This is a genomic window from Nostoc sp. NMS9 (assembly GCF_017114995.1).
Taxonomy (GTDB): Bacteria; Cyanobacteriota; Cyanobacteriia; order Cyanobacteriales; family Nostocaceae; genus Nostoc.
The window spans coordinates 1-99,789 of sequence record NZ_JABXKL010000030.1; the positions used below are offsets into that span (position 1 = coordinate 1).

Annotated in this window: 93 protein-coding genes, 2 tRNA genes and 1 pseudogene; 55 read left to right on the top strand and 41 right to left on the bottom strand. The window is 39.9% G+C overall.

The features are described from left to right. Positions 1–276 precede the first annotated feature (276 nt). The 4 genes from HWQ40_RS10255 to HWQ40_RS10270 are packed head-to-tail and all read right to left on the bottom strand — an operon-like array spanning position 277 to position 5,725. Entirely contained in the window at positions 277–1,434 is a 1,158-nt protein-coding gene (locus HWQ40_RS10255; RefSeq protein WP_292777306.1) for a cysteine desulfurase family protein, read from the bottom strand. A 6-nt stretch (positions 1,435–1,440) separates the two neighbouring features. Beyond that, entirely contained in the window at positions 1,441–3,267 is a 1,827-nt protein-coding gene (locus HWQ40_RS10260) for an ATP-binding protein (protein ID WP_292777308.1), read from the bottom strand. Next, entirely contained in the window at positions 3,264–4,313 is a 1,050-nt protein-coding gene (locus HWQ40_RS10265) for a helicase-related protein (protein ID WP_292777310.1), read from the bottom strand. Before HWQ40_RS10265 ends, HWQ40_RS10260 begins: the two co-directional genes overlap by 4 nt. A 29-nt stretch (positions 4,314–4,342) precedes the next feature. Further along, positions 4,343–5,725, bottom strand: coding sequence for an HNH endonuclease domain-containing protein (locus tag HWQ40_RS10270; RefSeq protein ID WP_292777312.1), 1,383 nt, complete (start codon positions 5,723–5,725; stop codon positions 4,343–4,345). Between the two features lie 103 nt (positions 5,726–5,828). Between HWQ40_RS10270 and HWQ40_RS10275 the strand changes: the two genes are divergently transcribed. Both HWQ40_RS10275 and HWQ40_RS10280 read left to right on the top strand, forming a co-directional pair. Further along, a complete protein-coding gene (locus HWQ40_RS10275; RefSeq protein WP_292777314.1) occupies positions 5,829–6,101 on the top strand; it encodes a hypothetical protein in 273 nt (90 codons plus the stop codon). A gap of 74 nt (positions 6,102–6,175) precedes the next feature. Continuing rightward, positions 6,176–6,397, top strand: coding sequence for a hypothetical protein (locus tag HWQ40_RS10280; protein WP_292777316.1), 222 nt, complete (start codon positions 6,176–6,178; stop codon positions 6,395–6,397). Positions 6,398–6,649: 252 nt separating this feature from the next. On the opposite strand, the gene HWQ40_RS10285 is transcribed toward HWQ40_RS10280, so the two are convergent. Beyond that, complete coding sequence (locus HWQ40_RS10285) at positions 6,650–7,450, bottom strand: phosphoadenosine phosphosulfate reductase family protein (RefSeq protein ID WP_292777318.1); 801 nt, start codon at positions 7,448–7,450, stop codon at positions 6,650–6,652. Between the two features lie 217 nt (positions 7,451–7,667). Then, positions 7,668–7,859 carry a hypothetical protein gene (locus HWQ40_RS10290; protein WP_292777320.1) on the bottom strand — a complete coding sequence of 64 codons (192 nt, stop codon included), beginning with the start codon at positions 7,857–7,859 and terminating at the stop codon, positions 7,668–7,670. A 139-nt stretch (positions 7,860–7,998) separates the two neighbouring features. On the opposite strand from HWQ40_RS10290, the gene HWQ40_RS10295 reads away from it, so the two are divergent. Beyond that, positions 7,999–8,220, top strand: a complete 222-nt coding sequence (locus HWQ40_RS10295; protein ID WP_292777322.1) for a hypothetical protein — start codon at positions 7,999–8,001, stop codon at positions 8,218–8,220. 89 nt (positions 8,221–8,309) lie between these two features. Then, positions 8,310–9,209 carry a DUF4351 domain-containing protein gene (locus tag HWQ40_RS10300; protein WP_292777324.1) on the top strand — a complete coding sequence of 300 codons (900 nt, stop codon included), beginning with the start codon at positions 8,310–8,312 and terminating at the stop codon, positions 9,207–9,209. A 73-nt stretch (positions 9,210–9,282) separates the two neighbouring features. Here the strand turns inward: HWQ40_RS10300 and HWQ40_RS10305 are convergent, their stop codons facing one another. From HWQ40_RS10305 to HWQ40_RS10325, 5 genes and pseudogenes are all read right to left on the bottom strand, one after another. Next, positions 9,283–9,720: a type II toxin-antitoxin system VapC family toxin gene (locus HWQ40_RS10305; RefSeq protein ID WP_292777326.1), complete on the bottom strand. Its 438-nt coding sequence runs from the start codon at positions 9,718–9,720 to the stop codon at positions 9,283–9,285. After that, entirely contained in the window at positions 9,717–10,091 is a 375-nt protein-coding gene (locus HWQ40_RS10310; RefSeq protein ID WP_292777328.1) for a hypothetical protein, read from the bottom strand. The genes HWQ40_RS10305 and HWQ40_RS10310 overlap by 4 nt, the downstream gene beginning before the upstream one ends. 10 nt (positions 10,092–10,101) lie before the next feature. After that, a pseudogene (locus HWQ40_RS10315) lies at positions 10,102–12,795 on the bottom strand (hypothetical protein); the annotation flags it as partial. Beyond that, positions 12,767–13,321 (bottom strand): DUF4007 family protein, encoded by a 555-nt coding sequence (locus tag HWQ40_RS10320; protein ID WP_292777528.1) that lies wholly within the window; start codon positions 13,319–13,321, stop codon positions 12,767–12,769. The gene HWQ40_RS10320 and the pseudogene HWQ40_RS10315, both read right to left, overlap by 29 nt. A gap of 539 nt (positions 13,322–13,860) precedes the next feature. After that, positions 13,861–13,932: transfer RNA gene (locus tag HWQ40_RS10325), tRNA-Thr, on the bottom strand. Between the two features lie 366 nt (positions 13,933–14,298). On the opposite strand from HWQ40_RS10325, the gene argF reads away from it, so the two are divergent. From argF to HWQ40_RS10370, 9 genes are all read left to right on the top strand, one after another. Further along, positions 14,299–15,219, top strand: coding sequence for an ornithine carbamoyltransferase (argF, locus tag HWQ40_RS10330; protein WP_292777331.1), 921 nt, complete (start codon positions 14,299–14,301; stop codon positions 15,217–15,219). 209 nt (positions 15,220–15,428) lie between these two features. Beyond that, complete coding sequence (lexA, locus tag HWQ40_RS10335) at positions 15,429–16,034, top strand: transcriptional repressor LexA (protein WP_104909820.1); 606 nt, start codon at positions 15,429–15,431, stop codon at positions 16,032–16,034. Between the two features lie 78 nt (positions 16,035–16,112). Beyond that, on the top strand, positions 16,113–17,594 hold the full coding sequence (locus HWQ40_RS10340; protein WP_292777337.1) for a DNA phosphorothioation system restriction enzyme: 1,482 nt from the start codon (positions 16,113–16,115) through the stop codon (positions 17,592–17,594). A gap of 326 nt (positions 17,595–17,920) precedes the next feature. Continuing rightward, positions 17,921–18,094 (top strand): hypothetical protein, encoded by a 174-nt coding sequence (locus HWQ40_RS10345; RefSeq protein ID WP_292777339.1) that lies wholly within the window; start codon positions 17,921–17,923, stop codon positions 18,092–18,094. Beyond that, positions 18,091–20,163, top strand: a complete 2,073-nt coding sequence (locus tag HWQ40_RS10350) for an AAA family ATPase (protein WP_292777340.1) — start codon at positions 18,091–18,093, stop codon at positions 20,161–20,163. Before HWQ40_RS10345 ends, HWQ40_RS10350 begins: the two co-directional genes overlap by 4 nt. 345 nt (positions 20,164–20,508) lie before the next feature. Further along, positions 20,509–21,078 (top strand): Uma2 family endonuclease, encoded by a 570-nt coding sequence (locus HWQ40_RS10355; protein WP_292777342.1) that lies wholly within the window; start codon positions 20,509–20,511, stop codon positions 21,076–21,078. A gap of 35 nt (positions 21,079–21,113) precedes the next feature. Next, positions 21,114–21,665 (top strand): Uma2 family endonuclease, encoded by a 552-nt coding sequence (locus tag HWQ40_RS10360; RefSeq protein WP_292777344.1) that lies wholly within the window; start codon positions 21,114–21,116, stop codon positions 21,663–21,665. Between the two features lie 115 nt (positions 21,666–21,780). Next, entirely contained in the window at positions 21,781–22,242 is a 462-nt protein-coding gene (locus HWQ40_RS10365) for a DNA phosphorothioation-associated protein 4 (RefSeq protein ID WP_292777346.1), read from the top strand. Positions 22,243–22,654: 412 nt separating this feature from the next. Then, on the top strand, positions 22,655–23,365 hold the full coding sequence (locus HWQ40_RS10370) for a DNA sulfur modification protein DndB (protein ID WP_292777530.1): 711 nt from the start codon (positions 22,655–22,657) through the stop codon (positions 23,363–23,365). 131 nt (positions 23,366–23,496) lie between these two features. Here HWQ40_RS10370 and HWQ40_RS10375 read toward each other — a convergent pair whose 3' ends face one another. After that, positions 23,497–25,095, bottom strand: a complete 1,599-nt coding sequence (locus HWQ40_RS10375; RefSeq protein ID WP_292777348.1) for a DGQHR domain-containing protein — start codon at positions 25,093–25,095, stop codon at positions 23,497–23,499. A 172-nt stretch (positions 25,096–25,267) separates the two neighbouring features. Between HWQ40_RS10375 and dndC the strand changes: the two genes are divergently transcribed. Continuing rightward, positions 25,268–26,935, top strand: a complete 1,668-nt coding sequence (gene dndC, locus HWQ40_RS10380) for a DNA phosphorothioation system sulfurtransferase DndC (protein ID WP_292777350.1) — start codon at positions 25,268–25,270, stop codon at positions 26,933–26,935. A 12-nt stretch (positions 26,936–26,947) separates the two neighbouring features. On the opposite strand, the gene HWQ40_RS10385 is transcribed toward dndC, so the two are convergent. Next, positions 26,948–27,193, bottom strand: coding sequence for a helix-turn-helix transcriptional regulator (locus HWQ40_RS10385; protein WP_292777352.1), 246 nt, complete (start codon positions 27,191–27,193; stop codon positions 26,948–26,950). Between the two features lie 121 nt (positions 27,194–27,314). On the opposite strand from HWQ40_RS10385, the gene HWQ40_RS10390 reads away from it, so the two are divergent. The 3 genes from HWQ40_RS10390 to HWQ40_RS10400 all read left to right on the top strand — a co-directional run bounded on the left by HWQ40_RS10390 (position 27,315) and on the right by HWQ40_RS10400 (position 30,006). Further along, entirely contained in the window at positions 27,315–27,554 is a 240-nt protein-coding gene (locus HWQ40_RS10390) for a hypothetical protein (protein ID WP_292777354.1), read from the top strand. A 131-nt stretch (positions 27,555–27,685) separates the two neighbouring features. Beyond that, positions 27,686–29,671 (top strand): DNA sulfur modification protein DndD, encoded by a 1,986-nt coding sequence (dndD, locus tag HWQ40_RS10395; protein WP_292777357.1) that lies wholly within the window; start codon positions 27,686–27,688, stop codon positions 29,669–29,671. A gap of 89 nt (positions 29,672–29,760) precedes the next feature. Then, the gene (locus HWQ40_RS10400) at positions 29,761–30,006 is read left to right on the top strand and encodes a hypothetical protein (RefSeq protein WP_292777359.1); all 246 of its coding nucleotides are present in this window, start codon (positions 29,761–29,763) and stop codon (positions 30,004–30,006) included. Here HWQ40_RS10400 and HWQ40_RS10405 read toward each other — a convergent pair. Beyond that, on the bottom strand, positions 29,992–30,666 hold the full coding sequence (locus HWQ40_RS10405) for a DUF726 domain-containing protein (protein ID WP_292777361.1): 675 nt from the start codon (positions 30,664–30,666) through the stop codon (positions 29,992–29,994). The two genes, HWQ40_RS10400 and HWQ40_RS10405, sit on opposite strands and share 15 nt — an antisense overlap. Before the next feature lie 85 nt (positions 30,667–30,751). Here HWQ40_RS10405 and dndE point away from each other — a divergent pair, with 85 nt between their 5' ends. From dndE to HWQ40_RS10440, 7 genes are all read left to right on the top strand, one after another. Next, complete coding sequence (dndE, locus tag HWQ40_RS10410) at positions 30,752–31,138, top strand: DNA sulfur modification protein DndE (RefSeq protein ID WP_292777363.1); 387 nt, start codon at positions 30,752–30,754, stop codon at positions 31,136–31,138. A gap of 51 nt (positions 31,139–31,189) precedes the next feature. Then, positions 31,190–32,647, top strand: coding sequence for a DNA phosphorothioation-associated putative methyltransferase (locus HWQ40_RS10415; RefSeq protein ID WP_292777365.1), 1,458 nt, complete (start codon positions 31,190–31,192; stop codon positions 32,645–32,647). A 143-nt stretch (positions 32,648–32,790) separates the two neighbouring features. After that, positions 32,791–34,092, top strand: coding sequence for an AmpG family muropeptide MFS transporter (locus HWQ40_RS10420; protein ID WP_292777367.1), 1,302 nt, complete (start codon positions 32,791–32,793; stop codon positions 34,090–34,092). Further along, the gene (locus tag HWQ40_RS10425) at positions 34,077–34,499 is read left to right on the top strand and encodes an ABC transporter permease (protein WP_292777370.1); all 423 of its coding nucleotides are present in this window, start codon (positions 34,077–34,079) and stop codon (positions 34,497–34,499) included. The genes HWQ40_RS10420 and HWQ40_RS10425 overlap by 16 nt, the downstream gene beginning before the upstream one ends. A gap of 132 nt (positions 34,500–34,631) precedes the next feature. After that, entirely contained in the window at positions 34,632–34,820 is a 189-nt protein-coding gene (locus HWQ40_RS10430; protein ID WP_292777372.1) for a hypothetical protein, read from the top strand. Between the two features lie 21 nt (positions 34,821–34,841). Next, positions 34,842–35,399, top strand: coding sequence for an N-acetyltransferase (locus HWQ40_RS10435; RefSeq protein ID WP_292777374.1), 558 nt, complete (start codon positions 34,842–34,844; stop codon positions 35,397–35,399). Between the two features lie 174 nt (positions 35,400–35,573). Next, a complete protein-coding gene (locus HWQ40_RS10440) occupies positions 35,574–36,332 on the top strand; it encodes a HEAT repeat domain-containing protein (protein WP_292777378.1) in 759 nt (252 codons plus the stop codon). Between the two features lie 76 nt (positions 36,333–36,408). Here HWQ40_RS10440 and HWQ40_RS10445 read toward each other — a convergent pair whose 3' ends face one another. From HWQ40_RS10445 to HWQ40_RS10475, 7 genes are all read right to left on the bottom strand, one after another. Then, positions 36,409–36,816, bottom strand: a complete 408-nt coding sequence (locus HWQ40_RS10445) for a phosphomannose isomerase type II C-terminal cupin domain (RefSeq protein ID WP_292777380.1) — start codon at positions 36,814–36,816, stop codon at positions 36,409–36,411. 175 nt (positions 36,817–36,991) lie between these two features. Further along, a complete protein-coding gene (locus HWQ40_RS10450; RefSeq protein ID WP_292777531.1) occupies positions 36,992–38,335 on the bottom strand; it encodes a sorbosone dehydrogenase family protein in 1,344 nt (447 codons plus the stop codon). Positions 38,336–38,671: 336 nt separating this feature from the next. Further along, positions 38,672–39,865 carry an EAL domain-containing response regulator gene (locus HWQ40_RS10455; RefSeq protein WP_292777382.1) on the bottom strand — a complete coding sequence of 398 codons (1,194 nt, stop codon included), beginning with the start codon at positions 39,863–39,865 and terminating at the stop codon, positions 38,672–38,674. A 28-nt stretch (positions 39,866–39,893) separates the two neighbouring features. Then, positions 39,894–40,844: a hypothetical protein gene (locus HWQ40_RS10460; RefSeq protein WP_292777384.1), complete on the bottom strand. Its 951-nt coding sequence runs from the start codon at positions 40,842–40,844 to the stop codon at positions 39,894–39,896. 547 nt (positions 40,845–41,391) lie between these two features. Then, entirely contained in the window at positions 41,392–44,199 is a 2,808-nt protein-coding gene (locus tag HWQ40_RS10465; protein ID WP_292777533.1) for a family 10 glycosylhydrolase, read from the bottom strand. Between the two features lie 1,107 nt (positions 44,200–45,306). Next, positions 45,307–46,632, bottom strand: coding sequence for a TIGR03279 family radical SAM protein (locus tag HWQ40_RS10470; RefSeq protein WP_292777535.1), 1,326 nt, complete (start codon positions 46,630–46,632; stop codon positions 45,307–45,309). Positions 46,633–46,883: 251 nt separating this feature from the next. After that, positions 46,884–47,708 carry an undecaprenyl-diphosphate phosphatase gene (locus HWQ40_RS10475; RefSeq protein ID WP_292777386.1) on the bottom strand — a complete coding sequence of 275 codons (825 nt, stop codon included), beginning with the start codon at positions 47,706–47,708 and terminating at the stop codon, positions 46,884–46,886. Positions 47,709–48,156: 448 nt separating this feature from the next. Here HWQ40_RS10475 and HWQ40_RS10480 point away from each other — a divergent pair, with 448 nt between their 5' ends. From HWQ40_RS10480 to nadB, 3 genes are all read left to right on the top strand, one after another. Then, the gene (locus HWQ40_RS10480) at positions 48,157–48,936 is read left to right on the top strand and encodes a DUF3120 domain-containing protein (RefSeq protein ID WP_292777388.1); all 780 of its coding nucleotides are present in this window, start codon (positions 48,157–48,159) and stop codon (positions 48,934–48,936) included. Positions 48,937–49,515: 579 nt separating this feature from the next. Further along, the gene (gene psbU, locus HWQ40_RS10485; protein ID WP_292777390.1) at positions 49,516–49,944 is read left to right on the top strand and encodes a photosystem II complex extrinsic protein PsbU; all 429 of its coding nucleotides are present in this window, start codon (positions 49,516–49,518) and stop codon (positions 49,942–49,944) included. Positions 49,945–50,093: 149 nt separating this feature from the next. Further along, positions 50,094–51,770, top strand: coding sequence for an L-aspartate oxidase (gene nadB, locus HWQ40_RS10490; RefSeq protein WP_292777393.1), 1,677 nt, complete (start codon positions 50,094–50,096; stop codon positions 51,768–51,770). A gap of 240 nt (positions 51,771–52,010) precedes the next feature. Here the strand turns inward: nadB and HWQ40_RS10495 are convergent, their stop codons facing one another. From HWQ40_RS10495 to btpA, 4 genes are all read right to left on the bottom strand, one after another. After that, positions 52,011–52,217, bottom strand: coding sequence for a hypothetical protein (locus HWQ40_RS10495; protein WP_292777396.1), 207 nt, complete (start codon positions 52,215–52,217; stop codon positions 52,011–52,013). Between the two features lie 773 nt (positions 52,218–52,990). Continuing rightward, positions 52,991–55,195 carry a CHASE2 domain-containing protein gene (locus tag HWQ40_RS10500; RefSeq protein WP_292777400.1) on the bottom strand — a complete coding sequence of 735 codons (2,205 nt, stop codon included), beginning with the start codon at positions 55,193–55,195 and terminating at the stop codon, positions 52,991–52,993. 773 nt (positions 55,196–55,968) lie between these two features. Continuing rightward, on the bottom strand, positions 55,969–56,952 hold the full coding sequence (locus HWQ40_RS10505; protein ID WP_292777402.1) for a vitamin K epoxide reductase family protein: 984 nt from the start codon (positions 56,950–56,952) through the stop codon (positions 55,969–55,971). Positions 56,953–57,094: 142 nt separating this feature from the next. Beyond that, on the bottom strand, positions 57,095–57,943 hold the full coding sequence (gene btpA / locus HWQ40_RS10510; protein WP_292777404.1) for a photosystem I biogenesis protein BtpA: 849 nt from the start codon (positions 57,941–57,943) through the stop codon (positions 57,095–57,097). Between the two features lie 755 nt (positions 57,944–58,698). Here btpA and rimO point away from each other — a divergent pair. The 3 genes from rimO to HWQ40_RS10525 all read left to right on the top strand — a co-directional run bounded on the left by rimO (position 58,699) and on the right by HWQ40_RS10525 (position 62,603). Continuing rightward, entirely contained in the window at positions 58,699–60,018 is a 1,320-nt protein-coding gene (gene rimO, locus HWQ40_RS10515; RefSeq protein WP_292777406.1) for a 30S ribosomal protein S12 methylthiotransferase RimO, read from the top strand. Between the two features lie 281 nt (positions 60,019–60,299). Further along, positions 60,300–61,829, top strand: coding sequence for a DEAD/DEAH box helicase (locus HWQ40_RS10520; RefSeq protein ID WP_292777409.1), 1,530 nt, complete (start codon positions 60,300–60,302; stop codon positions 61,827–61,829). Between the two features lie 195 nt (positions 61,830–62,024). Continuing rightward, positions 62,025–62,603 (top strand): Uma2 family endonuclease, encoded by a 579-nt coding sequence (locus HWQ40_RS10525; RefSeq protein ID WP_292777412.1) that lies wholly within the window; start codon positions 62,025–62,027, stop codon positions 62,601–62,603. Positions 62,604–62,613: 10 nt separating this feature from the next. On the opposite strand, the gene HWQ40_RS10530 is transcribed toward HWQ40_RS10525, so the two are convergent. The 5 genes from HWQ40_RS10530 to HWQ40_RS10550 form a co-directional block, all read right to left on the bottom strand. Beyond that, positions 62,614–63,561 (bottom strand): aldo/keto reductase, encoded by a 948-nt coding sequence (locus HWQ40_RS10530; RefSeq protein ID WP_292777415.1) that lies wholly within the window; start codon positions 63,559–63,561, stop codon positions 62,614–62,616. A gap of 227 nt (positions 63,562–63,788) precedes the next feature. Beyond that, positions 63,789–64,013: a hypothetical protein gene (locus HWQ40_RS10535; RefSeq protein ID WP_292715583.1), complete on the bottom strand. Its 225-nt coding sequence runs from the start codon at positions 64,011–64,013 to the stop codon at positions 63,789–63,791. A gap of 281 nt (positions 64,014–64,294) precedes the next feature. Beyond that, positions 64,295–64,555, bottom strand: coding sequence for a hypothetical protein (locus tag HWQ40_RS10540; protein ID WP_292777418.1), 261 nt, complete (start codon positions 64,553–64,555; stop codon positions 64,295–64,297). Positions 64,556–64,903: 348 nt separating this feature from the next. Further along, entirely contained in the window at positions 64,904–65,098 is a 195-nt protein-coding gene (locus HWQ40_RS10545; protein ID WP_292777421.1) for a hypothetical protein, read from the bottom strand. An 18-nt stretch (positions 65,099–65,116) separates the two neighbouring features. Beyond that, positions 65,117–65,926, bottom strand: a complete 810-nt coding sequence (locus HWQ40_RS10550; protein WP_292777424.1) for an Rpn family recombination-promoting nuclease/putative transposase — start codon at positions 65,924–65,926, stop codon at positions 65,117–65,119. Positions 65,927–66,276: 350 nt separating this feature from the next. On the opposite strand from HWQ40_RS10550, the gene HWQ40_RS10555 reads away from it, so the two are divergent. The 4 genes from HWQ40_RS10555 to HWQ40_RS10570 all read left to right on the top strand — a co-directional run bounded on the left by HWQ40_RS10555 (position 66,277) and on the right by HWQ40_RS10570 (position 70,430). Further along, on the top strand, positions 66,277–67,710 hold the full coding sequence (locus HWQ40_RS10555; RefSeq protein WP_292777427.1) for a BCD family MFS transporter: 1,434 nt from the start codon (positions 66,277–66,279) through the stop codon (positions 67,708–67,710). A 77-nt stretch (positions 67,711–67,787) separates the two neighbouring features. Then, positions 67,788–68,594, top strand: coding sequence for an inositol monophosphatase family protein (locus tag HWQ40_RS10560; protein ID WP_292777429.1), 807 nt, complete (start codon positions 67,788–67,790; stop codon positions 68,592–68,594). Between the two features lie 214 nt (positions 68,595–68,808). Then, complete coding sequence (locus HWQ40_RS10565) at positions 68,809–69,381, top strand: hypothetical protein (protein WP_292777431.1); 573 nt, start codon at positions 68,809–68,811, stop codon at positions 69,379–69,381. Between the two features lie 95 nt (positions 69,382–69,476). After that, a complete protein-coding gene (locus tag HWQ40_RS10570) occupies positions 69,477–70,430 on the top strand; it encodes an alcohol dehydrogenase catalytic domain-containing protein (RefSeq protein WP_292777434.1) in 954 nt (317 codons plus the stop codon). A gap of 102 nt (positions 70,431–70,532) precedes the next feature. On the opposite strand, the gene HWQ40_RS10575 is transcribed toward HWQ40_RS10570, so the two are convergent. The 5 genes from HWQ40_RS10575 to HWQ40_RS10595 all read right to left on the bottom strand — a co-directional run bounded on the left by HWQ40_RS10575 (position 70,533) and on the right by HWQ40_RS10595 (position 73,562). Beyond that, positions 70,533–70,820 carry a hypothetical protein gene (locus HWQ40_RS10575; RefSeq protein WP_292777437.1) on the bottom strand — a complete coding sequence of 96 codons (288 nt, stop codon included), beginning with the start codon at positions 70,818–70,820 and terminating at the stop codon, positions 70,533–70,535. 80 nt (positions 70,821–70,900) lie between these two features. Further along, the gene (chlG, locus tag HWQ40_RS10580; protein WP_292777439.1) at positions 70,901–71,947 is read right to left on the bottom strand and encodes a chlorophyll synthase ChlG; all 1,047 of its coding nucleotides are present in this window, start codon (positions 71,945–71,947) and stop codon (positions 70,901–70,903) included. 8 nt (positions 71,948–71,955) lie between these two features. Beyond that, entirely contained in the window at positions 71,956–72,126 is a 171-nt protein-coding gene (locus tag HWQ40_RS10585; RefSeq protein ID WP_292777441.1) for a hypothetical protein, read from the bottom strand. A 23-nt stretch (positions 72,127–72,149) separates the two neighbouring features. Continuing rightward, positions 72,150–73,250, bottom strand: a complete 1,101-nt coding sequence (locus tag HWQ40_RS10590) for an ArsA family ATPase (protein ID WP_292777443.1) — start codon at positions 73,248–73,250, stop codon at positions 72,150–72,152. A 120-nt stretch (positions 73,251–73,370) separates the two neighbouring features. Continuing rightward, positions 73,371–73,562, bottom strand: coding sequence for a DUF2862 domain-containing protein (locus HWQ40_RS10595; protein WP_292777446.1), 192 nt, complete (start codon positions 73,560–73,562; stop codon positions 73,371–73,373). A 931-nt stretch (positions 73,563–74,493) separates the two neighbouring features. Here HWQ40_RS10595 and HWQ40_RS10600 point away from each other — a divergent pair. From HWQ40_RS10600 to rfbD, 19 genes are all read left to right on the top strand, one after another. Beyond that, on the top strand, positions 74,494–75,339 hold the full coding sequence (locus HWQ40_RS10600) for an ABC transporter permease (protein WP_292777537.1): 846 nt from the start codon (positions 74,494–74,496) through the stop codon (positions 75,337–75,339). A gap of 21 nt (positions 75,340–75,360) precedes the next feature. Beyond that, positions 75,361–76,698: an ABC transporter ATP-binding protein gene (locus tag HWQ40_RS10605; RefSeq protein WP_292777448.1), complete on the top strand. Its 1,338-nt coding sequence runs from the start codon at positions 75,361–75,363 to the stop codon at positions 76,696–76,698. Between the two features lie 125 nt (positions 76,699–76,823). Continuing rightward, positions 76,824–78,263, top strand: coding sequence for a methyltransferase domain-containing protein (locus HWQ40_RS10610; RefSeq protein WP_292777451.1), 1,440 nt, complete (start codon positions 76,824–76,826; stop codon positions 78,261–78,263). Positions 78,264–78,365: 102 nt separating this feature from the next. Further along, entirely contained in the window at positions 78,366–79,172 is an 807-nt protein-coding gene (locus HWQ40_RS10615; RefSeq protein ID WP_292777453.1) for a class I SAM-dependent methyltransferase, read from the top strand. Between the two features lie 11 nt (positions 79,173–79,183). Further along, positions 79,184–80,350 (top strand): glycosyltransferase family 2 protein, encoded by a 1,167-nt coding sequence (locus HWQ40_RS10620; RefSeq protein ID WP_292777455.1) that lies wholly within the window; start codon positions 79,184–79,186, stop codon positions 80,348–80,350. 17 nt (positions 80,351–80,367) lie between these two features. Then, positions 80,368–81,339 (top strand): glycosyltransferase, encoded by a 972-nt coding sequence (locus tag HWQ40_RS10625; RefSeq protein WP_292777458.1) that lies wholly within the window; start codon positions 80,368–80,370, stop codon positions 81,337–81,339. Positions 81,340–81,342: 3 nt separating this feature from the next. Further along, the gene (locus HWQ40_RS10630; protein WP_292777460.1) at positions 81,343–82,533 is read left to right on the top strand and encodes a glycosyltransferase family 1 protein; all 1,191 of its coding nucleotides are present in this window, start codon (positions 81,343–81,345) and stop codon (positions 82,531–82,533) included. A 67-nt stretch (positions 82,534–82,600) separates the two neighbouring features. Next, positions 82,601–83,290, top strand: coding sequence for a glycosyltransferase family 2 protein (locus HWQ40_RS10635; RefSeq protein WP_292777462.1), 690 nt, complete (start codon positions 82,601–82,603; stop codon positions 83,288–83,290). A 42-nt stretch (positions 83,291–83,332) separates the two neighbouring features. Then, positions 83,333–85,261, top strand: a complete 1,929-nt coding sequence (locus HWQ40_RS10640) for a hypothetical protein (RefSeq protein WP_292777464.1) — start codon at positions 83,333–83,335, stop codon at positions 85,259–85,261. Positions 85,262–85,266: 5 nt separating this feature from the next. Beyond that, positions 85,267–86,190 (top strand): glycosyltransferase family 2 protein, encoded by a 924-nt coding sequence (locus HWQ40_RS10645; protein ID WP_292777466.1) that lies wholly within the window; start codon positions 85,267–85,269, stop codon positions 86,188–86,190. Between the two features lie 126 nt (positions 86,191–86,316). Continuing rightward, positions 86,317–86,880, top strand: coding sequence for a bifunctional 2-polyprenyl-6-hydroxyphenol methylase/3-demethylubiquinol 3-O-methyltransferase UbiG (locus HWQ40_RS10650; protein WP_292777468.1), 564 nt, complete (start codon positions 86,317–86,319; stop codon positions 86,878–86,880). A gap of 60 nt (positions 86,881–86,940) precedes the next feature. After that, on the top strand, positions 86,941–87,123 hold the full coding sequence (locus tag HWQ40_RS10655) for a hypothetical protein (protein WP_292777470.1): 183 nt from the start codon (positions 86,941–86,943) through the stop codon (positions 87,121–87,123). A gap of 108 nt (positions 87,124–87,231) precedes the next feature. Continuing rightward, positions 87,232–87,600, top strand: a complete 369-nt coding sequence (locus tag HWQ40_RS10660) for an EamA family transporter (RefSeq protein WP_292777472.1) — start codon at positions 87,232–87,234, stop codon at positions 87,598–87,600. Positions 87,601–87,763: 163 nt separating this feature from the next. Further along, positions 87,764–88,735: a GDP-mannose 4,6-dehydratase gene (locus tag HWQ40_RS10665; RefSeq protein WP_292777474.1), complete on the top strand. Its 972-nt coding sequence runs from the start codon at positions 87,764–87,766 to the stop codon at positions 88,733–88,735. 8 nt (positions 88,736–88,743) lie between these two features. Further along, positions 88,744–89,925 (top strand): glycosyltransferase family 1 protein, encoded by a 1,182-nt coding sequence (locus HWQ40_RS10670; RefSeq protein WP_292777475.1) that lies wholly within the window; start codon positions 88,744–88,746, stop codon positions 89,923–89,925. Next, on the top strand, positions 89,925–91,019 hold the full coding sequence (locus tag HWQ40_RS10675; protein ID WP_292777477.1) for a glycosyltransferase family 1 protein: 1,095 nt from the start codon (positions 89,925–89,927) through the stop codon (positions 91,017–91,019). The genes HWQ40_RS10670 and HWQ40_RS10675 overlap by 1 nt, the downstream gene beginning before the upstream one ends. A 91-nt stretch (positions 91,020–91,110) precedes the next feature. After that, positions 91,111–92,187, top strand: a complete 1,077-nt coding sequence (locus HWQ40_RS10680) for a glucose-1-phosphate thymidylyltransferase (protein WP_292777479.1) — start codon at positions 91,111–91,113, stop codon at positions 92,185–92,187. Positions 92,188–92,498: 311 nt separating this feature from the next. Further along, positions 92,499–93,044 carry a dTDP-4-dehydrorhamnose 3,5-epimerase gene (gene rfbC / locus HWQ40_RS10685; protein WP_292777481.1) on the top strand — a complete coding sequence of 182 codons (546 nt, stop codon included), beginning with the start codon at positions 92,499–92,501 and terminating at the stop codon, positions 93,042–93,044. A 164-nt stretch (positions 93,045–93,208) separates the two neighbouring features. Then, positions 93,209–94,114, top strand: coding sequence for a dTDP-4-dehydrorhamnose reductase (gene rfbD / locus HWQ40_RS10690; RefSeq protein ID WP_292777483.1), 906 nt, complete (start codon positions 93,209–93,211; stop codon positions 94,112–94,114). Positions 94,115–94,212: 98 nt separating this feature from the next. Here the strand turns inward: rfbD and HWQ40_RS10695 are convergent, their stop codons facing one another. Beyond that, entirely contained in the window at positions 94,213–94,953 is a 741-nt protein-coding gene (locus HWQ40_RS10695) for a 2-phosphosulfolactate phosphatase family protein (RefSeq protein WP_292777485.1), read from the bottom strand. 460 nt (positions 94,954–95,413) lie between these two features. Between HWQ40_RS10695 and HWQ40_RS10700 the strand changes: the two genes are divergently transcribed. Beyond that, positions 95,414–95,833 carry a BlaI/MecI/CopY family transcriptional regulator gene (locus tag HWQ40_RS10700; RefSeq protein WP_292777487.1) on the top strand — a complete coding sequence of 140 codons (420 nt, stop codon included), beginning with the start codon at positions 95,414–95,416 and terminating at the stop codon, positions 95,831–95,833. Beyond that, complete coding sequence (locus tag HWQ40_RS10705; RefSeq protein WP_292777539.1) at positions 95,833–96,672, top strand: M56 family metallopeptidase; 840 nt, start codon at positions 95,833–95,835, stop codon at positions 96,670–96,672. Before HWQ40_RS10700 ends, HWQ40_RS10705 begins: the two co-directional genes overlap by 1 nt. Positions 96,673–96,981: 309 nt before the next feature. On the opposite strand, the gene HWQ40_RS10710 is transcribed toward HWQ40_RS10705, so the two are convergent. The 5 genes from HWQ40_RS10710 to HWQ40_RS10730 form a co-directional block, all read right to left on the bottom strand. Next, a complete protein-coding gene (locus HWQ40_RS10710) occupies positions 96,982–97,200 on the bottom strand; it encodes a hypothetical protein (protein WP_292777489.1) in 219 nt (72 codons plus the stop codon). Positions 97,201–97,292: 92 nt separating this feature from the next. Further along, positions 97,293–97,364: transfer RNA gene (locus HWQ40_RS10715), tRNA-Asn, on the bottom strand. Between the two features lie 144 nt (positions 97,365–97,508). Beyond that, a complete protein-coding gene (locus tag HWQ40_RS10720; protein WP_289798693.1) occupies positions 97,509–98,060 on the bottom strand; it encodes an NYN domain-containing protein in 552 nt (183 codons plus the stop codon). Positions 98,061–98,341: 281 nt separating this feature from the next. Continuing rightward, entirely contained in the window at positions 98,342–99,019 is a 678-nt protein-coding gene (locus HWQ40_RS10725; RefSeq protein WP_104906077.1) for an ABC transporter ATP-binding protein, read from the bottom strand. Between the two features lie 13 nt (positions 99,020–99,032). Continuing rightward, positions 99,033–99,305, bottom strand: coding sequence for a hypothetical protein (locus HWQ40_RS10730; RefSeq protein WP_012410874.1), 273 nt, complete (start codon positions 99,303–99,305; stop codon positions 99,033–99,035). Positions 99,306–99,789: the final 484 nt, after the last annotated feature.

Consider the following 99,789-nt stretch of genomic DNA (forward strand, 5'->3'; position numbering starts at 1 on the left):
TAGCCTACATCTAGACTGGGTTTTACCTTCTTACCTTTAACCCGAACTCAGGTTATTTTAGGCTCAAAATAGCTTAGTACAAACTCATTGCCCAAATAGCTGTTCTCTGCATAAATATTTTTTTGTCTCACACAAAGACGCAAAGAAGAATGCAAAAATAATGACTTTTACAAGAAGTCTATTGTGATTTGATGATGGTGTAAACATTCAGAAGGGGATGAGAAAATTTTTCAGATATGGAGAGCAACTGACGATAATTCGTTTTTTTGTATATTTTTAGAGAAGTTGATGAATTTCATTTACTGCACTAGCGATCAGAGAAGATGCTTTTTCGATTTCTTCTTTGGTTGTAAATTTCCCAAGACCAATTCTTAACGCTCCCTCAATTATATTTTCCGCAAGATTCATAGCTTGCAGAACGTGAGATGGCGCGACAATACCTGATGAACAAGCCGCACCTGTAGAAATAGCTAATTGATGGCGAACTCTAGCAATAATGGCATTATTAGGGATGTTAGGGATAGAAATATGTAAGTTACCTGATAAACGGTTGTTTAAGTCTCCATTCACCAGTAAATCAGGAATTTGAGCTTGCAGCAAGTTTTGCAGTTGATCTCGCAAAAGTGCGATCGCATTTTCATCTGCTGACATTTCTAATCGTCTCAATTGACAAGCTTCTCCTAAGCCAGCAATTTCGGGGACATTGAGTGTACCGGATCTGAGTCCCTGTTGATGTCCGCCACCGTAAATAAGTGGTTCAAGATAATGACCTTTTTTTACTACCAATGCACCAACGCCTTTGGGTGCATAAAGTTTATGACCAGAAATAGCCAGATAGGTAATACCCCAGTCTTGGAAGTTGATGGGAATTTTACCGACTGCTTGGGAAGCATCACATAAATAAGGGATATGGTATATTTGCGCGATCGCTCCAATTTTTTGTACTGGGTAAATTGTCCCTACTTCATTATTAGCAGCCATCACGCAGAGTAAGGAAGCACCACCAGAGCAGACTTTTTCTAGATGTTCTAAATCAATTTGGGCTTGTTGATTGACATTTAACCAAATAATTTTTGCAAGTCTTTTTTTGGCTAATGCTTGACAGGTATCTAAAACTGCTTTGTGTTCAACTGGGGAAACAATTATTGTGGCGGGACTATTTTGTTGAGAAATATGTCCTTGAATTGCTAAGTTAATGCTTTCTGTTGCACCAGATGTAAAGATAATTTCCTTGGAAGAAGTATTGATTAATTCAGCTATGTGTTGACGGGCTTGTTTAACTGCTTGTGCTGCTTGATTGCCATAACCATGATCTACACTATTTGCATTACCAAAAGCAGTAGTCATATAGTACATGACTTTTTCTGCTACTCTGGGATCAACGGGAGTAGTTGAATGGTAATCAAGGTAAATTATATTCTCTTGTGTAGTCATTTTATTTCATAACTCATTCTCTAAAAATCTTCTGGCAACTCTCCCCCAATCAATACGATTATCTTGAGCATTTTCTTTACGTTTACCATCTGGTTGTTCATCCTCATACCTTGCCCATGCCATTAGTAGTAGCTTCAATCCATCTAAGGAGTTAATCAACCGAGAACGTAAAGTATCTATATCAGCTTTATCCACGTCTTCCTCTAAGATTTCTACTAAATTTTGATAAGCGGGATGATTGGTATTCAAAGTAACAATAATTGCTCCTCCTCTGGGTTTAACTGAGAAGAAAGCAGGAGTATCAAGAGGAGCTTCAACAAAGGTATATTTTAAGCCATCATCTATTGTAGTTGCTGCTAAGAGTTCGGCTTTGGTTTCAGTTACACCTTCTTCTTTTAAAGTTTCTTTAATGACCTGTTTTCGTTCTTCTTTTGGCAATTCTTCATCTTCATCACTTTTACCTTTATGACCCTGTGATTTACGTTCTTGCGTAACAGTAGTAGCTACTTTTTCAGGTTTATAAGGGTGATGGCGTTTTTCAGTGGTACGAGTGCCTTTAGTCTGTGCTTGCAGTAAACGACGAATAACACTCAATTGAGTCTTGATTTTATGGGCTATATCTAAAAGAGGAGCTTTTGGGTCTTCATCTTCTTGGAGTTCTTCTTTGAGTTGAGTAATAGTTTTTCCATTTTCTAATAAAGACTCAATCTCAAATTCTAGAAGTTCAGCAAAATTCCGAGCTGATTGTTTATTATTAGTTACTCCAAAAATATCATCAAGAGAGGGTGGAAATTCTACTTCTACTCCCCACCATCTTTCTCTTGAATCATAAGCAATCACTACTCCTGTATCCATATCTAATTCTCGTCCAGCACGAACTACAGAAACACCAACGTTTTTAGCAGCGTGTTTTCCATGAGGTAAATCACCAGGATTTTTTCCTGGTTCGGCTTGGCGGGCTTCTTCTTTGGCGTAAGAGAAACGCACTTTTACATCATGTTCTTTCTCTTTAAAATTAATTTTATAAGTTGCTTCATAAGATGTATCACCTTCCCAAGGTCGGAACATTGCCTGATTATCAAATGGTGTAGGGCAGGAAGTCTTTTCTATTAGATAACCTGGATCGTTGGGTAGGGCATATTTTTCTACAATCAGGTTATATAAAGCATCTAAATCAAATGCTACCATGCGGATTTTTACTTGACCGCTATTCAGAAATTGGCGATACATTCTCCCGATCACAAATTCAGAATTATCAATAATCGCTTTTCCTGTTCGCCAAATACAACGGTCTATTTTTGACCACACTACTAATGTGCCACTGTCACCAAAATTTTGACTGATGTTTCTCGAAATGATCGGAATTGGTTTAGCAGTAGGTTCAGGTACTTCGGTCATCCGACGATTTTTGATCTCATCTAAGTCAAGGTAACTATGGAGTACATTTTCTATGCCATTTTGCCATGACCACACATCTAACCGTTGGCATTGGGAAATGGAGGAAGATGGTAAACCCATGCCAAAACGTCCAATTCCGGTATGTTTATCTTCATCTATATACGTACCATTGCCAAATTGCAGTGCTAGACGTAAAACATTAGCATCCATACCTTGACCATTATCTAATACTGCTATTTGTTCAATACGCGATCGCTTCCTCCCCTCCACCTGCTGTTTTCGTTCACCACACAGTAACTCTACTTGGGATGCACCGGCTTGAATGGCATTATCCATTAATTCGGCGATCGCATAAGCGGCGTTTTTATAACCGTTATCGCGCATTGCTTGCACTGCCAGGTGAGTCGGCACGATATCATGAGCGTTAGCATTCATGGGTTTTTCCTCCAAACGTCTTCCCAATTGTGAAAAGCTGATGCTACTGAACCAAAACCGGGGAGTTGGCTATCCACAACCGTGACAATTTCGGCGGTAGCATTACCCCCAGCTTTGAGTCCGCGAATGGCGCGTCCTACCATTTGGCTGTAGAGGACAAGGGATTTGGTGGGACGGGCGATAACGGCGGCGCTGGTTTTGGGTGCATCGAATCCAGTGGTTAAAACGCCGTAGTTACATAAAATCTTGGTTTGGGGCTGTTCGTCTTTAAAACTTTGAATCAGCCTTTCTCTCTCTGATTTGGGGGTATCACCTGTAACAACATCAGCATTAAATCCTCTCAAACGCAATATTGAAGCGATGAGTCGCGCGTGTTCAACGGAGGTATTAAAAACGATAATCCGTTGATGATATTGGGCTAGTGCTTCTAGTTCGAGGATGATGCGGAGGTTGCGTTGTTCGTCTGCTGCTAACCGATTGAGGATATATTGGGGTATGTCTAATTCTGTATTAATCCGATTCAGGTCTTGGGGAGTTAGTTCAATACCTGTTTCATAAAATAAGGAACGATAGTTAACTTTAGCGAGGTATTGTTGATCGACGAGATAATCAATGGGGTTGTCATAACCTGGGATTTCTAAAGTAACTTTCTGCTGGGCGAAGAATTTTGCTAGTTGTGCATCGGTGTTAATATCAGCCCAAGTCCGTCCCGGTGTAGCGGTTAAACCTAATAAGGCGGTTTTTTCGTAGGGGATGACTAAAGCATCTAAGACGAGTTTGTAGGTTTGGGCAACTGCTTGATGGGCTTCATCGATAATTACCAATGAACAACGCACACCCAATTGATTAATAAAGCGAATACTCTTTTTGGCGGCGTGATAGACTTTCGCTAATCCTGCTACTACTAAGCCATCTTCAGCTTGTTCTAAATCTAACTCATGGCTACCCCAGAAGCGATAGGTTGAAATGGGGCGATCGCCTAAACAGTCCCATGCTTTTTGAAATTCTGTAACTGCTTGTTCACAAAGTTCTTCACTATATGCCAACCAAATTACTAAAGTGGGTTCATTATTTCTCAGGTGTAAACCCAATTAGGGCTAAAACCTTGTATAGTTGCTAAAGAAATTAAAGGTAGAGTTGTTATTTTATAAGCCTTACTCAAAACCTCTAAATTTAACAAATCATCAGCTTGACTAACTTTTAATTCAGATACAAATGACTCAGTATATTTTAACCATTGATTTTTAGATATGTTTTCATAGGCAATAGTTAAACCAATATGTTGCAATTCCAGAAAAGCCTTAAAATATTCTTCAGATGGTAAGTTATTAGATTTAGACGAATTAACAGATTTTGTTGTTGGAATTAAATTCCATAATTGATCATGAGCTACAAAAGACCAAGGTAAATAATGATCTAAGGAAATTTCATTCTTATTTAATTTAACTTTTGAATAAATACATTCAATATCTCGATATTCTAAAATAGTTTTCCAATATTTAGTTTGATTTGCCAAAGAATCTCTTTCTTGTGGCATAAATAATTTGTTTACCACATTAGGAGTGCTAGGGTTTCTCTGCTGCATATAATTCAACCATTCCCAAGAAGCCCACCCCCTAACTATTGTGTAGTTTTCCTCTAAATATTCAATCCAATCTGGATGTAAAATAATGGCGTTACAATTTTTTTGATCTTCAGCGTTAAAATAATATAAAGGCTTTTTATTATCAAATTGATTATTAGCCAAACTAATAATAGTAGGGTTAACATCGTAATCTTTTAATCCTCTCATTTCTTGAGAAAAGAAAGGACGAATTAAACGATAAGATACATAGCGATTAATAGAAATAACAATATCATCAAGATTTTGATTATTAATAGACGTACGCAAAAGTTTTTTATCTGTATCTCTAAACTTTAAAATTGGTTCTGTAATTTCTAGCTCAAGAGCATCTAATTTATTAGCAATTTGGTCTTGCTTACCAAAAGATAGTTTAAAATAATTGTAAGGATACCAAGCATTAGCTAACATTTCAACAATTATTTCCCGAAAGCTAATAGGCGATAAAGTATCAAAATTCCTTCTTTTTATAATGTCTAATATTGATAAAAAATAAAGATATTTATAAGAATTAGTTATATTATTAAATATTTGAGATAAAACTGTAACATTAACTTTGTCTGAAAGTGGTAAATCCCGACTTATGATTTGATTTTTAAATAAGATTAAATCTCCTAAAAATACTTGAATGAAATCATTGGCGGCTGATTGATTAATCTTATTTAACGCCTTGACAATTTCTGCAACAGTTTCAGCAGTGGGGTCAATTTTTTCATGATACCAACGAAAGACAATCGGACGCTCAACACCTAAACCTGTCGCCAATTGGCTTTGGCTGATGTTGTAAGACTCTAAAACCTGTTTGAGTGCTTGTCCTGCTTTTCCCATAATTTCCATTATCACAGGTCAGGGAGCAGAATTTTGTTAACTTTTGTGATAACTTATTTTTTCAATCTGTTATCATATAAGATAACAAAAATTGTAGAAAAAACTTAAGACTATGCAAGTAGAAGATTGGCAAATGTTCGATGAGGATGGGAATATAGCCGTTTCTCAGATGATGCAAGAGATTAAACAGGCTCTTTCTAACCAACCTTTACCAAAAGTGCGTGAGCAACTTCATCAAAAAATTCAAGAACTTTCAAAAAAGTATGGTGAAGTCTATGACACAGAAGTTAGATATAGAATCTCATCTCGATTGACTGCTTGGGCTTCTGAAGTTCACGATCTTAAATCTGTTTTTGGTTTTAATTCTCAATACTGGGATTTGTAAGACTATACAAAACTCCTTAATTTAATTGTTTGGTTTGTGGCGAATCCTACTTTGTAATATTAAACAGGCGAGTTATGGCAGAAGAATTTGTGACATTAGAAGATGACAGCAGAAATCAAGTCCAGGTAAGCAGAGAAAAGATAAAACACATATTAGTCGGTACTCCTAATGTAGTGAGGAAAACTATCCATATATTGCATACCATAGGTTACGCAGAAGTAGGTTCTTGGTCTAAACCTGTAATAGCAGGAAGTTTAGGTGAATCAGGCGATGTAGTGAGTGTATTGATTAGATAGCAAGTTTAGAAAATAAAAGATACAGGAGTTAGGGCGATTGCACTAACTCTTGATAATTGATATTTTGTGCCATTCTCAATAACCGTATGGTGGGCAATGCCCACAAAGTAAAAAGAAAGGTTTGAGTCAACCAATAGTATTGCCCACCCTACTAAAATCTGACTGAAATATTTCAATTATCATAATTTGGTAAATTATACATATTTAATTAATATTTAAAAATCAAAATATAATATTTAATATTCGTGAGAATTACAAATGGCAAACTAAACAACTTAACTCATCATCTTCTTTATCTAAAATTTCTTCTAATGCTTCAGCTACGTAAGAATTCAAAGCAACCTTTTTCTCTTTAGCCATTAACTTCTCATGTTGAGCAATAATTTCATCCTTGCGTTCTAGAAGTTGCAATAAGCTTTCCCCATCTGTCCATGTATAGGTTCTACCATCTCTATGATTTGATTCATACTCAACAGCTTCTTGAAATAACTTAGGATGTTCCTGTGCTAACATTACCCATTCATACTTGCGTTGGAAGAAACAGAAGAAACACCCAGAACGACTGCGCCAGCGATAATAATCAGGGAGTCCAATTCCACTCTCTTCTAATAGCCGAATAATATCAGCCTTAACTAAACCCTTTTCCTTAAAGGGAAACACAGGTTTAATATTAGGTTTAGTGGAGATATAACCATCACGGTTTTCATCAGCACGAATGCCAATGTAACTAATAGCCTCATCATCCCCCACAAAATCTTCTAAAGGCCTAATTTTCATCTTGACGGTACACCAACGCATTTGGGGTGAAGGTAATAAACCATCATGAATCGCTAACCAATGGTCAAAGCCTCGTTTGTCACTGAGATAATGAATTTTAATCCCCAGACGTGCTTTGATGCGGTCAAGATATTCGTAAGTCTCCGGTAATTCTTTATGGGTATCACAAAAAAAATATTCCATCTCTGGAATTTCCTTATGCAGCACTACCGCTAAAGCCGTGCTATCCTTTCCCCCAGAAAGTCCTAATATGTGTCTAACTTTCTTGTCTGCCATGCTTATTTTTTAGTGCTTTTTGCCAAGTATATTAATAACGCTAATATCTTAGCAAAGATGCAAAGCCAATGTGTAGCCTTTTTAAATTAATGTTAAAGATTATTAGTATAATTACTGAGTTAAACTCCATTTTTCTCAACTAGGCAATTAAGCTTTTATACCTCAATCCGGTTCATTTAAAGTCAAAAATCTGAAATTTGGTAGAACGAAACATTACTTAATGTTTTAACCTACGCTTCATTTCTAAATATTGCTGGAACTTAGGATCAGATATGCACTCGTCAATGAACTTCTCCAGTTCATCCTTCATAGTACTGTCAATAAATTGACAGTACTCCTTAAACTGCTCCTTCTTACCCTCTGGAAGATAGAAACCAAGATACTCTTGTCCCTGACGTTTCTCTGTCACAAAGAACTTTTGCATATCATCATGACTCATCATAAATCGTTAAGTTTCAATATACCTTTTGTACGGTACGTATAGTATGTATAGTACAATAGTGCATGAAAGGGATTAATCCTACTTTGCAACATTGAATAGGTGAGTTATGGCAGAAGAATTTGTGACATTAGAAGCTGACAACAGCGATCAAGTCCAGGTAAGTAGAGAAAAGATAAAACACATATTAGTCGGTAGTCCTAATGTAGTGAAGGGGACTATCCATCGCTTGCATACTATAGATTATGCAGAAGTAGGCTTTTGGTCTAAACCTGTAATAGCAGGTAGTTTAGGTGAATCAGGCGATGTAGTGAGTGTATTGATTAGATAGCAAGTCTAGGAAATAAAAAGTGTAGGGAGTTGGCGCGATCGCGCATTGCACCAACTCTTGATAATTTAAATAACTAGAGAACTAATTGAATGACACGTTTCATACATGACAAATTTGCCAAAGACTATCTTGAGGAATTGCTAAAAGATTACGGAGAAGTCAAGTCATCAGAAAAAGTCTCAGGAGAGATTAAAGAAATAGATGTTTTCTTCACTCCTGACAAACAGCAAAACTCTAATTTACAAATACTGGGTTTACTAGGAAGATTTGCTGAAAATCCTGCACTCATAGAACCATTCCGCAATCCAGCTTCTACCGATGAAATATGCGACTGTATTCTAAAATTATTAGAAATCAAGGCTTTATTGCGACGAGAAGCTAAAGCTAAGAAAACTAAACTTCAGGACTCAGAAATTCCCAAATTGTGGGTTCTTACCCCAACGATATCTGAAACTAGATTGTCTAGCTTTGGAACTATGCAAAAAGAAGGTTGGTTATCAGGAGTACATTTTCTCGCAGATGCCTTGCGGACAGCAATTGTAGCAATACATCAATTACCACAGATACCGGAAACTTTATGGTTGAGGCTTTTGGGTAGGGGAAGCGTGCAGTCGCAAGCAATTATCGAGTTGCAAGCGTTACCATTAAATCATCCATACCAAAAAGCAACCCTGGAATTAATTTACAACTTGCGCGAAAACTTGAGAGTAAATCAAGAATTAGAAGCAGATGATAGGGAGTTAGTTATGCGATTAGAACCACTTTATCAAAGAGACAGAGAACAAGCTAAACAAGAGGGAAGACAGGAAGGAAGGCAAGAAGGAGAACAACATTTAATTATACGTCAAATCAATCGCCGTGTTGGGGAAATTAATCAATCATTAATCGAGCGAATTAAAGGTTTATCTATTGAACAATTAGAAAATCTAGGAGAAGCATTATTAGACTTTTCTAATGTTGCTGACTTAGAAATTTGGTTAAACCAATAATAAGGATAAAAAGTGTAAGGAGTTGGTGCGATCGCACCAATTCTTTATTATTTAAATAGCACACACAGAGACTTCATTTATCTTGTTGTGACCAATCCTCAATCTTTAAAGAAGGTACTTGAGAAAAATCCCGATAGTTTCGCGTCACTACAACTGCATCATTGCTCAAGGCAATTGCTGAAATTCGCATATCCTTCTGCAATCGCTGTTTCGATAAAGTTAGATTTTCTTTTAGCAATCGCTGAAACCTTTGGCCTGCTTTTTCATCAAAATCTAATACCCTCACTTGTCCGAATAAAGCAACTGTCCGGTTTAACTTGCCATCTAATCGCACAACATCTTCAACTTCCCGCGCACCGTTGATTCGCACTACCCAACCATTAAACAATTCCTGAACCGTCACGATGGAAATCGCTACCTCTACTCTCACCTCTGCAACTCGACGCCTCACCTGTGGATGTCGTTCTAATAACAGCGACACATGATCTGTATCTAACAGCCAAAGGCTCATACAGTGCTATTTATATCTAACTCGCGCTCAGTACGCAGTTCCTGAGCCAGATCCGCAAACTCTTCATCTCCCTCAAACATCCCAATAAAATCTGTCCAGGGATTATTTGCCACTTCTAGCGTCAGCACCTCAATATTTGCCAGTCTAGCTTTAATTTGCTCCTGTACGGCCGCGATGCCTTCGGCAACCCCAAAGGGGAACGCATCTGAACGGGTTTCAGCTTCATCTGTACAATTAGGTAACTCTGGGACTGATGCGATAAAGAGTCCCGACTGAGCCTGTTCAACCAGAACATGAAGAGACAGCCTATTAAAACTTGTGACGGCTAGAAGATTCATAAATGCTAGTGCTAGGTTCTCTTTCCCCATCATAATGCTTCTTTTAACCGAAGTTCTTCCCCTTGATATTCTCATCAGATCGCTTTTCATCTATCTGAATAACCGTCTCTGGCAAATCAGAATTTAAAATCCGTTCACTTAACTTTGCCAAAACCGCTTGTCGTAACTGCTGATCGTCAGGTAATTCAGCCAGAATGTTGTCAACAATCTGCTCAACCTGCGATTCTCTCGCATGATCTACCCATACCATTCGATTGAATTCATTACCATCGGGACGAGTTATGGTGATCCGTCGGGCTTCAAAACCTTCCCCCTTGGCGGCAACTTCCTTTTGCAAAATTTCCAGATTGTTAAACCGTCGCGCCAAATCCGCTAACTTCATCTCAAATGCGATCGCATCATCATCAGTCCATGATTCAGCAGGTTTATCCGCAACAATCATCACCAAAGCTTCCAACCACTGAGAATCACTTGCGGTTTCATCCAATGCTGCGCGAATAAAGCGTTTTAGTGAGGATTCAATACATTTTCCGGCTAAATAATTCGCCCTTACCCGCAAATCTTCTCTAAGTTTTGTTTCCTTACTTCTGACCCCAAAGGCTTCATAAATCAGTTTTTGACAATCACTCAATAAGCGATCGTAAGCTGTATGAATCTCTCTGAGGGCATGAACTAACTTAGTGCGTAAAGTTTTCGCAGTGACACCATCATCCCCGACTTCAGTGCCGATAGAGGGTAAATTACAAGCTGCTGGTAAAGCTTTAAATAACAATTCATCAGGTTCAACAGTAGTTTTTAATGCCTTTAAAATGGCTCTTGGTTCATCTGCCAACCGTCGGGTTTGTTGAGTATATTTAGGCAGTTTATTAACAAATTGATAAAGAGGAGTAACTACTGTTAACAGAGTGGCATTACGAACTTTACCCAATTTTTTTAACTGAGGATTGCGTAAAATTGCTTCTAATTCTTTGAAAACTTCTGCCCTTAATCCGACTACTGCAAAATACTTAACTGCAAACCGTTCAGGATATTTAACTAATAATTCAAAATGTTCTGTTCCTAATACAGGAATAAATGTACCGTCTTGATAAAGTCCCAAATCATCAGCGTGATACAACAGTACCGCCGCTAAAATAACCGGAACTGCACCTTGTTTTACACCGTAGGGAGGTGCTGCTAAATGTTGATAAAGTAAATTAAAAGTTTGGCTTGTTTCTGTTGCTGCTAAACAAAAATTCTCAACTGCTTCCCACAGAGAATTCAAACCCGAATTTTCTAATGGTGGATAAAAATCCCAATAATCATCTTCTTGACCTTCGCGCAGCGTGCCGGAGGCATGAATCCCTGTTTCTTCTAACAGAGAATAATACATACTAACTTCGGGGCCATAACCCTCTAAGCCTAATCTTTCTTCATTTTGATGTTCCAACATTGCCTGAATCAATTCTCGTCTAGCCTTTACCCCTTGAGAGGTTAAATCTCGACGGTTAATTAATTCATTCCACAAAATTGCACTGCGATGATAAACGCGATCGCAAATATCAGAAAGCTTACTATTAAAGTCAGTAATGTTATTGAGTATTTCGACTTGTCCTTGAATCCAACATTGCTGATTTACACCTATACTAAATGACTGATTGAGAGTTTCATCTAAAAATTCTTCAGCTTCTTGTAAACGATAATTTACCTCTTTTCTAGCTACCCCATCAGTTTGTAACTCTTTGGCTGTTTTTTTAATGTTATTTAAAGCCACAAATTCTAGAGTACGAATTCGCAAAATATCTAAGTTAGCTGCACTCAAAATAACTAATGGTTTACCATCGTTAGTTGTGGAAGGAACAGAACTAGGCATTTCGTCATCTACCCAATACCCAACAAAACCATCTGCATCCACACTACTACAACGTAACTGACTCAAATCTTGGAAATTATCTAAATAATGCCGTTCAAAATAACGTAAAGTTCCCGTCTTATAACTGTGACGTTGTGCGACTAAAGGTCTTAAAGGACGCTGGAGAGATAACAGTTTAACTAAAGGCGATCGCTCTTGTTCTATATATATACTTAATTCACTATCAACATTAAAATCAGAACCTTGCCAAATCCGCAATTCATCCAATTGACGACGATGAGTAATTAGATTCTGTTTTAGTAGTTTATCAATAATTTGTTGCCAATAATTAATTTGTGTTTCTGACGGGCGATCGCACATTGCTAAAGATACTAAAGTTCTTGTCGCCCTCATCGAACCTGTAACTGTAATTATGTTCAAAATCCCAATAGTTTTTAGTACCCTCAGACTATCTTCTTCTAAACGTTTAGCATCATTAATTAAATCTTGAACTTCTACCCATCTTTGCAAATTAGGGCGAGAGGCTAAACCCATTCCCGCAGCTTCAATAAAATAGTCATAAACTCGATCTAACTTAAGACTTGGTAAGTTATTATCTTTAACTGTTACTTCTTCTAAAAAATTACGAAATGATAAAGGCTCGCCACTCGTTAAAAATGTGAATAAAGAACGGTCATTTTGAGCATAGCGTTGACAGAGAGTTGGTAAAGCAAATGCAGATAAGGGATGTAGCGGATAAACTTTTTTTATAACTTGATCGGTTATTTCTTCATCTACAATTATTGATTCTAAATATTTGCTCCACTCCTCAGAGTCACTACGAATAGCACAGCTTATATTGTCTGCTGCCGACGAATCAATCGCTTCTCCAATTAAACTCATCATTACTAAAATCTTGTGCTGCATACATTCTTAAAATACAATTTACATCTTTGATAAAAGAAGATTCAGCAATATTTTTGTTGAAATTATTTATATAATCTTTCAACCCCGCCAAAATATCTTCTTTTGTAAAATCCAAATCTCGAAAAATATTAAAGATATAATACCAAGCAGCCGCTTCGCAAGTGGGTTTTAACAAATTCCAATGTAATAACCATAATGATGCCGGATCTTCTAAATAAGCATCCCATCCATTATTTCCTAAAAGTTTTTCCCCAAATCTTGTTGGTAAATTACTTTTATCAATAATTTTGAATGCACTAGACCAATAACGAATAGCACTTACCATGTTTTTTCCAACACCTAAACGTACAGGAGCATCATCTTGTGAGAAGATATCTGGATTTTTTTTGGCTGCATCAAATCCTTTTTTCAACCAACCAAAACGAGGGTGGAAAGTTTCATGGTTGGCAAATATTGGATTTACTGCATTTTCAAAATTTGTAAATTTCAGACTAGTTTGGATCATGCTAGAATAAATATAATAACAACCGATTTGTTTATTATGGCTTAAATGAGACACAATTTAGTGAATTATGAGCATTTCAAAGTCGATAGAAATTTTACCTTGTTTCATACATTTAGGGTCGTAAACCTAATCTTTTGAGAATATAAGTGTAGCTTATTCTATTTGATGCAGAAACTTCTGTTTTTATCAACTTTACAAATTAAATGTCACTTTCTTGTTAGTACAAGTGTTTATACTACAAAGGAAGCTCACAATACTTAATAATATAAAAGCGCACAAAATGCTGTGATGTTAGTACAGGCTTCATCTACATAAAAGATTTACTATTTTAATCTGTTTCAGTGTAGATGTATAAAAATTAGGCCAATCTTACATAAAAGGTTTCAGTTATGTCATTTGAAGTTGAAGATATTCTGGAGGATGCCCATTCAATTTGTCCTTTCCTTCCAAAAGTTTTAAGACACGATCCACTCCAGTAGATCGTCAATTGGCTGAATTACTATACACAATCGACAACTTGAATTTTTATGTATACTTAAAGCCAGCAGCGGGATTTGAACTCGCGACCTTCCGATTACAAGTCGGATGCACTACCACTGTGCTATGCTGGCAAGTTTGACGATGGCTTTTAATTAGTAACCACAATTTATTATTGTACCATAATCCATTTATTTGTCTAGCTGTAAATTCTAAAAAATATCTACCTCTCCAGAAATAAGGCTAAAAGACCAGAAATTTTAGCAATATCGCTGCTTGTGTACGCCTAGATAGTTTTTCTGGCGTTGCCATTGTGATGAACCAGAAAAAATCAGTGATTCTGAATCGCTGATAAAGTTGATAAATTAATATTCATCGCAAAAGCTAACTCAAATCCTGGGCTGAACGCAAAAATATCTGGTCAGTTCTAAAACTATATTTTCTTGGCACGGTTGAATAAAGGAACAGAAATATATAATTATTTTTTACAGATTACAAGCATGGCAGCATTGCTCGGACGAGATTTATTAAGTCTAGCGGATATCAGTTCTACGGAACTTCAAGAACTCCTGCAATTGGCAACTCAACTTAAATCACAACAGTTAAAGTTGCAGTGTAATAAAGTTTTGGGGTTGTTGTTCTCCAAAGCTTCAACTCGTACACGGGTAAGTTTTACTGTGGCGATGTACCAACTGGGTGGACAGGTAATCGATCTCAACCCTAATGTCACTCAAGTTAGTCGCGGGGAACCTTTGCAGGATACAGCGCGGGTGTTAGATCGATATTTGGATATTTTGGCAATTCGCACTTTTGCACAGCAGGATTTGGAAACTTTTGCTCACTACGCCAAGATTCCGGTGATTAATGCGCTTACCGATGCAGAACATCCTTGTCAGGTATTAGCGGATTTATTGACGATCCAAGAAGGCTTTGGTACTCTTGCTGGGTTAACTTTAACCTACGTGGGTGATGGGAATAATGTCGCTAATTCTCTGATGTTAGGCTGTGCTTTGGTGGGGATAAATGTTAGAATTGCTACTCCTGGTGGATATGAGCCAGATTCTAGGATTGTAGAGCAAGCAAGAGCGATCGCTAATAACAAAACTGAAGTCCTTCTGACTCACGATCCAGAATTAGCTGCTAAGGGAGCTGCTGTACTTTACACTGATGTTTGGGCGAGTATGGGGCAAGAGGCAGAAGCAGACAACCGGATGCCAATTTTCCAGCCTTATCAAATTTCAGAGCAGCTATTAAGTCTTGCCGATCCAGAGGCAATTGTTTTACACTGCTTACCAGCCCATCGCGGTGAAGAAATTACCGGATCTGTTATTGAAGGTTCCCAATCACGAGTTTGGGAACAGGCAGAAAATCGTCTCCACGCGCAAAAGGCCTTACTTGCAAGTCTTTTAGGGGCAGAGTAAGAAAATAGGGCACAGGGGATAGGGTATCTTTTCTTCCTTATAACCTGTAAGCTCTAACGTGTAACCTGTAATATTCTTATTTGTCAAAAGGCAAAAGAGAAGAAAATAATTTTGCTTTTGCCTTTCATATTTTTACTTTTCTCTTGTTATGGGGAGTTTTTTGTAGTACTAATGTTCTAGAGACATTTATAATTACTTCCCGCAAATTTATGGAACGTCTAACGGAAGCTCAACAAGAACTTTACGAATGGTTGGCAGAATACATCCGATCGCACCAGCATTCGCCTTCTATTCGGCAAATGATGCAAGCGATGAACTTGAAGTCACCAGCACCAATTCAAAGTCGTTTAGAACATTTACGCACTAAAGGATATATAGAATGGACTGAAGGCCAAGCGCGAACGATTCGGATTTTGCGTCCTGTGAAGCAAGGTGTACCAATTTTGGGCACGATCGCTGCTGGTGGTTTAATAGAACCGTTTACTGATGCTGTAGATCATTTAGACTTTTCTAATTTCGATTTACCTCCCCAAACTTACGCTTTGCGGGTAGCTGGTGATAGCATGATTGAAGATTTAATTACTGATGGTGATGTGGTATTTCTGCGTCCAGTAGCAGAACCTAATCATTTGAAAAATGGCACCATCGTCGCCGCTAGAGTAGATGGATTCGGTACGACATTAAAACGTTTTTATCGCCAAGGCGATCGCGTTACCCTCAAACCAGCAAATCCTAAGTACAATCCCATTGAAGTCATGGCTCAACAAGTACAGGTGCAGGGTTCTCTCATTGGTGTATGGCGTGGTTATAACTGAGTAATGGGGACTGGGGACTGGGAAATGGGAAATGGGAAAGATAAGTACCAATGACCAATGACTAATGACTAAATAAATATGTACCTGACGAAAAATTCAGTGCAGCAACTGCCCACTTTCCGGTTGAAATTACCGTTTGCAAGGGAAAGTAAGGGCAGTTATTACACTTTGCAACCATTACCAGGATGCCCAAGAATGCCTGTGTCTCTGCAATTGCGGCAATATCAGCGAGAAGCGATCGCTAGCTGGTTTACCAACAATGGCAGAGGGACGCTGAAAATGGCTACTGGTAGTGGTAAAACTATTACCGCACTAGCGATCGCTTGTGAACTCTACCAACAGATTAATTTACAAGTTCTGTTGGTAGTGTGTCCTTATCGTCATCTCGTTACCCAATGGGCGCGAGAATGTGAAAAATTTAATTTGCAACCCATTTTAGCTTTTGAGAATTTACGCACTTGGCAAAGTCAACTTTCTACCCAAATTTATAATCTGCGTTCTGGTTCTCAACGTTTTGTCACGGTGATTACTACGAACTCTACTTTAATTGGAGATGGTTTTCAGTCTCAACTCAAATATTTTCCCGCCAAAACTTTAATTATTGGGGATGAGGCGCATAATTTAGGCGCACCCAAGCTAGAAGAAAGTTTACCGCGTAGTGTTGGGTTGAGACTGGCTTTATCTGCCACACCGGAGAGATATTTTGATGATTTTAGCACGCAATCTCTATTTGATTATTTTGGCCCAGTTCTTCAGCCAGAGTTTACTTTGAGGGATGCGATCGCTCAAGGTGCTTTGGTACATTATCTGTATTATCCGGTGTTAGTAGAGTTAACTGAAGCTGAAAGTATTGCTTATTTAAAGCTAACTAAAAGAATTGGGCGATCGCTACTATATAGAGAACGAGAAAATGGACAAGTGGGAAACTTTGAAGGCAATGAAGATTTAAAGCCGTTATTGATGCAAAGAGCAAGATTAATTGGTGCGGCGGAAAATAAATTAACCGCTTTGCGGGATTTAATGAGTACTCGCCGCGAAACTACTCACACTCTTTTTTATTGCAGTGATGGTTCCCAAGATGCGGGACAACGTTCATCGTTACGCCAACTCAAAGCTGTTGCTAAAATTCTCGGAGTGGATTTGGGGTACAAGGTAAGTACCTATACAGCCCAAACAACTTTACAAGAAAGAGAAATATTGCGCCATCAATTTGAAAGTGGAGAGTTGCAAGGTTTAGTCGCAATTCGTTGTTTAGATGAAGGTGTCGATATTCCAGCAATTCAAACTGCGGTGATTTTATCAAGTTCTGGTAATCCCCGCCAATTTATCCAGCGACGGGGGCGAGTTTTACGTCCTCATCCGGCTAAAGAACGCGCGACAATATTTGACATGATTGTTTTACCACCAGATTTAGATAGAGAAACTATAGAAGTTGAGCGTAATCTTTTGAAAAAGGAATTGCGTCGCTTTGTGGAGTTTGCTGATTTAGCTGATAACGCAGGGGAAGCAAGAATGAAGTTACTTGATTTACAAAAGCGATATGGTTTATTAGATATTTGATGATGAACTATATAGTTGTATTATTTTGTAAAATTTTTCGAGTTTTCAAAAAAGAGGCATTAAGTATGAAATAATAAAATTATGAGTTTGATCATAATGGGATGTCAGCGACTTTAAAAATTTTACTGACATCCCATTATGATCTAGATTATTAATATTAATAATAACAGAAGATAATTCAAGAATAAAGTCTTTTTTAAAGAAAATTATAAATTTGAAAAAATAGTTTTTGCAAAATTAAAGATAACGCTAACAGTGGCTTTACGGAGGTAAATGCACTACTAGAGAAAGTTAAAATATAGAAAAACTATATTTCCAAACAGAAGATGTCACAAGATGCAAATATCGATGATGTGCAGGAGCCAATAAGCAGCGCTCCGCCGAAGGTACGGCGAATTATTGAGCGGGTATGGAAGCTGGAAAAAGGCAGACTAGATAAAAAGATTAACAGCCATATAAATGATAATATTTTGGATATTATTAAGGAAGAGGTGCGATGAAGCTGACTTCAATCAAGCTATGCAACTTTCGCTCCTTTTATGGTACGACACCAGAGATGCTTCTAGCTGGTGGAGATGTTCAGAATACAACGATTATTCATGGCAATAATGGCTCTGGAAAAACTAGTTTACTGAATGCCTTTACTTGGGTATTATATGAAAAATTTAGTGCAGCCTTTGCATCGATAGAACAGTTGGTAAATAAGCGTGCGATCGCAGAGGCTCAAAAAGGTCAAGCTGTAGAATGTTGGGTAGAAATTGGCTGGGAACATGAAGGTAAACGCTATCGAGTTAAACGCGCCTGTCGGGGTTATAAAAACGAAGGTGATTTTGACGCTGGTAAAACTCAATTAACCATGTGGGTTGGTGCGGATGATGGCAAATGGAATATACCAACTCAGCAACCAGACGATATAATTAACCAGATTTTACCCGCTACTTTACATCAATATTTTTTCTTTGACGGCGAACGAATTGAAGAAATAGTTCGTTCTGATAAAAAAGCTGAAATTGCTGAAGCTACAAAAATTTTCTTGGGTGTGGAGGTAATCAACCGTTCTATCAGACATTTGGGAGATGCTAAAAAAACTCTAGAAAATGATTTAAAAGCCATCGGTGAATCTGAAATTAAACAACTATTACGACAGCAAGAAAAGATAGAACGCGAACGCGAACGCATTACCAAACGGCAAACTGAAATTAAAGAAGAATTAGAGTATCAACAAACTTTCAAAAAAGAAACAAGTAATCGTTTGCGTGAACTGAGTGCTGCTAAGGAGTTGCAAGAAAGATGGCAGGATTTAGAATCGCAGAAGACGGCGAATCAAGAAGAATATAAAAAAACCAAAGAAGCACTGAAAAAAGTTATTTCCGCGCGGGGTTATACAGTTTTACTGTCAGAAACCACAGCACAGTTCCGAGGGATTATCAATGATTTGAAGCAGCGCGGCGAGTTAACATCAGGAATTTCACGAGAATTTGTGAATGATTTACTCAATTCTCAACGTTGTATTTGTGGTGCAGAATTACACGAGGGTAATCATTCTCATACTTATGTGAGTACTTGGTTAAATAAAGCAGGTTCCTCGGCGGTGGAAGAAACTGCAATTCGGATGAGCGCACAAGTAGATGAAATTGATAAACAAGCCATAGGATTTTGGGAAGAAGTTGATAGAGAACAAACTAGGATTAATCAGTTAAGGCAAAGCATATCTCAAATTGAAGGCGATTTAGACAATATTCAAGAACGGTTGCGAAAAGATGCTAATGAAGAAATTAGCAGTTTGCAAAAACGGTTAGATGAAATTGAAAGTAAAATTGATGAATTAAATCGAGAACAAGGTGCAAATCAGCAGCAAATTGCTCAACTCACAACTGAAATTGAAGGTTTAAATAAACAAATCGCCAAGCAAAAGCTGAATGAAGACAAGCAAACTTTAGCACAGCGACGAATTAACGCTACCCAAGATGCAATCGAACGGTTAACGGAAGTTAGAAATCGTCAAGAACAACAATTTCGCCTGCAACTAGAAAAGCGAGTACAAGAAATATTCACAGAAATTTCTGTGACTCCATACATTCCTAAAATTAGCGATAAATATGAACTGACATTAGTAGAAAATACCACAGGTGTGGAAGCACCAGTTGCAGCATCCACTGGAGAAAATCAAATTCTCAGTTTATCTTTTATTGCCAGTATCATTGACAAAGTACGGGAATGGAGTGAAAAGCGAAAAATAATGATGATTCCTGATAGTAGCACTTTCCCAATTGTCATGGATTCGCCCTTCGGTAGTTTGGATGAGAATTCGCGGCGACACATTGCGAAGACAATTCCCCAGTTAGCGAATCAGTTGATAGTTTTAGTAACTAAAACTCAGTGGCGCGGTGAAGTAGAAGCAGAAATGACAAACAGAATTGGGAGAGAATATGTGCTTACATATTATTCTTCTAAGCCAGATTGCGAACAAGATTATATTGAGTTGGGTGGCGAAAGATATCCTTTGGTGAAACAAAGTCCGAACGAGTTTGAGTATACAGAAATTATGGAAATTGAACGGGATAGGTAATTATCACGCAGAGACGCAGAGAAAGACTTTTCCAAGGAATCTTATGATTTCGCGCATTCGCCGTTAGGTGTTCTCGTAGAGTAGGCGCAAAGGTTTTTTACAGAACTGATGCAAAATACCTCTCAAATTCTTATTCTTCCGTGTTCTCTGTCCCTCTGTGATAGCCTGCGGCAAGCCCTCCGGGTTCAGCAGTCGCTTATGGAGGAAACCCCCTTGGCGCTAGCCTCTCCCTTTGGCAGAAGACCACGCTGCTTCACCGTTTTGCGTCTACGATTTTCTGTTACTGTGCGTAAGTCCGATTTTAGTTAAAGTTGAGAAAAGTGACTTTTGAGAAGGAATCAGGTTATGGTTGCGAGTCCAGACAGAAATTATATGTCTCCCCAGGAATACCTGGAATGGGAACAAGACCAAGAAATTAAATACGAATATATTGATGGTGAAGTTTTCGCCATGACTGGGGGTACTCTTCCCCATAATGATATTGCTTTAAACTTAGCTTCAGCGTTAAAAAGTCACCTGCGAGGAAGTGGTTGTCGTGTGAATATGGCGGATGGGAAAGTAGGTGTATCTGAAAACGGGCCTTTTCATTATCCCGATGTTGTGGTGAGTTGCGATGAACGGGATAAACAAGCTATTCAATTTTTCCAATATCCTTGTTTAATTGTTGAAGTTCTTTCCCCTAGCACGGAAGCTTACGACCGAGGTAAAAAATTTACGCGGTATCGTCGCATTCAGACTTTGCAAGAATACGTCCTCATAGATGCTGAAAAAATTGGTTTAGATTGCTTCCGATTAAATGATAGAGGACTCTGGGAGTTACATCCTTATGAAGCAGAGGATGAGGTTTATTTAACCAGCGTTAATTTCCGCTTTCCGATATCTTTGGTGTATGAAAATGTTCTATTTCCTATTTAAATTAGACTTATTCTAGATTCATGATTAGGGGTTTTATGAGTATTAAAGCTGAAGCAACTATTGAAGATTTGTACCACTTACCTGACAATTGTAAAGCAGAGATTGTCAATGGGAAATTGGTGCTGATGTCTCCAACTGGATTTTTACCAGGACGTGCAGGCGGTGAAATTTATGCAAGTCTACGGGATTATGAACGTCTGACAAAAAGTGGTTATGCTTTGCCTGATAATGTCGGTTTTATTGTCAATCTCCCTAATCGTCGTTCTTTAAGTCCTGATGCTGCATTTTATACTGGGAAACCTACAGGTGGAAGATTCCTCAATGGTGCGCCTATATTTGCTGCTGAGGTAAGAAGCGAAAATGATTACGGTGATAAGGCTGAGAAAGATATGGCTAGTAAACACCGTGATTATTTTGCGGCTGGTACGTTGGTAGTTTGGGATGTAGACGTACTCAAAGAGGAAGTTATTAGACTATATCGTGCTAGTAATTCTGAAGAACCGCAAGTTTATCGCCGTGGTGAGGTGGCTGAAGCTGAACCCGCAGTGCCAGGATGGACTATGTTAGTGGATAATTTGTTTGTTTAGCGATCGCCTGCATACTATTATAAAATAATACCTTTGTAAGTGCGTAGGTGTAGCCAGCCGTAGGCATCGCTCTTGGGTTTCGTTTAAAATTGCCACAATGTAGATATATAAATCAATGGCTGCAAACAGAATTAGGATTGCTAAAGATAAAGTTGAGTTAGTAAAAGCATTAGTAGCTTCAAAAGATACAACTGGGGCTTTCCAAACCTATGTAGAAGTGATGGTGTTTGCAGCAGCATTGGGAGCAAAGCATAAAAAACGAGTTCCTTTAGACGGAATTGCTAAAGATTTATCTCCTCTGCGACAAGATTATTTTTCCACTAGTTTTATTCTGTTAATTAATTTGTTGGCTATGACTGAAATCAAAGACATTAATATCCTCAGTGAACAAGAAGTAGCTGACGAGCAACGCATCCATGTTTTTGAAGAGTATGCCAATGGTGGACTAGAAGTTTTACAAAATGAACTACGCGGATCAGTAGACTATTCAGAACGTTTGTTATTGATACTTCGTTCAGAAAAAAACAAACAAGAGGAACAAGAGGTAGAGTTTGATCTGAGAAAATTTCTGTATTGACTAATGCTGTGATTCCTTATGGGGCTGCACAGTATTAAATACTGAATATGGGAAGTAGCTAGAAATACCTCTAGAAGGCCTTGACAAGAGGTGACGTAAAGAATTTCCGAACAATTAAGTTATGGATGAATAGAACATTAAGAGTAAGTGTACTTGCCTTAGCCTGATATGATTTTATATGAAACATTTTAACAGGCGTGCCATATAACAACTTTGGCTATATTGAGCTAAAAATAGATTTCATAAGTTTTGCCCAGCTTATTATTGTACTGATAAACCTATTTTGCAGTCTATTTTTGTGCTGATAGTTGACAAAAATCAACTGCAAGTATTACCGTAGTAATACGGGTAATAAAAAAGCAGTCGCATATTGTGACTGCTTTTTGAAATCAAGAGTGCAACAGTATTAGTTATACGAGAAGACGACTTAGACCAAATTCACCAGGATTTTGCAGATTGTGCTAAAACAAGACCTATACCACCAGCTTTGCTAGCAGCATTTGATGTAAGCAACATACTAGCAAGTTTGACACGTCAACTGGCTAAAGAATTAGTCATTTTTGATGGTCGGATTGACAAAGTTTCACGAACTGTAGGCAAAGATCCAAGTTACCTCTTTACGATGAACCAGTTAAAGGTTTGTACTGCTGAGTTCTTATTTGGATCATCTCGAAAACAGGTAATAGAATCTCGTTCTAACCAAAAAAAAGGAGAAACTAGCCTTTTACTGGCAAAAGCCAAAGCTTTTTATATGGAATTTAGTAAGAATAGCGAAGCCTGGAAAGCACTACTAATACCAGCATCGGCAACTTCAAATCTAGATTTGTACACTTTACGACAGCAGAGAATTGATTTCAATTCTGTAGGTTTTCAAATCATCAGTAAAATTGGTCATCTTATATTCTTTGGTAAAAAATTTACAGATGAGGAGCAAAACAAATTAATAAGTGCTGTTGCTCATATTGACTACACACGCGAGTCTCCATTATGGCAAAATAATGTAGTACTATCAGATGAATCGGGGAATAGGAAGATTGTTTCCCAAATGGCAGCTTTAGAAAAAGCGTTTAATATTGTTGTCAAAGAAGTAGAGAACCAGGCAGGTATTAAGCTAATTGGATAATTACAAACAGAAAGCTCTTTAGTTACACTGAGAGCATATTCTAAAACCCAATTGCTTAGGAGCGTTTATCAGAGTCAGCCTTATCTAGGCTGATTTTACAAATAGAAACGCTCCTGAAGCTTTTTTGTTTATCATAAAATCAGTGGAAGTCCTACCGCCTTTAGTTCAACAAACTCGCCATCAAAACCAATAGTTTTATCTTCCACAGTTCTAGCATCTGCCAAAGCCTTACGAAGTTCAGCACGTTCCATCTGTTCCTGAATTCCACCCAGGATGTAAACTAATAACTTCGCCGCCAAATCTCGTCCAGCAACCTGCACTCGCTTTTTATTTGGGTCATACAAAACCCCATACCAGAGAGATTGGGGATATTCCATACCACTAAAACCGCCTTGCTGGTCAAACTTCCGCAGTTTCTTAAAAATATCTGTTAGGGAAAAACCTTTTTTAAAAACCAAAACTCCCAAAGCTTGCGCTAATGCAACTTGAGCAACTGGACGGAAAAGCATATTTCCTTCACCTCCATCTTTTTCAAAGCTGAAGCGCCGTAAAGCTGGTGTATCCTCATGTTCTAAAATCTTATAACTGGAAAGACTAGCCAAAGAATCAAATAGCTTTCTAAATTCCTGAATCCCCTGCTCAAGTTCTTCATCCTCTGGACGCATGGGAATTAGACCTTTTTCCAAGGGTTTCCAGTGGGGGAACTTTTGAGCCAAATAACGCTCAGACATATCTTGTAGAGCTTGCAAAGTCGTCAAAACTGTAGAATTGGAGGCTACTGTTGCACTATTCCAATTAACACGGGGATTGCGCTCTTGTCGTTGTTCTAACAGTGGATGTGTAACTGCAATTTTTCTCGCAACGATCGCAAAACCATCATCCTCATTCAACTGTGTTAACTGACCTTTAGTCAAGGGTGCAGCCATCAGGTTGACATGAACAAAAATCGATCTCACCCTCCGCCTCGCCTGGGTGCGAGTTTCCCCAGCCGCTACCGCACAGATGAACTCAATACCAATTTTTTCCTTGGGTAAATTTTGCAAGTAAGCAAGGTCTACTTGGTACTTTTCTATCAAATCATCTACTGTAATAAAACTGTCATCAGCACCTTTATCTTTTTTATATCGCTGGAGTTTACGAGTTTTAATTAACTCCATCAACCCTTGCACCCCCATTAATCGGTGTTGACCATCTAATGCATAAATAGTCACATCATCCTCAGAAATATTTAGCAGACCTACTTTAGTGTCTTTATCTAGGGGGATGAAATCAGTAGTAGACTTGGTGGCACGTCCTTCGCTATCCCATTCAGCAGCTTTGGGATTATCTACCCACGGTTGATTAATCACCACCAGTACCGGCGGAAACTTGTGGTTGTGTCTAGCCGCTAAATACTGCACTAGCGGTGCTTGACGTGACCAATCAAGGGGACGCTGCTGAATTTCATCAATACTATCTGCGTCAATCTCGACATTATCAGTTTCAGGATTGTACTTTTTTTGAAATAGGGGTAAGCCAGAGGCAAAGTGAACCCGACCTGCAAACCATTCCAAGGTAACAGAGCTAACATAAGCCTCAGTACCACCCATCTCGGTTTTTTGAACGAGAATCTGATCTTTTCTCCCTAAAAACTTCTCCAGGAGTAAAGCTAGTACCTGTCTTTCCTTGTTTTCCCGTTCCAGGTATTCTCTAGCGATGTCAGCAGTGGGGTCAGATGTACTATCTTTCATGTTAAATTTTAAAAACAGAATAGGATTATGTCGTTTAATTATCCAAAAAATTGGATATTAGTAGTTAAATTTTTAAAAACTTTTCTTCAACCCACGGAGGTGAGTTTTATCTGTATAGCCGCGAATTCTATTCGCCCGAATATTACGCCAGTGTTTCCAGAGAGAAGGAGAAATGACTACAGCACAACAACCAGAAAATAAAATTCAGCAAACACGTACTGTAGCAGAGTTAGTGGACTACATCCAAGCTCTTACCATTGAAATTCAAGAATTGTATTGTTTAGATGAGATACCTTGGGTTTTGGGCGTGTCTTGGGGAAAAGATTCTAGTACAGTATTGCAGCTTGTATGGAATGCGATCGCTGCTCTTCCTCCAGAAAAAAGAACTAAAACTATATATGTAATTACAACCGATACTCAGGTAGAAAATCCTGTAGTGTCTGCTTGGGTTCGCAAATCCTTGCGGAATCTGAAGGTAGCTGCTAAAAAACAGGAGATGCCAATTGATCCACATTTACTACAACCAGTAATTGAAGACACATTTTGGGTAAATCTTATTGGTAAGGGATATCCAGCACCTCGTAACCAGTTTCGCTGGTGTACACCACGTTTAAAAATTAATCCCGCCAATCAATTCATCCGTGAAATAGTTAGAGCTAACGGTGAAACAATTCTTGTATTGGGGACTCGCAAAGCGGAGAGTTCCAAACGTGCTGCCACAATGAAAAAGCATCAAGTTGATAGAGTACGAGATCGCCTGAGTCCTAATGCTAGCCTACCCAACTCCTTAATCTATACCCCTATTGAAGATTGGAGTAATAACGATGTCTGGATATACCTGAATCAGTGGGATAATCCTTGGGGACAAAGTAATAAAGAATTATTTGCTATGTATCGAGGTGCAACAGCCGATAATGAATGTCCACTAGTTGTTGATACTTCTACTCCTAGTTGTGGCGATTCACGATTTGGCTGCTGGGTTTGCACACTAGTGAATAAGGATAAATCAATGGAGGCGATGATCCAAAATGATGAAGAAAAAGAATGGATGCAGCCATTATTAGATATCCGTAATGAACTAGATATCAAAGATGATCGAGAAAAAAGAGATTTTAGAAGAATTTGGGGAGATGTTCAGCTTTTCGAGCGAAATAAAGATGGAAAACATTCTGTTGAACCAATACCTGGCCCTTATACAAAATTTTGGCGGGAACATTGGCTCAGACGATTATTAGAAGCGCAAACAAAAACCCGTCGGACAGCGCCAGAAAATATGCGCGATATCATCCTCATTACTTTAGAAGAAATGAGTGAAATCCGCCGCATTTGGCTAGAAGAAAAACACGAATTTGATGATAGCTTACCTCGGATTTATCAAGAAGTGACTGGCGAAGAATTTCAAGATCCCCGTCCTGGTGCTGACTATAGCCTACTAGGTCGTGATGAATGGGCTGTGTTAGAAGAAATCTGTGCAGATGATAGTATGCACTTGGAACTCATGGCTAAACTTTTAGACACAGAACGCCAATTTCGGAAAATGTCCCGTCGTGTGGGAATCTACGACACCCTTGAAAAATGCTTTGCTACAAGTTCGCGTTCTAAAGATGAAGCAGTTAAAAATGCTCATTTAAAGCGTGATTTGAAAACAGCAGCTGAAGAAGGCGATATTGAAAAGGTCAAGCAGCTAACTTTAGCAGATTTTGCCACACCCGATACACAAGCGATGTCTAACGACAAACCGCTACACGTTTACGCGCCTGATGCACAAGTTGACGCAACAAACCTTACAAAATCTGATGCTGAGACAAAGACTTGGGGAAATATGAAATTTAAAAAATAGGTACACAGTGCTTTAAGGCTGTGTCTCATCATCATCAACATCTCCCAAGTACAGCCTGATAAACTCTTCTGCTGCGGCGGGATTAATTTTCTTCAGTGCATCCCGAATTTCTAACACCCCCTCCGCTACAGGGTCCATTATCTCATTTACCCAGCGATTAACATTTGAGCGTCCAGTTCCCATTGTCACTGCTAACTTATTTTGGCTAATGCCATGTGTCTCTAATGCCTGTTTCAACGCTTTTCCTGCTTTTCCCATGCTTCTGATTGTGTCAAAGGCTTTTAACCAAGTAAATGTCCCGTATAAGCGACAAAAGATGTAAGATATTTATGTACCGTATACGGTACATAAATATCTCTAGCAAAATATGTGAGTTCCAATGACTAAAAGCTTTTTGGCAGATACCTTTCCAACGACCTCGCCGCTTGTTTGCGCCAACAAATCTCAAGAAGCAACACCAAGGAGAGAGTCTGTAAAAGTAGTAATTTATGGTTCTAAAACAGGTGTTAACAACACAATTCTCACCCTTTACAAGCTGGGTTTTGCTCAAGTTAATGAATGGAGTCCTTTATTACCTAGTCCCACCCAACCCTGGAGAAGTGATGAGTATTTTAACTAGGCACATTCTGACAACGTGACTGTAATTCGGCTAGTAAAAAATATGATAGGGTGGGCAATGCACACCCTACAAAAATAACGAAACAATACTGAGCGAATTCCATTCGTCATATATTTTATTCTTAAATATCAATGATATTTCTTGAACTTGTACTACAAAACTTTGGTCCTTACTCTGGAAGACAAGTAATCAATCTTGACCCAAGAAAAGATGAAAATCTGCGTCCAATTATTTTATTAGGTGGGATGAATGGCGGGGGAAAAACTACGCTGATGGATGCCATACGCCTTGTGCTTTATGGTCATCGCGCTCAATGTTCTACCCGTGGTAATTTGAGTTATAACGATTTTCTGAACCAATGTGTTAATAGTAAAGCTAACCCTGCCGAAAAAACCCGGATTGAATTAGTTTTTGAACACATAGAAGATGATAAACCAGTAAAATATCGGATTGTCAGAACTTGGGAAAAAAATCCTAAAGATGGTAAAGATTCTTTGGGAATTTTAGGCGATGATGATACTTGGCCTGTTGAATCTTTGGTGAATACTTGGGATGACTATATAGAAAATCTGTTGCCATTAGGAATTTCTAATTTATTTCTTTTCGATGGTGAACAAGTAAGAAACCTTGCAGAACAGGAATCACCACCACTAATTGTAATTGAAGCTATTCGCGGACTTTTAGGACTAGAATTATCTGATCGTTTAGCAGTTGATTTGGAGATTTTAGTTAACCGCAAACGTAAAGAAATGGCTGACACTAAAGATTTAGCTAATATAGAAGAAATTGAAAAAAGGTTAACGCAGCAGCAAGAAGATTACCTAGTTATAGAAGAAAAATTAGCCCATTTCAAAAATCAACTTGAAGAATTAGAAACTATACAGCGAGAAGTCTTAGATAAATTCGTTTCGGAAGGGGGTAAAATCGCCGCAGAACGTAATCAACTAGAACAACAACAAAAAGAGAAAACTGCCGCAGCAGAAAATATTCGGCAGTCAATGTGTCAATTAGCTGCTGATGTGTTACCTTTAGAGCTAATTTCTAATTTACTGAGTCAAGTACAAGCACAGGGAGCAAATGAATTTCGCTATCAACAAGTACAGTTAGCTAGAGATGTTTTACTTGAACGAGACAAACGCTTACTAAACTGGCTAAGTGAATTAGTGATCGCTTCTGATAAAGTTGATAAAATTAACTCTTTTTTAGCTGAAGATATTGATAGTTTATATACAAGCTACTCTCAATCGGAATCACCTTGGTTATTAGCTGATGAGGAAAGTTTGAGTCAATTGGATAATCTAAGATATTATTTGCAAAACGCTTTAAATACTGCAAAAGAAAAATTAAATATTATCAAAAATTTAGAAGAAGAAATTATCAATTTAGCAAGACAAGTACAAACAGCAGCAGAACCAGAAGCCTATAAAAAGCTGCACGAAGCTGTGGAAAAAGCACAAAATCAAGTTTCGGAAGCTAAAGTAAATTATGAGATAACTCGCCAAAAGTTAGCTGAGTTAGCAACTGCCCTTGATAAGACCAAAAAAGAATTACAAGAATATACTGTAGAAAATATTGAACGTAAAAATAAAGATCATATTATTACCTCAGCAGCTAAAGTTCAAGAAACACTCAAGATTTTCCGGGAAAAACTAACCTTAAGAAAGCTCAATAAATTAGAGGAAGAAGTTAAAAATTGCTTCCTTTATCTCCTCCACAAATCAGATTTAGTACATCGCATTGCCATTGATAGCAATACTTTTGGACTTTACTTGTATGATTTAAATGGTAAACCCGTCCCTAAACATCGCCTCTCTGCTGGCGAAAAACAACTACTAGCGATCGCCTTCCTCTGGGGTTTAGCCAAAATCTCTGGACACCGCTTACCAGTAGCAATCGATACGCCACTAGGCAGACTCGACTCATCCCACCGCAGCAACCTAGTTGAGCGTTACTTTCCATCCGCCAGCCATCAAGTAATTTTGTTATCTACCGATACTGAGATTGGCAAAAAAGAAGTAGAAACACTGCGAGAAAACGAAGCAATCGCCCGCGAATACCTGCTCAAATACGACTCTTCTACCCGGCAAACAACTATCCAACCAGGATATTTTTGGTAGTAAATATTGTTAAAAAATTGAGCGAGCGCAATTTTTTGAAGCCTACATCTTTACAATATATCTAACGACCTTTGGAAAGGAGATCAATTATGAACTCACCATATTTAATAAAAATAGAGCATGACCTACGTGTTTTGTCATTAGAAGAATTAGAATGGCTATTAGAACGTATCGCAAAACAAGTGCAAGAAAGAAAGCAAATATCAAATAAATTCACTGATGTGAAATATATGAAGGAACAACTAGCTGCAATGGCTAATGATTTAGATATACAGCTAGAAATTACCGCTATTAATAATGAATTGGGGTTACAAAAAATTTCATATCTGCCATAGCCCTTTTCTAACTAACTCTGGTAAGTAGCCGAAGGACTTGGATGGGCTATGGCTTTTACCAATAAGATATGTTGCATCTTCATTAACAATTCTGGGGTGATACTCTTTTATTGGTTTCCGTCCACAAGCATTTTGTCCGGCTTCAGCTGTTTTGAATATATATTTTAATATTTTATCATCAGAGCTATATACATTGATTAAGTTTCCTCTGATCTGGGAAGCTACATATCCCCAATCTTTGCTACTATCTCTACGAACAGCACCAGCAAGAAGAATCACATTTTCTAATAAATGTTGTTTTTCTGTCCAAACTTCCATGCAATAATAAGCAACACGCGCCCCTAATGAATGAGCCATAAGAGAGACATTTTTTTCAGGAATTTGATTACAAATCAAATAAGGAAAGTAATCTCTCCCAACTCGTTCTGCACGATATTTGGTTTTATGCCAGTGACCAAGACCCAAACCCATAATAGAACTTTCAAAAAGACCAGAATCCCACAACAAATGATATACAGAATGTCGCCAACCAGCATTACTCAAGGCATAAAGCAAATTATTGTTTCTCACTTTTTCTTCGCTTAAATATCCATCTATAAAAACTAAGGCTTTTGAACTGTCTGCTGGGCGTGAGAGAAGTCGCAGTTCAGGGCTTTCCATTCATTATTTCTTGGCTAAAACTTAAGACATACTCTTAGTTTTCCCAGCACTATGATTTCTATATCACTATTTATTTATAAAAACTATGGAATCCCCAATCGAAAGAATAAAACTCTCTCAAACGGCCAAAGACCAACTTACCAAACTCAGACGCAGCACCAAAATCGACCAATGGAATATCCTATGCCGCTGGGCATTTTGCCGTTCCCTCACAGAACCAACCGCACCCTCCCCCGTCCCAATTCCCCAGGATAGCAACGTCGAAATGACTTGGCGCGTCTTTGGCGGCGAAATGTCCGATATTCTCCTCCTCGCCCTCAAGCAACGCTGTCACAATGACGGCTATCCCACCGACAAAGAAACCCTCGCCACCCAATTCCGCTTACATTTGCATCGCGGTATTGGCTACTTAGCAGGCGATCCAAATATCAAGAAAATTGAAGATTTAATTGAACTGGCGGTTAAAAATTGAAAGGATATTAGTTGACTGTTAACTGTTCGCTGTTAACTGACAAATAATATTATGCCTGAAGCGCTAGAAATTGAGCGTCATAGAGCTGCGATCGCTCGCACTGATATATCTCGCCCCGTGCGATTGGCAATAGAATGGGCAATCCTAAATGCAGACACCACTTTTTTTGACTACGGTTGCGGCTACGGTGGTGATGTCCAGCGAGTAAAAAACTTAGGTTACACCAGCGCAGGCTGGGACCCTTACTACCATCCCGATGTACCACACACCCCCGCCGATGTGGTCAATTTGGGTTATGTCCTCAACGTCATTGAAGACTCAGAAGAACGCCGTCAAAGCCTTTGCCAAGCCTGGGAACTCACTGGGAAAGTTTTAATTGTCGCGGCTCAAATACTGATTAACGCTCCCAGCAAGACTCAACTTGCTTACAACGATGGCATTGTGACGCGCCGCAACACTTTTCAGAAATATTACGAACAACAAGAACTCAAAACTTATATTGATGAAGTCCTAAATGTAGATGCAGTACCGATCGCACTAGGCGTTTACTTTGTTTTTCGAGATGAAGCTGAAAAAGAAAGTTACAAAGCTATCCGCTTCTTTTCTACCACTTCTACACCGCGAGTCCGCATTCCCACCAAGCGGTTTGAAGACTATCAAGAACAGCTGCAACCACTCATGGCTTTTTTTACTAAGCGCGGTAGACTACCCGTGAAAGGCGAATTGGAAAATGAACAGGAATTAGTGAGCGAATTTGGTAACTTTCGCCGCGCCTTCGGTGTAGTTTTGCAAGCTACTGATGAGGCTGAATGGGATGCGATCGCTTACCGTCGTTCTCTCGATATCCAAGTTTATCTCGCCCTGACTCACTTTGATAAACGTCCTGCATGGCAGAAGCTAGCGCCAGAAATGCGTCACGATATCAAAGCCTTTTTTAGTAGCTACGAGGAAGCTTGTCAAGTAGCTGACCAAAAACTTTTCAGTTTAGGCAAACCTGGAGTGATTCAAACTGCGTGCGAAAAAAGCCAAATTGGTAAACACACGCGCGGTGCGCTTTATGTCCATGTTTCCGCACTAGCAGCACTTGATCCCGTACTACGAATTTGTGAAGGTTGTGCTAGTCGTACCATTGGGCGTGTAGATGAAGCCACATTGATCAAATATCACACTGACAAGCCGCAAATATCCTATCTGTCTTACCCTGAATTCGACACTGATCCCCACCCGACGTTAAAAGCCAGCATAGGTATTGATTTAAAAACCTTAGTCGTCACTCATCGAGACTATGCAACTAGGGAAAATCCGCCGATTTTGCACCGTAAGGAAACATTTGTTACCAGCAACTACCCAGGCTACGAAGAATTTGCTAAACTCACCCAACAAGAACAGCAATTAGGATTACTCAATAGTAAAAGTGACATTGGTACGCTTAAAGGTTGGGAAAAATGCCTTGCTGCACACAGAGTAGAAATCAGAGGGCATCAGGTTTATTCAATTAAGGAAAATTAACGAATAATCACACTGTTAGAGTATTGCTGATATGTATCTTAAATAAAGAAAATCTTAGCAGATTTGTGTGCTTACACGAAATTAGACAGCAGTTATGGCAAGATAACTGCAATTCAATTAAATAAAAAGGAATCTTCAAGATTGTGCAAGTAAATAAATCGCTGCTACGAATTTTTGGCAGCCAGAAGATGGGAGCTTTGTTATTTCTTGGCTTCTCATCAGGGTTGCCGTTATATTTAACCAGTCAGACATTACAAGCCTGGTTGACCAAAGAAGGGATTAGCTTGGCAGCGATCGCCGCTTTTAGTTTAGTCAAGCTGCCCTATTCTTTAAAATTTCTCTGGTCGCCTTTACTAGATAGATTTGTACCGCCTTTTTTGGGGCGGCGTCGAGGTTGGCTGGTAATTACACAGATAGCATTACTGTCAACTATAGCTGTCATGGCTCTACAACACCCATCCCAAGAGCTACAACCTTTAATAATTGCTGCTGTGGCCGTTGCCTTTTTTAGCGCCAGCCAAGACATTTTAGTTGATGCTTACCGCACTGATGTAGTGGAAGTAGAAGAAAGAGGTGCTGGAGCGTCTATTTACTTGTTGGGTTATCGCGTTGCCATTCTCGTAACTGGTTATGTCACCCTATTTTTGGCAGACAGAATGCCTTGGCAAGCTGTTTACTTGTTGATGTCGCTGTTGATGCTCGTAGGCTTGGTAACTTCTATTTTTGCACCAGAACCAGTCCTACGCGATCGCCCGCCTCAGACTTTATCCGCCGCCGTCAAATTACCTTTCATTGAATTTTTCCAGCGTCAGGGCTGGCTACAAGGACTTTTAATCCTGATATTCATTGTGATCTACAAGTTGGGGGATTCTTTACTAAAGAATGTATCCACCCCATTTTTGTTAGATAAAGGTTTACATTTTACTCAAACCGACATCGCATTTCCTGGTGCGCTGGGAATTTTTGCCACTATTATTGGCACTTTGGCAGCAGGAGCAGTAATGACCAAAATTGGTGTTAATCGATCCCTCTGGATATTCGCCATAATGCAAGCTGTCGGCAACTTGGCTTTCTTTGCGTTAGCAGTAGTAGGTAAAAACTTTTATCTAATGTTAGCTGCCGTTAATATAGAACAATTCTGTGCTGGTTTAGAAACAGCTGCTTTTGTAGCATTTTTGATGAGTCTTTGTAACCAAAGCTTTTCAGCTACACAGTACGCTTTACTTTCGAGTTTGCAGGCTTTTAGTAGAGATATTCTCACGGCTCCAGCAGGTACATGGGCACAAACCACCGGCTGGTCTACATTCTTTCTACTGACAGCAATAGCTGCTTTGCCGGGATTACTATTATTGCCATTCTTTGCCCCTTGGAATCCAAAGCCAGTGGTAGTATTATCCAGACCAGGACTTGACGACGAAGAAGAGGATATATGGGGAATCAAGTAGTTATTGCTGTCGGCACATTTATTCTCTTACTGACTGGTTTATTACTTGGGTATGTTCTCTCGCAGTTAGTTCTGGGATTTCTAGCATTTAACCTCCTAACTTTTTTTGGAACACTCAGCCTAATTTTAATTTTTGGTACACTTTATTACGTCTTATTTTGGCAGTTGCGGAGAGAACAATCCCGGCCATCAACTCCATCAACCATAAATGAAGGGATACCAACTCAGGTAGAGGAGGGTTTATCTGATAGCTATCTCAAAAACAGGCTAATTGCTAAATTATCTGGTGATACTGTCGCAGCCGAACGGTTAATTCAACAGGCAAAAGAGACTTATCCTGGGATGCCGGAGAATTGGTATTGCGAAAGAGTACTTGATGATTTGGAGAGCGATCGCCAGCGGGAGTAGGGGAGTAGGGGGACAAGGAGAATAACAATGCCCAATTCCCTATGCACATAAAATTGCTAAAATAAATCAAGAATACTTCACAAATCTTCAGCTAGGTTCTCATAAAAGTTCCTAGCTTCTTGCAATTAAAATATGGCTATTTTTCGTCAATACATCGCTCCGCTGCTTGCGGTATTGGTATTTCTCTTTGCCCTAGTTGCAGTCAGCGCCCGGATCTTTTTACCGTCCGATATGGCAGCACCCGCACCAATTGAACAGGTAGAGGTAACTTCTCAACCTACTCCAACTGATTTACCTCCAGCAGCACATAACGCGAGCTAGCTAAGTCAATAAACATTAGCAGTGTCTGAGCAACTATTACCTGGATATATTATTCGCCGTGGCTCTCTTTTGGAGCGATCGCTGCTGCTTAAATTTATGCAGCGAACTTACCAGGATCTCTTTCCCAAAGAGGATTTTTCCCACTTAGAGCAAACAGTTAAGCAATACTTTTCTAGCAATACGCCCTTGTGGTGGGTAGAAGAGGAGGGGGAGCAGGGGAGCAGGGGAGCAGGGGAGCAAGGGAGCAATAAAGAATCTCTCTCCTCTGCCCCTCTGCCCCTCTGCCCCTCTGTCCCCCATCCCCAGATCGCTTGCCTCTGGGTGGGCAATGCTATAGATCAAGTACATGGAAACCGTCATGCTCACATCTTTATCCTCTACGTTGTACCAGAACATCGGCGACGGGGTATTGGTACAGCCTTGATGCGATATCTGGAAAATTGGGCTATTCAAAGAGGCGATCGCCAAATTGGCCTGCAAGTGTTTCAATCAAACAAACCCGCATTGAATCTTTATAATCAGTTAGGTTATCAAACCCAATCCATCTGGATGGTAAAATTCCTGAGTGCAGAAAAATAAACTCAAGGATAGCGATAACATACTGTAGCGTCTGAGTTATAGAGGTTCTCGTTTGGATAAAACTCAACGAGGAAGAAGGAAAAATGTATAAGAACCCAACTAATATATATAAAGCTTTAACTTATTAGCGCGGGGGATTATGTGTTAATCCCTTTTCGGGATTGAAATCAAATTATGTATGACGAAGACGATCTAAGCCTACTCGATATTGAGGAGGAGCTAGAAAGCCCCTTAGATAAAATAGAGCCGCTAACTGCCGAATCAGTTGTGGCAAAGCCAGATCCAGAAGTGATGCTAGCCTTGCTGGAAAATCCCCAGCCTCAGCAACGAATGTTAGCGGCACGTGCTTTTTGTGATATTGAAGATGCCCGTTCTACCCCCCATCTGATTCGCCTGTTAACTGATACTTGTCCCTTAGTGCGGGTAAGTGCAGCTTATGGCATCGGACGCAATCCCAGTTTAGAAGCAGTGAGTCCGTTAATTGCTCAACTAAACAGTGATTGGAATGGCTATGTGCGTAAAGGTGTAGTTTGGGCTTTAGGAAACTGTCGCGATCGCCGTTCTTTAGCACCTTTAGCAAACGCCCTCAGAACAGACATTTCCGCAGTGCGTTTGTGGGCTGCTAGCGCCTTAGCACAGATGGCAGAAGTCGGTTATGAAGCAGTTATAGGGGCAATACCACCATTAATCGAAGCCTTAGTCCAAGATCCCGTAGCAGCGGTGCGGAGTAACAGTGCTTGGGCAATTGGTCAACTATGCCGCGAATTGCCTTCTAATGTAGTTTATGCCACAGCGATCGATGCCCTAATTCAAGCCTTTGCCGAAGATCAAGATTTGGGAGTCCGGGAAGACGCCAAAGCCTCACTATTAGGAGTGGGCGATCCCCGTGGCTTGCAACTGATTGAAACCCTGGAACAAGAAGGGTGGTTTTGATTTGGGAATGGGGCATTGGGCATGGGGGATTGGGCATCGGTTATTCTCTTTGTCCCCTCATCCACTCCCCCAGCTGTTACTGTCCTTCAGCTACAGGTTTGACTAAATTTAAGTCATAAGGGCGCTCAGTATCATCCTCACCCAAATATTCACCATTTTGAATTTCCAGAATAACTAGCGGAATATGTCCAGGATTTTCTACCTTATGTAGAGTTGCTGCGGGGACATAAGTTGATTCGTTTCGATTCAGTAATATTTCTGTATCGCCACAAGTCACCTTTGCCACACCGGAAACTACAACCCAATGTTCATTGCGGTGATAATGAATTTGTGGTTTAATGCCATGCCTAGGCTTGATTTCCACACGACTAATTCTATAGGTTTCTCCCTCCTCGATTACCTCCACCTCACCCCAATATCGTGTACCTGAATGTGGAGACATTTCGTTGATATTTGACTGAGTATTGTTTTCATTGGGAGTCATAATCAATTTCTCAACCAGATGAGTATTAGTATTTATCAGTGATTTACCGTAAACGAGATCAAGCTGAGTAGAAAGATGCAGTCACAACATCTTATCTTTCTATAAATAATGACAACTGCTCTAATTTGCCCCCAGCTAACAGATTCTATCCCCGAATTTATTAATTTTGAATTGTTCACTCCCCCGTATACTGAATCCGATAAATCCGATTATTGGCTTCTTCTGTTAGTAGTAGACTACCATCTGACAACACGAGTAAACCTACAGGCCGTCCCCAAGTACTTGGTACAGAAGGATTTAGCAAAAATCCTGTGAGAAAGTCTTCGTAGTAGCCAAGCGATCGCCCTTTAGCGTCGAAAGGAACAAATACAATTTTATAACCAGTGCCGCGATCGCGGTTCCAAGAACCACGAAAAGCCACAAAAGAACCGTTCCGGTATTTTTTTGGAAACGTTTTACCATCATAAAACTGCAAGCCCAATGCTGCTGAGTGCGCCTGGAACAGCACATCTGGCGTTTGAGTCCGGGCTACTAAATCAGGACGTTTACTTTTGTCATCTGTCTTTTGGCGCGGATCGAGGTTGTTTGGTGTTAGATAAGCATAGGGCCAGCCGTAAAATGCCCCCTGTTTAACGCGTGTCAGGTAGTCTGGCACCAAATCATCACCAATTCCATCCCGTTCGTTAACAGTGCTATAAAGTTCTTTAGTTACAGGATGAAAGTCTAAACCAACAGGGTTACGCAAGCCAGAAGCGAAAGTTTGCTGCTGTGAACCATCTAAATTCATCACTTGTATGGAAGCCCGTGGTAAGGGTTCTTCATCTACATTGGTTCCCGATCCAACTGAAATATATAATTTATTGCGATCGGGCGAGACAACGACATTGCGCGTCCAATGATTGTTATAACCTTGAGCGGGCAAGTCGGCAATTTTTTCCCCCTTACCTGTAATCTTATTTTGATCTTGAGTATAGGGAAAACGCACCACAGCATCTGTATTCCCCAGAAAAAAAGAATTACCTGCAAAAGCCATTCCAAAGGGTCTATTGAGTCCGTTGTCCCTACTAGCAAAGGTTTCTCGAACGTCAGCTACACCATCAGTATTGTTGTCACGCAACAGCCGAATGCGATTTTGCCCGGTTTCAGTCACTAAGACATCACCACTGGGGGTTAAAGCTAGCCAGCGTGGGGCATCTAAACCTTCAGCAAAGACGTTTACTGTGAAGCCTTGTGGTACACGCAGCACCGGATTTTGTGGAATGGGCACAACTTCAGGCCGCTTGGAAGCGCTTTCTGTTGCAAAGGGCGCTGGTAAATTCTTCAGATTGATTCGGATGGGTGTAGGTGAAAGTGCTTCAGTAGGGACAATATTTTTTGGCTGTGTAGGATTCTGTGTCAGTTGGGTAGAAGGTACAGATTTTTGAGGTGTAGGATTATCTGAGTTAGCGCGAGTCTGGTTACAGGCTGCTGCCAAAGTCATTAAAAAAACTGGCAGCAAGCAACGCGCAGGGACTTTCATGGTGGTAGACATTATACACAATGTTCCTACTCTAGACTTGAGGCTTAATAATTGTCGCCAGTCAAAAGTTTGATTTTCCTTAGTTAGTCATCCTATTAACAATTCAAAAATAAAGCACTAGTACCGCAAGGAGGAATTAAAAATTAAAAATTAAAAATGAATACAGCATAAGCGTTTCATCGATTTGGAATGGGTGGTTTATTTCCGCCGACCTGTACTAGTGACTAAATTCTATTCTCAATGCCCAATGCTCAATGACACCAGTCGCCTCAAGTCGGGAAACCCGCCCACGGCGCTGGCTCCCCAATGCCCAATATTTACACATACAAACATTTGTTAGTAAGCAAAAAATTTTTCAAATTCTGCTGCTGGTAAGGGACGACTAAATAGAAACCCTTGCATATAATTACAGTTGTGTTGGCGTAAAAAACCTAATTCTGCTTCTGTTTCTACACCTTCAGCCACTACATCTAGATTGAGATTATGAGCCATCTGAATTAATGCCTTAGCGATGGCTGACTTTTGCAAATCGTTAGCAACATTATGGATAAAATAACGGTCTATTTTTAATGTATTAATTGGTAAATTTTTCAGATAAATCAAAGAAGAATAACCCGTACCAAAATCATCGATCGCAATTTTAACACCCAAAGATTGCAATTTGCTCATAGTAGCGATCGCACTATTTACATCTTGCATAATCATACTTTCAGTGAGTTCTAGTTCTAGGTTATGTGGTTCCAAATTATTCACAGATATAAAATTCACTACATTATGAATGAAATCTGGCTGATTAAATTCAATTACTGACAGATTTACAGCAACAATCAAGGAATGAATTCCAGCATCACGCCAGCTTTTAATTTGTTGGCATACCCTTTTTAATACCCATTTTCCAATCGGAACAATTAAACCTGTAGACTCTGCTAACGGAATAAATTCTGTTGGATAAATCATTCCTAATTCTGGACTTTGCCAGCGCAATAAACTTTCAGCACCTACTATTTTTCCAGATGCGATATCGACTATTGGTTGATAATAAATTTCAAATTCTTGAAAATTATGTTGTTTGATAGCTCGGTGTAAGCTAATTTCTAACAACTGCATTTTTGGAGACAAGTTATTAATTACTGTCTGAGGAGATAAATACCTTTTTAAAGTAGCGTATTTTTCCAACCTGTTGATGATGGCACTTAATAACTCAGATCGAGTGAATGGCTTAGTTATATAGTCATCTGCACCCATATCCATACCTTGACGGAAGTCAGATTTGGCAGATTTCGCAGTGAGAAAGATGAAGGGAATTGTTGCCGTTGATGGATCTTGACGTAATGCTGTTAGCACGCCATAACCATCAATTTCTGGCATCATCATATCACAAAGAATTAAATCAGGAACTTCGGAGATAGCCAAATTTACCCCGATTCTGCCATTAGCCGCAGCAATAGTTTCAAAATCTTCAGCTTCTAGCAAATCTAAAATGTTTTCCCTAACTGCTTCCTCATCTTCTATTATTAATATTCTGTGCATAAATTACCTCATCTTTATATTTTATTATTTAACGACACCATACAGCCATATTTATTACAAAAATAACAATTTTTGTAATAAATATTTTAACTGTGTAGATATCTACACAGTTTTTTAAAATTGCCATTTTTAATCTACTATTTAGTATATTAATACCATTTATAGTGTGATAAAATGATTCAATAAAATCTACTATATCTTCTTGGAAAATAAAAATTTGCCACTCTTGAATTTCAAATCCGGCTTGTCTATCTTGACTAAGGAAATTAAACTTGAAAATGCTATCATCTGAGAAAGATTTAATCGAATTTAAAAACAAGTTAGTCAAAATCTGTGCCAGAAGTTTTTCATCGATGCAGCAGGTTTCAAATTTATATTGACTGGTGAAAAAAATCAAGCGCCGATAGCCCAGATTCATCTGTATTTGTTCTGGCGATTGTCGACTATGTTCAACCAAATTGAAGGATGTTGGTCTATACTCTAATTTTCCCACTTCTAACTGGCCAATAATCAACACATCATTCAAGATTTCAGTCATGATTATGTGATATTTGGGCGTATTGGTCTGCATGACCCTATTAGACTTACGGTAGAAGTCCAAATCTACCTCATAAACTTCAATGAAGTGAGTGTATTTGCCTGTCGTATCTTTACGTACTATAGCGCGTGCTAGTAACCATTGGGACTTGAGTAATTGTCTCTCAACGAAAATCTGATGTTCTACCTCAAAGGAACTAATACTAGCATTACCTCTAGTTTTTTCTGTTTCTTGTGCCAGTGCTTGACAGATACTTTCAGGAGTAATATTACCTGGGTTATCTACAACTAGCAGTAGTTCCAACTGCTGCTGGTACAGCCGTGATAGCACTGAAACTATCTCCGAAAATTCTGACACGTTTAATGTCATGACTAAAGTATGCATAACTTCAAAAATATTGGCTGTTTTCAAGCTAGTTCCAGAAGCTACAAGCAGTACCATATCATGCTTGGTGAAGTACCCTACTACCTGCGAAGATGAAAAAACAAGACACTCTTCTCTTACCCCGGTGCTACATCAGTGCGTAAGCGTAGCCCATTGTAGACATAGCATCTACTCTAACAGTGATGTTTTTAACACAACCATCAGCGGCAAACAGTCAATTCTTAACTCTAAGCTTTGTAGCTCGATGAACTGAGGTAAAGCTTGCATAGATTTTAACGATAGCTATCATCAAATAATAGTTATCTAAAGCTGGTCATCTAAGTATTTTCCAATATTTTGACGCTAAACAAGTAGTAATATTTGGGATACAAACACTACAAGAAGTGTGTTAAGAATTACAAACTAGCTTATATCCAGCTAGTTGGGTATTGAGCGTTGGACATGAGGAAGAGGACAAGGGGAAAGACTTGTTGCAAGTTTTCACTCAAGTCACCTTGACACGGTAGTGGTAAGGGGAGGGGTTGGGGGTTGGGTAAAGCGGATGTGGGACAAGCGTTTAAGCTTAAGTTGACACCAATGCCCTACTCCCCACCCCTCTACCTCTTCACAAAGGACGCAACTGCACCCGTCGTTCGCCATAACGTAATAGCCTTTCTATAGTTACGAGTCGATTTTCCCAAACTTTGACTTGATAGGAATTCGACTTAATTTCTTGGCTCATCAATACCCGAAATTGAGACTGGAACCGAGTTAGAGAAGCTCTGGCCACCAGTAACTTACTAGCAGAAGGGGAAGCGGCAAGCTGATTTAAAGCACTGCGTAAAACTTCTGCCTGGTTGTTAAAATCTGAAATTTTCTGAGATGGCCTTTGTTGTTGGTCATTTTGGAAAACAAATTTCCATTCCCGTTGTAGCGCGGTGTAACGGATGGCGGCAGTTTGAAAAGGCTGTCGGTGAGGAATCGGTTCACTTGTTGTGGATTGAATCCTACCTTGGGTGCTACTAAAGAGTTTTTGGAGATCGTTGCTAAAATTTTCTGCGGCAAATAGTGCATAACCACTAACCGGCAAGTCCCTTACCAACTGGAGTTGATCGAATGCCCCGATTGTTGGCAGAGAAAGTAAGCGAATTCCCGGCACCAACAAGGTAGCTCCCAATTGTTTAGAGGCAATCCAGGGTTGGGCCAGTCGTTGAAACCGAGAAGTATCGAGAGCATAAGTCATGGGAACAATTAAATCTACATCCCCCCGCCTTGCCCAAGTTTCCCAATTTTGTTGAATTTTCTGAATCCGTTCTAGTTCGGGCAAAGGAAATACTGCAACCGACAAAATCAAATTCGGTTGCTTTTGTCGCAATTGCTGTGATACTTGGGCGACAAAGCTATCAACTTGCTCGGTGCGAAATGTTGTCCACTTTTGCCACAAGTCTGCTTGGCTAGGAGAAATATTCACTGGATCTACACCAGTAAGTTTCTGAAATTGCGCTCTTGCAGCTTTCCCATAGCCATAAGTTCGACCTGCTGATGGGTCTTGGAAAGGGTAGCGAATGTAGTCTAGCTGTAGACCATCCACCTTATATTTAGTCACAATTTCCTCATACAGCTTGAGCAAGTATTGCCGCACTTCGGGGTTGGCTGGGTCGAAGAATGGCTTGCTCTGACCAAGGGGAATCATGTTGCCCAAATTATCGTAGTTTGCCCAATCGGGATGAGCCGCCAGTACTGGCCCTGGATAATCAGGATTAAGGTTGAGAATTTCATTATGACGTTGATTGCCAGCAGCAAAAGTCCAAACCCAAGCGTGTAATTCCATGTCTCGCTCATGGGCTAGTTTCACCGCCTCTTCTAGTGGGTTCCACCCACGAATTAATGGGTTTTGCTCTTTTGCGACTTGGCTCGGATAAATTGTATAGCCAGCGTTAACAGTTTCAAAAAAGACGGTATTAATCCCGGCTTGGGCGAGGCGATCAAAAATCTGTGCCAATCCCGCCTTACTACCAGCACGAACAATCGTCCCTCGATCTAACCAAACTGCGCGAATTTCTGGTTGAGCTAGCTTCCGATCGACAGGAAACTGCTGCCATAAAGTCGTTTTAGCGACCAGCCATTGCTGACGAGCGAGAGCATAGTTTTTTTGGGCAATCAATTGCGGTAAGTTTTTGGCAATTACCCTTACCTGTGCCAAAGCTTGCTCGTTACTCATGGCTAGCGCCCCCAGTTTGCTTGACGCCAATTGTGTTGGCTGCTCTTTGAGAGATTGAGGGGTATAAGTGTTCAAATGCCTAGAAGACTGCTTTTCCTCAGATATTGTTTCACCAACATTAGCTGCATTGGCTAACACCGCTAAATGAGCGCTTTCCACTCGACCAATCAGATTTTCTAGCTCTTGCTGGAGAGCGATCGCTTGGTTGTGATCAATCGGCTCATTGGAGTTGGGTGCAACATCCAAACGCACTGCTTGTTCTAATTGGTCAATAGCCTCCTGAGAACTTGGGGGTTTAACCATAGGCAACGCTCTAGGTATGGGAGCAGTGGCAGTTTTAGGAGGAGTTAATGAGGGGGATAAAGGAGATGAACTACCCCCCTGCCCCCCTGCCCCTCTGCTCCCCTGCGCTGAGGGCGCAGCTGCAACAGTTGTAGAGCAACTTTGGGAACCGCCTGCTATTTTTTTTGTCCGATTTGATGGCGCTAGTGCTGTCAAATAGTGATTGATGGTAGTTTTTAACCAGGCATTATCCAACTCGGCTGCTGAGGCTGTATCTGTTCCCCAGCGCCAGCCCAAAAAGGTAGAACGCTCAGTTGTCACTACTGCGGCCGGATTATCTTTGGAATTCCAAACAGCAGGAGATTCAGTGCCCATATCATTAGGAATCACAACGCCACCGCGCACTTTACCAAAGAGTCCAGTTTGATTTGTCCATTCTGGGATCTTGGTTTTTGCAGCTTGAATCTGTTCTGTGTCACTAAGGCTGAATCCCCAATAACCTCCCAAGAGCGATCGCAATAACTGCCGTACTCCTGGCGATGACAAACTACCTACAGGCCCACTAGCAATCAAACGCCCTCCCTTACTCATCCAGTCTTCTAGAGCGATCGCTTGAGTTGGTGTTAATGTCTCGACGTTTGGTAAAAATAAGACCCGGCGATCGCCCCAATCTCCCCCACTTTTGACATCATTTAGGGAAATTACACAATATTTCACCCCTATTGTCTGTAAGCGATCGCTTATCCCTCTCCATTGATTTGCATTTTCTTGACCATACACTACGCTCAATACGGGTTCTTCAGTCGCCGCCGTTACTGGCAAAATACCCAAAAAATTTAAAAGTACAATTTCACAACTTAAAATAAATAATCTTCTAGCTTCTTTAATTTTTAAACTTATATCTTTTTGGTTTTCCTGATGCTTCACCAGTGACTCCTCACTTCATTATTAATTAATTTAGTTATTAGTCAGAATTCATTAGTACATAATATAGGACTCTAGCTTGATTCCTGGTAAGTTTACTGAGATTCTCACCCGGATTAGTAAAGCTGATATTTGGCTTTTCAAAAATCAAATAGGATTCCTATAAGCTTTTCGTAGAAGTACTTAGTGAATGACTTTTATCAATCTAGCCTATCAAAACCAGTAAAAAATGCCAAGATGGATACTCAAATTGCCACAAGCGATTCTATAGAAATTGTTAGCTATTACATTGTGAATTTATTTCATTGGTGACTAGCTTTTCAGAAAATTTTGCATTTACCAATTCCAATAGGTGTTTGTATAATTGCAGAGAGTTTCCACTTAAACCTAAAATAAAAAATGCCACTCTTGTTCTAATTATCTGTTTTTCAGGGTTTTTGTGAGTTAAAAAAGTAATACTAGTGCATCTTAAAGCCCTCACCCTAAATCCCTCTCCCAAGCTTAGGAGAAGGACTTTGAAATTCGCTCGGCTCCCCCGATCACAATTTTGGGAGAAGGGGTTGGGGGATGTAGCAAGATCCCGCAGGGTGGGCAAATTTTGTATTTGTGCAATAGGTCTAATTAGTACTCTTGACGATCGCCAGAGTTAAACTAACAATAATTTCTCATGAGTTTGTCTAGAAAATTTTAGATAGAGAGAAGACAATAATTTCAACAGTCGCAATTACAACCAACAAAATTTATTAAATATAAAAGTCAATACAGTTCAGAATGAGCAACAAAAATTTGATGTATAGAAGCAATTGGTCGCGTCTTGAAAGACCAATTTTCTACAGCAATAACCCTTAGCTGAATCGCATTGATATAAAAGTAAGCAAGATTTTTACATTTAATTAAAATTTATCAATTTTGGATGTTAAATCCAAATGTTTGGATGCAAACAGATTAGTTTGAGTTTAAAGGCTTAAAGTTATACTAATTCAAAAAATGTTTATGACAGATAACCACACCCCAAACCCTTTTCTTGATAATAATAGGGGTTGAGGGTGAGGTTTTGATATGTACTTCATGCACCTGGGAACTGCTATAAACTAAAGAGCTAACAAAAATAGCTTAAAGAATACAGGTATTGATTAAATCTTCAACTCCTCGTACTGGTAATATTTTTGTCTCCAATTTACAGGCTAATTCTTCAATACTCATATCATCTAAAAATACTAATTCACCATGTTTGAGCATTACATTTGGCAGTAAAATTCCGTCTCCTAAATCTTGCCCTTGTAAGTTCAATAGCAAATCATGACCCGTTAGTAATCCCGTGACAGTGATACTCTGTCCCCAATAATCACTACATAAAGCACGCATATTTACTTTTAATCCTTCAACAGAATTTAACCGTTTCAAGATAGGTTCAAAGGCGTTTTCTACTGCGTTGCCTACTACCCAAGTTAATTTTCTCTGAGGATAAACTTTTGGCGGTAGTAATTCTGTTGCAGCGGCTGCAAATTGCTTGATAAACAACTGAATTGAACCAACACCATTATCAATTTGGGGATACTCTTCATATTCAGATTCGCTTGGTAATTCCTCACCTGCAATCAAAAACCACTCATCAGCTAACCAAGCGACGCTAGAGGAAAACTTTTGGCGAAATTGTTGTGAAAGTATTCGCACTTGAGAAATCACTTCTTTCGCTTTTTCTCTGGTTACGGGTGTAAGTTCGTCTTCTGGAGGCCGAAACCTTGTCAATCCGACTGGCACAACTGCCACCGATGCCACCGTAGGCACTTCACCAGTATGAAAGGATGCTAAGTCTTTTAGGGTTTGCTCCAGGTGTTCGCCATCATTTATACCAGGACAAACAACTACTTGAGCATGAATTTGTAGCCGTCTTTTTTGAAACCACTTGAGTTGTTGTAAGATTTGTCCTGCACGGGGATTTTTCAGCAGTCTAATTCTAACTTCCGGCTCCGTGGCATGAACAGAAACATACAACGGAGACAAGCGCATTTGTTCAATCCGCTGCCATTCTCTTTCTGGCAAATTGGTCAGGGTAAGATAAGAGCCGTACAAAAAGCTTAGGCGGTAATCGTCGTCTTTAAAGTACAAGCTGGTGCGCTTACCTGGTGGCTGTTGGTCGATAAAGCAAAATGGACAGCGGTTATTGCACTGAATTAAGCCATCAAATAGGGCAGTTTCAAATTCTAGCCCCAAGTCTTGGTCGTAATCTTTTTCGATTTCCAAGCTATGAGTTTTACCAGCAGCGTCTAAAACTTCTAATTCCAAGACTTCATCAGCACACAAAAACTGATAATCAATTAAATCGCGGGGACGTGTACCATTGATTGCAACGATCGCATCCCCAGCTTCAAAACCAATCTCTGCGGCTATTGAGTCTGGAAGAACCTTGGTAATTCGGGCAGGATGAATGGTAGTCATGGGGAATGGGGCATTGGGCATTGGGCATTATAGCGTTTCTTAGTTGAGTCTAATACAGACTTAACCCCAGCCCCTTCCCTACTAGCGTTGGGGAGTAAAATTCAAAGCCTCTCTCTTTTTAGGAGAGGGTTTGGAGTGAGGTTAGATTGTATTGCATACAAACGAGCGTAGGCGTAGCCCGTCGTAGACATCGCTATAGTCATTTGCTTTGGACAAAGGACAAATGACTAACAACAAATGACTAATGACTATTATGCTTTCCAACCTGCTGCGATCGCTAGTAAGATCGCACTACCGAATGCTAATCTATACCATACAAAAATCAAAGTGTTTTTGGTTGCTAAGTATTTGATCAAAAATGCAATTGATAGGTAGGAAAAAATAAAGGTTGAAATAATTCCTACAATTAACAGTCCAAGAATGTTATCTGGCAACTGGTGGGCTTGAAACAACTTGAATATTTTCAGGCTTTTATATAGCGTCGCAATGGTAAGAGTTGGAAACCCTAACAAAAATGAGAATTTCGCTGCTGTAGCGCGTTCTAATCCTAAAAATAAGGCAGTCGTCAACGTCGATCCAGAACGAGAAACGCCCGGAATCAAAGCAAGTGTTTGTCCCAATCCGACCAAAATACCATCCCGAATCTGCAATGACTCAAAACCTCGTTTACGAGTGCCAATTTTTTCTGCCAAAGCTAGTATAAGTGCCATGATAATTGACATGATGCCAATAATTAATGCACTCTCAGGTAAAATATCTTTCAAAAGAAAGCCGAAAATTAAAGCGGGCAGTGTTCCGACTACAATACCGACAAGAATTTTCCATTCTTCGCGTTGCCAGTCTTTAGCTTTTAATGCTTCGATTCCACCTTTGGCAATACTATAAATCAGCGACCAAAAATACCCCACAATTGCGATAACGCTGCCAAATTGAATTGCATCAACAAAATCTTTAGAACCTAGTTCTTTCCAACCAAATAGCTTGGTAAAAATCAGAAGATGTGCAGTACTGCTGATTGGCAAAAACTCTGTAATACCTTGAACAATACCCAAAATAAAAGCTTGAATAAACTCCATCTGCAATTAATACCTTTTTCGTGTTTTAGACATTATTTGTAGGATGATGATGTTGTTTTATATACTCTCTATTGCACCTAATCTTGTAGAAAACTCAATTTTACCGATCGATAACATCATCGAAGACGCTGACTATGTTCTTACACCCACCTCAATAAGTCAACGGAATTTTGTCAATTCATCAAACTTTAATATTTAGCGGACTGATGCGATTTCACTTTTAACTGTTAAATTTTACCCCTCACCTCTCTGTAGTCCCCCATTTACAAGGAACTACATAGCAGTTCTGTACATAGTGCAACTTTAATGGATTCCTTTGGCAGAGAATGTTTTGTTTGGTTTGCACCAAGGCTCCTGAAAATTTCAGTATAATTACAATGCCCCAGGGGGGGATTTAAAAGTGTGATATCTTAAATAAGATAAAGTTTAGTAACAAATATTAAAAACTTTGGTTAATAATACACTGTCCTCCTACAGCGCTTCTACCCCTTCTATTGATATCGAATTGGATTTAGCTGATACTGGGCAGAAGGGTATCAGGCAATTGGAATCTACACTCTCCCTTTCTCCCTCTTTACCCTTATCTATTTCTGACCGACAAACTTGGTTAGTGTTTGCAGCGGCGGTGTTTTTGGTATCAGTGCCAGTATTTGTAGAAGCGCCAATAGTGCGATCGCTACCAAGTCTAAGTCTAGCCCTGACAGCATTTTGGGTGTGGCTAAGTTTTGCCTTAATGTCACGTCCTGCAACTTATGTCTGGGGGGATTTGCTCTTGGGGTTTAGCTGGAGTTGGTTAGCAGGAGCGATTTACTGGGGCTGGTTACGTTGGGAACCTTTATGGCATCTGCCAGTGGAGTTTATCGGTTTACCGTTTGCTTGTTGGTGTCTGGCGAAGAATTGGGGCAAGGTAGGTAACTGGTTTTATTTAGGTTCTTTACTCGGTACAGTTTTAACAGATGTATATTTTTATATAGTAGATTTGATGCCCTATTGGCGGCAAATCATGAGAGTAGATGCAGATGTAGTACCACAAATCTTACAAAATGCTCTCATGCAAGTACAAGCACCTTGGGGACAAACTTGGGCGATAATTCTCGCTGTAGTGCTATTAACAGTAGGAATTTCAGCTTTAGGTCGAAATCAAAGACACTGGTATGCCTTTGGTGGCGCAGTTTTAAGCACAATTTTGGTAGACAGCCTATTTTTGTTAGCTGCGATCACAGCGTGAAGAAGGCAGGAGACACTATATGTTGCAATGAGCGTGTAGGCTTCTCTTTCCAAAACTTTTCCCAGCCCAATCTACGACACATCAAAAATGATGTTGTAGATGATTAATTAGTTAAGAAATATTACATAAAATCCATCAGCATCAAGTCTTTTTTGGTAAGGTTTTCGATCTTAGAAATCGTGCAGTTTTGTGTCTGCTTGAGAGGTAGAATCAGCCACCCCGAAAAGATTTCGTCTAGCTGGGAATGCTGCTAGGATCGTCGATGCAACGCTATTGCAGCTATGGAGGCACTCTTTGCACGATGAAAATTTTTGCCAAAAGTATAGTCAAACCCAGTAACGGTAAATATTGTGGATATTAATACGCTGTATATTAGTTTCTGATGACTGCTGTGTTGACTGACTAAGCTATCAGGTTTTGTCCTTTGTCCTTTGTCCTTCGTCCTTGGCGCTCTCACGTAGAGGCATTAGCGGCTTCCCGCAGGGTATGACTAATGACTAATGACTAATGACTAATGACTAATAACTGTTGTTAGCTTAAAACTTTTATTTCTGTTTGATGGAAAGAGGTAGAAAAATCGTGAAAGGATTGGCGCGTTTATTAACAGTGTTTAGCTTGTTACTTAGTTGCTGGGGATGGTTGGAAACAACTCAGATAGCCCAAGCTGCTAGTTTCAACAGTTTTGCTTTTCCCCAAGTCCCAGTTCTGGCAATTGAGCGGCAGAATCGGGCAGACGCTAAACTAGGAACGGAATTTGGTAAAAAAATTGATTTGAATAATACCAACGTCCGAGCTTTTCAACAGTTTCCAGGGCTTTATCCCACCCTGGCTAAGAAAATCATCACCAATGCTCCCTACAAAAATGTAGAGGATGTATTGGATCTTCCAGGATTGAGCGATCGCCAAAAAGAAACCCTGCAAGCCAACCTCGAGAAATTCACCGTGACAGAACTAGAGCCTGCCTTCAATGAAGGAGACGATCGCTTTAACAACGGTATCTACAGATAACTGAATTGCAGTTAATGTAGCAAATAGCAGCCCACTCCTGATTCTAGGGAGTGGGAGATGATATGACTTAGGAGTTAGGAGTTTTGAGTTAAAAATTCAAAACTCCTAACTCCTAACTTCTAACTCCTCACTTCCCCCTACCCATTACCTTGTCTCAGATAGATATTCCCAGCCAATTTGATGTCTTAGTAGTCGGCGCTGGTGCTGCTGGACTATACACAGCGCTGTGTCTGCCAGAATCCTTGCGAGTCGGCTTGATTACCAAAGAAACCGTTGCTTTATCCGCCAGCGATTGGGCACAAGGTGGCATTGCCGCAGCGATCGCCCCAGAAGATTCTCCAACACTGCACATTGAAGATACGATCCAGGCGGGTGCAGGTTTATGCGATCGCACCGCTGTCGAATTTCTCGCCCAACATGCCCCTAGCTGTATTCAATCCCTAGTTAACTTGGGGGTCGCTTTTGATCGTCATGGTCAAGCCTTAGCTTTAACTTTGGAAGCCGCCCATTCTCGCCGCCGTGTTCTCCATGCTGCTGACACTACAGGGAGGGAAGTTACTACTACCCTCACCGCTCAAGTATTACGTCGCCAGAATATTCAAGTCATTCAGCAAGCTTTGGCTTTGAGTTTGTGGATTGAACCCGAAACTGGTTGCTGTCAGGGAATTAGCCTGTTTTATCAAGGTAAAATCACCTGGATAAGAGCTGGTGCTGTGGTACTAGCAACCGGTGGCGGTGGTCAGGTATTTGCCCAAACCACTAACCCGGCTGTGAGTACAGGTGATGGGGTAGCGATCGCAGCTCGGGCTGGGGCTATCCTCCGCGATTTAGAATTTGTCCAATTTCACCCCACCGCCCTGACTAAACCTGGTGCCGATCGCTTTCTGATCAGCGAAGCTGTACGCGGCGAGGGAGCACATCTTATCGATAATGAAGGGCGGCGTTTTGCCTTTGACTACCACCCTGCGGGTGAACTTGCACCTAGAGATGTAGTCAGTAGAGCAATTTTCAGCCATTTACAACGTACCGCCCTTGATTTGGCTACTGCCCATGTGTGGTTGGATATGCGCCCTATCCCCGCTGACAAGATTCGTCATCGCTTTCCCAATATCATCAAAGTTTGTCAGCATTGGGGGGTTGATGTCTTCCACGAACCAATTCCTGTAGCGCCAGCTGCCCATTACTGGATGGGTGGAATTGTTGCGGATCTGATGAATCACACAAATATACCTGGTTTGTACGCAGTGGGTGAAACCGCTAGTACCGGTGTGCATGGGGCCAATCGCCTTGCCAGTAATTCCCTGTTGGAATGTATTGTGTTTGGGGCCCAGATGGCTAAAATTAAGTTAGAAAATATTGGGTTGCCCTCAGAAACACCAGTGCTACCATTACGGAAATTTAATGCTGATGCTAGTGAGTGGCACATCCAACAAGCACAGCTAGAAGCACTCAGGGAGAAGTTACCGCGTCTAGTGTGGGAAAGTGCTGGTATTTGTCGGGAGCAATCAAGGCTGGAAAGTGCGATCGCTACTATTGAATCTTGGCAGCAAGATTTCGCTGCCTTGCCTTTAAGTCAATTCTTGCTTGCTTTACGTCCAGTAGAACCCGCTAGTTTTGACCTACCAGATGTTGAACGGCAATTGGGACTTTGGGCAGAAACCCGCAATTTATTAGATGTAGCTGATTTAATTCTCAAAAGTGCTGCTTTTAGAACCGAAAGCCGAGGCGGACACTTCCGTTTAGATTATCCTCAACCAGACTCAAATTGGCAAGTCCACACACTTATACAAACAAATCATTGGTGGAAATCTCCACTATTGTCTTGAATAAACTACCTTAAAGAGCCTGACGGTTTTCGCAACCCTAAGCACAACATCTTGCAATGAGCCGCCAAGTAAAAGATGTGGTGTACAAGACGGTAGCTAATACCAATTCGCAATTCGCAATTGAGAAATTTAGATGCAGCAAGGCTTTTCCGGCTTACATCTGTTGCCTTATTTTAGAGAATTGGTATAACTCATTGCGCTGCTCTACCACAATCTAAAATCTAAAATTCAAAATTGCCATCAGCGGGTGCCGCTACCATTATGACTGTCGGGACCACCATAATTTGGTGGAATGTATATGTCTTGTAAATTTTGAGAATTGACCTTGCGGGCGATTAAGGTGTTACTGCTAGTAGGGCCAAAAGAATTAGCACTTGCAGTACTGAATATACCTGTGCAAGCGGCAATTTTTGGGATCAGTATATAAGCACCTATGCAGAATATCATAAACTTTGTGATTCGGAAATCAGTCTTCATATCTTTCAGTAAATTTACTATTTTTTTATTCCAAAACGTATTTTTTATTTACTACCGTATATTTACTGTGCTTCTTGAAAAAAGTATTTTAACTTTATGGAATTATTGCTGGTAGGGGACAAATCATTGTGGTATTTGCTTGTCGATTAACCTTAATCTGCCGATATTAAATAGTCTTTATACTTAAGTGGTAATCTTAATAAGCGCTTTTTACATCAGTCTCAGGTTAGATATGTCAATGATTTACTGCAAGTATTTTGCCTAATTCACGATTTATTAATAATATCTTAACACTCTTAAGTATAAACACTATGTTTACTGACTCAGGAGTTCAGAAAAACATGAAATAATACTTATGTGATTGTATACTTTAGATTTAATGAGTAAAGATCTGTAAAGATAAAACAACATATTTTTCGTATTAAAAGGATTTTTAAACCTATCAAACAGCGTAATAAGCGAATAAATATAAGTATAATTTCATGTGTACTAAAATTTACAAATAAAATTTATTTTCCTAATTATCTTTGATGACTAATTGCTTTCTGACATCAGTAATGAGGTTTAGTCTTCAAGCCAAAAAACCTTACTAGGTCTACATTTTGGCTAAAAGTTTACCTTGCAGGATATACGCTATATTTTTTCAAGACAGTGCCTTAGACGTATCTCCAGTCTAAATTCCTAATTTAAAGGTAAAAATTGTAACTAAAATGGAAAAATCTGGAGACTTGACTCTTGACTAATTAAGCAAACTCGTAGCGATTTTTACCCAGGCGCTTGGCACGGTACATTGCTGTATCAGCTTGTTTGATCAAAGTTTCACTATCTTGACTGTTGTATGGGTAAACACTAATGCCAATACTGGCAGAGACTTGGATTGTATAGCCATCCAAAACAATTGGCTTGGTAATACTGCTTAAAATTTTTTCGGCGACTTTAGCAGCTATTTGGACATTAGGTATTGCCCGTAAAATCACAGTAAATTCATCGCCACCCAAACGAGAAACTGTATCACTAGCGCGTAAAGAGTTGCTGAGTCTTCCAGCAATAGTCATTAGCAAGCGATCGCCCGTCTCGTGTCCCAAAGTATCATTGACTTGCTTAAAGCCATCTAGATCAATAAACAGCAGTCCCAGTAACAAGTTATTGTCTTCTGCCCAATGTAAAGACTCGTAAAGTTGTTCGGCAAAAAATTTGCGATTGGATAAACCGGTGAGGGGGTCGTGATATGCTAAATAACGCAAGTGGTCTTCTTTAAGTTTTAATTCATTGTTAGAGCGGAATAGTTCAGCAGCAGTACGCTTTAGCTGTTCTTCCATCAACTTGCGCTGAGTAATATCCCGGATGACACCAACTAAAAAGAAATTACCAGCCGAGTCTTTGTGAAGCGATCGCTTAGTGGCAATTTGATGAGTCTGACCAGCGGCATTTGTAAATTCTTCTTCATGTTCTTGGGGTTGCTGAGTCCGAAAAACAAGATCGTCCTGTTGTCGAAACACATCAGCTTCATGTTTTGGGAAAAAGTCATAGTCTGACTTTTCAATTAAAAACTTATTTGGATAACCAATAAATCGACAATATGCCTCATTTAAAACAATCCACTGATGTTGTTGATTTTTCACAAAAATTGGATCGGGGATCGTGTTGATAACGTGATGCAAAAATTCTTTGGAACGTTTCCACTCTTCCTGCATGTGAGCAATATGACTAGTCATCCAAATAGCTGAAGTGCCAAAGCAAACCAGTGAGGGAATGAGTGGTATCCACCAACCGTACAAGAAAGCAAGGTATGCACTCACGGTCAATACAAAGCAAGAAACTAGGATACAGAAGAGACTCCTAGTTGCGTGTCGTATCCGCCATATCGTCACGGCTCCCAGATAAGACCAGACAAAAACCCACAAGTATTCCACCAAGTCAGGCCAAACTTTGAGTAATGGTCTTCCATCAAGAGCAGCTGAAATTAACTCACTAATAAAATAAGCTTGCAATTGAATACCAGGTACAGGCTTTGCCGTACTCATTACACTGCTGGAGTAGGGAATAAATACAAAATCTTGGAGGCTGGGTGCAGTGGAGCCAATAAGTATAATCCGATCTTTAATTAAGTTTTCTTTGACTTTATCTGCCAGTACATCTCTCATCGATACCTGGCTAAAACTATAAAATTCTCCACATGAACTTTGACATTTAGGTTTGGGAAAATTGGACAAAATTTGGTAGCCTCTATCATCAGCTCCCACATAAGCACCATCATTAGCCTCAAAACGAGTAAATGCTGCCTTACCTAATTGCAAATACTCATGGTTGCTTTTTGCTTGGGTGGGAGTAATTCCCTTTGAATTTAAATACAATAGAGCCAATTTCAGGGCAAAACTTTCGTGTAGTTCACTTTTAACGTGCCAATACAACAAACTACGACGTACTTTACCATCAAGATCGTACAGCACGTTATTAAAGCCCACTTGATCCTGATTTAGTCCCAATGGAGGCGAAACACTAACGTTTTTGTTTTTGACATTTGCCAGTAGCTGAATACCAATCAAATTGGGCATTAACTTATAAGCATTACGAAGTTCTTGATTACCAGATCCTACTGGCAAATCTCGGTAGATATCTAAGCCAATAGCACGAGGTTTGTGGACGTTCAATTTTTGTAACAACTCGGCAATCCTCGCATCTGGAATCGGCCACGAACCTACTTCCTTTAAATCGGCTTCATCAATCCCTACGATGGTAATACGCTCTTCTGGCGGTTCATTTGGACGTAAGCGAAAAAATTGATCCAAAGCTGCCAACTCCAAAGATTGCAATAATCCAATGGAGTGCAAAAGCAGGACGCAGACTGCAACGCTGGCCGCAGTAATCAATTCTTTGTGTCCTCGACTAAGCGATTGTTTCAGTCCAAAGATTAACTTCACAAAACGCTTGCCTAGCTGCTGATTCATTCCCATTACCTAGTAGGCAGAAATATTCTCTATTTCTTATAGCTATTAACTATCGGACTAAGATAGCTCAAGTAAGAGCTAAATAGAGTTTCTAAAAATTTTTTCAACTCAGCAAGGTTTTTCAAGACATCGTGCTATTTGTGATGTATTACCATATATTCAGGCCAATTATCTGACTAAAGGGCAACTGGGACTCTTGTGGCTATCAGCACAGATTAATAAATATTGTTGAAAGTGAGTTCAGTAAATTTAACTCTCAAAGCCTTCTCTGGTAGAGCTTACTCAATTAAACTCACGTTTACGATCAATTAGGTATTTTACTGAAGATTACGTTAACTTCCAACAGACACACCTCTCGGTTCGAGCCTGACATGATTACATCCCAAGGTGGCTCTCAAGTGTGATAAAAAGAAATTAAAATATACATTGGTTTAAAGTAAATATATTTAGCTAATTCTCTTGAGCTTATACCAATTCTGTATGAAGATGCGCTAAACCATGTTTAATGATGAGAAAGAAAAACGAACCGCATTCGCGCAGCGTCTCGTAAGAGTTGGACACAAAGAAAGAAGAAGTTAAAAGGGTTTGGCGCAGCCTCACAAAGAAATGGTATTAAGTATTTGCAGATAAAAGCCGCAGGAAAATTGCTAATTGGGCATTAGATAAGACCTATTATCTGTTACCAAAAACAAAAAAGCCAACTGGAAACAGATTTTACTGTATTCATCCAGTTGACTATGGGGTGTGAACTACTGAAGGTCAGTGTAGATACTTTACTTAAAATACTTGAAGTTACGAGGCCCTGTGTAACCAGAAACTTTTGCTAGTTCCTCTAAGTTTTGGACTCCGCTATAGCTTTTCCCATTAACGATCCAAGTGGGGAAACCTTCAATTTTTGCGGCTTTACACAGTTCTGGTTGAGCTTTGAGTCCATCGGGGGCGCACTCTATCTTAATACCATTATTGATTATTTCCTCAGCTTCTTTACCAAAAAGCAGTTTTTGTTCATGACAGTGAGGGCACCAGTAAGCGCTGTATTCCTTTGCACCTACCTTTGCCAGATGGCGTGCTAAGGCTATTTCTGCCTCACCAGAAGTAGTGGTAACTTCCCAACCGAACGCTGGGTTGGGGTTTTCCTTGGGAGTAAAGGTAATTTTTGTGGGTTGTCCAGGAGTTCCAGGTATAGCATCTGATTGATTTACGCCAGCATAGACGCCTAAAGTACCAATCAGCGTTACCATCCCGACAATCAAGGCGGTAAAGAAAATTTGTCCAATATCCTCCCACGTCCGACCGATAATCGTTAGTACTAAAAGACTCACAGAGAACAAAGCTGAACCGATACAGTAAGGACAGATAGCTTTGATTTGAGATGTCAGCACATACATTAAGTAGCCGCTAAAGACAGACATAGCGATCGCACCTACCAGCAGCAACCACCACGTCCAATTTTCCAATTGTTTGCGGTTATTGTTTTCACCTGAGTTGAATACCAAGGGAGCCAAAGCCAATATCACCATACTGGTGTATGCCAAAAACCCAAACAAAGCTAATGGCTGACCAAAAACCGTTGCCCAAGGACTGGAAAGCACATCATTACAGCCCTTAGCACCAGCCTGTGCCACACAAGCGGCACTGCCTCCGGTTAACTTTTCTATAGTGAGATAACCTGTTATCAGGGCACCACATCCAGCGATCACGGCAATCAATGGACGTGACCATTTATGAATCCAAGGAGTAGAACGGCGGCGAATCATAAACTGTTATTGGTTAATGAGGATTGGGCATTGGGCATTGGGGATTGGGCATTAGTTATTGCTCCCCATTGGAGATTGCGGACTGATAATTGGGTATTGAGTATTATTTATTTCTTCCTATGCCCTATTCCCCATGCCCCAGTTAAGAATGTAACTTCACTTGTTCTGCTGATTTGCTTTCACCTTTGGAGTTCCAATTTCGACGGGCGACTTCCACAAATTGACTGACGCGAATTGGGTCAATTGGTTGCTCTATGCGTCCATGACGTTTCAGGGAACTGGAAACTATTACACCATCTGCTGCTTGCATCAATGTATCAATATTTTCCCAATTAGCTCCACTCCCGATGAACACTGGCGTGCCATTTGCTGCGCCACAAGCTAGTTCCAAATCTTCTAAGTTAGGAGGACTACCAGTAGCCCAACCAGATAAAATCACTCCGTCTGCTAAACCCCTTTCAATGGTGTCTTTCACGGCGACTGTGAGATTTGGAGAACTCAAAGGACGGGCGTGTTTCACCAACACATCGGCCAGGATTTTAACATCACAGCCCAACTCCCGTCGATAGCGGAGTAGTTGATGGGCTTCTCCCTCAATTAATCCTTGGTCGGTTGCCATCACCCCTGTGAGGACGTTGACGCGGATAAATTGCGCCTGTACACAGCTAGCGATCGCTATTGCACTTTTGGCATCGTTTCGCAATACATTTAAACCTATGGGCAAAGTCACCAAATTCTGTATCCGCTGCACCAAAATGGTCATGGCACTCACAACCACTGGATCGACTTGGTTTTTGGTAAACGGCGCGTCGAAAAAATTCTCGACAATCAGACCGTCAACCCCTCCACTTGCCAAGGCTGCGGCTTCTTGTTCGGCACGGTCAATCACCGCTTTTAGGCTACCTCCCCAACGGGGTGAGGTAGGCAGTGGTAGCAGGTGAACCACGCCAATAATTGGTGAGCGAGTTTTAAATATCTGATATAAGTCCACGTCTTTAATCCGCCTCGCGGAGTCCAGAGTCCAGAATTTTTTGACTATTGAACGCCAGCTCAACACCACTCCCCTGAAGGTCGGGAACCTCTATATAAGGGTGGCTCTTCAACGGGGGAAACCCCGCACGTGACTGGCTCCTTTTGACCCTTGACTCTTGACTTTTCATTAACTAGTCAAATGTGTTTTATGATAGTCGGTTTATTGCCTCTTTCCTCAGATGGAAATTGGCGTCAAACCTCCCATAAGATATGTTAAGATAAAACCTGGCTACAAGAGGAGTTTGCCACTCACTAGACGCAAGGCAGCTTTCCGTGGTTTAGGCGTCTTGTCCGCGCATTGTCGTAGGACTTGCCAATCGCCAGGGTAGCATTACTGCTTTATAGGCGTAGTCGCTTTCGTCGATTTCCCTGAGGGTAGCGACTTCTCACAACAAGCCCTTTGGGCGGCTTCCCGATGGGTAGGTTAACAACGCATACGCTGTGGTAATGTAAAATACCAATAGGCGAATTGTTAAAAAACATTACAAGTGTCAAATGTACCCAAAGACACTTCAATTTACCCTGGGGAACAGATTGATAAAAATATCATAACATGACCTCTATTTTTATTATTGATAGGGTCATAATTCTACGGACAGTTGCTGACAGTGAAAATCTGCCATCGTACTGTTATTAGAAGGATAGTGATCGGAAAAAAGCGAAATTAGCACCAAAATGTTGACTACAAGAAAAAAATGAAGATATTTTCAAAATATGGGTGACAAGCCAACGATTGCCATTTCTCACCTGGGCTGCGAGAAAAATCGAATTGATACAGAACACATGCTGGGAATGCTCGTAGAAGCAGGCTACGGTGTAGATACAAATGAAGAATTAGCAGATTACGTTATTGTTAATACTTGTAGTTTTATTGAAGCGGCCCGGCAAGAATCTGTCAGAACTTTAGTAGAACTGGCAGAGGCAAATAAAAAGATCGTAATCACTGGCTGTATGGCGCAACACTTCCAAGAACAACTTTTGGAGGAGTTGCCTGAAGCAGTAGCCGTTGTGGGTACAGGCGATTATCACAAAATTGTAAATGTAATTGAGCGTGTAGAACAAGGCGAGCGGGTCAAACAGGTTAGTATAAAGCCAACCTACATTGCCGACGAAACTACACCGCGCTATCGCACTACAACGGAGGGCGTTGCTTACCTGCGGGTTGCGGAAGGATGTGATTATCGTTGTGCATTTTGTATAATTCCTCATCTTCGAGGGAACCAGCGATCGCGTACTATTGAATCTATAGTCGCCGAAGCCGAGCAGTTAGTTAGTCAAGGGGTGAAGGAAATTATTTTAATTTCCCAAATCACCACTAATTACGGTCTAGATATTTACGGTCAGCCAAAATTAGCCGAATTACTTCGCGCCTTGGGGAAAGTAGATATACCGTGGATCAGAATGCACTACGCTTATCCCACGGGACTGACCCCAGATGTGATCGCGGCCATCCAAGAAACACCCAACGTCCTGCCTTATCTGGATTTGCCCTTGCAGCATTCTCATCCAGATATTCTCCGCGCCATGAACCGCCCTTGGCAAGGGCGCGTAAATGATGGGATTATAGATCGCATCAAAACGGCGCTACCAACAGCCGTATTGCGGACAACATTTATTGTTGGTTTCCCAGGAGAAACAAGCGAGCATTTTGAGCATCTACTAGAGTTCGTCGAGCGGCATGAATTTGACCATGTTGGTGTCTTCACCTTTTCCTCTGAGGAAGGAACTCCAGCTTATAAGTTGCCAAATCAGTTGCCCCAGTTGGTGATGGACGATCGCCGATACCAACTGATGGAACTCCAGCAACCGATTTCTCAAAAGAAAAATCAGCAGGAAGTAGGCAAAATAGTCGATGTCCTGATTGAGCAAGAAAATCCTGAAAGTGGTGAATTAATCGGTCGTTCAGGTAGATTTTCCCCAGAGGTTGATGGTCTGGTGTATGTCAAAGGCCAGGCAAAGTTAGGAACCATCGTGCCAATAGCGATTCACCACGCTGATACATACGACCTCTATGGTCAAGTAGTCAATAACTAAATTGTCCTTTGTCTTTTGTCCTTTGTCTTTTGTTAAATGACCCTTACAGATTCACCCTTATCCCAAGATCAACGCTGCATTAATGGCAGTTTTCATGAGGGTTTACCTGAAATTCGGGGACTCACTCGTGGGCATAGCTTCTCCAAGATTTGAGGCTTTGCTATCGCCCTTGGCTGACTAACTAGCCAATAACTAATGACTAATGACTAATGACTAATGACTAATAACTAATGACTAAATGACTAATCCAAAAATCCTTACATAAAATTTAGGACGAATTAATGACTCTTTCATTTCAAGAATTAGGCATTTCCCAAGAACGTGTCGAACAACTAGAAAAAATTGGTTTTACCGAACCAACCAACATTCAAGTGCAAGCAATTCCCCAATTGCTAGCTGGTCGTGATGTGGTAGGTCAATCTCAAACTGGAACAGGCAAAACGGCAGCATTTTCACTGCCAATTTTAGAACGGCTAGATATTAATCAGAAAGCCGTGCAAGCCATAGTTTTAACACCAACTCGTGAATTAGCGATGCAAGTTCACGATGCGATCGCCCAATTCATCGGTAATGAAGGATTGCGGGTGTTAGCAATCTACGGTGGTCAATCAATTGACCGTCAAATGTTACAACTCAAACGTGGCGTTCACATGGTCGTGGGTACTCCCGGACGGGTGATCGATTTGCTTGATCGCGGCTGTTTAAAGCTCGATCAAGTCAAGTGGTTTGTATTGGATGAAGCTGATGAAATGTTGAGCATGGGCTTTATCGACGATGTGATCAAAATCCTCTCGCAAGCGCCCGTAGAACGCCAAACAGCTTTATTCTCGGCAACAATGCCACCATCGATTCGGATGTTGGTGAATAAGTTCTTGCGATCGCCTGCAACTGTCACCGTTGAGCAACCAAAAGCTGCTCCTAACAAGATTAATCAGGTAGCTTACCTGATCCCTCGCCACTGGACAAAAGCCAAAGCCTTACAGCCAATTCTGGAAATGGAAGATCCAGAAACAGCTTTAATCTTCGTCCGCACCAGACGCACAGCCGCAGAACTCACCAGTCAGTTGCAAGGGGCTGGTCACAGTGTCGATGAATACCATGGTGACTTGTCGCAACAAGCGCGGGAACGCTTATTAGTCAGATTCCGTAACCGTCAAGTTCGCTGGGTGGTAGCAACTGATATTGCAGCACGAGGGTTAGATGTCGATCAACTCTCCCATGTGATCAACTACGACTTACCCGATAGCGTAGAAACCTACGTCCACCGTATTGGTCGTACTGGTCGTGCTGGTAAAGAAGGAACAGCAATTTCTTTAGTTCAACCATTTGAGCGGCGCAAGCAGCAAACATTTGAACGTCATAACCGTCAAAGTTGGCAAGTGCTGACAATTCCCACACGCGCCCAGATTGAAGCAAAACACATTCTGAAATTGCAAGAACTGGTGCGAGAAGCTTTGACAGGTGAGCGTTTGGCTTCATTCTTGCCAATTGTCAGCGAACTGATTGAAGAATACGATGCTCAAGCGATCGCCGCAGCTGCACTACAAATCGCTTACGATCAAACTCGTCCCGCTTGGTTGAGTTCAGACGTGGAAATTCCCCAAGAAGAATCTTCTGCTCCCAAACCAAGACTCGGCAAACGTCGTGAATCTTCCAGCGATCGCCCCCGTTCTGCATGGAAATCAGATAGCAGCAATGGTGAAGAAAGACATTCTTCTCCCAAGCCAAAACTGCGGACAAGTGGGCAGGATTCTTCTGTATCTCCTAGTAAAAAGATAGGTTCACCTACAGCTAGAGAATCAGCTTCTTAGTCAACAGTTAGAAGTTAATCAATTTTGGATTTTAGATTTTTAGATTTTTTCTGCAATCCAAAATCCAAATATAAAATTGAGAGTTGAGAGTTAAGAGTCAAGATTTTGGCTTTAGCTCTTGACTTTTTGGCTTTTTTGGTAACTTTTTCTACATTTTGTAGGAAGATAAATTAAAGATGCATTCTTCGTGGTCTTATGTTCACTATTCCAGACTTAGAGCAACTACAAGCAGAGCATCCAGAATGGCAGATGGAGCTAGTAGACGGAAATATACTTGTTATGGGCCCATCAGATTATGAGTCAGAAGAAATAGGTATAGAGTTTGCACGGCAGATGGGCAACTGGGTACGCCCACAGAGACTAGGACGGGTAACGGGTTCTAGCGCTGGTTTTATTTTGCCTACATTAGAAACTGAAAACGGGAAAGAAGCTGATAACGAAAAACGAAATCTCCGCGCTCCTGATGTATCTTTTGTTCGTGCTGATAGACTTAAAATAAGCAAACGCGACTTTGTGGAACTAGTGCCTGACTTGATGGTAGAGATAAAATCTAAGTCAGACCGCATCAAACCATTGGTAGAAAAGATTCAGCTATTCCTACAACTTGGATGTACAGTTGGTATCCTAATTGATCCTGACAAATTGACGCTCACCGTTTATCGACTCAACCAAGAACCAATAGTTTTGCAAGACAACGACAAACTGACACTACCAGATTTACTTCCAGGTTGGGAGCTAGTAGTGTCAGAAATTTGGCCTCCTGTATTTGAGTAGTTCAAAACTACTATAGCCAAGGACGACTAACTAGTTCTAACTCTCCAATTTCATCGTCGCTCAATCTCCAGTCTAAAGCACCAGCATTCTGCCGTACTTGTTCGGCTGTCTTCACCCCAGCAATAGGAATAACATTCCCTTGAGCAATTAACCAGTTAAGAGCAACTTGAGCAGGAGTGCGATCGTATTTTTCCCCGAAGTTGCGTAGCAAAGATATGACTGGCGCAATTTTTTGCAGGCCTTCTTTTTTAAATCGTGGGTCTATTTTCCTCGCACCAGTGGGGGTTTCAGCACTATCAATACTGTACTTCCCTGTAAGTAATCCTTGTGCTAAAGGACTATAAGCCAAGATAGTCACACCTAACTCACGCGCAGTTGCGATAATACCTTTGCTTTCAACTTGACGACTGAGTAAAGAATAACGTACTTGGTTCACAGCCAAAGGCACTCCACGCTCCGCCAATATTTGATGCGCGTCTCGCATTTGCTCTGCTGAGTAATTACTCACACCCACTGTAGAAATTCTGCCCCGCTTCACTTCATCCGCTAGGGTATTCATCAAAGTTTCTTGACTTAAAAAGAAGGCAAAAGGCCAATGCACTTGATACAGGGCGATTCGCTCAAGTTGTAACCGTTTGAGGCTGGCTGTTAAAGCATCACAGACGGATTGAGCTGTAAATCGCCACGGTAGGGGGCCAAATTTTGTGGCGATTTGCACAGGTTGTTGTGTCTGTTGCAGAAATTGCCCTAAAAATTTCTCGCTCTTTCCCATTCCGTAGACTTCGGCAGTATCAAAGAAAGTAATACCAGCTTCTAAGGCTGCGGTAAAGGCTTCTTGTAACTGTTCTGGGCCGTAGCGATCGCCATAATTCCAAAATAGTTTATCACCCCAAGCCCAAGTGCCTATGCACAAAGGCGTAACAACTGGGCCATTTTGCCCCAATGTGATGTTTTCCACGGTTGCAAAATTTAATTTATTTACATTTCTTTACTTTTATAGTGTATCGTTACAGTGCGATCGCCACCACTTGGACGCAACTCTTGTTGTGCGACACCGAATAGCCCGTCGTAGACATCACGGCTTGCATAAAGATTTACAAATTACACCTGACAATATCTCTATTCTCATAATTAAGGGAGGCTAATAACCTCCCTTTAATAATAGTTGAGTGTATTTACTTGTATTTAAGAATTAGATGATTTATCCTGCTTGGCTTTTTTGATTAATTCCATGTAGACATTAATCTCACTAATTTCTACATCATGCTCAACCCTGGTTACTTTCCATCTTTCCTTTTTTAGGTAAACTTCCTCTCCTACTCTGGGAGTAAATTGGAGATCATAGAACTTTTTTAGAAAATCTTTTTGATTTTCTTCCCATAATATTACTTTGACTGGTTCTTTAGTCATTGCTTATGCCTTTTTTGTTACTAGATGAAGGTAAGTAGTTGGATGACATACACACGGCAATTTTATCTTACTAATTCAATGAAATAGCGTAGTTAAAACCACATTTTTACATTGATATTTTTATGTGTCTTGATTGCGTCCGATAAAGTTACAGCACAATAAATACCATAACTCTAGTCAGCATTACTATTGGGTTTACTTTAAAATCTTTGTTGTGATAAGTCTTTGTTCAAGCTTTTTGACTTTTATAGTGTATTGTCATTGTCCGCTTCATCGCCTTATTAGCTCTGTCTGTACAATTCAGATACATATTGCTTACGATCAAATTTGAATGGGCCTAGATTATATTGCCAGTCACGATGAAATTGACCAAAATCAGCCCACTCAATAGTTGATTTATTAAGTGTGATGTGAACCTGTATAAACCAGCACTCAATCACCCCACAGGTACAACCTAAAACAATTGCTTTGCCAGCTTGTAAATTATTTGATAAAAGCTGTGTTGACAAGTCTTTTAGCTGCCTCTCAAGGGTATTATCCATATTTGGGAGTTTCTGATACCGTTGGCGAATTTCGGGAATACCTAACTTAATAGATTGGTAGTTGTAAGTTTAGATTAGATTCAAAGATTTTCCCATCTGTTAGCCACACCTTTACTTCGCAAGAAAGATGCGAATAAGAGGGTCTAAAAACTTTTGATATGGCTGGAGTGTGCCAAGCATTGATAAGAAATACCGTGCTAAAATTTGTTACTTTAGTCATTTTTCAAGCTTTTTTACCATTTGCTGCTTTGAGGCGATCGCTCTGGAAACCATAAAAGGACAATTGAGGATTCTTATCAAGCTCTCCTCATTTTGCAAAAATATGACAAAACACATAGAATGGACATTCTATGTGTTTTGCTGTGCGGCAAACTGGACAGTTTCTATATCAACATTGAGATGTTGAGCAATCTGTTCCATACTCATCCCTGTTTTTAGTAACAGAGACACGGTAAGTTTCAACATTTCAGTTTTCCGTTCTTCTCGACCCTCGGCTTTCGCTTCCTGATAAACTCTTGTTTGCTCTAAAGTCAATCCCAGCATAGCTTCAACTTCCTCTTTCTATGTGCTTGACTGTGCTGCAATCTGGACAGCTTCTATATCAACATTGAGGTGTTGGGCAATTTGCTCCACACTCATTCCTGTTTTTAGTAACAGAGGTACGGTAAGTTTCAACATTTCAGCTTCCCGTTCTTCTCGACCTTCTTCTCGACCCTCGGCTTTCGCTTCCTGATAAACTCTTGTTTGCTCCAAAGTCAGTCCTAGCATAGCTTCAACTTCCTCTCTACTCAGGGTCGAAAACTTATAAACGGCGATTGTGGTGATGATGTCTAGTATTTCTTTTTTCGGCAGTGTGTCCGTTTCCTCTAATTTTACCCGCTCAATCAATAGACGAGCTTGCTCTACCATCAATTCATCCGATGCTAGAGTCAACTGCATCAAGTTGATGCCTATTGGCTGCTGACTAGTCGCGCCTAACTCATCTAAATAGATTCGCTGCACTTGGTCGCTGTTGAGAAATATTCGATGAGTTTTTTGATCCCTTGGTTCCAAAGAGCGTGATGAAAAAATTACCACACAGAACCAGTCATCGTACTGAGAACGATTCCGGTTCAGGTACATCAGCGACTCGGTAAAGAACCGATGGTAAAGGGCTTCATCTTTTTGGAATTGAACTTCAGCAAAAAAGCTCGCTTTGGATATTGCATCCTCTGGAGGTAAAAACACACCATCGAGGCGAAAAGCGGTTTCTTTAACTTCAACTGACTCAAATCGATAGTTTTGCCCTTGTAGAGGAGGATTATCAACCAGTTCAAAGAGTAACCTAGGAAAGCGCTTAAAAATTTGATAGTAAATTGAGTCTCGTTTCACTACTTCATCCTAAAATTCTCTCGTTATGTGATCGCAGATTTTAAAGATTAATCCTAGCTTGGCTGAAGCATACGCTAATCAAGGTGTTAACTGTGCTAAGTCGGGAGATTAATGGATTTCCAAGAAATAAATTATTTAATAAAACTAACCACAGAGGCGCAGAGGGCACGGAGAAATGAAGAAGAGGGAGGATTGTTGTTTGAGATTTTTGGATGTTTTTAATTTGGAAGTCCCTAAGTAGGGTGTGATCGCAACTTCAACTTTTCGTTCGCTGATTTTGGAGCGGGTAGGGTTTATCTTTATTTAAAGAGAGAGAGATTAAATCCTATAAATCATCCGAAAAAGTATCTATGGCAAGCGGTGAAGTATTTGATACCGAAACAAAATCCCTATCTGTGCCAAGGGTAAACCTGCTGACCATGTTCCGGCTGGGTTTATTTCAGATGGGGTTGAGCATGATGTCAATTTTGACTCTAGGCGTACTCAACAGAGTCATGATTCAAGAAATAGCAATTCCGGCGACGCTGGTATCAGTAGTTCTAGCACTGCCTTTATTTGTTGCTCCTTCTCGTGTCTGGTTCGGACAGATTTCCGATGCCAAGCCGTTATGGGGATACCACCGTACAGCTTATGTTTGGGTGGGTGCGGCAATATTTGCGATCGCAGCCTTTTTAGCGATACAAGTAATATGGCAGCTTAATATTGCTGGAAATAGTTCAGGTACTTGGGTATGGACAACCCAAACAATCGGCTGGACAGCACTTTTGGCTTTAGTTTTTGCTATATACGGTCTAGGAATTTGTGCTAGTAGTACTGCCTTTGCTGCTTTGTTGGTGGATATATCTGAAGAAGATAACCGTTCCAAAGTAGTCGGTGTGGTTTGGTCGATGCTAATGGTGGGAATTATTGTTGGGGCGATTATTAGTACCATATTACTAAAGCCATTAACACTAGGCGCTTCCATAGCAACCTTGCAGCCAGCAATCAACAGATTGTTTTTTATCGTCCCAGCAATTGTATTTGGTTTAGCGATCGCAGCAACATTCGGTGTAGAAAAAAAGTACTCTCAATACTTAAGCCGTTCCACAGTGGTAAATCGGGAAGACAGCATTACTCTAGGCAATGCTTGGAAAATCTTGACAGCTAGCCCACAAACAGGTATATTTTTTACCTTTTTACTGGTGATGACTATCAGTTTATTTATGCAAGACCCGATTTTGGAACCTTATGCGGGTCAAGTGTTTAAAATGCCCCTAGCGGAAAGCACCAAATTAAATATTTTTTATGGAACGGGTTTACTGATTGCCTATGGCGTTACGGGCTTTTACATTGTCCCGCGTTTGGGTAAGCGCAGAACTGCACGTCTAGGCTGTATGTTGGTAGCATTGTGTACAATATTGCTGGGTATATCAGGATTCACAGCTAATGCAGCAGTTCTCAAACTAGGTTTGTTCTTTTTTGGTTTAGCCGCAGGTTTCCTAACTACAGCAGCAATTAGCTTGATGTTGGATCTTACTGCGGCAGAAGCCGCAGGTACATTTATTGGGGCATGGGGGTTAGCGCAGTCCCTTTCTAGAGGTGTGGCGGTAGTAATCGGAGGTACAGTTTTGGATATTGGACGCAAGTTTTTACCAAGCCTAGAGTTAGCTTATGGACTGGTATTCGTTCTAGAAGCCGTGGGAATGGTGCTATCGATTTGGTTTCTGAATCGTGTGAACGTCACAGAATTTCAAACAAATACAAAGCTTGCGATCGCTTCAGTTTTGGAAAGCGATTTAGATTAAACTATATAGGGCATTGGGCATTGGGCATTGGGCATTGGGCATGGGGCATGGGGCAAATGACAAATGACAAATAACCAATGAATGATTTTTGGACAACAATTCTTGATTTTGCCCAAACTACCACTACCAGAGTGGGCAAGCAACTAATGCAAGATTTTGGGCAAGTACAGGCTTCTCAAAAAGCTGATGGTAGTTTGGTGACGCAAGCAGATAAATGGGCAGATCAGGAAATTCGGGATGCGATCGTTTCTAATTTCTCTGGTTACGGCATTTTGAGTGAAGAGAGCGATCAGTCATTTCCCGGTACCGAGTGGTGCTGGGTAATTGACCCTCTAGACGGTACAACCAACTTTACACGCGGCATTCCCATCTGGACAATATCTCTGGGTTTACTGTATCGAGGTACACCCATTTTTGGTTATGTTTACGCACCAACCTTGAATCAAGCTTTTCATGGTTTCTGGGCAGGTTCATCTGGTTTAGCAACGCCAACAGGAGCATTTCTCAACCACCACCCCATCCACACCAGTATTGATAGTCCTAGCAATAATCACTTTTTTAACCTCTGTTCTCGTAGCACCGCAGTTATCCAAAACGGCTTTCCCTGCAAAATTCGGATGTTGGGTGTGGCCAGCTATAACTTTTTGACAGTTGCCACTGGGGCTACTCTAGGTGGTATTGAGGCGACACCAAAAGTTTGGGACTTAGCGGGGGCTTGGGTAATTGTCCAAGCTGCTGGTGGGGTCTGGGTATCGCTTAAGTCAGAGCCGTTTCCGTTGTCACCCGGAGAAGATTATAGCGATCGCTCTTTTCCGACCCTTGTAGTTAGTCGTCCCGAATTAGTTTCGGTATTTCAACCTTTTCTCGAAGGCATAAAAATTTAATTTGCAGGCTTTACTTTAAAACAGTGATTTTGTCAATCACCCTATCGGAGTATTGCATACCCGACATTAAACTTAACAAAACCCTAGTCAAACAAAGAATTGAGTATAAATAAAGCTGGTAAGATTCCTGATTTAAGCGCAAGACCAGTGTAGTTATTAATTTAAGTAGTGTTGTGGCTTTCATCACACTGGTTAATTTAGTATAAAAAATTTTATGTTGTCTAATCTAGATCTAATTCGAGAGTTTGTACAAAACTCTATTCATAAAAAAGACGTTTTGTTGTCAAATCCTGTTTTGACAGCGCAAACAGTGTATAAAATCAACCAACTGATAGCAAAATCTGAAGGCGTAATTGCCACTGCTCAACTATCTAATACCCTATCTGAATTCTTGATTTCTCCAAAATCAACCCAGTGGGAATTGATAAATCAGGCATTAGCAGAATATAGTTATATCCTCAAAGGAGAAGTAGATAGTCGGGGTTTCTATCAGTATCAATACTGCGAAGTTCCCAAAGGCTATCAGATGCACTGTACTAAATGTGTCATTCTATGGCGAGCCTGGTGGAAATATTGTAAGTATAATTCAAGACCAGGGATTCCGTTGGAACTTCTGATTAGAACACGAGATTCATGGTATCCAATTAGAGATTTAATTATCAGTGACGGACTTCTCTATATCAAAACCTTGGGAAGTGAGATTGCACTTGGCTCAGAAGACTTAGTTACTTGGTTAAGCAAAGTTGATGTAACCAAAATTAAAGAAATACCTTCTACAGAGACATAGGTGTGGGTATGGGGTTACGGATATATGCCCCTATATTTGTAAACATTTTTCAAAGTGGTATTGACAACATAATTAGGTAAAGGACGTGAAGAGAAATGAAAGGACTTTGGCTCGAAAATAACCAGTTGCAATTACGCACAGATATTCCCGTTCCTGAACCGCCACAGGGAGAAGCCTTGGTACGCGTCTTGCGTGCAGGTATCTGTAACACTGACCTGGAACTACTCAGAGGCTACTATCCCTACACTGGTATTTTGGGCCATGAATTTGTCGGCATTGTCGAACAAGGGCCAGAACACTTAGTTAACCAACGTGTAGTTGGAGAAATCAACGCTGTGTGTGGGTATTGTCGGTTTTGTCGTAGTGGACAACCAACTCACTGCGAAAATCGTACAGTTCTGGGTATTGTCAACCGCAACGGAGCCTTTAGTGAATATCTCTGTTTGCCGGTGGAGAACCTGCATCCCGTACCTAATAATGTGCCGACAGAAGTAGCAACATTTACTGAACCTTTAGCAGCAGCTTTGGAAATTCAGCAGCAAGTGCCATTGCATCCAAACGATCGGGTGCTAGTGGTTGGAGATGGCAAACTAGGGCAGTTAGTAGCTCAGACACTAGCTCTAACTGGCTGCGAACTCTTAGCTGTGGGGCGTCATCGAGACAAACTGGCTAACTTAGAAGCGCGGGGGATAAAAACGAGTCTAGCCGACGCAGTTACAGATGGATATTTCGATATCTCAGTAGAATGCACTGGCAACCCAGAAGGATTTGCGATCGCCCGCCGCGCCCTACGTCCCCGTGGTACTCTTGTACTGAAAAGTACTTATGCTGGCAACCTCAGCCTAGATGCTTCTTCTTTAGTAGTGGATGAAATCACCCTCATCGGCTCCCGTTGTGGCCCCTTTGCTCCAGCCCTCCAGTTACTAGCCACAGGAAAAGTTGACGTACAACCCCTGATTCATGCCACATACCCTCTGATTGAAGGGCTTGCGGCTTTTGAACACGCTCAGAGTCGGGGTGTTTTAAAGATATTATTGGAGATTAGTTAATAGTCATTTGTCATTTGTCATTTATCATTGGGCATGGGTTATTCCTCTTGTCTCTCTTGTCTCCCTCATCTCCACCAGTTCCCAGTCCCCAGTCCCCAGTCCCTAATACAGATAAGGATTCGTCTTCGGTTGATAGTCAGAACAATTGATCGCTTCTTCTGTATTGGCAATAGATGGGCGTACAGTACATTTAAGACGGTAATTATCAGTAAAAAATTGACAACCAGTACAGGGGATTTGATGCATTTGCTTGGCTGTAGTTACACTATCTCGCACCGCCGCCCAGAGACTTAAAACAACGAGAATAGTTACAGTCCAAGCACCGATAAAACAAATCGGGATTAACAAAGGTTGAATCCCATGAATGAGGAAAGATATCAGTTTAAACACGGTATGCCTTAATACAAATTAGGAGTAGGAAGTATATTAAATCCTAACTCCTAATTCTTAACTTCTTACTATAGTATAAGTTAAACGCCAGCATGACCCAGCGCTAAACCTGTTACCAGCATTCCTAGAACGAGGAAAGGTTGAGCGCTGGCTTGGTACTTAACATCATTCTTCACAGGGTCACGTAGGAAATACATATCCTGCAAGGTGATTTGCGGGATGATTAACAATACTAGTATTGCTGCATACAAATTTTCATGGATACTGACGAGATAAGCTGCAATCAATCCTTGAAATACGTCAATTGTCACTACACAAATCCATGCTGCGGTGGTGATGCCAAACATTACGGGTAGTGAATTTAATCCTAACTGGCGATCGCCTTCTACACTCTTAAAATCATTGACAATGGCAATACCCAATCCAGCCAAGCTGTAGAACATTGTCAAAATCACAATTGTGGAATTTAGTTCACCAAATAAAGCGTGTCCTGTTGACCAAGGTAGGGTAATGTAGCTTGCACCCAAGGCGTAGCTACCTAGCCAGCCGTTTTGCTTGAGTTTCAGGGGAGGTGCAGAATAAATATAAGCGATGAAAGAACCGATAATCGCGATCGCTGTAATTGTTGGGAATTCATGACCAGACCACACATCAAGCACAAATGCCAAAGCAATGCCAGCAATCAGTAATACCCAAATCTGAATAATTACCTGGGGTAGGGGAATTGCTCCAGAGGGAATGGGGCGATAAGGTTCATTGATAGCATCGATTTCGCGATCGTAGTAATCATTGAGAATTTGGGTATAACCTGTCATCAATGGCCCAGCCAGTAACATACAGGCTGCTACCTTCAACACATTTTCCAGCGTCCAAGTATAGTTACCAGAAGAAGCCGCACCACAGACTACACCCCAAATTAGGGGAATCCAGGTGATGGGCTTCATTAGCTGTAAACGAATTTTCCAAATCGAAGTTTCCCCAGATGCTGCACCTTTCATCCCCAACATCTGCCTAGTTTTCGCACTGCGATCGGTAGATGCGTTCGCTTGCTCATTGGCATTATTTGCCACTAAGTCTAGTGCTTCAGATGGGTTAGGGTCTGGGGTAATGGGAGTTGATTCTGACATAATTTTTACTAATTAATGGGGAATTGGGCATTGGGAATTGGGCATTGGGCATTGGGAATTGGGAATTGAGAATTGGGAATTGGGAATTGGGCATTGGTTATTAATTTTTCTCCCTCATCTCCCTCATCTCCCACATCTCCCTCATCTCCCTCATCTCCCTCATCTCCCTCATCTCCCATTCCCCATGCCCAATTCCCATAACTTAAAACGAAATTATCAAATAATTATTCTGAAACTTTGCTCCAGCAACAGGTCTACCACTCAGAGCCGGGGGTAAGGGAATATTGCGCCGCTGATCTCCTGCTTCTACCGTGACTTCTGGCCCATATTGGGTAAGCTTGACCTGCTTTTTGTCAAATCCTGGCAAGAATAAGCGTACTTGACGATTGTGGATGTCTATTTCAATAGGTTTGGGAGCCTGTAAAGCTTGTGCTTCAAAGTTGGGTAGAGCGTCTATCAGTGGTTGCCAATCACCCGTTGACGAGTCGGGAACGACGCTCACAGGTAGCGGTATAAATTCCTCTGACAGATTAACATTTGTCTCGGTAGACACAAGTAGAACACCACCGACAGTTAAACCGATTTGTTGAGCGCTACCCCATAAATAACGAGCATTTGCTACCTCAATCGGATCTTTTGTAGTCACTAAGAAAGCAACAAGACGCTTGGGATCGGCAAGAGCGGCTCTCCCCTTTTCTAAGAAATTATTGACTTGGTTAGTGGGACCTGCAAAGTTATCTGCTGTCCAGTTGACATTGAAAAAACTGCTAATCAGCGGTTGAATCAAGGGCGATTCAGTAATCATCTTCCCCAAGTCGGAGTTGACAAATAATTGCCGAAATCGCCGGACATACCAACTCAGAGATTCTGGCAAACCCAACGTTCGCAGCGTTAAAGAGTCGCCTGTGCCATCGTAGACGATCGCATCATATTTGCCACTAGCATCATATTCGCGGATAGCATTCAGTGCCAGGGCGTTGTCCATCCCCGGCAATACTACCAGTTCTTGACCAAAAACGTCTTTAAAGATGGGCGTGCGGAGATATTGCGCCTCAAGTTTCTTCACTTCGTCCCAATTGCGTTCTAGCAGTACAGATGCTTGAAACTGGACTAATTGTAAATTGGGAGCGATTTCCTGGGGATCGGCAGTAATGGGAGTACCCAGCAAGATTTGCAATGTTGGTTCTGCTTGTCCTGCTAGGAGTACGCGCTTGCCTTGACTTGCCAATAATTTGGCGGCGGCGATCGCAATTTTGGTACGAGCGGTGCCGCCTTTGCCCAAAAATGTCAATATTAGAGCCATTAGTTGATTCCTATTTTCACCGCCGAGCTTTTCAACTCCAACTTAACATTCAACAAAGACTCTCAACCTATGCTTGAAATTTCAGATACCAAGAAAAACCCGGATCTGAGTTCTTTTCTACTACACAGGTTTGATTTCATCTTCAAAAAACCAAGTGGAATAATTATCGTCAAACAGCACCACTACACCGATCCCAGCACCATCGGTGACTTTGTAGCCTTGGATGATACCCACTTGCCCGAGTTTTTTTACAACTGGGGGAGAAACGCGATCGCGTAAACGAAAGACTTTAACCTTTTGTCCGATTTCCATGCCTGATTACAGTTCAGATAAACCAAGTCTCAGTGTAGCGGAATCCGTGACTCTGCTCTCATAAATTCAGTGGAGATGGGAAAGAGATGAGAAAGAATAACTTCTAACTCCTGACTTAACAGCTTAAAATTAAATCAACAACCAAACAGCTACATACCTATGTTTGTCTTTTTTTGGTCAAAGACACCCAAAAGCGATCGCGCAATTCCTGGGTAATCTGGGAGGAAGATGGTCGTTATCCAGATTTGATTATTGAATTACTTTCTGAAAAGTCCGGCTGATCTTGACCAGAGTTTGAAGAAAAATCTCTATGAAAATCGATTTCACACACTAGAATATTTTTGGTTTTCGCCGGATAATCTGGAATTTATGGGTTTTGAATTAGTAGGTAACAAATATCAGGAAATTACACCAAATGCGCGGGGATGACGTTGGAGCGATGTACTTAAGCTGTATTTAGGCGTAGAAGAAGGTAAATTGCGCTACTTTACACCCGATGGTGATTTAGTTCCAACACCAGAGTAAGCTGCTATTGCAGCGCAAAAGGTGGCTGTTACAGCGCAGCAACAGGCATTAAAGGCAGAATTGAAGTTGAAATAAGAACAGATGCGATCGCAACGTTTAGAGGAACGTTTGCGATCGTTAGGAGTTGATCCAGATAGCTTGAGTTAAGCAAAAACTATTGTTTTAATTGAGAAAAGCCTTGCTGTCAACTGAATTGTTATTTGAGTAAAAATACACTAACAATATCCGATTCATTGTATAATCACCAAGATAATTTGGCTAAGATGATGTTTAATATAATGATGTATTCCACGATTTCAAAAGGAACACAAAGATAAATTTTACAGCTAGAAAGCTGTACTAAATAGTGCTAAATAGTGATTGTGTGTGTAGGTAGTGAGCAAGGAAGCAAAAATTGTTGCGAACAATGCGAGGGTTTGTACGTAAAGCAGGAAGATTGAGGCATATCTTACCAGTAAATGAACTGTGGTGGTCAAAATTTTACTTGCTGAGAACTTTGGTAAGGAGGGATTTAGAAGCGCGGTATAAGGGTTCTATTTTGGGTAATTTGTGGCCTTTACTAAATCAGCTATCACAATTACTGATTTATGTTTATGTATTTTCGATTGTGCTAAAGGTGAAGTTGAGCCTCAAAACCTTACCAGACAATAACTTCACCTTTGGTTTGTGGCTATTTGCAGGATTATTGCCTTGGATTGCTTTTAGTGGTGGCTTAATGCAGTCTGCTAATTCTGTCATCGGACAGTCAAATTTAGTTAAAAAAGTGGTATTTCCTCTAGCTTTATTACCACTAGTACCAATTTTATCAACATTCATTGAAAGTTCATTTGGTTTGATGGCGTTGATTTTTTTTGTGGCAGTAACTTCTCATACTTTACATACTACTTTGGCGCTATTACCCTTGATCTGGTTAACGCAATTATTGTTAACAGCAGGGTTGGGTTATTTAGCGGCGGGACTAACAGTGTTTTTACGGGATATCCCCCAGACATTAGGGTTAATTTTAAATCTTTGGTTGTATCTGACACCGATTGTATATCCAGCGTCAGCAATTCCAGAACAATGGCGGAGTTTGGTATTTTGGTTAAATCCCATGACAGCCGTAGTTGAGGTTTATCGCGATCTAATTTTAGTGGGTGAGGTGAAGCATTGGGGCGAATGGGGTGTAGCTTCTGCGATCGCCGTAATTATATTTTGTACCGGGTTTGTAGTGTATAAGCGTTTGCGTCCAGCATTTGCCGATGTAATTTAGTTGCTTGTAAGCAGCAGTAATGTGATGAGTGAGATTGCAATTTCCTTAAAGAATGTTTCTAAATATTACAAGCGTTATGCTCGTCCGGTAGACCGATTGAAGGAGATTTTACTACCTGGTAAAAGCCACGCCCAGAAGTTTTGGGCATTGCAGGATATTAATATAGAAGTTGCTAGAGGAGAAACTATAGGAATTATTGGGCGTAATGGTTCTGGCAAAAGTACATTACTACAAATTATTGCTGGGACATTAACACCGACTCAAGGTGAAGTTCGAGTGAATGGCCGGATATCAGCACTTTTGGAGTTGGGTAGTGGGTTTAATCCAGAGTTTACAGGTCGGCAAAATGTGTTTTTAAATGGACAAATATTAGGGCTAAACCAAAAAGAAATAGAAGCTAAATTTGATCTTATTACAACTTTTGCTGATATTGGGGAGTTTATTGACGAGCCTGTAAAAACTTATTCCAGTGGAATGTTTGTGAGGTTAGCATTTGCGGTAGCCGCTAATTGCGATCCCGATATCCTGATTGTAGATGAGGCCTTAGCCGTAGGAGATATCTTTTTTCAACAAAAATGCTTTGAGCATATTCGTTTACTTCAGAAATGTGGAGTAACCATCCTTTACGTATCCCACGATCTCAGTACAACTCAAAGCATTTGCGATCGCTCAGTGTTAATGAAAGATGGCATCGCAATTTTTGATGGCGATCCAAATGAAGCAGTCAATCGTTACTACAGTTTACTTGGACAGCGTGTTGCTGTTAATACTAACCACAAAGTTATCAACCAAACCAATAAAATTCTGGGAACAACTATTGACTTTCAGAAAATAATCAACCATACAATTCTACGATCAGATCATTGGCAACGTCACGGCGGACTTGGGCTAGAACTAGTGGCTGCGAGGGTATGTAATGATGATGATCGTGACACTTTAGTAGTTGAGATGATGAGCGCTTTACATTTTCAACTGCTACTTGAAGCCAAAGAAGTAATAAATACTCCCAACATAGGTATACACTTATACAACAGAATGGGAACTTTAGTGTTTGCCACTGGAACAACCCAGTTGCGGCAACGACTGCCCTTGCTTGAGAAGGAGGAGTACATAGCAGTCTGTTTGCGTTTAGAGATGCGTATAGAACCAGGAGAATACACTTTTAATTTGGTCGTAGGAGAAGAGATAGCAGGTGACAATCCCAATGTTGGTTTTGTCCATGACTGTTATGAGTCGCTTGGACCTATTATGGTAGTACCTCCATCCGATCCCTTGTTACCGTTTTATGGCATTGCTCAGTTGCCAGTAACAGCAGAATATGAGTTTAAAGGGAAATTAGATTTAATGATGAATATTTAGCAATAGCGCATTTTCTTAAAACTATCACAATAGTGGCAGACCAAGACTAATACTTGTCTACTTATAATTAATGTAATCAATATGGATTGATTTTTCACAAGCAAACTATTACTTATAAAAACCAAATGATTAATCGACCTCAACGGCATTGCTGGTGCGGTAATAACGAACTAAAAAGTTTTTCTCCTGACTACTTAGTTTGTACTAAATGTGGAACACTTGTCTCACAAACAGGTCTTACCCCAGAGCAAACTTTAGTATGTGAGGATAGCAAAGATTTTTATGGTAAGGAGTACTGGCTCTCACACCAGTCCCAAGATTTAGGCTTTCCTAATATTTATCAACGGACACGCCTAGATTTATCAGAGAGAAGTTTATACTGGTTGCGTACCTTACTAACTTATAAGCTACCGCCTGCTAGGGTCTTAGAATTAGGTAGTGCTCATGGTGCTTTTGTGGCACTAATGCGGTGGGCTGGTTTTGATGCCACTGGATTAGAACTGAGTCCTTGGGTAGTCGATTTTGCCCAAAAAACTTTTAATATACCAATGTTGTTAGGTAGGGTTGAAGATCAGCAATTAGAACAACAATCCTTCGATGCTATTGTACTCTACGACGTACTAGAACACTTACCTAACCCATTAGCCACCATGCAATACTGCTTCTCGCTACTGAAGCCAGACGGAATTTTCATTATTCAGACACCTAACTACATAGAGAATAAAACTTATGCAGAGATGGTTGCTAAAAATGATAAATTTATGGAACAGCTAATGACTATTGAGCATTTATATTTATTTAGTGAAAGAGCAGTTGAAATGTTTTTTAAACATCTCGGCTGTAATACATTGCATTTTAAACCTGCATTATTTGACTATGATATGTATTTTGTAGTTAGTAGGCAACCATTAGCTCAAAACACTGTTGAGCAGATCAGCAGCAGTTTAGCAACTATTCCATCCGGGCGAATGGTACAGGCGCTGTTTGATAAAGCTGATGAGGTTGACCAGTTTCAAAAAAAATGGCTAGTAGCTGAAGATGATCGGGCTGCGCGTTTGCGAGTAATTGAGCAGCAAGGTGAAGAAAATACTAAATTGCAAACGCAATTAACGCAAGTGAGCGATCATTTGCAAGTGATTGAGGCTGACAGAACTGAACGTTTGCAGGTGATTAATCAGCAAGCAACTCAAATTGAGCAGATGGAGCAGCATTTGCAGGAAATTATTGAGGCTAACCATGCTGCTTACTTAGAGGTGATCAATGAGCAAGCGGCTCAAATCAAGCAGATGGAGCAGCATTTACAGGAGATTGAGGCTGATCGGGCTGCGCGGTTACAGGTGATCAATGAGCAAGCGGCTCAAATCGAGCAGATGGGGCAGCATTTACAGGAGATTGAGGCTGATCGGGCTGCGCGGTTACAGGTGATCAATGAGCAAGCGGCTCAAATCGAGCAGATGGAGCAGCAGTTATATAATCTTCAGATTCAGTTACTAGTAAGAATTCTTCGCCGTCTAAAACTACTTAAATTTCAACCAATATCTTCATCTGTATTAATGGAAGAGTAATTTGCGTCTAATCGTTCCATAGCGCAAAATTTTATTCAACTATTCTGATAGTATTGACTAAACTCGATTTTACTTCCAGGAATTGTATAAAAACTTAATTCCATGTTTTATGAAGAATATATCTTAACCATAGAAGCCTTTAACCAAAGCAGACCTGATATGAATGGTGTTAGGGCATACAATCACCAGATGATTGATATTCTAAATACTTTACGTCCTATCAGAAATAAAAAGTTATTAGATGTGGGAGCTTCTCCACATGGTTATGCAATGGAGCAGTCCTTGCTTAAAGGAGTTTCTACTTACATTGGCATTGGATTAGGCATTGCTGAAGATATAGAAGTTAAACATCAAAATGCTTGTGGCAAATTGATGAATATGGACGCAGAAACACTAAATTTTGAAAGAGAGATGTTTGATTTAATCATCTCTCTTTCAACTTTTGAGCATTTTTTTGATGGAAGTAAAGTTCTGCAGGAAATGTACCGTGTATTGAAACCAGGAGGAAGTGTACTCATTAACTTTCAACCTGTCTGGACTAGCTCTTATGGCCATCATCTGCATCACATTGAGGAAGTAAATAAACTAATTCCTCCTTGGGCACATTTGATCTGGACTGAAGAAACAATGCGACAGGCTTTAGAGAAACGATGGTCAAGCGATACGTCAATGTCTTTGGAAGAAGCTATAGAGTGGATATATAGAAGTTTAGAGATAAATAGAGTTGATATTGTTAAATTGCAAAATATGTTCATTAATTGCCAATTTCAAATAGAGTGGATGACTTCGTTGTATGATGAGCAGTGTAATAATAAACTGTTGATAGCTGATTACTTGTCTAAGATTCTTCCCTACTCAGTAGAGCAACTGATGACTTTAGGATATTCGCTCCTCCTGAATAAACGATAATTTCATTAAAAATGCCTCATTTACCCAGGTTCAGCATCGTTACCCCATCCTACAACCAAGCTGCTTTCATCGGTGAAACCATTGAGAGTGTTATCTCTCAAGCAGGTGAATTTGAAATTGAATATTTTGTAATGGATGGCGGCTCAAGTGATGGTTCAATTGAGGTAATCAAAAAATATGCCGATTTAGTATCGGCAGAAAAATGGACTGTGCAATGCCGTGGCATCTCAATTAAGTGGTATAGCCAAAAGGATAAAGGTCAATCAGATGCCATTAATCAAGGTTTGCGCCAAGCCACTGGTGATATTGTTAGTTACATTAATTCTGACGATCTTTACTGTCCAGGAGCTTTTGAACGTATAGCTAAAGAATTTAGCGATCGCCCAGAAGCTGACTTTATTTATGGGGACGGCGACGTAATTGATGAAGTCGGCAATTTGCAGTGGGAATGGTTATCTCGTCCTTACAATCATTCTTTGATGACATCTTATCATTTCCTCTGGAATGATTTTACAAATTATATTATGCAGCAAGCCACTTTCTGGCGCAAAAGTGTAATTAATAAAATTGGCTATTTTGATGAATCTTTTCATTATGCTATGGATGTTGAATATTGGGTGAGAGCAGGTGATGCTGGATTAAAACTTATTCACAGACCATATAAAGTTGGCAAGTTTCGCTTAATTAAAGGTACAAAATCGCTTTCTAGCCCTACAGTTTTTTGGGAAGACTACTTGGAAATATTTAGACGTTATCGAGGTAGTCAGTCTTTAAGTATCTTTTTTGCATATTATTATTACAATCTAGCTAAAGAAGTTGACTTTGATATCCAACTAACCTTAGAAGAAGGTAATAGAGTTTTCAGGCGATGGAAATTCTTGCCAGATAGAGAAAAAAAAATTATTGAACAACAGGCAAGTAGAGGAAGAGATTTAGCCTGCCTACTTTTAGCTAATGAATTACATAAAAAGCAGTTGAATGATTTAGCAACTGCTACTTTTAAAAAAGGTTTGTCTAAAAGGCCATTAGGTGTTATGCATATTTTTGCTCTATCATATATTTTTAAAAAAATTTTAGGAATGCATATTTCTAGATTCTTAGATAATGTTACTCAAAATATTATTAAATGGTATAGATGGAAGCGTTTTCAGTACCGATATCATCAAAGAAAATTATAGTTCATGGAAATCAGCGTATGACTGAATCCCCTAATATTTCGGTGATAATTCCAACATGTCAAAGGACTGAGCTTTTGTTAACTTGTGTGGCTAGCGTTTTAAAAGGTGATTATGACACTTATGAAATTATCGTGATCGATCAAGATAGAAATCAAACGCTGAAACAAAGGTTAATTGAAGAATATTCAAACGAAACTAGAATTAGGTACTTTTTTTTAGACAAAGCAGGAGCAAGTAAAGCTAGAAATTTGGGACTACAAAAGGCTAATGGTGAGATAGTTGCTTTTATTGATGATGATGCTGTAGCTGATTCTGGATGGTTAAAAGCGATCGCTGAGGCCTTTTTGACAGTTAAACCAACACCAGCATTAATAGGAGGTCGCATTGATCCCATCTGGCTACACCGGAAGCCAAAATGGTATCCGAAAGAAAGAGAATTTTTATTAGGTTTATATAATATTGGCAATGAAATTTGTCCTATGCCAGAACACGATCAACCAATAGGAGCCAATATGGCAGGTTTACGTGATGTGATAGTTCAATTAGGGGGGTTTGATGAAAATCTAGGCCCTAACTACTTTCGTAAACGCTCTATGCTTACTGGCGAAGAAGCTATTCTAGGCAAACGAGTAAAAAATGCAGGATATCAACTTTACTATCAGCCTAAAGCTCACGTTTACCATCAAATATCCCCTAAAAAGTTAACTATAAGCTATTTTTTAAAACGTCACTTTTGGGAAGGTGTGACAACTATCTCACAAATATTTTTTTTAGGTGACTTAAAGTCAAATAAAAAAAATCATATATTTTATCATTCTCGTATAGTCGTCAAATCTATTGCAAGAGCAATTTTACCTAACTATAAAAAAAATCAAGATGTTTCCCTTTTAGAAATGCGAATGTTGTCATTATCAAAAACTGCATTTAGTTTGGGCGTTCTTTACGGCTTGTTAACATTGGATTATTTTGATAAAAAAATTAAAAGCTAAACTATGCGAATTGGTATCAATTGTTTTTTACTTCAAGCTCATATTGGTGGTTTAAAGCAGTATTTTATTACGTTATTTCAAGAGTTGTTAGAAAGAGATGTAGATAATGAATATATCTTTTTTTGGTTTGATCATAACGCCGAAGAATTAGAGAAATTAGGAATCGATAGTTGGAGAAAAAATGCAATTTTATTACAAGACCAACTACAGGTGTTATCTCATCTTGACAAGATAGACCTCTATTTTTGCCCGTTTAGCGTCTTGTATCCTCGCCCACTTCCGAAGCCTACGGTTATGACACTAGTTGATATTCAAGAAGTATTCTACCCAGAATTTTTCACTCTTGAAGATAGATATAACCGTGAACTTCATTTTCCGAGTTCAACACGTATGGCTGATAGAGTCATCACCATCTCTGAATTTTCTAAGGAAACAATTGTCGAACACCACAGACTTGCTCCGAAAAAAGTAATTGTATCTTATCTCAGCGCAGATGAACGTTATTACCGCAGTAATCAAATAGCCCAAGCACCTGACAGAGATTTACCAAAAGACTTTATCCTTTTTCCAGCAAACTTCTGGAAGCATAAAAATCATGACCGATTACTTAAGGCATTACGTCTTCTAAAGGAAGAGAGAAATTTGGTAATTGATGCTGTTTTTACTGGTTTTGAGCAAGCAAATGGTTATCCACTTGCAGTAAAAGCGGAAGACTATGGACTCAGATCGCAAGTACATCTGCTGGGTTATGTCACTGTTGAACAGTTAGCTTATTTATATACCAAAGCTAGAATGCTAGTTTTTCCTTCTTTATTTGAAGGCTTTGGTATCCCCCTTGTAGAAGCAATGGCAGCTGGCTGTCCAGTGACTGCGGCAGATGCAACATCTATTCCAGAAATTACTTCTAGTGCAGCTGAATTGTTTGATCCGAATTCACCACAAGCTATTGCTGAGACCATTGAGAAGGTATGGCAAGATAATACATTACGACAAAAGATGATATCTCTAGGAAAGCAACGCGCCAAAGACTTCTCCCCCTCAATGACTGCTCAGTCTCATCTAACTGCTTTTACGGAAGCTTTACAAGCTTATTCATACCCCCAGTTCTTATGGAACAACTGGGTTTATAAAAATTATCATCTTGCCAAATTAAGGTTGCAATGGCGTAATAAGTTGAGCAAAAGAAATGGATGAATAATTTTTTGCGTAATGAACTGTATCTTTACAACTCTAACAAAAAATTATAAAGGAATGAATAACTATGAAATTATCTGTAATTATACCTTGTTACAACGAGCTTGAAACAATCGATGGAGTTGTAAAAGCAGTCAAAGCATCCCCAGTTAAAAACTGTGAAATTATCATTGTAGATGATTGTTCAACAGATGGTACATACGAACTACTAAAGTCAACAGTTGAAGCACAGGTTGATCAGGTAATTTATCATTCCAAAAATCAAGGAAAAGGTGCCGCTTTACGTTCTGGCTTTGCAGCAGCTACTGGTGATATTGTGATTATTCAAGATGCTGATTTGGAGTATAATCCTCAAGAATATCCAATAATAATTATGCCTATTTTAGAAGACAAGGCCGATGTAGTTTTTGGTTCTAGATTTCAAGGAAGTGGGCCCCATAGAGTCTTGTATTACTGGCATAGAGTTGGTAATGGATTTCTTACTATGTTATCTAATATGTTTACTAATATTAATCTGACAGATATGGAAACTTGTTATAAAGCATTTCGCCGGGAAATTATTCAATCTATCAAAATACAAGAAAATCGATTTGGTTTTGAACCGGAAATTACTGCCAAATTAGCAAAAATGAAGTGCCGGATTTATGAAGTAGGCATATCTTATTATGGTAGAACTTACAAAGAAGGTAAAAAAATAGGTTGGAAAGATGGCATTATAGCTATATTTTGCATAATTAAGTATAACTTATTTACCTAAAGATTTTTCCAATACTAACAATTACAATGAGAATACTATAAAATGTTTGCATTGCTATTAATAATACCTTTAATTTTGTTGACGATAATATTTTATAAAATAAATAGATGCTGGCGTGAGTCAGTATTATCATCATTGATAATTTGGGGTGCTTTTTTAACTTTTGTAACTGAATTTTTTAGTCTTTTTAGATATATTAACTTTATATGTATATTAATTAACTGGACTGCTTTTAACATCTTATGCATAATTGTTTTTTTTAGAATAAATAATAAAACAAAACTTATATATAGTTATAAGAATAAACCTCATATTGTTTTACTTTCTGGTACAGCTTTTATTACAGTTGTAGTTGGTTTAATTGCATTAATAGCACCATCTAACAATTGGGATTCTATGACTTATCACATGAGTCGTGTAGTTCATTGGATTCAAAATGCTAGTGTTGCTCACTATCCTAGCCACATACTCAGACAATTAGAGTTAAGTCCTTGGTCAGAGTATACTATTATGCATTTGCAGATTCTTAGTGGTGGCGATAGTTTAGCCAATTTGGTGCAATGGTTTAGTATGCTTGGTTGTCTAATTGGAGTATCCTTAATTGCCAAACAATTAGGAGCAAAATTAGGGGGTCAGCTTTTTTCTTCAGTTGTATGTGTAACTATACCAATGGGTATTCTTCAAGCATCAAGTACTCAAAACGATTATGTAGTATCTCTATGGTTAGTTTGTTTTGTTTATTATTTTTTATTGTCAATCAAGTATGAGTTTAGCTTGAAAAACTCATTTAATATTGGTGCTAGTCTTGGATTAGCTATTTTAACAAAGGGTACAGCTTATATATATGCATTACCATTTGCTATTTGTTTACTTGTATTGATGTTAAAGCGTATACAATGGAAAGCTTTTAGACATCTTTGGGGAATATGTATTATAGCTGTTGTTATCAACCTTGGTATTTGGTATCGGAACTTTGAACTTTACAACAATCCTCTTGGGGTGTTGGGAAAGATCACTATAAATGAAGTATTTACATTACCAGCACTTTTATCAAATATTGTTCGCAATATTTCTCTTCATTTAGCTACACCAATTCAAGAAATAAATACTTTTCAAGAAAAAATAATATATAAAATTCATGATTTTTTAGGTATTAGTGCTAGTGATCCTGCTACAACTTTTAATGGAGTAGAATTTCATATTCCTAAAATCTCAACTCCAAACATTTATTTACATGAAGATTTGTCTGGAAACTTAATACACTTTTTACTGATTACGTTTTCCATTGTAATATATCTAGTTTATGTGAAGTCTAATCAGCATAATGACTTAATTAAAATTTATCTTGTTAATCTTTGCTTTTCATTTATTTTTTTAAGTTTACTTCTTAAATGGCAACCCTGGGCTAGCCGTCTCCATCTTCCTATTTTCGTACTTTTTTCTGCATTTATTGGAACGATTATTTCTAATGTTTTTAATCAAAGATTAGTTAATTTTATAGGATTGATTTTCATATTATCTTGTCAGCCTTACCTCTTTTATAATGCATCGCGTCCACTATTACATAATAATAAATTTGTTAATAACATAAATGGTACTATTTTTACTGTAGACAGGATATCTCAATTTTTTAGTAATAATTCTCAACTGAAAGAGCCTTATATTGATGCAATTAATTTTATTAATTACAAAGAATGTTATAATATTGGTTTATTGATGAACGAAGATTCTTGGGAATATCCATTTTCGGTAATTGCTAATAATAGTAGGAAACAATTATTTAATTTTGAGCATATTAATGTTAAAAACTTATCATCAGTAAAATATCGTGTTTATCCTTACAGAAATTTTATTCCTTGTGCAATCATTTCTGTGGATGCCGAAGATAGAGAAAAATTTTTAACAAAACAAATTGTTTATACAAAAGTGTGGACAGCAAAACCACTTGTTGTTTTTACTGTTAAAAAATAAATTTAATGAATTTACAATTTAGTGTCATTACACCCTCTTTCCGTCAAGGTTGCTTCATAGAGCGAACTATACAGAGTGTCTTAGCTCAAGATATAGAAGATATGGAATATGTGATCTGTGATGGAGGAAGCGATGATGGAACACTAGAAATTTTAAAACGATACGATCAAAAAATCCAGTGGGTATCAGAACCAGATAAAGGACAATCTGATGCTGTCAATAAAGGCATATCAATGACAAAAGGTGAGATTATTGCCTGGATTAATTCTGATGATATTTATTATCCAGGAGCGTTTGCGATCGTTAAAAAAATATTTGAAGCTCATCCAGAGACTCAAGTTATTTATGGTGAAGCTGACTGGATCGATGAATATGATCAAATTTTGCAACCTTTTCCCACAGAACCTTGGAATTATAAACGGTTAATTGAAACTTGTTATCTTTGTCAACCAGCAGTGTTTTTTAGACGCAGCCTAATTAAAAATTTTGGCAATTTAAACCCACAATTAGAGTATTGTATGGATTATGAGCTATGGTTACGTTGTGGAAAATATATTAATGTTGAATATGTGCCGCAAAAACTGGCAGGTTCTCGTATGTACAGTACCAATAAAACTTTAAGTAAAAGATTGCCAGCACATTATGAAATTAATGAAATGCTGAAAAATAAATTTGGTACTGTTCCAGATAATTGGATTATTGCATACGCATTAATAAAAGTTGAAGAAACTACAAATCTTGATAAATTTGATGATACTCAAATTAAAGAGTTTACTAAAATATTGATTTTGAATAGTTTTGAGGGCTTTTCTCGTTGGCAAAAATTGATCTCACCCAAGATTTTCATAAAAATGTTATTTTGGTGGCTATTTCCACAGTTATCATGGTTTAGACAAAGACAATTATTAGAAAGTAAAAAATTTAATTAAATTCATAGTTTAATTAATTTTTTTTATTGGTATGCTCACGATATGCTACATAATTTATATATGCTTCCTCAGTAACTTTAGTGAAATTTATCAATTAATTCCAGTTAGCTATAAAAATAAATAAATATGAGCGAACCATTTTTAGAACCAATATTACGATACCTCCGGCTTAAAAGGGTAATATCCCATATTCCTAAAAACTCTCTGATTTTGGATGTAGGCTGTGGCAGTTCGGCTACTTTTCTAAAAAGCATTTCCCCTCATATTAAGCAGGGATTCGGTGTTGATTTTAAAGTCAAAAATTTTCAATCTGGCAATATACAAACTAAGCAGCTAATGCTTGAAAATCATTTGCCATTTAAGGATGAAAGCTTTGATGTTGTAACCATGCTGGCAGTTTTAGAACACATAGAATATGAAAAAGAAATTTTAAAAGAGATTTATAGAGTTCTCGTTCCTCAAGGCAAACTAATACTGACAGTTCCATCAGTTTGGTCGCAACCACTACTAGAATTTTTGGCTTATAGATTAAAAATAGTGAGTGAAGCAGAGATTAGAGATCACAAAAGATACTATAAGCGCGAGAAGCTCAGAAAAGTTTTGGTAAATTTGACTGGATTTGAGGGATTTCATCACCAATATTTTCAGTTTTGGATGAACAATTTCTGTACAGTTACTAAGAGGAGTTAATTACTATACAATAATCCAAGTTGATGCTAGTGAGAAACTGGTAGTTGCTGAGGCGATCGCATGATTCTGCCTTTTGACGTAGCTCCGCGAGAGTCGGTAGCAATTAATGCAGCTATCAAACCACCTACGATTGCAAAAAAATATACTCTTATTTTAACAATGGTGCAGGAAACGCTTGCTTGGTTTACCGATAAGCAATCTCCGTACCCTAAAATCGATGTAACAGTTACATCAGATTCTTAATTTTTAATTTAGCTAAATGTAAGAAAATTCTTGTAAAATATACTGAATTTCTATGTTACATCAAATTCTTAATTGTTCATTTAGCTAAATGAGTGTGAGGAAAATGGTATGAACTTACAAGAATCTGCTTTACTGCTAATGTCTATTGCTACAAGTGTAAGTGGACAATTTTTCTTAAAATTGGGGGCGATGAAATTGGCAAAAGTCAATTCACCGAATGCCCTAAATAATATTATCAGTATTGCTACTACACCGGAATTATTAACTGGATTAACTTGTTATGGGTTAGGCGCTATTGCATACATTCTGCTTCTCAGCAGAGTCAACTTAAGTGTTGCCGCTCCATCTATTTCCTTAGTTTATGTTTTCTCAGTCCTTTTAGGTTACTTCATTTTCAGGGAAACGATTCCCTTAACCCGGCTCGTAGGTTTGAGTTTTATTGTAGGTGGAGTTATTTTAGTAGTTTGGCAAAAATAAAATAACAAAAATACAAAATTACTATCCCAATATTTAGTCAATTTTAATTTTGAGCATTTTATGCTTAATTTAAAACAAAGTTTTGGATTTTAACTAATAGTTAACCATAACAAATACTGAAGAACCTTTTAAATTTGATTTTTTTAAAAGTAGGCTTAGAACTGTGACTAAAAAAGCTCTTATTACCGGCTTAACTGGACAAGATGGCTCTTATCTTGGTGAACTACTACTAACCAAAGGCTATCAAGTCTTTGGCTTAGTCCGCCGCTCAAGTTCCAGTAATCTTGAGCGCATCAATCACTTTTCTGGCGATATCCAAATCCTTTCTGGTGATCTTTTAGATCAATCATCATTAATGGATGCGATTACCGAAGCTCAACCTGACGAAATTTATAATCTTGCCTCGCAAAGCTACGTCCCTCTGTCTTGGACACAACCTGCTCTCACTGCTGAATATACAGCCCTCGGTGTCTCCCGTCTTTTAGAATCGATTCGTCGTTGCAAACCAGATGCCAGATTTTATCAAGCATCCAGTAGTGAAGTCTTCGGTCAGCCTGACGAATCACCCCAAACCGAACGTACTGCTTTTCGTCCGCGCAACCCTTACGGTGTTGCCAAAACATACGCTCACTGGATGACTGTCAACTATCGGCAGAAATACAACCTTTACAACTGCTGTGGTATTACTTATACTCATGAATCACCTCGACGTGGGACAGAATTTGTATTTCGCAAAATCACCCATGCAGCTGCCCAAATTAAATTAGGTTTGGCAAATGAACTAAAATTAGGCAACCTAGATGCCCGTCGTGATTGGTGCTATGCCAAGGATGCTGTTTACGCTATGTGGCTGATGTTGCAGCAAGAACAACCTGATGACTATATCATTGCCAGTGGTGAAACTCACTCTGTTAGAGAACTTGTTGAGTGTGCTTTTAACTGCGTTGGTCTAAACTGGCAAGATTATGTCTCAGTTGACCCTGCTTTTTATCGCTCTGATGAATCAGTCCAGTTAGTTGGTTCCATTAATAAAATTAAGACGGAGTTAGGTTGGCAGCCTCAGTACTCATTTGAGCAATTGGTTGAGGTTATGGTTGATTATGACCTGAAAAAAATAAGCAAAAACGGAGCTTAAATATTCTGATGCTAAAAATTGTAGTTGATGCCACCCCAGTATTTCCAAAACCTAGTGGAGTTGGCTTTTATGTTGCTAATATAATTCGCTCACTTAATGCTTTACAGTTTCAAGAAGAGTTTCAACTGGGTATTGCCTATCAACCAGGCTTCAAAAATTGGCTTCTAGGCAAAGTAACTGTACCTACTTGTTTAAATGAATATTCTCATATTTATTTACTGCCTATACCTGTCAGAGTCTCGGATTTATTATTAACATCAACTCAAGTTTCAAATTTATTTCTATATTATTTTCAAACATATTTTGAACAATGTTTTGATTACCCAAATATATTACATGGAACAAATTACTCTGTTTATCCTTGTAATAATAGTCTAAAGGTAATGAATATATATGATTTAACTTTTATTAAATATCCAAATTATATAGATTCAGTTGTAAAAAGATATGCAGAAAGAGTTAAACGATGTTTACAATGGACAGACCTAGTTTTGACAATTTCAGAAAGTTCTAGAAAAGACATTATTGAGTATTTACAAGTAGATCCCAAAAAAATCTATGTTACTCCTTTAGCTAGTCGCTACAGTCCTAATTATTTATCTGATAAAAAAAATATTGCGGCTTTAGAAAAGCAGGTTAATTACGATTTTTCAAACCCGTATCTACTTTTTGTTAGTACAATAGAACCAAGGAAAAATATTCATGCTATTATCTATGCTTTTAATTTATTAAAGAAAAAATACAAAATTGAGCATCAATTAATATTAATTGGTAAAAAAGGTTGGAATTACGATCCAATATTTGCTGACATTGAGAGTTCACCTTGGAAAAGCCAAATTCATCATCTTGACTACTTATCTGATGAATTAGTAGCATTATTTTATTCAAAAGCTGATGTCTTTGTTTATCCATCTCACTACGAAGGGTTTGGTTTACCCGTATTGGAAGCAATGACGCTAGGCGCTCCAGTCGTTACTTCTAATACTTCGTCAATACCAGAAGTTTCAGGAGATGCTGCTATATTAATTGACCCCAGTGATCCTGTTCAACTAGCCGAAGCTATCCTGAAAGTAATCAGTGATTCCCAGTTACGCCAAGAATTAATTAATAAAGGGAAAGCCAGAGCAAAATTATTTTCTTGGGAAAGAACGGCAAAAGAAACATTAAACGCTTACAGAACCATTATTTAATGAAAATAGTAGATAATACCTCTGCCAAACAATTAATTATTAACTTATCTATTCTATTGTCTAAACCAACGGGTATAGGCAACTATGCTCAAAACCTTTTTCCTTATTTAAAATCTTTGCAACCCACTCTATTATTAGCGCAAAAATCTCCTGATTTTGACTACTATCCAATTCCGTCAAACTTAACACCAGACCACGGCACAAAAGGTCATTTTAAGCGCCTGATTTGGACACAATTTCAATTACCACAAATATATAAAAATCTCAAATCTAGTCTTTTATTCTCCCCGCTACCGGAAGCACCCCTTTATACTGACTGTCGTTTTGTTGTCACATCTTTTGACATGATACCGTTGCGTTTTGCCAAACGCTTCTCACCACTCACAGCCTACCACCGCTACTACACTCCCCAAGTTCTTAAGCAAGCACAACACATTATTTGCATCTCCCAGACTACGGCTAAAGATATCACCGATTTTTACCAAATTCCCGCCAGTAAAATTACTCCAATTCCTTTAGCGCACGATCGCACTCACTTCCTTCCTCTCAATCTACCTACCAGCAACTACTTTCTCTACATTGGTCGCCAAGATCCTTACAAAAACATCCAGCGACTCATTAGTGCTTTTGCGGCGTTACCTAACTGCAAAGATTATGAACTATGGTTAGTAGGGCCAATTGATTCGCGTTACACCCCGACTTTAAAAGTGCAAGTTGCAGAATTGGGTGTAACTAATCAGTTGAAGTTCCTTGACTATGTTCCTTATAGCGAATTACCAAAAATCATCAATCAAGCGATCGCTCTGGTTTTCCCCAGTCTCTGGGAAGGTTTTGGTTTACCTGTCCTTGAAGCAATGGCTTGTGGTACTCCCGTCATTACCTCCAATCTCTCCTCCTTACCTGAAGTGGCTGGCGATGCGGCGATTCTAGTCAATCCCTACAACACCGGAGAAATTACAGAGGCGATGCAGGCGATCGCAACTAATTCGGAATTGCGATCGCGCCTTTCTAGCCAAGGTATCACTCACTCTCAAAAATTCAGTTGGGAAAAAACAGGAAAAGCAAGCGCCGAAGTGTTATCTCGTTACCTATAAACTAACACCAGAATTTAAATGCAATGATTTGGGATTCTGTCAAGTTTTCAGATTATCTTGACTAATGACTTGTAATTAATCCTAAATCCTTATGAAAGCACTAATTCTTTCTGGCGGTAAAGGTACACGCTTGCGTCCCCTTACCTACAGCGGGGCAAAACAACTTGTCCCAGTTGCTAACAAACCTGTTTTATGGTATGGCATTGAAGAAATGGTCGCGGCTGGGATTACTGATATTGGCATCATCATCAGTCCAGAAACCGGGGCAGAAGTCCAAGGGAAAACCGGAAATGGAGAAAACTTTGGAGCAAACATCACATACATCATACAAGAGCAGCCACTTGGACTTGCTCACGCCGTCCAAGTTGCTCGTCCCTTTTTAGGAGATTCTCCCTTTGTCATGTATTTGGGCGATAACCTGATTCAACTAGGTGAGTTACGTTACTTTCTGCAACAATTTAGCCAACAAGAGCCAGATGCTTTGATTCTCTTACGTTCAGTTACTAACCCTAGTGCCTTTGGTGTGGCTCAGGTGGATGAAACAGGACGGGTATTACAGTTAATTGAAAAACCCAAAGTTCCTCTTTCAAATCTGGCATTAGTAGGGGTTTATTTCTTTTCTCACCTCATTTATGATGCGATCGCAAATATCCAACCTTCCACTAGAGGCGAGTTGGAAATCACTGATGCTATTCAATACCTTATTAATCAGCAAAAGCAGGTTGTAGCCCACAATCTCCAAGGCTGGTGGTTAGATACTGGTAAAAAAGATGATTTATTAGAAGCTAATAGATTGATTCTCGATACCTATCTGACAGCATCAGTTGTGGGCGAAATTGATGCCCAAAGTCAGATTATTGGACGAGTCCAAATCGGTGTAAAATCTAAAGTAATTAACTGCACAATTCGGGGGCCAGTAGTCATTGGTAGCAATTGTCATTTAGAAAACTGCTTTATTGGCCCTTATAGTAGCATCGCTAACAATGTCACACTCATTGATACTGATTTAGAACACAGCGTTATTTTAGAAGGTGCTAAAATTGCCGGAATTCATCAACGCATTATTGATAGTGTGATTGGACAAAGGGCACAATTGAGTCTTGCACCGCGTCGCCCTAAAGCCTTGCGATTTATGATTGGCGATGACTGTCAAATTGAACTAACGTGATTTACTTATTCAAAACAAAAAAACCACAGTCAACCCCTTCTCTGCGAGACGCTACGCGAACGGGGAATTCAAAATTCAAAATTCAAAATTCAAAATTATTATCCCCATAAATTTATTTATGGGCTTGAAATAAGGACACATTATTTCTCGTGCTTCGCATCTCGAAATAAATCTTTTTTATTGTCCATAAATTAATTTAGGGGCTTGTATCATGAGTCTGTTTTGGTCAAAATTTTAATTCTAATACCTGTAAGATACAAGTATTAAATTATTCTCAGAATTAAGACTGTGGCACATTACTTGTAATATTAATGAGCATTGTACATACTAAAATTCCCGAAGTTATCCAACTCGAACCCCAAGTATTTGGAGACGATCGCGGTTTCTTTTTTGAAGCTTACAACCACCAAAGATTTGCTCAAGAGATAGGGATTGTTACGAACTTCGTCCAAGATAACCACTCTTGCTCTAAACAAAACGTCCTACGTGGATTGCACTATCAAATCCAACAACCCCAAGGTAAACTCATTCGTGCTCTTGTTGGCACTATTTTCGACGTAGCCGTAGACATTAGAAAAAGTTCGCCTACCTTCGGGAAGTGGGTAGGTTATGAACTCAGTGCTAAAAACAAACGCCTACTGTGGATACCACCAGGCTTTGCTCACGGCTTTCTTGCAGTTTCAGAAATAGCCGAAGTTCTCTACAAAACTACAGATTACTACGCACCCCGAAGCGATCGCACAATTCTATGGAACGATCCAGATTTAGCGATAGATTGGCCCCTGAGTGGGCCACCGATTTTATCAGCTAAAGACCAAGCTGGTAAATCTTTAAGAACTGCTGAAGTATTTGATTAAATAGTCATTGGTCATTGGTCATTGGTACATACCCCGTCTCTTGTGATACCCTAAGCTTACTTTTATGGTGGGCGGAAAAACTCTGTCTTTCATCGGATTAATTCAAACCACGTTAAAGAGTGAGCGTGGCTTCTCTTGGACAAATGACAAATGACAAATGACAAATGACTAAATCAATTTTGCTGATTGGTAGCAACGGTCAAGTGGGTAAGGAACTACAACAAATACTCTCATCTTATGGCGATATTATCTCAGTAGCACGCCCAACAGTAGACCTTGCTCAACCTGATACCCTCCGCCAAGTTATCAGATCCAAGCAGCCGCAAATCATCATTAATGCCGCCGCTTATACTGCTGTAGATAAAGCCGAAAGTGAACCCGAACTTGCTACCGCTATTAATGCTACTGCACCCCTAATTCTTGCCCAAGAAAGCCAAAAATTAGGAGCTTTTCTAATTCATATTTCAACTGATTACGTTTTTGATGGCAATGGCTGTAGCCCTTACCAAGAAACCTACACAACTAATCCCTTGAGTGTTTATGGTAAAACCAAACTCGCTGGAGAAGAAGCAATTCGGGAAACTTGCGCCCATCATCTCATTCTCCGCACTGCTTGGGTTTATGGAACTTTTGGCAAAAGTAACTTTGTCAAAACCATGCTGCGACTAGGTGCAGAACGCCAAGAACTCCGTGTTGTCGCCGATCAAATTGGTAGCCCGACTTGGGCGCAAGATATAGGGGCAGTTATAGCCCAGATGATTCCTCAGTTAACCCCAGAAATTAGCGGCATTTATCACTACACTAATAGCGGCGTTGCTAGCTGGTATGACTTTGCCGTTGCTATTTTTGAACAAGCACAACAACTAGGCTTCCCTTTGAAAGTTGAACGTATTATCCCCATTACAACTGCCGAATATCCGACACCAGCCCGTCGCCCTGCTTATTCCGTCCTTGCTTGTGGAAAAATTTCTGCAATTTTAGGGACTTATCCTTCCCATTGGCGACAAAGACTTGGGCAAATGCTCACAGATTTGAAAATTGGGCATAGGGCATTGGGCATAGGGCATTGAAAAGAGGCAGAGAGGCAGAAGGCAGAAGTTCTTTAATTTTGAATTTTGAATTTTGAATTTTGAATTGATTTCTCCCTCATCTCCCCATTCCCCATTCCCTATTTCTTTTGACTTTTCAATACTCCCGTTTCATGTTGTATTGGCAAGACATCTAAAATATCAGTTTGGGAACAATATTTTAAATCATCTAGACAGTCAAGACGCAACAATCGTTGGCCATGACTAGCTTGGTGAAGTAATCCTAATAAGTTATCTTGCCATTGAGAGTAAAGAGCGATCGCACTAATTACTTCATCATTCCCAGCGAGTTCTTCTGGTGACAACTGGGTTTGCTGCAAAATACTATGAGCGATCGCACCTGCACAAACTGTATCCTCTAAAGAAAAACTGCCTTCCCAACCGGAACCGACAATCCACACTGTCTCTGGTTGCAACTCTTGGAGAAATCGCACCACCGCCGCCCGGTTAATCAAGGCTGCTGCTAATAGATTTGGGGAGTCTTGTACCCGTTGTAAGGCACGAGTACCATTTGTGGTGCTGATAAACAAACGCCGCCCTTGGACTAATTCTGGTGTGCAGTCGAGGGGAGAGTTACCCAACTCAAAACCAGCTACTTTCGCGCCACCGCGTTCTCCAGCCCGCAGACGTTTTTCAGCAGGCCATTTTTCGCTAACTTCAATTAACTGATCTAAATCGCTGAATACTTGTACAGCTTCGCCTCCAGCTGCCAAAACTGTCGCAATTGTGCTAGTGGCTCGCAAGACATCAACTGCGATCGCACATTCTGGCGCTTTACCCGTTGGAGTCAATTCAGGAGTGTGGTATACGAATAGCTTCACGCGCTGGATACACCTAGTTTAATAATACTGTCGCAAATAACATTCTACCTAGTTGGTGTCACTAACTATAGTTACAATTGCTCAAGGAAAGTTTTTTACCATAAAAATACAACATGTATCTCATTCAATAGTATAGATGGGAGTGGGGAGCAGGGAGCAGGGGGGCAGAGGAGCAGAGGAGCAGAGGAGAATAATCAATACCCAATATCCAATATCCAATACCCGATGCCCAATTTTCAATCCCTAATAAATATTCAAAAAGCCCATTTTTATGATTTTAGACTTTCAGACTTGCTGCACTATCTTGTAATCTAAAACAAGAACAGACCTTCTAAATGGGGAAAAAGTTACAGTTTCAAGGTTACAGCCCAAAGGGACAAATATTCATTCATTCCCTACTCCCCAGTACAGACGCGATTAATCGCGTCTCTCCCACTCCCCACTCCCCATTGAAATTGCTATGGCACCTTTACCCGAATACCGCCCTAAACAACTATCTTTAGGCCCGTTGGAAGCGGAAATTTTAAATATCATTTGGGAACTTGGTTCAGCCACAGTCAAGGATGTACACGATCGCATCCTCGCCGATCCCAACCGCGAATTAGCGTATACTTCTGTCACCACCGTTTTACGTCGCCTCACTGATAAAGGTTGGCTGGCCTGCGACAAAAAGGAGCGAGCATTCTATTGGCGGCCAATGCTGAGTAAGCAGCAATCAGATGTCATCAAAGCTCATGAGCAGTTACAGCGATTTCTGGCGGTGGGAAATCCCGATGTTATTGCTGCCTTTGCCGATAGTCTAGATGAAGCAGCTAGTGAGCAAATAGCAGCGATCGCTAAACGTATTCAATCTGCACGCCAAGCCAGGGAGGAACAATGATGCATCTAATAATGATTTTGAATGCTTTGGCAGTCGCCTGGTGGTTAAGATCCTCATGGAATCAACGCCAAGGTAATTGGAGTTTACGGTGGCAGCGATCGCTATTTTTGTTTCTCTTCCCGCCTTTGCTAATTTTCATGACTGCGATCGCTGTGCTGTTCATGGGGCCTCAAGGACAAATGGGCGGGATGTATACAGGCTCAATTAGCTATTTCCTAGCATTAATTTATTTAGCATTTTTTGCCATTTCATGCATTAAACTTGCTTTCCAAGGTTGGCAGTCTGTAGAATCTGCCCGTAACTGCCCTTTAGTGAATGTTGGCGATAGACGAGCCAGACTGCTGCAAACCGGGGCGCTGTTCGCAGGTCAAATCGGTTTTTGGCAACCAGAACTAGTGGTTAGCCAAGGATTAGTGCAAACTCTCTCACCGGCTCATCTAGAAAGCGTCTTAGCCCATGAGCAAGGGCATCACTATTACAGGGATACGTTCTGGTTTTTCTGGCTGGGTTGGGTGCGTTCCTGTACTGCATGGTTGCCGAATACAGAGGCTTTGTGGGAAGAACTGTTAGCTTTGCGCGAACTCCGTGCCGACGGTTATGCAGCATTGCAGGTAGACCCTCTAGTGTTAGCGGAATCACTTTTATTAGTGGTTAGTAGCAGCCCAGTCTTATCGGAAATTTGCTGTGCTGCATTAGGTTCTTCTGGTGCAGATCGCTTAGAACAAAGAGTAGAAGCTTTATTAGCACCACCAGAAGCAACCCCAGAAGCTCAATTGCAATCCTGGCATGGCTTTCTGTTGGCGTTCCTGCCTCTACTGACTGTAATATTTCATAGTTAAGTTGAATTTAGCAAGCTATTACAGCACTAAATCGTGATGTTTTTAACGAGAATTATGATGTTTGTAACAAAATCGTGGTGTTTGTAACAAAAATCATCTTGTTTGTAACAAAAATCATCTTGTTTGTAACGAAAATCGTAGTGTTTGTAACGAAAATCGTGGCGTTGGTAATGAAAACGTGGTGTTTGTAACGAAAATCGTAGTGTTTGTAACAAAAATCCTGACGTTGGTAATGAAAACGTAGTGTTTGTAACGAAAATTGCGATAATAACAAATTAACAAGCGGTAATTACGAATTACGAATTACGCTTATTCTTCTTCTAGCAACTGTTCTATATATTTTTGTACTAAAGGCACTTGAAAAGCATTCCCTTCTTGAGTCAAAATCTCTTTTCGCGTTAGTTTGCGGATAACGCCTTTGTCTTGCTGCGTGGGAGTTTCCCCGTGGATTATCCGGCGCAGGAGAGAGCGATCGCAAACATTGTTGAAATTCCAGCACTTGTTTAAGACAAGCACCAAAAGACCCATGATTCAGAAACCTCACAGCCGAGTCAAGCGACCATACATAAATCTCTGATGGATAATCTAGAATCCAAAGTTTAAAATCTAAAATTGCTAAACTCCCCAGGCTGGATTCGAACCAGCGACCAATCGATTAACAGTCGATCGCTCTACCACTGAGCTACTGAGGATCACTCACGATTTATAATCTTAGGGCTAAAAATAGGATTTGGCAAGTACTTTCGCCAATATTTTTTTTAGAAACTTAATTTATAGAATTTTTGCAGTCAAAATCAATCAGCAACTTAAGCAGAGACTCATTAGATACTAAATATCTACTGTAATCCCATTCGTAATTCAGCCAAACGCTGCCGAGCCTTAGCGTCAATAGCATTAGCTAAAAACCTACTCTTAGATTGTTTGCGCGTATGATACTTTTGTCGCATCCGACAAACAGTGGTTTCCACTTCCCCACAGAGTTGTTGTGCCGACAACCATTCAGCCCCATACCCCTGTATCATCAACTGCTGTGCCCGATCTGATGTAGCAACAATCACACGAGAAATCAAAGATTGGGCTATTTGATGGCGAAAAGAAGCGCAGGATTTTTCAATATAAGTATCTGCTGTTTGTCCAAAATCAGTGTAATAAACAGATAAAAGCTCAGTAATAATTTCTTTATTACTAGAGGTATTCTGATATTGGGCATCAAAAACTATCTGAGTTGTGTAACCTTGAAACGCACTATAACCAGTCATCGCTTCCACAAGTTCGCCCCGTGCTGCCTCTAATCCAACGCTATCACGCGTTTTTTTAAGGCAAGGCCAAGCGCCTATGATATTGTAGCCGTCCACTAACAAAACGGCTTGGAGTAAGGAACGGGGCATGGTTTTTAATCACAATTTTCTAGAGTTAACAAAATTCATTCATAAGTTTTATAATAATTGATGCATAGTCTGTAACACTATGCTACACAGAATAAAAAATACGGCAGCCTCACAAAACTCAAACCTCAGATAGACGCACCAACTTAAAACGCGCCTTTGTTTAAAAGGCGCGTTACAGTTCTTTTTTAGTAGTATTCAGGCGTGCTGAATCCAATGAATTTTATTTATTTACTCAGCACGGGCTAAACCTTAGCTATCCGCTAACAGCACTCAGCACTTAATTAAGAGGCTTCGCTATGTACCTCCATCAGACGTTGTTTGAGACGTTGAGCTTCACCACTATCAACCAAAGAGCCTTTTTCTAGCAAAAAAGCGCCGTCACAGTAATTTAACTCATCTAATCGATGTGTCACCCACAGGGCTGTAATACCTCGACTTTTGACAAGGCGGCGGACACCAGCAACTAAATCCAACTGGCTATCTGGATCTAGTAAAGCAGTGGGTTCATCTAATAATAGAACTTCACAGCGACGGGCGATCGCACCGGCGATCGCGACTCGCTGTTTCTGTCCCCCAGAGAGTGCATAAATAGGGCGTCGTTGGAGGGTAAGTAAATTCACCGCCCCTAGTGCCTCTTCAACCCTGGCTCTAGTAGCAGCAGGTGGCAACTTTTCTTCGACCAATCCAAAAGCCACATCAGCACCAACAGTTGGCATCACCAGTTGATGATCCGGATTTTGGAAGACAAAGCCAACGGGGTGCAAAATCCGAATTTCGCCAGATGCAGGAGCTAATAACCCCGCCAGTAATCTCAGTAACGTAGATTTGCCGCTGCCATTTGTACCCAAGAGCATCCAAAACTCACCCTTGGGTACTTCTAAAGAGCAAGATTTGATCACTTTCTCTCCATTAGGCCAACTGAAATTTAAATCTTTGACCTCAATGCCCACTTGAGCCATTTGTCAACCTTGGTTACTCAGCAGCTACAGCGAAAAAGCCAGGTGGTCTGCCACCACCAGGGGTTGTACCATCTTTCTGAACAATCTGCACCCCAGAAATTTCGCTAGCGCGGACAGCAATTTTTTTCTCTGTCTTGCCTTCGCACTTGAGTTCTACAATATCAGGGTTCCCAGAACGGATTGCTGCCAAAATTAGCTGATAGACAGCCTCAGCATCCTCTGCTGACTTACGTTGTACTGAGATAGGGAAAGCAGTGTTTCTGATGCTTAAATCGATGGTAAACATTTAGCAATAATCAAATTTAACTGTGGACTCATTTTAGCGTCAGCTGACTGATTCTAGGGAAATGAGGCTTGGGCATGGGGAATGGGGGAGGCAGTGCGGTCTTCTCCCAAGGGGAGACGCCAAGGGCGATGGGGTTTCCCCTTGGGAGCAACTGCCGTCATTGGGCATTAGTTATTTCTTCCACTGCTCCTCTGCCTCTGTGCTCCCCTGCTCCTCATTCCCTACTCCCCATTTATCACATCATCTGAATCAAAATTAATTTTTATTACAAAACCCCTAGAAAAATTAACGATTTACACCTAATATGATTAAAGGTGTGTAAAAAATTGTAAACTTGGTTAACAACCCAGTTAACTTTCTGCTTATGGAAGGCTTTGATATAGCCAGTCTATAATACAGATACAACCTGTACTTATAAACATTTGGAGATTTGCTCTAATGACCATCGCAGTTGGACGCGCCCCCAGTAGAGGGTGGTTTGACG

Coding starts and splice junctions, on each gene's coding strand:
- HWQ40_RS10720 (WP_289798693.1), bottom strand. CDS start 98,060: ATGCCCCGTTCCTTACTCCAAGCCGTTTTGTTAGTGGACGGCTACAAT.
- rfbC (WP_292777481.1), top strand. CDS start 92,499: ATGAGCATTGTACATACTAAAATTCCCGAAGTTATCCAACTCGAACCC.
- HWQ40_RS10365 (WP_292777346.1), top strand. CDS start 21,781: ATGGCTGCAAACAGAATTAGGATTGCTAAAGATAAAGTTGAGTTAGTA.
- HWQ40_RS10725 (WP_104906077.1), bottom strand. CDS start 99,019: ATGGCTCAAGTGGGCATTGAGGTCAAAGATTTAAATTTCAGTTGGCCT.
- dndD (WP_292777357.1), top strand. CDS start 27,686: ATGATATTTCTTGAACTTGTACTACAAAACTTTGGTCCTTACTCTGGA.
- HWQ40_RS10400 (WP_292777359.1), top strand. CDS start 29,761: ATGAACTCACCATATTTAATAAAAATAGAGCATGACCTACGTGTTTTG.
- dndC (WP_292777350.1), top strand. CDS start 25,268: ATGACTACAGCACAACAACCAGAAAATAAAATTCAGCAAACACGTACT.
- HWQ40_RS10470 (WP_292777535.1), bottom strand. CDS start 46,632: ATGACTACCATTCATCCTGCCCGAATTACCAAGGTTCTTCCAGACTCA.
- HWQ40_RS10730 (WP_012410874.1), bottom strand. CDS start 99,305: ATGTTTACCATCGATTTAAGCATCAGAAACACTGCTTTCCCTATCTCA.
- HWQ40_RS10540 (WP_292777418.1), bottom strand. CDS start 64,555: ATGGATAATACCCTTGAGAGGCAGCTAAAAGACTTGTCAACACAGCTT.
- HWQ40_RS10635 (WP_292777462.1), top strand. CDS start 82,601: ATGAAATTATCTGTAATTATACCTTGTTACAACGAGCTTGAAACAATC.
- HWQ40_RS10700 (WP_292777487.1), top strand. CDS start 95,414: ATGGCACCTTTACCCGAATACCGCCCTAAACAACTATCTTTAGGCCCG.
- argF (WP_292777331.1), top strand. CDS start 14,299: ATGGCAGCATTGCTCGGACGAGATTTATTAAGTCTAGCGGATATCAGT.
- HWQ40_RS10455 (WP_292777382.1), bottom strand. CDS start 39,865: ATGCACAGAATATTAATAATAGAAGATGAGGAAGCAGTTAGGGAAAAC.
- HWQ40_RS10680 (WP_292777479.1), top strand. CDS start 91,111: ATGAAAGCACTAATTCTTTCTGGCGGTAAAGGTACACGCTTGCGTCCC.
- HWQ40_RS10430 (WP_292777372.1), top strand. CDS start 34,632: ATGGCTATTTTTCGTCAATACATCGCTCCGCTGCTTGCGGTATTGGTA.
- HWQ40_RS10450 (WP_292777531.1), bottom strand. CDS start 38,335: ATGAAAGTCCCTGCGCGTTGCTTGCTGCCAGTTTTTTTAATGACTTTG.
- HWQ40_RS10300 (WP_292777324.1), top strand. CDS start 8,310: ATGACACGTTTCATACATGACAAATTTGCCAAAGACTATCTTGAGGAA.
- HWQ40_RS10555 (WP_292777427.1), top strand. CDS start 66,277: ATGGCAAGCGGTGAAGTATTTGATACCGAAACAAAATCCCTATCTGTG.
- HWQ40_RS10270 (WP_292777312.1), bottom strand. CDS start 5,725: ATGGAAATTATGGGAAAAGCAGGACAAGCACTCAAACAGGTTTTAGAG.
- chlG (WP_292777439.1), bottom strand. CDS start 71,947: ATGTCAGAATCAACTCCCATTACCCCAGACCCTAACCCATCTGAAGCA.
- HWQ40_RS10280 (WP_292777316.1), top strand. CDS start 6,176: ATGGCAGAAGAATTTGTGACATTAGAAGATGACAGCAGAAATCAAGTC.
- HWQ40_RS10310 (WP_292777328.1), bottom strand. CDS start 10,091: ATGATGGGGAAAGAGAACCTAGCACTAGCATTTATGAATCTTCTAGCC.
- HWQ40_RS10375 (WP_292777348.1), bottom strand. CDS start 25,095: ATGAAAGATAGTACATCTGACCCCACTGCTGACATCGCTAGAGAATAC.
- HWQ40_RS10570 (WP_292777434.1), top strand. CDS start 69,477: ATGAAAGGACTTTGGCTCGAAAATAACCAGTTGCAATTACGCACAGAT.
- HWQ40_RS10625 (WP_292777458.1), top strand. CDS start 80,368: ATGACTGAATCCCCTAATATTTCGGTGATAATTCCAACATGTCAAAGG.
- HWQ40_RS10360 (WP_292777344.1), top strand. CDS start 21,114: ATGAGTATTAAAGCTGAAGCAACTATTGAAGATTTGTACCACTTACCT.
- HWQ40_RS10620 (WP_292777455.1), top strand. CDS start 79,184: ATGCCTCATTTACCCAGGTTCAGCATCGTTACCCCATCCTACAACCAA.
- HWQ40_RS10340 (WP_292777337.1), top strand. CDS start 16,113: ATGTACCTGACGAAAAATTCAGTGCAGCAACTGCCCACTTTCCGGTTG.
- HWQ40_RS10600 (WP_292777537.1), top strand. CDS start 74,494: ATGCGAGGGTTTGTACGTAAAGCAGGAAGATTGAGGCATATCTTACCA.
- HWQ40_RS10415 (WP_292777365.1), top strand. CDS start 31,190: ATGCCTGAAGCGCTAGAAATTGAGCGTCATAGAGCTGCGATCGCTCGC.
- HWQ40_RS10445 (WP_292777380.1), bottom strand. CDS start 36,816: ATGACTCCCAATGAAAACAATACTCAGTCAAATATCAACGAAATGTCT.
- HWQ40_RS10525 (WP_292777412.1), top strand. CDS start 62,025: ATGTTCACTATTCCAGACTTAGAGCAACTACAAGCAGAGCATCCAGAA.
- HWQ40_RS10500 (WP_292777400.1), bottom strand. CDS start 55,195: ATGAATCAGCAGCTAGGCAAGCGTTTTGTGAAGTTAATCTTTGGACTG.
- HWQ40_RS10610 (WP_292777451.1), top strand. CDS start 76,824: ATGATTAATCGACCTCAACGGCATTGCTGGTGCGGTAATAACGAACTA.
- HWQ40_RS10405 (WP_292777361.1), bottom strand. CDS start 30,666: ATGGAAAGCCCTGAACTGCGACTTCTCTCACGCCCAGCAGACAGTTCA.
- HWQ40_RS10385 (WP_292777352.1), bottom strand. CDS start 27,193: ATGGGAAAAGCAGGAAAAGCGTTGAAACAGGCATTAGAGACACATGGC.
- HWQ40_RS10505 (WP_292777402.1), bottom strand. CDS start 56,952: ATGATTCGCCGCCGTTCTACTCCTTGGATTCATAAATGGTCACGTCCA.
- HWQ40_RS10275 (WP_292777314.1), top strand. CDS start 5,829: ATGCAAGTAGAAGATTGGCAAATGTTCGATGAGGATGGGAATATAGCC.
- HWQ40_RS10615 (WP_292777453.1), top strand. CDS start 78,366: ATGTTTTATGAAGAATATATCTTAACCATAGAAGCCTTTAACCAAAGC.
- HWQ40_RS10390 (WP_292777354.1), top strand. CDS start 27,315: ATGACTAAAAGCTTTTTGGCAGATACCTTTCCAACGACCTCGCCGCTT.
- HWQ40_RS10260 (WP_292777308.1), bottom strand. CDS start 3,267: ATGAATGCTAACGCTCATGATATCGTGCCGACTCACCTGGCAGTGCAA.
- HWQ40_RS10710 (WP_292777489.1), bottom strand. CDS start 97,200: ATGGGTCTTTTGGTGCTTGTCTTAAACAAGTGCTGGAATTTCAACAAT.
- HWQ40_RS10440 (WP_292777378.1), top strand. CDS start 35,574: ATGTATGACGAAGACGATCTAAGCCTACTCGATATTGAGGAGGAGCTA.
- HWQ40_RS10645 (WP_292777466.1), top strand. CDS start 85,267: ATGAATTTACAATTTAGTGTCATTACACCCTCTTTCCGTCAAGGTTGC.
- HWQ40_RS10545 (WP_292777421.1), bottom strand. CDS start 65,098: ATGCTGGGATTGACTTTAGAGCAAACAAGAGTTTATCAGGAAGCGAAA.
- lexA (WP_104909820.1), top strand. CDS start 15,429: ATGGAACGTCTAACGGAAGCTCAACAAGAACTTTACGAATGGTTGGCA.
- dndE (WP_292777363.1), top strand. CDS start 30,752: ATGGAATCCCCAATCGAAAGAATAAAACTCTCTCAAACGGCCAAAGAC.
- HWQ40_RS10560 (WP_292777429.1), top strand. CDS start 67,788: ATGAATGATTTTTGGACAACAATTCTTGATTTTGCCCAAACTACCACT.
- HWQ40_RS10295 (WP_292777322.1), top strand. CDS start 7,999: ATGGCAGAAGAATTTGTGACATTAGAAGCTGACAACAGCGATCAAGTC.
- HWQ40_RS10660 (WP_292777472.1), top strand. CDS start 87,232: ATGAACTTACAAGAATCTGCTTTACTGCTAATGTCTATTGCTACAAGT.
- HWQ40_RS10520 (WP_292777409.1), top strand. CDS start 60,300: ATGACTCTTTCATTTCAAGAATTAGGCATTTCCCAAGAACGTGTCGAA.
- HWQ40_RS10425 (WP_292777370.1), top strand. CDS start 34,077: ATGGGGAATCAAGTAGTTATTGCTGTCGGCACATTTATTCTCTTACTG.
- HWQ40_RS10705 (WP_292777539.1), top strand. CDS start 95,833: ATGCATCTAATAATGATTTTGAATGCTTTGGCAGTCGCCTGGTGGTTA.
- HWQ40_RS10585 (WP_292777441.1), bottom strand. CDS start 72,126: ATGGGAGATGAGGGAGATGAGGGAGATGAGGGAGATGAGGGAGATGTG.
- HWQ40_RS10350 (WP_292777340.1), top strand. CDS start 18,091: ATGAAGCTGACTTCAATCAAGCTATGCAACTTTCGCTCCTTTTATGGT.
- HWQ40_RS10460 (WP_292777384.1), bottom strand. CDS start 40,844: ATGGTACTGCTTGTAGCTTCTGGAACTAGCTTGAAAACAGCCAATATT.
- HWQ40_RS10320 (WP_292777528.1), bottom strand. CDS start 13,321: ATGATCCAAACTAGTCTGAAATTTACAAATTTTGAAAATGCAGTAAAT.
- rfbD (WP_292777483.1), top strand. CDS start 93,209: ATGACTAAATCAATTTTGCTGATTGGTAGCAACGGTCAAGTGGGTAAG.
- HWQ40_RS10595 (WP_292777446.1), bottom strand. CDS start 73,562: ATGGAAATCGGACAAAAGGTTAAAGTCTTTCGTTTACGCGATCGCGTT.
- HWQ40_RS10535 (WP_292715583.1), bottom strand. CDS start 64,013: ATGACTAAAGAACCAGTCAAAGTAATATTATGGGAAGAAAATCAAAAA.
- HWQ40_RS10565 (WP_292777431.1), top strand. CDS start 68,809: ATGTTGTCTAATCTAGATCTAATTCGAGAGTTTGTACAAAACTCTATT.
- HWQ40_RS10305 (WP_292777326.1), bottom strand. CDS start 9,720: ATGAGCCTTTGGCTGTTAGATACAGATCATGTGTCGCTGTTATTAGAA.
- HWQ40_RS10475 (WP_292777386.1), bottom strand. CDS start 47,708: ATGGAGTTTATTCAAGCTTTTATTTTGGGTATTGTTCAAGGTATTACA.
- HWQ40_RS10495 (WP_292777396.1), bottom strand. CDS start 52,217: ATGATATTCTGCATAGGTGCTTATATACTGATCCCAAAAATTGCCGCT.
- HWQ40_RS10675 (WP_292777477.1), top strand. CDS start 89,925: ATGAAAATAGTAGATAATACCTCTGCCAAACAATTAATTATTAACTTA.
- HWQ40_RS10345 (WP_292777339.1), top strand. CDS start 17,921: ATGTCACAAGATGCAAATATCGATGATGTGCAGGAGCCAATAAGCAGC.
- HWQ40_RS10630 (WP_292777460.1), top strand. CDS start 81,343: ATGCGAATTGGTATCAATTGTTTTTTACTTCAAGCTCATATTGGTGGT.
- HWQ40_RS10640 (WP_292777464.1), top strand. CDS start 83,333: ATGTTTGCATTGCTATTAATAATACCTTTAATTTTGTTGACGATAATA.
- HWQ40_RS10590 (WP_292777443.1), bottom strand. CDS start 73,250: ATGGCTCTAATATTGACATTTTTGGGCAAAGGCGGCACCGCTCGTACC.
- HWQ40_RS10255 (WP_292777306.1), bottom strand. CDS start 1,434: ATGACTACACAAGAGAATATAATTTACCTTGATTACCATTCAACTACT.
- HWQ40_RS10355 (WP_292777342.1), top strand. CDS start 20,509: ATGGTTGCGAGTCCAGACAGAAATTATATGTCTCCCCAGGAATACCTG.
- rimO (WP_292777406.1), top strand. CDS start 58,699: ATGGGTGACAAGCCAACGATTGCCATTTCTCACCTGGGCTGCGAGAAA.
- HWQ40_RS10650 (WP_292777468.1), top strand. CDS start 86,317: ATGAGCGAACCATTTTTAGAACCAATATTACGATACCTCCGGCTTAAA.
- HWQ40_RS10670 (WP_292777475.1), top strand. CDS start 88,744: ATGCTAAAAATTGTAGTTGATGCCACCCCAGTATTTCCAAAACCTAGT.
- HWQ40_RS10655 (WP_292777470.1), top strand. CDS start 86,941: ATGATTCTGCCTTTTGACGTAGCTCCGCGAGAGTCGGTAGCAATTAAT.
- HWQ40_RS10285 (WP_292777318.1), bottom strand. CDS start 7,450: ATGGCAGACAAGAAAGTTAGACACATATTAGGACTTTCTGGGGGAAAG.